The 83,047-nt window shown below is 42.4% G+C and carries 71 protein-coding genes; 18 read left to right on the forward strand and 53 right to left on the reverse strand.

Going from position 1 to position 83,047, the window contains the following annotated elements; all coding sequences use genetic code 11:
- Positions 1-52 precede the first annotated feature (52 nt).
- Together K1X84_03210 and K1X84_03215 are read left to right on the forward strand one after the other, a co-directional pair.
- Positions 53-961 (forward strand): hypothetical protein, encoded by a 909-nt coding sequence (locus tag K1X84_03210; GenBank protein MBX7150622.1) that lies wholly within the window; start codon positions 53-55, stop codon positions 959-961.
- Positions 958-1,557: a molybdenum cofactor guanylyltransferase gene (locus K1X84_03215; GenBank protein MBX7150623.1), complete on the forward strand. Its 600-nt coding sequence runs from the start codon at positions 958-960 to the stop codon at positions 1,555-1,557. The genes K1X84_03210 and K1X84_03215 overlap by 4 nt, the downstream gene beginning before the upstream one ends.
- A gap of 53 nt (positions 1,558-1,610) precedes the next feature.
- Here the strand turns inward: K1X84_03215 and K1X84_03220 are convergent, their stop codons facing one another.
- From K1X84_03220 to K1X84_03440, 45 genes are all read right to left on the reverse strand, one after another.
- Positions 1,611-3,431 carry a tetratricopeptide repeat protein gene (locus K1X84_03220; GenBank protein ID MBX7150624.1) on the reverse strand — a complete coding sequence of 607 codons (1,821 nt, stop codon included), beginning with the start codon at positions 3,429-3,431 and terminating at the stop codon, positions 1,611-1,613.
- Between the two features lie 97 nt (positions 3,432-3,528).
- Positions 3,529-4,392 (reverse strand): hypothetical protein, encoded by an 864-nt coding sequence (locus K1X84_03225; GenBank protein MBX7150625.1) that lies wholly within the window; start codon positions 4,390-4,392, stop codon positions 3,529-3,531.
- A gap of 155 nt (positions 4,393-4,547) precedes the next feature.
- A complete protein-coding gene (locus K1X84_03230; protein ID MBX7150626.1) occupies positions 4,548-6,956 on the reverse strand; it encodes a PQQ-binding-like beta-propeller repeat protein in 2,409 nt (802 codons plus the stop codon).
- A 26-nt stretch (positions 6,957-6,982) separates the two neighbouring features.
- On the reverse strand, positions 6,983-7,201 hold the full coding sequence (locus tag K1X84_03235; protein MBX7150627.1) for a hypothetical protein: 219 nt from the start codon (positions 7,199-7,201) through the stop codon (positions 6,983-6,985).
- A gap of 283 nt (positions 7,202-7,484) precedes the next feature.
- Positions 7,485-9,221, reverse strand: coding sequence for a sigma-54-dependent Fis family transcriptional regulator (locus K1X84_03240; GenBank protein MBX7150628.1), 1,737 nt, complete (start codon positions 9,219-9,221; stop codon positions 7,485-7,487).
- Between the two features lie 84 nt (positions 9,222-9,305).
- On the reverse strand, positions 9,306-10,181 hold the full coding sequence (locus K1X84_03245; protein ID MBX7150629.1) for a homocysteine S-methyltransferase family protein: 876 nt from the start codon (positions 10,179-10,181) through the stop codon (positions 9,306-9,308).
- Positions 10,182-10,186: 5 nt separating this feature from the next.
- Positions 10,187-12,889 carry a valine--tRNA ligase gene (locus K1X84_03250; GenBank protein ID MBX7150630.1) on the reverse strand — a complete coding sequence of 901 codons (2,703 nt, stop codon included), beginning with the start codon at positions 12,887-12,889 and terminating at the stop codon, positions 10,187-10,189.
- A 16-nt stretch (positions 12,890-12,905) separates the two neighbouring features.
- Positions 12,906-13,214, reverse strand: a complete 309-nt coding sequence (locus K1X84_03255; GenBank protein ID MBX7150631.1) for a DUF1232 domain-containing protein — start codon at positions 13,212-13,214, stop codon at positions 12,906-12,908.
- A 31-nt stretch (positions 13,215-13,245) separates the two neighbouring features.
- Entirely contained in the window at positions 13,246-13,860 is a 615-nt protein-coding gene (locus K1X84_03260; protein ID MBX7150632.1) for a DNA-3-methyladenine glycosylase, read from the reverse strand.
- The gene (locus tag K1X84_03265; GenBank protein MBX7150633.1) at positions 13,853-15,655 is read right to left on the reverse strand and encodes a hypothetical protein; all 1,803 of its coding nucleotides are present in this window, start codon (positions 15,653-15,655) and stop codon (positions 13,853-13,855) included. Before K1X84_03265 ends, K1X84_03260 begins: the two co-directional genes overlap by 8 nt.
- A gap of 6 nt (positions 15,656-15,661) precedes the next feature.
- The gene (locus K1X84_03270; protein MBX7150634.1) at positions 15,662-16,450 is read right to left on the reverse strand and encodes an MBL fold metallo-hydrolase; all 789 of its coding nucleotides are present in this window, start codon (positions 16,448-16,450) and stop codon (positions 15,662-15,664) included.
- 58 nt (positions 16,451-16,508) lie between these two features.
- Entirely contained in the window at positions 16,509-17,090 is a 582-nt protein-coding gene (gene pyrE / locus K1X84_03275) for an orotate phosphoribosyltransferase (protein MBX7150635.1), read from the reverse strand.
- Positions 17,091-17,098: 8 nt separating this feature from the next.
- Positions 17,099-19,765 (reverse strand): hypothetical protein, encoded by a 2,667-nt coding sequence (locus tag K1X84_03280; protein ID MBX7150636.1) that lies wholly within the window; start codon positions 19,763-19,765, stop codon positions 17,099-17,101.
- Positions 19,766-19,781: 16 nt separating this feature from the next.
- Entirely contained in the window at positions 19,782-20,690 is a 909-nt protein-coding gene (rocF, locus tag K1X84_03285; protein MBX7150637.1) for an arginase, read from the reverse strand.
- 57 nt (positions 20,691-20,747) lie between these two features.
- Complete coding sequence (locus K1X84_03290; GenBank protein ID MBX7150638.1) at positions 20,748-22,436, reverse strand: capsule assembly Wzi family protein; 1,689 nt, start codon at positions 22,434-22,436, stop codon at positions 20,748-20,750.
- Positions 22,437-22,471: 35 nt separating this feature from the next.
- Positions 22,472-23,872 (reverse strand): undecaprenyl-phosphate glucose phosphotransferase, encoded by a 1,401-nt coding sequence (locus K1X84_03295; protein MBX7150639.1) that lies wholly within the window; start codon positions 23,870-23,872, stop codon positions 22,472-22,474.
- A gap of 124 nt (positions 23,873-23,996) precedes the next feature.
- On the reverse strand, positions 23,997-24,767 hold the full coding sequence (locus tag K1X84_03300) for a WecB/TagA/CpsF family glycosyltransferase (GenBank protein ID MBX7150640.1): 771 nt from the start codon (positions 24,765-24,767) through the stop codon (positions 23,997-23,999).
- Positions 24,768-24,801: 34 nt separating this feature from the next.
- Positions 24,802-27,567 carry a T9SS type A sorting domain-containing protein gene (locus K1X84_03305; protein MBX7150641.1) on the reverse strand — a complete coding sequence of 922 codons (2,766 nt, stop codon included), beginning with the start codon at positions 27,565-27,567 and terminating at the stop codon, positions 24,802-24,804.
- Between the two features lie 186 nt (positions 27,568-27,753).
- Positions 27,754-28,878 carry a glycosyltransferase gene (locus K1X84_03310; protein MBX7150642.1) on the reverse strand — a complete coding sequence of 375 codons (1,125 nt, stop codon included), beginning with the start codon at positions 28,876-28,878 and terminating at the stop codon, positions 27,754-27,756.
- Between the two features lie 19 nt (positions 28,879-28,897).
- A complete protein-coding gene (locus K1X84_03315) occupies positions 28,898-29,512 on the reverse strand; it encodes a class I SAM-dependent methyltransferase (GenBank protein MBX7150643.1) in 615 nt (204 codons plus the stop codon).
- 121 nt (positions 29,513-29,633) lie between these two features.
- Positions 29,634-30,833, reverse strand: a complete 1,200-nt coding sequence (locus K1X84_03320; protein MBX7150644.1) for a glycosyltransferase — start codon at positions 30,831-30,833, stop codon at positions 29,634-29,636.
- A complete protein-coding gene (locus K1X84_03325; GenBank protein MBX7150645.1) occupies positions 30,830-31,519 on the reverse strand; it encodes an O-antigen ligase family protein in 690 nt (229 codons plus the stop codon). Before K1X84_03325 ends, K1X84_03320 begins: the two co-directional genes overlap by 4 nt.
- Before the next feature lie 634 nt (positions 31,520-32,153).
- Positions 32,154-33,311 (reverse strand): glycosyltransferase family 4 protein, encoded by a 1,158-nt coding sequence (locus K1X84_03330; protein ID MBX7150646.1) that lies wholly within the window; start codon positions 33,309-33,311, stop codon positions 32,154-32,156.
- Positions 33,304-35,196 (reverse strand): asparagine synthase (glutamine-hydrolyzing), encoded by a 1,893-nt coding sequence (gene asnB / locus K1X84_03335; protein ID MBX7150647.1) that lies wholly within the window; start codon positions 35,194-35,196, stop codon positions 33,304-33,306. Before asnB ends, K1X84_03330 begins: the two co-directional genes overlap by 8 nt.
- Before the next feature lie 3 nt (positions 35,197-35,199).
- On the reverse strand, positions 35,200-36,348 hold the full coding sequence (locus K1X84_03340) for a glycosyltransferase family 4 protein (GenBank protein ID MBX7150648.1): 1,149 nt from the start codon (positions 36,346-36,348) through the stop codon (positions 35,200-35,202).
- A gap of 30 nt (positions 36,349-36,378) precedes the next feature.
- Entirely contained in the window at positions 36,379-37,236 is an 858-nt protein-coding gene (locus tag K1X84_03345) for a class I SAM-dependent methyltransferase (protein MBX7150649.1), read from the reverse strand.
- Positions 37,237-37,258: 22 nt separating this feature from the next.
- A complete protein-coding gene (locus K1X84_03350) occupies positions 37,259-37,927 on the reverse strand; it encodes a class I SAM-dependent methyltransferase (GenBank protein MBX7150650.1) in 669 nt (222 codons plus the stop codon).
- A 12-nt stretch (positions 37,928-37,939) separates the two neighbouring features.
- Positions 37,940-39,382, reverse strand: coding sequence for a flippase (locus K1X84_03355; GenBank protein ID MBX7150651.1), 1,443 nt, complete (start codon positions 39,380-39,382; stop codon positions 37,940-37,942).
- 27 nt (positions 39,383-39,409) lie between these two features.
- Positions 39,410-40,444: a GDP-mannose 4,6-dehydratase gene (gene gmd / locus K1X84_03360; protein ID MBX7150652.1), complete on the reverse strand. Its 1,035-nt coding sequence runs from the start codon at positions 40,442-40,444 to the stop codon at positions 39,410-39,412.
- Between the two features lie 173 nt (positions 40,445-40,617).
- A complete protein-coding gene (locus tag K1X84_03365) occupies positions 40,618-41,811 on the reverse strand; it encodes a hypothetical protein (protein MBX7150653.1) in 1,194 nt (397 codons plus the stop codon).
- A 582-nt stretch (positions 41,812-42,393) separates the two neighbouring features.
- On the reverse strand, positions 42,394-43,560 hold the full coding sequence (locus tag K1X84_03370) for a DegT/DnrJ/EryC1/StrS family aminotransferase (protein ID MBX7150654.1): 1,167 nt from the start codon (positions 43,558-43,560) through the stop codon (positions 42,394-42,396).
- 4 nt (positions 43,561-43,564) lie between these two features.
- The gene (locus tag K1X84_03375; protein ID MBX7150655.1) at positions 43,565-44,158 is read right to left on the reverse strand and encodes an N-acetyltransferase; all 594 of its coding nucleotides are present in this window, start codon (positions 44,156-44,158) and stop codon (positions 43,565-43,567) included.
- 15 nt (positions 44,159-44,173) lie between these two features.
- Positions 44,174-45,649, reverse strand: coding sequence for an SLBB domain-containing protein (locus K1X84_03380; GenBank protein MBX7150656.1), 1,476 nt, complete (start codon positions 45,647-45,649; stop codon positions 44,174-44,176).
- Between the two features lie 185 nt (positions 45,650-45,834).
- Positions 45,835-47,019 (reverse strand): UDP-N-acetylglucosamine 2-epimerase (non-hydrolyzing), encoded by a 1,185-nt coding sequence (gene wecB / locus K1X84_03385; GenBank protein ID MBX7150657.1) that lies wholly within the window; start codon positions 47,017-47,019, stop codon positions 45,835-45,837.
- Positions 46,943-48,280, reverse strand: a complete 1,338-nt coding sequence (locus K1X84_03390; GenBank protein MBX7150658.1) for a nucleotide sugar dehydrogenase — start codon at positions 48,278-48,280, stop codon at positions 46,943-46,945. The genes wecB and K1X84_03390 overlap by 77 nt, the downstream gene beginning before the upstream one ends.
- Before the next feature lie 55 nt (positions 48,281-48,335).
- Positions 48,336-49,664: a UDP-glucose/GDP-mannose dehydrogenase family protein gene (locus tag K1X84_03395; GenBank protein ID MBX7150659.1), complete on the reverse strand. Its 1,329-nt coding sequence runs from the start codon at positions 49,662-49,664 to the stop codon at positions 48,336-48,338.
- 10 nt (positions 49,665-49,674) lie between these two features.
- Positions 49,675-50,493, reverse strand: coding sequence for a ribonuclease III (gene rnc, locus K1X84_03400; GenBank protein MBX7150660.1), 819 nt, complete (start codon positions 50,491-50,493; stop codon positions 49,675-49,677).
- Between the two features lie 27 nt (positions 50,494-50,520).
- On the reverse strand, positions 50,521-51,765 hold the full coding sequence (gene fabF / locus K1X84_03405; GenBank protein ID MBX7150661.1) for a beta-ketoacyl-ACP synthase II: 1,245 nt from the start codon (positions 51,763-51,765) through the stop codon (positions 50,521-50,523).
- A 117-nt stretch (positions 51,766-51,882) separates the two neighbouring features.
- Positions 51,883-52,134 carry an acyl carrier protein gene (gene acpP, locus K1X84_03410; protein MBX7150662.1) on the reverse strand — a complete coding sequence of 84 codons (252 nt, stop codon included), beginning with the start codon at positions 52,132-52,134 and terminating at the stop codon, positions 51,883-51,885.
- A gap of 70 nt (positions 52,135-52,204) precedes the next feature.
- Positions 52,205-52,954: a beta-ketoacyl-ACP reductase gene (locus K1X84_03415; protein MBX7150663.1), complete on the reverse strand. Its 750-nt coding sequence runs from the start codon at positions 52,952-52,954 to the stop codon at positions 52,205-52,207.
- Positions 52,954-53,883, reverse strand: coding sequence for an ACP S-malonyltransferase (fabD, locus tag K1X84_03420; GenBank protein MBX7150664.1), 930 nt, complete (start codon positions 53,881-53,883; stop codon positions 52,954-52,956). Before fabD ends, K1X84_03415 begins: the two co-directional genes overlap by 1 nt.
- A gap of 12 nt (positions 53,884-53,895) precedes the next feature.
- Positions 53,896-54,894, reverse strand: a complete 999-nt coding sequence (locus tag K1X84_03425) for a ketoacyl-ACP synthase III (protein MBX7150665.1) — start codon at positions 54,892-54,894, stop codon at positions 53,896-53,898.
- 13 nt (positions 54,895-54,907) lie between these two features.
- Positions 54,908-55,912, reverse strand: coding sequence for a phosphate acyltransferase PlsX (gene plsX, locus K1X84_03430; GenBank protein ID MBX7150666.1), 1,005 nt, complete (start codon positions 55,910-55,912; stop codon positions 54,908-54,910).
- Positions 55,913-56,062: 150 nt separating this feature from the next.
- On the reverse strand, positions 56,063-56,245 hold the full coding sequence (gene rpmF / locus K1X84_03435; GenBank protein MBX7150667.1) for a 50S ribosomal protein L32: 183 nt from the start codon (positions 56,243-56,245) through the stop codon (positions 56,063-56,065).
- 12 nt (positions 56,246-56,257) lie between these two features.
- Entirely contained in the window at positions 56,258-56,758 is a 501-nt protein-coding gene (locus K1X84_03440; protein MBX7150668.1) for a DUF177 domain-containing protein, read from the reverse strand.
- Positions 56,759-57,005: 247 nt separating this feature from the next.
- Between K1X84_03440 and K1X84_03445 the strand changes: the two genes are divergently transcribed.
- Together K1X84_03445 and K1X84_03450 are read left to right on the forward strand one after the other, a co-directional pair.
- A complete protein-coding gene (locus K1X84_03445) occupies positions 57,006-59,075 on the forward strand; it encodes a S46 family peptidase (protein ID MBX7150669.1) in 2,070 nt (689 codons plus the stop codon).
- Positions 59,062-59,973: a CPBP family intramembrane metalloprotease gene (locus K1X84_03450; protein ID MBX7150670.1), complete on the forward strand. Its 912-nt coding sequence runs from the start codon at positions 59,062-59,064 to the stop codon at positions 59,971-59,973. Before K1X84_03445 ends, K1X84_03450 begins: the two co-directional genes overlap by 14 nt.
- Before the next feature lie 16 nt (positions 59,974-59,989).
- Here the strand turns inward: K1X84_03450 and K1X84_03455 are convergent, their stop codons facing one another.
- Entirely contained in the window at positions 59,990-60,862 is an 873-nt protein-coding gene (locus K1X84_03455; GenBank protein MBX7150671.1) for an NAD(+)/NADH kinase, read from the reverse strand.
- Between the two features lie 65 nt (positions 60,863-60,927).
- Positions 60,928-61,875: a hypothetical protein gene (locus tag K1X84_03460; protein ID MBX7150672.1), complete on the reverse strand. Its 948-nt coding sequence runs from the start codon at positions 61,873-61,875 to the stop codon at positions 60,928-60,930.
- Positions 61,876-62,150: 275 nt separating this feature from the next.
- Between K1X84_03460 and K1X84_03465 the strand changes: the two genes are divergently transcribed.
- The 3 genes from K1X84_03465 (at position 62,151) to purQ (ending at position 65,564) form a co-directional block, all read left to right on the forward strand.
- Positions 62,151-63,140 carry a hypothetical protein gene (locus K1X84_03465; protein ID MBX7150673.1) on the forward strand — a complete coding sequence of 330 codons (990 nt, stop codon included), beginning with the start codon at positions 62,151-62,153 and terminating at the stop codon, positions 63,138-63,140.
- Positions 63,141-63,389: 249 nt separating this feature from the next.
- Positions 63,390-64,766 (forward strand): chloride channel protein, encoded by a 1,377-nt coding sequence (locus tag K1X84_03470; GenBank protein ID MBX7150674.1) that lies wholly within the window; start codon positions 63,390-63,392, stop codon positions 64,764-64,766.
- 96 nt (positions 64,767-64,862) lie between these two features.
- Positions 64,863-65,564, forward strand: a complete 702-nt coding sequence (gene purQ / locus K1X84_03475) for a phosphoribosylformylglycinamidine synthase subunit PurQ (GenBank protein ID MBX7150675.1) — start codon at positions 64,863-64,865, stop codon at positions 65,562-65,564.
- 10 nt (positions 65,565-65,574) lie between these two features.
- Here purQ and K1X84_03480 read toward each other — a convergent pair whose 3' ends face one another.
- The 6 genes from K1X84_03480 to K1X84_03505 form a co-directional block, all read right to left on the reverse strand.
- Complete coding sequence (locus K1X84_03480) at positions 65,575-68,697, reverse strand: PDZ domain-containing protein (GenBank protein ID MBX7150676.1); 3,123 nt, start codon at positions 68,695-68,697, stop codon at positions 65,575-65,577.
- A 12-nt stretch (positions 68,698-68,709) separates the two neighbouring features.
- The gene (locus K1X84_03485) at positions 68,710-69,459 is read right to left on the reverse strand and encodes an RNA methyltransferase (protein MBX7150677.1); all 750 of its coding nucleotides are present in this window, start codon (positions 69,457-69,459) and stop codon (positions 68,710-68,712) included.
- Positions 69,459-70,181: a PAS domain S-box protein gene (locus K1X84_03490; protein ID MBX7150678.1), complete on the reverse strand. Its 723-nt coding sequence runs from the start codon at positions 70,179-70,181 to the stop codon at positions 69,459-69,461. Before K1X84_03490 ends, K1X84_03485 begins: the two co-directional genes overlap by 1 nt.
- Positions 70,182-70,206: 25 nt before the next feature.
- The gene (gene pgeF, locus K1X84_03495) at positions 70,207-70,962 is read right to left on the reverse strand and encodes a peptidoglycan editing factor PgeF (protein ID MBX7150679.1); all 756 of its coding nucleotides are present in this window, start codon (positions 70,960-70,962) and stop codon (positions 70,207-70,209) included.
- 1 nt (position 70,963) lies between these two features.
- Positions 70,964-72,352, reverse strand: coding sequence for a cation-efflux pump (locus K1X84_03500; GenBank protein ID MBX7150680.1), 1,389 nt, complete (start codon positions 72,350-72,352; stop codon positions 70,964-70,966).
- A gap of 73 nt (positions 72,353-72,425) precedes the next feature.
- On the reverse strand, positions 72,426-72,890 hold the full coding sequence (locus K1X84_03505; GenBank protein MBX7150681.1) for a cyclic nucleotide-binding domain-containing protein: 465 nt from the start codon (positions 72,888-72,890) through the stop codon (positions 72,426-72,428).
- Between the two features lie 333 nt (positions 72,891-73,223).
- Between K1X84_03505 and K1X84_03510 the strand changes: the two genes are divergently transcribed.
- The 11 genes from K1X84_03510 to K1X84_03560 form a co-directional block, all read left to right on the forward strand.
- Complete coding sequence (locus K1X84_03510) at positions 73,224-73,601, forward strand: DUF5668 domain-containing protein (GenBank protein MBX7150682.1); 378 nt, start codon at positions 73,224-73,226, stop codon at positions 73,599-73,601.
- Entirely contained in the window at positions 73,582-74,274 is a 693-nt protein-coding gene (locus tag K1X84_03515) for a cell wall-active antibiotics response protein (GenBank protein ID MBX7150683.1), read from the forward strand. Before K1X84_03510 ends, K1X84_03515 begins: the two co-directional genes overlap by 20 nt.
- 6 nt (positions 74,275-74,280) lie before the next feature.
- Positions 74,281-75,333 (forward strand): histidine kinase, encoded by a 1,053-nt coding sequence (locus tag K1X84_03520; GenBank protein MBX7150684.1) that lies wholly within the window; start codon positions 74,281-74,283, stop codon positions 75,331-75,333.
- The gene (locus tag K1X84_03525; protein MBX7150685.1) at positions 75,326-76,054 is read left to right on the forward strand and encodes a LytTR family transcriptional regulator DNA-binding domain-containing protein; all 729 of its coding nucleotides are present in this window, start codon (positions 75,326-75,328) and stop codon (positions 76,052-76,054) included. Before K1X84_03520 ends, K1X84_03525 begins: the two co-directional genes overlap by 8 nt.
- Positions 76,055-76,193: 139 nt before the next feature.
- The gene (locus K1X84_03530) at positions 76,194-77,435 is read left to right on the forward strand and encodes an efflux RND transporter periplasmic adaptor subunit (protein ID MBX7150686.1); all 1,242 of its coding nucleotides are present in this window, start codon (positions 76,194-76,196) and stop codon (positions 77,433-77,435) included.
- A 42-nt stretch (positions 77,436-77,477) separates the two neighbouring features.
- On the forward strand, positions 77,478-78,149 hold the full coding sequence (locus K1X84_03535) for an ABC transporter ATP-binding protein (protein ID MBX7150687.1): 672 nt from the start codon (positions 77,478-77,480) through the stop codon (positions 78,147-78,149).
- 28 nt (positions 78,150-78,177) lie between these two features.
- Positions 78,178-79,335, forward strand: coding sequence for an FtsX-like permease family protein (locus tag K1X84_03540; GenBank protein MBX7150688.1), 1,158 nt, complete (start codon positions 78,178-78,180; stop codon positions 79,333-79,335).
- 35 nt (positions 79,336-79,370) lie between these two features.
- Positions 79,371-80,546 (forward strand): ABC transporter permease, encoded by a 1,176-nt coding sequence (locus K1X84_03545; protein ID MBX7150689.1) that lies wholly within the window; start codon positions 79,371-79,373, stop codon positions 80,544-80,546.
- A 57-nt stretch (positions 80,547-80,603) separates the two neighbouring features.
- Positions 80,604-81,470 (forward strand): AraC family transcriptional regulator, encoded by an 867-nt coding sequence (locus K1X84_03550; protein MBX7150690.1) that lies wholly within the window; start codon positions 80,604-80,606, stop codon positions 81,468-81,470.
- A gap of 82 nt (positions 81,471-81,552) precedes the next feature.
- Positions 81,553-82,266: an SDR family oxidoreductase gene (locus tag K1X84_03555; protein ID MBX7150691.1), complete on the forward strand. Its 714-nt coding sequence runs from the start codon at positions 81,553-81,555 to the stop codon at positions 82,264-82,266.
- An 8-nt stretch (positions 82,267-82,274) separates the two neighbouring features.
- The coding region (locus K1X84_03560) for an alpha/beta hydrolase (protein MBX7150692.1) at positions 82,275-83,047 on the forward strand (773 nt) is incomplete at its 3' end.

Raw genomic sequence — 83,047 nt, forward strand, 5'->3', positions numbered from 1 at the left:
GTTTAGTTAAAAAACGATTCAAATAAAAACCCTTGCTTGCATAAAGAACATTATGGTAGATCACACAACACGCCAATGGCTCGATGAAAATGAGGTTCTCGAGCGCCATCTTCTTAATCGCTTGACCGCTGATGAAGTCGGCCGCCTTCAGAAACTCCTCCAATCTTTTCCGGAATTGACCGATGAATTGGAATTTCAAAAAATGATCCTCGCCGGCATACGTCACACTGGACGCGTCGAACTGAAAGAACGGCTGAAATCCAATGTTGGACAATCGGAAAGCCGCCGCCCGAAGACATTGGTTTTGTACAATTATATGAAAATTGCCGCTGCAATCGCCGTCCTGATTGGCGTTTCCTGGTTCGTATATTCCCGTATAGCTACAAAACCTGAACCGGTGCCGTCTGCAGATTTTAAAAAGGAAATAACGATCCCAAAAGAAGAGAAAGCAGAACAGCCAAAAGTCGAGAAGCCAATCGAAAATAAAACCGGCAGTCAACAACAAATTGCGTCTAAAAAAAGTACTGAAAAACAAAACTTGCAGGAAAAGCCGATTATCGTTTCAACTCCTTCAGAGACCACAGCTGTGAAGCATAGTCAGAAATTGAATATAGAGTCGTTAAAATTTCTCAAACCCAACGAATTAACCGTAACGGTAAATATTCTTGAAGAAAATAAAACACTCGAAACTAAATTATTTTTTAAGAATCCAACCGATTTAACGGCAGTCAATATTAAAGAAACGCAAGGCGAAAAAGACGGCCAATTGGAATGGTTTTACGTCATCTATGAAAACCGGGTTCTGAATCTTTATCTCGATAATACGCATTATCTTAAAGTTTTCAAGAATGCAGTCCTCGATGAAACTGCAGCTACTCTAACCATCAAGACTTCAACTGTTCAGTTCAATATCGACCTGAAATCAAAAGATAAATTCAAAAAGGCCGTTTTAACAAAGTGAACGGATTAGGCGGGATTATTCTATTGGGCGGAAAGTCCGAAAGAATGGGTACGGATAAGTATCTACTCCCGTTTTTTAATCTTACGCTTATTGAATATCTTTGTGATGAACTGAGCAAAGTTACAGATGAAATTATCTGCGTAACCAATGAGCCTGAAAAATTATACTTCTTATTTCATCATAAAGTAAGCGACATCCAACCCGTTCCGTCGGCATTGACCGGCATCCACGCGGGCCTTGTACATTCAAAATATCATTATAACTTTATTCTTGCGTGCGATCTCCCGCTTTTTCATGCTGAAGTTGTCCGGATCATGATAAAGCATGTTCGCGACGACACGCAAATCGTTGTACCACATTCTGAAAAAGGTTATGAATCTTTATGCGGAATTTATTCAAAAAAATGTATACCGCTGATTGAAAATCTCATTTCATCGAACGATTTACGTATTTCAGATTTATATACACAGACGCCAACGGTTTTAATCGAATCGAGTGAAATCGAAAGCACGACACATTCGGATGTTTTTTTTAACATGAATACGCGCGAAGACTATGTTTTAGCTTTGGAAAAATTTCAGAAAAGATGGGTTTAAAACAAAAAATCAGGTTGTCACGAAAAAAACTTCATGACAACCCGCATTATTAATTAGCGCATGCTGTTAGCATGATTCAGAGCTTCGTAGATATTGGGGTAATTATTACCGATACTGGGATCCAGTTGTAAAGCTTTTTCGAACATGGGCACGCATTGTCCGTATGCCTGAGTATAATAATAAGAAAAACCTAAAAACATATACGTAAACGGATCGGTTTGATCATAGCTGATCGCCTGGTCCAAGTAATAAGCCGCTTCACCATACGCCTGATTGTTGTAAAGCTCCATCCCGCGTTGCCGGTAAATAGCAAACAACATTTTCATTAGTTCCCCGTTGCCAGGGGTCATCTCCAGACCTTGGCGGCAAAAGCTTTCTGCATCCGCCGTATTACCTTCCATTTCAAAGGAAATTCTGGCCATACCATAATAAGGTAGATAGTTTGCTGAACCGGTTTGAATCGATTGATTGAAATTATCTTTTGCATTTTCGATTTGATACAAATTTAGAAAACACATTCCGATATAGGCCAACGCATCTGCTTTACCAACAATATTATTATTTTGTTCTTCTGCACTCAGAACCTGCTGATACAATGACAGCGCTTCCTCAAACCGTAAGCCTGTATAAGCCGTAGCCGCTTCATCCCACATGGTGTAAGTATCGATATGCTGTTCATTGCTATAACTGTCATCATAGGTCTGCGATGCAGTAAGGCTCCTGACCATTAAATCCTCAATTTCAACTTTCATATTCACATTTAAAAGAAAACCTATTTTATCACCGAAAAACTCCTCGAAAGGCGCCGTATTGACATATTCGCCGTTAATATAAAAGGTATATTGCGAACCTTCTTTTTTAATCGATAATAAGTTAGCTTCACCTTTCTTGATAGAAGAAGAGGCCGTCCAGTTGATTTGACTTACCCAAGTGCCATTTTGAAATTTTCCGTATTGATAATACCCGGTTCCGGACACACCAAAATAATACAGATTATTTTCGTCTTGCAATCCCCACATCACGCCATAACCGTAATCATCGACACCTTTGGTTTTCCGCATCGACGTTTCGATAATGAAATCTTCATAAGTATTGATCGAAGCCGGGACCCAACTGAGCCATGTATTAACAGTACGTTTATGTTCGAAATAATATTTTCCGCTTTCAACTTTCATTGAACGGGATTTATCATCTCCCAAGGCCCAGTTACGTGAATTGTCAGCAAACGTTTCTTCAAAAATGGGTGTCCCGGTCGGAGGCTGTTTGACAAGAAGATTGTCAAACTCCACTCTGGCTTTTGTATTCAATGCAAATCCTACTTCAGAGCCTTTAGGATATTCGTAATTGGTTTGTTCAACCAAATGATCATTGATATACAGTTTCAGTTGGTCACCTGATTTTTCAACCGTCAGCTTATTGAGCGAGTTATATTTATTGATATACGATGATGCCGTCCATTGAATAAGACTTGAATAGGTTCCATTCTCCCATTTGCCGTATAAATAATTTCCATCCCCACTGATACCAAACATGTAACAATTATTCGGATCTTTATATCCCCATAAAAGACCTAGACAATTGTTGTCCATACCGCTGGTTTTGAGCATATTCGTTTCAATCACAAAATCTTCATATTCGCTCAAACCGACGGAACGCGTCATCATCCACGTTTTGGAGTTCTTGCTCTCAAAGATATATTTGCCGTAAGCAACTTTCAGATAATAATCTTCAGTATCGCCTTCGTACCATGAATGGCCATTATCGGTAAAATCATCATTATAGACAATTCGGGTTTGAGCATTAGCCACTGATGAAATTAGCGCTAATCCGATTAACGTCAAAGCGATTCGGAGGTAGGAATGTGTTGTTTTCATTTTAGTGTTTTTTAAAGTGTCCGGTAGAGTTCTAAAACAAAAACCGTCCCACCGTTTGTATGTAACGGATGGGACGGTTATTTTCATACGTTTTTAATTAAGCCGGTGTGATGTCGCCTGTATCAAGATCCAGTGTGAACGTGAATCCGCCAAATTCGAGAATTGCTGTATCGTCGCCATCAAATGTGATTTTACCTTTGACATTTGTCTCTTCGAATCCTGGAATATTGGGATCAACGCCGTACTTGTAAGTAAATTCAATGGATCCGCTTTCGAGGGGATAAGGGTCTTCTCCAGGGGCTATGGTTAATGAAATAAATTTGATACCGTACGAATATTCGAAATCGTATGTAGGTTGTCCCGGTTGGCTTGTAGTTTCGATGTTGATGCCAAACCCTGCCGTACCATTTACCACAGCATTCCCAGTTGCATTGCTGAAACCTTGAATTCCTGACACATTAAGATCAACGTCGTAATTGTAAATAAATGTACCTTCACCCGCTTCGCTGAAATCCCATGCCAGATTTAAACCATAATCAAATGCATTGGTTTGGTCATTAGGATAGCCATTTGCATCAAAATGGTCGAAATCAATTTCGTAATGAAAATCAAAATCGCCGCTGCCTTCTTCCGTAAAGGTAGTATCAAATGTCCAAAGACCGTTGCCTTGATATCCGTTGGCCATTGAAGCATTAAATTTTCTGAAGCCTTTGGTTCTCTTTAAAAAGATCCCACCAATATCATCAAAATCACCGGTAAACGAAACACCTTGTTGAGCTATGGTCAACGCTAATTGATAAGCTAACCCCATTTGGCTTTCGGCAGCGCCATTCCATGCGGTTATAGCTTCTTCCTGCGTGTCAAAATTCGTCGGCCCTGATTCGTCTTCCCCGCATCCGACAAAAGCAAATAATGCCAGCACCACGAGTGATGCCAAAAATAATGAAAATTTGGATTTCATACTTCCTCCACTCTAATAATGAAAATGTTCCGCGTTATTGTTATTTCACGCGATTAATACCGTTTTATCACATTGGTAAACCGGTAATGGGTCTAGAACAAAATTATACGTTCAATTAACTCACTTGACAGTGATTACCGTCACAAGCGAACCTCCTAATTCAGTAATTTGTATGCAAAGATTTCTTTACCGTCTACGTCAAACGCTAGCCCATTTTTGGGAGAGACAAGGACAGGCTGAACGGCATCGCTTTCTTTTTTGGCTTTCCAGACTACTTGGTGGGTCGCTTCGTCTATAAGATAAAAGTTTTTATTGGAGCAAATCAAGGCTTTATGTACATCTTTAAAAAATAGCATTACGGCGTTGGTTCCCGCACCAAGCTCATAAGCCGATGACGCTTTGTCGAAACTGTCTTCGATTTTCCAGATAGATTTGCAAGGGTCGGATGCGTCACGCTGAATACCTGCAAGCCCATTACCGCCGCCCAATAATGTATAACCTGGACGTTCGTAAGTCACATTGACCGTTCCTAACTTGAGTTTATTCAATCTGCAATTGCCGTTTTGTGCTTTCTCCACCATTGCTTTATCGGTCATAACATCTACCAAATAAACAGGATCCATACCTTCGAAATCCTGATATTTCCAAGCAATTTTCCCTGATTTGGCATCAACAGCCACAAAACCAAAATCGCCTTTATCGCCATACACTACCGGTTTAGGACTCTGCGATCCATAAAGGATATTCTCATCCAAATAAAATCCTGTACGACAATAAATCATGTTATCTTTAACAACCATACCCTGACTGAACGGCAATTTAGCTACGGGGCCATTAACATCACAATCCCACAACTTTTTACCGGAATTCATGTCGATGGCAAATACTTTCTCATCGCCAGTAAGATACATGACGCCGTTGCTGATGACAGGATCGGGATTCAAATTCGTAAACGTTGTATTACGCATGGCGCTGAAAGCACCGGAATAAGCTGAAATAATGCCCGTCGCATTGACGGGTGGAACGATAGAGTAAGGATACATCAGTTTGTTGTTTTCAAAAGTAAAATCCCCTTTCATTTCACCCATTTTTCCAGCAACCCACTTGCCTTCCTTTAGCAATTTTCCATCATTAAGCTGATAGACGCATAATCCCATGTTTGTAACCATGACAACGAGACCGGCTTCTTTCGAAAAATACGGGCCAGCAGCCACTCCTTCGATGGTAGTTTTGGCCGAATTGCCGATAACGGACGACCAAATCGCGCGCGATTGGTTATGCCAAACGATATTGCCGGTCGACATATTCACACGATACATGTGAACGCCCAAATCTTTGTTCGTCATAAGGAAGGCGCGCTTTCCGGATACGACGATATGATCATCACCGTCCAGACGGATGACGCAACAAACTTGTCCGACAAACGCTCCATCGGCCGTGCGCCATAATTTCTTTCCACTCGCCGGATCGAATGTCAACAACGCACCGTTGATGCTGATCAAACCGCTGACTAATTGTTTTTGATCGTTGGTAATTTCGTAATAATCGGCTTCGGCAATTTCATCCTCATCTTTGACCGTCTCTTGCCATTGCAGTTGTCCCGTCAGTGCGTTCACGCCGGCAATTTGTTTCTCCATGTAGATAACGGCTGTATTACCGACGAAATCAATGCAATCACCAGTTTTTTTAACGCCGCCGCGCTCTTCGCTTCCGCGCATCGCCGCGCTCCACAATTCTTTACCGTCTTTACCGCTGATCAGCACCGTGCGCTTTTTAAGAAAAACAACCACAGGACTGGTTTCCGCTTCCGACCATCCCCATGTATAGCGTAAATCACCATCCGTTTCTTCATTGGTGCTATACAGCGAATTACCGGAATTGAAATCAATCAGCGCGAAACCTTTTGAATAAAAGGCGATAAAATTTCCTGATTTTAATTGGTGATACAGATCGGGAGTAAATCCTTGATCGTTACGATTCCACAAAGATTGTCCTGTTTTATAATCGATCATGTGTACCGATTTAGAATAAAACGCGATAAAATTACCGTTCTCGAAAACCATATAATTTTTGGCTGACATATTTTGATCGTCGCGTTTCCATAATTTTTTACCTTGCAGATCGTAGAAGACCGTCGTTTTCTCAAATATTTGTAACAGACCGTATTTGGTACGCAATGTCTCGAATCCTTCGGATACTTCTACATCCGTAATCAGACCTTTCTCCGACCCGTCTTCCATGCTTAGGATCACAATACCTTTTTTTGTTCCGTACATAAATTGATCATCGTATACGGCACTGAAATATTTACTTTTGTATCCTTCGAGTTTCTTTTCCCACCGGATTTTACCGTCGGCGTTGATCACGGTAACATAATCATCTTCACGCGTGAAGAATGCTTTACCGCCGAGCACTTCGGTAAAATTTTCCAACTTATTTTTTGTTTTCAGGCTCCAGACCGGTTTGACTTCCGGAATATCACCAGCCCGAAGCGATGGAATTAAAAATAAAAAAACCAGCCAGAATAAACGGCCGGACACGGTTATTGGATTTGAAGAAACCATAACTCTCCTCCTCAAAAATGTGAATGCTAAATATCGTTTTGTTTGAATGTTTGTAATAAAGCTTGCTTCATTGAATCACTTTGGGCGTCCATTAAAACATAGTCGATTTCAATGTTGGAAACCAATTTAGCGGCCGTATTCCAATTGGAAGCCGTAATAATCTCGCATCCTTCTTTGGCCAGAATTTGTCGAATGGCGGCTAATTCATCAATATCAGAATGAAAAATAAGAATGCGTTTATTCACTGTGGGCTCCGGTAAGCGATTAAAATATAAGCTCGGGTAAAAAGCAGCACCGTAACCTGGTAAAAACGATGCCAACTGATGCCCGAGCTTTGTGCGTGCCTCAAGATTCCACAAAATCAGAGTTAAGTGGTTAAAGGTATCAATAAACAATACAATCTTCGTACCCGCTTTCAATACTATTTAATTTTGATGAATTTAAGACCGAGTCCAGGGAGGTTTTACTAGAGCAATAGAGAGCGAAATACGACAAATGGCTCAATAAATAAGTCGCGAATATGCGACACTATTCAGTTATTCCGAGTTGATTGAGCATACGAAAAAAATGCGTACGATTAATCCCAAGCAATTCAGCGGCTTTGGTTTTATTGTTGTTGACTTTACGTAAAATGCGAATAACGTACCATTTCCGAAAGTCTGTTTCTGCAGCATCCAATGTCATGTCCTGTTGAATACGATAACCGCTTTCAACTTTGGCAATAATTTCCAGCGGCAAATCGTTGATCTGGATTGTTGTACCGTTGGCTAAGACAATCGCGCGCTGAATAACATTTTCCAATTCACGAATATTACCATCCCACCGGTAATTTTCAAGTACGTCGAGCGCTTCGTCGGTAATCATCATCGCCTGGCCACTGGAATGTTTTGAAATAAAATAATGAACCAGCAGACTGATGTCTTCTTTGCGCTCGCGTAAAGGCGGTATATCGATTTCAACAACTTTAAGACGATAATAAAGATCTTCTCTGAATTTTCCTTCTTTGATCGATTGCTGAAGGTTCTTATTCGTCGCAGAAATAATACGAATGTCTATTTTTTTGATTTCAGTACTGCCGAGCCTTTCTAATTCTTTCGTTTGTACGACACGCAAAATTTTCGCCTGCAAATTGATCGGCAATTCGGCTACTTCATCCAGAAACAACGTCCCGCGATGCGCGAGTTCGAATTTACCGGGTTTACTTTTAACAGCGCCTGTAAACGCGCCGGGCTCATATCCAAAAAGTTCGGACTCTAATAGATCCGGCGGAATAGCGCCGCAATTAATCGCGACAAACTTTTTATCGAACCGATCGCTGTTAAAATGAATAGCGCGCGCAATCAATTCTTTTCCGACACCGCTTTCGCCAAGAATCATCACCGTTGCCTCAGACGGAGCAACTTTTGCGGCAACTTCCAACACTTTCACCAATTTTTCACTTTTCCCGATAATTTCTTTAAAATTATAACGGTCGCGTAATTCCTGCATCCGGTTGTGATCGCGTTTTTCCATTTCTGCTTCTTTGGCGATGATTTCTTTTAGCTCATTCACGCGGTAAGCGATTTGTTTAGAAAACGCCATCACAAACGCCAGATCGTTTTCAGAAAACCCTTTCGCATCCTCTTTGCGATCGAGGTAAATCACGCCAAGCAATAATCGACGGTAAATGATTGGGACGGACAACACCGAACGCAGACCCAATCGCATAAAACTTCCTTTTTCGGCGAGGCTTTCTGTCAACTGATCGTCATCGACTTTGACAGGCTGTAAGAGTTCTTGGGTTTTTTTAATAACGGACGTACTCACTTCTTGCGCCGGATCATCGATGTTCTGACCTTCAAAGTTTTTACTTACAAAATATTCACGTTCGCCGTCCGTGTTAATTAAAATAAGAAAGCCTCGTTCAGCCCGAAGATGGTAGGTAATCTGATCCATTGCGAATTCGATCAGGCCTTGCAATTCCGATTCCGTAGAAAACATCATACCGGAATTGTATAATGCCTTGAATTGCTCTTTCTCCGTTTGAATCTGATTGAATTGGTTCTCCATTTTTTTCACATCAGCGGCCAAACGCGACACTTGGATATTAATTGCCCTGTGCTTTTCGATATAAAGTTTAAACAGCTCATTGAGCAACTTTTCGGCTTGAGCAGAATTATTGCTTCCGACAACGTTATTCAACTCGCCCAATCTCTTGGATAATTCTTTGAACTCATCGTCTAATGTTTGCTGCAGATCTGAAAGTGTGTCAGATAGTTTATTCATGGGTCATTACTCAGGTCAAAAAAATGGTAATTAAAATACAATGAATTGAGTCAAGTTCGCAAGATTTTTAATCAATAGCCATTATCAGCGAATTGATGCATTCAATCGCTCTATGTGTTTCGGTGTAGTTCCACAACAACCACCGATGACAGTTAATTTAAATTTTTCCAGCCACTGCTGAACTTTTTCAGCATAGGCACCGGGCGATAAGTTTGAAACTGATTTTTGAGGGTGAAGAATATTGGCATAAGCTCCGATAGGAAGATCGGTATTTTTTTGTACCGCCTCTAAATTTTCTTGAATGGTGTCGACGTCAGAACAATTCAATAGAATAGCGGTTGGCCGATGAAAACTGACGGCTCGAATCGATTCTTCAAGCATTTCGCCGCTCAATAATTTTCCATCCCTTTGAGTTATGAAACTTACCAGTACCGGCAGTTCCGTTTGTACCGCATACTCTGTTGCAATCAACGCTTCGCGCAACGTATTCATCGTTTCAATCAAAAGACAATCAACTTTAGCTTCATACAAATAATCAATGTGCCGGCGGTGTTCATCACGCAGTTCATGATCAGCCGGAACTTTTTCGGGATGGTAGCAATCTTCGACCGGCGCAATTGATCCGGCGATCTTTACACGTTCTTCTGCATCGGCCCGTTCAACGGCTCGTTGGGCGATTTCCACAGCTTCACGAGTCAAGCTCCGAGCCTGCGATTCCATATTTTCTTTTTTTAAAGTTCTGTAATTGGTCCGAAACGTGTTGGCCGTAATGATATCCGCGCCGGCCATCGCGTATTCAAAATGAACATCGTTTAAAACCTTCTTGCCATCATTCGTAAGCAGCGCAATTGTCGACCACAATGGCAATGTAACAGAAACGCCACGAGATTCCAGTTCAGAACCTGTGGCGCCATCCAATAAAATAATTTCTTTTTTACTAAGCCTGTCGGCTATGGTCATACACTTTATCCCAATGCATTCAATTGCTTCAGGTTAGCTTGCAATTTCTCAATGGATTGATTGAAGTTATCGCGTTTGGCATTTTCTTTTTCAATCACTTGCGGAGGGGCTTTTGCGATAAAATCATTGTTTGAGAGTTTTTGTATAATACTTTGCACTTGTCCTTCAAGCCGAGTTATCTCTTTTTGGAGCCGCGATTTCTCTACAGCAACATCAATAATTCCTTCGAGCGGAATGAACAATTCCACACCGGATACCACAGCGCTCGCACATAATTTAGGTTTGACCGGCTTGGTTTCGACGGTCAACGCTTCGACACGCGCTAAATTCTTAAAATAACCGGCGTGATTTTGCAAAAGCTTGACCGTTTCCGCATCGGAAGATATCATAATGGCGTCGGTTTTTTTAGCCGGTGGAACATTCATTTCGGAACGTATATTGCGAATGGACACGATCAAATTTTTGACTACTTCCATATCTTTTTCTGCTGTGTCATTGTAAAATGCCTGATCGGTATATTCCCACGATTGACACATGACACTTTCGCCATCATTGCGGGGTTTCAAACGTTGCCAGATTTCTTCGGTTAGAAAAGGAACTATCGGATGCATGAGTTTGACAATACCTTCCATTACATACAACGCCGTCGACAACGTTTGTCTTTTTGTATTTTCGTCGCCGTTATACAAACGGTCTTTGATCAATTCAAGGTACCAATCGCAAAAATCCGACCAGAAAAATTGATATACGGAATTCATCGCGTCATGAAGTTTGTATTTTTCAAGGCCTTCTGTAATTCCGTTCACCGCTTTATGATAACGGCTGAGGATCCACTGATCGGCCAATTCGTGAATACGTGAAATATCCGGTTTAGCGGGTTCCGTATCGGATAGTGTTTGCGCTTGCATCGCCAAAAACCGGAAAGCGTTCCAGACTTTATTGGAAAAATTTCGGCCAAGTTCAAATTGCCGCTCGGCCAGATGAATATCCTGGCCTTCTGCACTCAGATCGACGAGTGTAAACCGCAATGCATCGGCCGAATATTTCTCGATCACGTCGATCGGATCGATACCGTCGCCGAGCGATTTACTCATTTTACGGCCGTGTTCGTCGCGAACAATTCCATTAAAATACACTTGATGAAACGGCGCCTCGCCGGTGAACTCCAACCCGGCCATAATCATCCGCGCGACCCAGAAGAAAATGATATCGGGTCCGGTAACAAGAAGGTTCGTGGGATAATAATATTTTAAATCATCGGTTTTATCCGGCCAACCAAATGAAGAAAAAGGAACCAGCCATGAAGAAAACCACGTATCCAACACATCTTCGTCCTGACGTATATCTTCAATTTTTAATGTCTCATTTTTAGTTTTTAATTTTTGGTAGGCTTCTTCTTTATTATGAGCAACCGTACTATTTCCATCCGTTGCATAGTACGCCGGAATTCTGTGTCCCCACCATAATTGGCGTGAAATACACCAATCCCGAATGTTCGTCATCCAATGTTCGTAGGTTCGAACCCATTTTTCAGGATGAAATTTTATATCACCTTTCAAAACCTTATCGAGAGCAGCTTTAGCCAGTACTTCCATTTTCAAAAACCATTGCTCAGACACTAAAGGCTCGATCGGGACATTACCGCGCTGCGAATAACCGACACGGTTGACATGGTCTTCTATTTTTGCTAAGAAACCAAGGCGATCCATTTCTTCGACAACTTTTTTTCGCGCCGCAAAGCGTTCCATACCCTGAAATGCTGCCGGGACATTGTGATTCAGCGATGCATCGGGATTCATGATGTTGATGAATTCCAAGCTATGGCGTTTGCCCATTTGAAAATCATTCGGATCATGAGATGGAGTAACTTTGACGGCGCCACTTCCAAAATCTTTATCAACATACGTGTCTGCGAAAATCGGGATTTCACGGCCAACAATCGGCAAAATAATTTTTTTTCCTATCAGATGCATGTAACGCTCATCGTCCGGATGCACCGCCACGCCGGTATCGCCGAGCATGGTCTCAGGCCGGGTTGTTGCAACGGTGAGAAACTCAGCCGAATCTTTGACCGGATATTTAAAATGCCAAAGTTTCCCGTTGATTTCTTTATAGTCGACTTCTTCATCGGAAATAGCCGATTGAGAAAACGGGCACCAGTTGACAATATAATTGCCTTTATAGATCCATCCTTTTTCATAGAAATGAATGAAAACTTCCTGAACCGCGTGCGAAAGATGGTCATCCATCGTGAACCACTCGCGATCCCAATCGCATGAACAACCCATTTTTTGCAATTGCCCGATAATTCGGTCGCGATAGGTAATTTTATGTTTCCACACCTCAGCGACGAAAGCTTCACGGCCAATTTTTTTCCGATCCTTGCCTTCTTTGGCCAATTGTCTTTCAACAACTGTTTGCGTGGTGATTCCCGCGTGATCGGTCCCGGGTGTCCACAAAGCCTCGTAACCCTGCATGCGTTTAAAACGAATGTAGATATCCTGGATGGTGTTATTATAGGCGTGTCCAATGTGTAACGCACCGGTCACATTCGGAGGCGGAATGACGATAGTAAATGGCTTTTTATGGGTATTAACTTGTGAACGAAACAATTTATGCTTCATCCAATACGCATACCATTTGTCTTCCACAGTTTTAGGATCGTAGGCTTTGGGAATTTCGGTTTCCGTTTTTTTAGAGTCGCTCATTCATCCTCCGGTTACATCAACTGTTAATCGCCTGTGCATGTTCCTGCACTACGTCTTGCGGGCATAGCCGCAAAAAGAGTTTAAGTATTACTATTAATAAACCAATATCGTCGACAATGCCGAAAAACAAGAACACTGACTCGGGTATGAAATCCAGTGGCGAAACAATATAAAAAATCGACATAAAAAACAACAACTTCAAATAGACCGGCACACGCTTGTCGTGCAAAAGTCTCCAATACAGTCGTCCAAATTTTTCAGCATGACGTGCAATACTGAAAATCGAAATCCATCGCGACTGAAATAATTTTTCAAAATTGGTCATAGATTAGCTATCGACTGAATCATTCGATACGTTATTTGTTGACGTGGCTTGAAGTGATATTAAATTTGCTCTTCGATACATAGGGATTATTATGAATAAAAAAACGGTATCTTTTATCCGTACCAACCCGAATTCCAATGCGCGGTGATCGCCGGATTTTGAAACCTGTAAAACCATCATCAACAATATGCAAATCGTTTCCGAGCAAATCAGCGCCATTGAGTTCACGGTCGATATGCAACGCAAGACACAATTTGCCCGGTCCGTTGCTCAGATCATAATGGTGTTCCGCTCGCCGGCGCTTTTCCATTATATCAACCCCACTGACCGGTTCTAGTGCACGAATCAAGCACGCTCCGGCAACACCGTCACGCTCCGTGACTACATTCACACAGTAGTACATGCCATAAATAAAGTACACATAGGCATATCCCGGTTCGCCAAACATAATGGCATTACGTTTAGTCCGGCCGCGAAAGGCATGGGACGCCGGATCGTTAGTATTCGTGTACGCTTCAACTTCTACGATTCGTCCAGACGTTATTATTCCCCGATGGCGGCGAACAAAAATCTTTCCTAATAAATCGGGAGCAACTTCGAGCGTGGGGCGGTGATAGAACGATCGCGGTAAAAGGCGGTCAGGCATGATGATTGGCTTGTTTCAGCTTACTGAAATTGTCATTGATCTCGTCGAGCAGAAAATCAACCTGCAGCATAAATCTTTCCGAGGCACATCCGCGGCGCTTGCATTCGCGGCATGGAATTTTCAATTTACATTCAATCGCATCTTTATGTGATTTTTCAATTTCACTAAACGCCTCGTGTAATTCATCTTCGTGGGCTTCTTGTTTTTTTGACGGCTCAACTTCCTGAACAAGCTTGGCCCATTTCAAATGCAGCATCTCTTCAAGGTCTTTGATACGACCGAGATATTGGCTCATCGCAGCACGCCAGATCATCACAGCTTTATTCAAAACGGATTCATCGATCGGCTCGTCCGACTCATGCGCCTCGTCGTCAAATTTAAAATTCTTCAAATCCAGAATATGTTTGATCATGCCTTGAATCTGATCGAGTTCCTCGAAGACTTCTTTTTTTGTATCGAGATACAGGCTACTGATCGAGCCTTGAAAATGCTGAATGGCTCGATTAATGTGCGCTTGCGCCGCCTGATCGCTTTCAGGCTCCACTTTCGTATTCTCGGCACGGAATTGCTGCAGATAATTCAGAGCGGTTTTCAAAACCTGAATCGCATCTTTTTGATCGTTAATCCGCGAATAGCCTAACGATTGAAAAATCACATCAAAATAAGCATTGACGCTGATTTCAATCTCTTTCATTTTTTTATTCAACCGTTCAGCTTCTTTGAATCGGACTTCTTTGACGCGGCCCTGAATCTCTTCATCCGGATGTTTTTCCATTAATTTCAGAACGCTGTCGACAATGCGTCTTGGCGTGGATTCATCGGATACCAATTCGAAAATATCGTCTAATTGCAAAATTTCTCCGGCGCGGGCGCTGATTTCTTTATCCGGCTCGAGGTGCATGAATGCGAGTACGCTGAGATTAAAAAAGTCGGAAGGATCCTGAACGCTACGTTCTAATTCGCGTAATTTGCGATTCCTTAAACTATTGCGTAAGCCAATGCCGGCGCCGGTCGGATCGGTACGTTCAGCTGAACCCAACATCTGATTGGATTCAAGCGCTTTTAAGACCATCTTAACGGCGGCATGTAAAATATTAAATACATCGATCCCCGTTGCTTGTGGCAAACGTCCGCGAATCTTATCGACCACTTCATCATCGTCGAATATTCTTTTCAAAAACGCTGATGGGACAGATGACACGGCATTATTGGCCGCAGCGACGATTTGTGAATCATCGTCCGCCAGGTAAGTAAAGAGCGTGATCAGCGTACCTTCCGTTATCGCTTCCCGCGTAATGGCCTGAATGTCACGCGCTTTGATAATACGCCGGCTGCGTTTTTTCATCACCAACTGCGCTTGTTTGAGGATCTTATCGTCTTCGCGGTCGATGTCGCGCTCTTTGATCAAATTGATGTAATCAAAAAGTACTTTTGTCGGCAAGCGCGGATTATTAAAAACCGCTTCCAGCACCATTGAGTTTTTTTCGAATAACAGAAACAGGGCAAGCTTTTCCGGCTCCGATTCGTGGGCAAATTTTTCCCGTTCAACTTCGCTGAAGTCAAGCACTTCGATGTATTTACCGACTTTACTCCAAAATCCATCGTTCTGAATCGCCATCCGGACGTCGGGCGGCTGTTCATTGAAAGCTTTATAGACTTGAATGTCAAACGGTAACGATTGGCGATAAAATGTCGTCAAAAGATCTTTGAGGAACTGGCTGTCGCTTTTGCTCCACTTGGCTTCGGCTTCGGTTAGTTCTACCAACGGATCTTTATGTTCTTCGGAATTCTTCATAGTCAATTAGTTTAGAATAACAATATCGCCAACTCGATGCTGATGCGCCAAACCGATATCCACGTGTGAAAACATTACGGCACTAGCCATCAAATGTTGATACAAAGTTTCAATAGCAACCGATGGACGGTTATTTTCTTCGCTCAAATGCGCCAGAATGACGTGTTTCAATTCGGGATGGATCGATTCTTGAATCAGGGCCGCCGCCTGTCGGTTGGACAAATGGCCCAATCGCCCCGCAATACGCTGCTTCAAAGGCCAGGGATAACTTCCTTCCATCAACATGCGTTCATCATGATTCGATTCTATAATCAATACGTGACTTTGTTTAATTTTTTCTTTGACTAATTGCGTCGCATAACCGAAATCCGTCAACACACTTGCTTTTTTGCCTTGATAATGAAAACAATAGCCGACCGGATCGATAGCGTCGTGAGAAATGGAAAAAGGTTCAATCAACATTTGTTCGACGGTAAATGTATCGTCAAAAAGATGAACGCGGGTTTTATTTGATACCATCGAACCGGCATGCAGATACATGCTTTGATTCATATGTACTTCTACGGTATATTTTTTCGTAAACACCGGAAGTCCTTGAATATGATCGACATGTTCGTGCGTCATAAAAATATGACGGATTTTTGCAGCGTTTGTCCCGATGGTATTCAATCGTTTTTCAATTTCCCTGCACGAAAGTCCCGCGTCAATCAGGCATTCCGTTTCGCCGGCTTTGAGATAGACACAATTCCCTTTGCTGCCGCTGGCCAGAACGCATATTTTAAATGTTTCAGACATGTCTAAAATAAGTTAGGAATAAATCGGCGCGACCTCAAATAAAAAAGTTAAGACTAACTCAGGATTTGAGAGAACGACTTCCGGGCTTAATAGCAGGAACCTTGCCCTCGCGACATAATGGGCAATCAGAAGGGTCGTATTTTTTAACGTCCATGGCCAGCAATGAAAATTGAGGAACGCCAAACTCAACAGTTCCGTTGCTTCGATCAACAATGTAGCCCACGCCGATAACATTCGCGTCGCGATCGCGGCAAAGCTGGACAACTTCTTTCACCGATCCGCCCGTCGTCACAACGTCTTCGACTACGAGCACATTGTCGTCACGATGAATTTCAAATCCCCGCCGCAATTGCATGACGCCGTTTTCCCTTTCGGCAAAAATGCACCGCGCATTCAAAGTCCTGGCCACTTCGTGGCCTACAATGATACCGCCGACGGCCGGCGCTACAACCGCCTGAATTTTGTGCGCCGCAAAGTGCAGCCCAATCTCGCCGCATAAAATCTGAGCATAATTGGGATATTGCAGTACTTTGGCGCATTGAAAATAATTAGGACTATGCGCTCCGGACGTCAAAATAAAATGTCCTTCAAGCAGCGCGCCGGTCTTTCTGAATATGTTTAAGACTTCTTCCGAATGCACGTCGCTCCTTATTCGAATGAATAATTCCGGCTTTGGTATACTTTTTCAGTATAGTCCATAAGATTGAACATATCGTGATTGCGCGAGTATCTGATACTGATAACCATGATGGCCGCAATCAGCAACCCGCCAAACACGATCAAAATCTTATTCCATGAAACATCGTATATGATTTTTAAAATCCGGAACATGCGCACTATGTGCCACATTACCATGATCAAACATATAACGACGGCTGTGGTCATAAAAAAATCCAAACGCATCAATCGTTGAAATAAAATAACACACGGCATTAGAAAAAGGTAATGCGAACTGCTCCATAAGCCGGCCAAAAATGTTTGTTGAAAATAAACCTGAACACGGAATACAAATGTAAATAATTTGATCAATAAGCCAGTTACTATAAAGAAAATTAAAAACAATCCTGTGAATGACGTGATAAATATTTCAGGACTCCATGCTATACTGTCGATCCACGCTTTAAAACCGTTGTCGACCAATACGTTGGCTACAAATTGATCGAACAATTGATTTCTTCTCAATTCAAAAAAAATCAGCGACATCATGGCCGCCATGGACAAACTGCTCAAAAAAGCTACAATCAATGCGGGCCAAATAGCAATAACCCGATTCTCGCGAACGTCTGTATAAAAAGTTAACACCTTGGTAATTGAACGAAAAACACTGTTATTGAATTTGCCGCTCTGGCGATAAAATGTCACAAATACCAAGACTAATAATAGCCCTACTACCGGAAATGTTTTCGGAAATGGGTTTTCAAACGATCCGATCGGGATACTTTCGATCTTGTCATTGCTGTACAATGCTTTGGCAAAGTCGTAAGCGAAGCGCTCTTTACGTTGATAGGTTACCATCCCGGATGTATAAATGTCCTGATCGTATAACAGATATGCAAATCCGTAGGTACGATTAGTTACAAAATCATTGTAAGAGCGAATAATCCCGCCCGCCACTTTCCATTCGCTTAATTTTTTGTAAATATCAATCAGATATTTTGCCTGAAATTTAGTCGAAGTCGGGTCGCTATAGCCGTTTTGATTGTTCGGAAAAATTTGAACGCCGTAGGTACAAATGACCGCACGATTCGGCCACCGGGAAAGGCTCTTGGTTGCAAAAATATTAGCCTCCAGGAAATTATTACTGCGCAGGCTAAGGTTGATAATATCGACCTGATCCATATAAACGTCTTGCATACCGAAAATCGACGTGCAAAATGTGGGGCGATCATCAAGGCTCTTGATGAGTTGCGACATCTGGTTCAAGTAAGCATTCATATCTTTTGAATTGTGGTCATGTGCAGAGCCCAATCCCCACGCAAGAATACATGGATTGAGTCTGTCATTTTCGATCATCGTACGATAATACGGTTTCAATTCCTCTGCATATGCATTATCGCGCAGTACATTGGGAGTAAAACCAAACGCCGGCGCTTCATACAAAAGGAACAGTCCGTATCGATTGCATAATTCAAGAAAATACGGATGAGGAGGATGATGCTTGAAATAAACGGCATTTGCGCCCATTTTTTTGATACGCAAAACATCCGATTCCATTACGGCAAAGGATAAAGAATTACCCTCATCGGGATAATCTTCATAATATTCGACGCCCCGTATGGTAAGCGGTTGAGAATTGATCAAAATGACATTATCCTGCACACTGACTTTACTCAATCCGACATACGTTTGAGTCTGATCGACTAATGTATCGGCCTGAATCAAAGAAAAAACTATGCGGTAACGATAGGGGCTTTCGGCATTCCAGAAAATCGGTTTTTCCAGAGTAAATTTAGCCTCCAGATTCGCAAACCGATTTAACACGATTCGACCATCGGGATTAAGCTCTTTGATTTTAGGAATTTCCCATACGTTACGATAACGTTTATATCGATTGGTATAAACCGGTTCCGGGTCATCTTCATTAAACATTTCAATCACGTAACGTACGTCTGAAGTTTTTTCAAGAATACTGGCGCCGGCACTGGTATCTTTCTGTTGATATCCGAAGTCGTAATTACGCAAATCCAGACCGATTGTAAAATCACATTTTCGTAGATCGTTGGAAATAGCATAGCGTACGGACCATTTGTCAATGGTCAGTTTTGGCGTAGCCAATAAGAAAATTTCACGGAAAATCCCACCGTAAGTTTTTGGCTGCAAGAGAGAGGATCGTCTCGGAATAGTGTTATGTGCGTTGAGTGCGCTATTGACCGTAATTTCAATCGTATTCGTTTCGCCGACTTTAATAAGCCCGTCGCTAAGGTCAATCTCGCGGCGAAGATAGCCTCCGTTATGATTCGCCACAAATTCGCCGTTGATTCTTATTTCGGCTGCAAAATTGATCCCGAATGAAACAAGACGGAAATGCAAATTTTCAAATTCAGGACCAGGCACAAACGAACGACGGTAAACAACTTTACCCTCGTAATCATAATTGCTCGGGACAAGAATTTTAGTCTGGAAGTTTTCATAAGTAATGGCCCACTCGCCCGCAAGATCCAGCACCTGACGATTGTCTGATAGCGATAGATAATTGCGCAAAAGTTGTTCGTCATAACCACTTTTATCGCCATAAACTTTGAATTCGTCCACAGCATGAACGGAGGTTGCCAGAATCAAAAATATCCCAACAACCGGTATCGTCAATATTCGCATGGGGTGCTCCGGATTTCTAAATGATACTTTTGCCGAAAAATGAAGCAATGAGTTCGACGCCGACTTTGGCGGTTGCGTTACGAACATCGAGAATCGGATTGGTTTCAACGTATTCCAGTGAAAGCGCTTTTTTAGATTCACATAAAGTTTCCATGACATAATGCGCTTCGCGGTAGGTCAGTCCGCCGTTGACGGGAGTACCCACGCCCGGTGCGAGCGAAGGATCAAGACTGTCGGCATCGAAACTGACATGTACGCCTTCGGTATGGCGTGATGCAATGTCGATAGCTTTTTCCATAATCCTGTGGATTCCCTGTTGGTCAATATCCCGCATGGTAAAAATCGTGACTCCCATTTTCCGGATATTTTCGATTTCGCCTTTATCCAACGTTCTGATCCCGACAAGAACCGTATTGGCCGGATCAACTTTGGCAAAATCGCCCCCGACAGCGGTTAATTTCGAATGCCCCACGCCGAGCGAAACGGCCAGAGGCATCCCGTGAATATTTCCGGAGGGAGACGTTTCAGGCGTATTCATATCCCCGTGGGCGTCTACCCAGATAATTCCGATTTTCTTGTGGCGTTTACGGAAATGAGAAGACACGCCTGCCACCGTACCGATAGCGATTGAATGATCTCCGCCGAGTACCAGTGGAACCTCATGATCATCGAGGGTCTTTTCAACGATTTCAGAAAGTGCAGTTACGCCTTTGACAATTTCATTCAAGTATTTAAGTTTCTCATCACCAACTTTAAGAATCTCAGGCGCTTTAGTAACAATGTCGCCTTTATCTTTGATGGTATAACCCAATTCATTTAGACGCTCCGCCAGACCAGCTATACGAAGCGCCGATGGTCCCATATCCGTACCACGGCGGCCCGCGCCCAAATCAAGCGGAACACCAATAATTCTGATAACCGACATGCTAAAACTGATTTGTTTGGATGGAAAAAAATGCTGAAGAATATATTTTTTTTGAGGCTAATAATCAAGCTTATAACCGACTACGAGGCGGTTTTGGGTTAATGTCCGACCTTTGGTATTCTGGTAATTAGCCGTGTGCGAATGATTGGCAATTGCAAAAAAGTAGTGATTGTGAAAAGTTTCGACCTGTATATTCAACCCAAAGGCATTTTTTCGTTCGTTGATTCCTTGTAAGAAATGCTTTTTTTGTTTTCCTGGAGGTAAATCAACAAATCCCTCTTCATAACCAAACCGGTAAATATCGCCCGTCCCATGACGTGTCAACTCGTAATTGACAGCAATGTTATAACGGCGCGCCGGCCGGTACCGAAATTCAAAAAAATAATCGTCTGAATTCGGTTGTAGAAAAGAACCAAGGCCTTTCCCAAAATGAGTGTAGTTAATGAGATCCCATTTGTGCGCATAAACAAACGGCTCAATCCGGGAATATTCGAAACGAAAGTCCAGATCATGTAATTGAAACGGCTCGACCCAATACGTGCCAAATTGAAATGCCCAAGTCTGCTTCCAATAAGTAAAGGGATTTAAAGAAGTAGAAAAATCATCTAAATAAAGCGACGCATACATTTTAAAATTCTTAAATGGAAAAGCTGTCACATCAAAACTAATTGTATTATTATCCTTATCTCCAAGATATTGTTCGGTAATATGATAAACCGTTATAGGGTTTAAGTAAGCCACCTGCACTCCACGTTGTCCATAAATCACGCTTTCGTTACCGGCAATAAATAGCCATGGAAAAACTTTAAATTCCAGCCGATGCGCCACAAAGTATTTCTTTTCGCTGCTGTCACCGGCTGCATTGAAAACAAACCGGTCACTACGGAGCCAGCCGTGAATATAGGTAAACTTAATTCTCTCAAATGTCACATCCATTCGGAGATTATCAAACGGGGGCGCATTGTCGGATAAAATCAAATTGCCGCGTTTAGCCGGTCCCAAGCTCAATCCGTCCTTCCCAAATTGCAAACGAATCCATCTCGGTTGAATAACGGCATACGCATTGGCTTCGAGCGAATAAACGTTTTTAGACGCCGGATTAAAATTAATATTCCCGCCGCTTTGTTCAAGCTCGCCAAAACTGTATTTCCGGTCCGATCCCTGAATTAATGTACTGGTGAATTCCGAATAAAAAGCTACGGAATTTTTAACAATGCCCCGTGCACGTCCTAGTACGCCGGTAAAACTGACATTGTCATTCAGAGAATCTTCTTGGCCGTTATAGCGTGTCAGTTCAAAAGATTGATTGAAGAGCGCATCACCGATAACATAACTCGGCTCATCTGCCGTATCTTCAAAATTAATCAAATGTTTCTCGACTTCGACTTCCGGAACTTCTGCAGCAAGCTGTTTCAATTCGAAATAAAATTCGCCTTTTAATTTCATGAATAAATCAAACTCTATTCGCGTCAGCAAATCAGTATGAATTTTTAATTTTTCATCTAAGGTAAGAATCAATTTCAGAACAGCATTGCGCGTGTAGGGTTTGTTGCGCCACTCAATAGAAGTGGGGATCACCCCTTTGGTTTCAAGGCGTTCAATCCATTCATAAACGAAATGGTTGAGGGGAATATTTACGGAAGGTTGTTTTAAGAATGATTTAACTTTTTCATCATCAAGATTTTGGGCACTAACAGAAGAAATTCGAAACACTAAAAAAACCACTAATGCTAAATAAAAACGCATCCAACTCCTTATTCAATTTTCAATTCTTAATTGATTCAATACCCTTTGGTGTCAATCTTAATCATTTGCCAGACGGTCAGCAAAATAATCTGGATATCGAGCCAGAATGTCCAGTTTTCTATATACCAAATGTCATGCTCAACGCGTTTTTGCATCAGGATCGGATCTTTGGTTTCGCCTCGATAACCGCTTACTTGCGCCCATCCGGTCACTCCCGGCTTAACGAGATGGCGTAATAAGTAGTTGTCAATAATTTCTTTCGATTCCAAATTAAGCGGTGTCGGATGCGGACGAGGACCAACGACAGACATTTGGCCTTTGAGGACGTTCCAAAATTGCGGCAGCTCGTCCAGATTCGTTTTTCTAAGGAATCTTCCGATTTTAGTTATACGTGGATCATCCTTGGTAGCTTGTTGGTATTTGCCACAATCATCAATATCCTTACTATCAGCACGCATAGAACGGAATTTATAGCATATAATTTTCTTATTTCCACGTCCCCATCGTTCTTGTTTAAAAAACACGGGGCCAGGTGAACTGAATTTAATCATCAGCACAATCAAAGGCCACAGCCATAAAAAAACTAATATAAATAACATCACCGAAAATGCGGCATCAAAAACCCTTTTTAATACATACCAGTGCAGTTCATCCAGTCTAATCGTACGAACAGAAATGACCGGAAATCGATCAAACATGCTGATCTCAAATTTCTCAGACATAAAGCGAAAGTAATCTGGAATAATTCTCACTCGCGTCGGATAATTATCGCACGTTTTAATCACCCAGTCCAGTCTTTCAGTTGCATACGTTGGTAAAGCAACAATCACATCATCAACGACACTTGTCGAAAGAATCTTATCCAATGCGTCAATCGTACCTAAATATTGACCGTTCAGATAATTTTTCGACTGGTCATCTAAAAATCCGATGACTTTATAACCAAAGTGTGGATTGGAGACTACAGCATCAAAAAAATTTCTGCCAACCTCACCTGCCCCAACGATAAGGATTTGCCTGAGATTTCGTCCACGCCGACGTAACAGATTCAAAACTCTGCGGATGATAAACCGTTCAATGGTTAATCCGCAGAATAGACCAAATGCATAGATGAGTACAAATGAGCGTGATAAAGTAATTTCCTTCATAAGAAAAATAATAACAACAATAGAAATGACTTGAATCAAAACATTTTTTATAACAATGATCAATTCAAAACTGAAGTTACGTGAACGAAATTCATTGTATAATCCAGTCATACGTGATGAAAAAAACCAACTAACGAGCAGAGAGAACAAAAGGAAATAATCGCTTAGAAGTAACGGACGGGATTGAGTAGTGGAAATAAAATAAATGGAACATAGAAATGATATGGATAAACTTATAATGTCAGAAACAACCCTGACAACATGTAATAACTGACGATGAAAATGCATACATCTTCAATCCACAGTATAGATTCTTAAGTTAATTAAGCTGCAAGGTAGTATAAACGCGGCGTAATGTATGTTTTTTTATTCAAAATTTAAATAGGAAAAACTACATTTAAAAAATCGAATTTTAAAATGGCTTTCTAAGAATGAATTTATGTTTTAGAAAAAGATAAATAAAACAAGTATTGGTAATTAAATAGCGCTTCCATAGTCGCCTTGGCTCTTGGCATAGTCGATACAACCAGTGAAAACCTGATTTTTGAATCCATTCAGGCGGTGCTTTTAACACGCCCGCATGGATATCAAAAGCCGATCCTACAGCAAGCAACGGAGCTTGAATTTTGTCCAAATGGTTACCAACCCATACCTCCTGCCTTGGACACCCTCGACCAACCAAAATGATATGCGCTTGAGAATTATTAATTCTTTTAATGTCTTCCATATCTTCCGTATCGGTGGCTTCTCGAAATCGATCGGCTTGTACGCCACAAATACGAATATTCGGAAATTTTTCTGTTATAAATTCTGCAAAAAGATTCACTGTCCTCTGAGTGCTTCCGAATAAATAAATACCAAGGCCATACCGATCGGCTTTTTTTAAAATCTCAAAAGTCAATATTGGACCATGAACCCGGTCTTTTAAAGCAATTTTGTAAAAACTATTTAATGCCCACCGAACAGGATGACCATCTGGAACAATCATGTCGATTTTTTTAAGCTGTCGGTAGATTTCTGGCTGTAAAATAGACTCTATTAAGCCATGCACAGCAAGCGCCGAAAGTCCAAAACTTACTCTGTTTATTGCTTTTTCAATTACGATATCACTGCAATAATTATAATCGACGATAGAGTAGTTAACTCCAAATAACGATCTGCTTTCCCATTTATTAGTTTCCATGCGATACCTACAATTAGAGATGGTAGGTTAGAGTTTATTTTAAGAAAGTTATTTTCTTTGCCAAAGATGTTTTCATTTTACTTGATAAACTTTTTGCACGCAACAAAACAACGTAGACGCCGCTTGCTAAATTCTGTTCTGGTCGCCATTGTATTTCATACTGATCCGCCTCAAATTCGCCTTTGGACAATACGACTATGCGTTGCCCTAATACATTATAAATTTCCAATTCAACGAAACTTTTCTCGGGCAAATCGAAACGAATTGTCGTTGCCGGATTAAATGGATTAGGATAACTACTTTCCAATGCATAATTTTTTGGAACAAGTTCTGGATTGAGTACACGTTTCAAAGTATAAAATTCATTGGTATCTATTTCTGAACTGAAGTGTACGCCATCAAACGCAGCTACATACCATTTGTATTTAGCATTTTCCTTGAAAACACTTCCATCGATTATTACAGAAGTATCAGTGATACCCGTAATCATTGAATCCAAACCATCGCCAAAAATTCTAAATGCATAGTCTAGTGCGCCTGATAAATCTGGATCAGACGATTTCGTCCATATAAATGTCCGAGGAATCGGAAACTTATATAACGTTAGTGCATCCTCTTGTAAAGGATACAAAAGCTGGACGGATAGCGGTTCTTCGTTTTTCGAGACGCGCAGATTATAGCTTTGAATTCCTATTCCTTGATGATTATCCCGAACAAGTATCGTTACTAAAGTATCACCCACAGCTTCACGTATCGGTTTTCCCATAACTACACCTGAAATACTGTCAATAGTAAGCCAAGTTGGCGCAGTTAATAGATCATATCGTAGGGTGTCATGGAATAGGAGGCTATCCTGATCTTGTGCATGCGACTGATAGCTGTATAAAATACCTTCTTTGGCTGATGTTTCAGGAATTGACACAAAAACCGGTATTATATTTTTTCTGGTAGCGAAAGTAAACACGTCACTCCAGGCAGCATCAGTTCCCACATCCAGAACTCTGACGCGCCAAAACAATGTGTCGATGTTTGAGAATTGTGTACGGTAAATCGTGTCGGTCAAATTCGATATTTGGATCAGCGGATTTCTGAAATCAGAGTTTCGATTGATTTCAAGCTCATACGTATGCGCGCCGCTGTTATATAGCTCCCACGCAAGGGATAGTGAATCTTCCGCCAGAACGATACCGTTGTTTGCAACGCTGGAAAGTGAAGGTATAAAATAGTTGATAGGCAGGTGTATCGAATTATTCATCAGAACTCTGCCGTCACGCCGAATTTCGATCGTGCGGTTTAGTGCCCCGCTCCCCAGTGAAGACGGATTAACCGATCCTAGTACGGGATTCGTTGCTTTAGAAAGGCGTACTACGTAAGGCAGCACGGACGGAAATGTCACCTCAATATTATAATTACCGGTTTCCGGTATTCCAAAATGGGTCGCATATTGGTTTTGTGATAAGTACTCTTGCCCGAGTCCGACAACTTTTGTATACATCATTGTATCCGTTCCGGCATCGTAAATTCGTATTGTTGCTCCAAATTGATTCTCATTCCCGTTTTGATCGGTAACTTTTACAAAAATATAGTTATCGTTATTCAAGTGATTTTCGAATAAGATCGGCGCATTCGTGACGAATGCCAATTGCCCGATAGCAACATCCATATCGCCGTCATTATCATAATCTGCCCAGGCCGGAGTTGTATAATTTGTTTGGTTTGGCAATCCAAGTGACGATGTCGAATCGGCAAAGTTTTGGCCGTTGTGATTTTTGAACAGTGTGAAAGGGTCAGTGCCGTTATACATTGAACCGTACCAGATATCGAGCCACCCGTCATTATCATAGTCAATAAAGCCTGCACCCCAGTTGACAGTATGCGGTAATCCATATAGATCCGTGACATCCTGAAATGTCCCGTTCCCAAGATTCTTATACAATTTTGTATATCTATCTGGATGTTCGCAAATAAGCAGGTCGATGAATCCGTCATTGTTGAAATCACCTGCCGATCCGCCTTCGTCAAATGAATGAGGCAGCCCGGCAGTAGCTGTGACATCTGTAAACGTTCCATCCGAGTTATTGCTATACAACGTCGCACTTAAATATAAGTCCAGATCGGAGTCGTTGTCGTAGTCAAAAATCATTGTAGCTTCAGCATTTACAAAAGTGGAGATACCGGATGCTGCCGTGACATCTGTGAAACCGTTCTTGCCATCGTTACGAAAAAGATGATTACCCGTAGGCGGGTTAGATGTTCTATAAAAAGGCATGATCACATCAAGATCGCCGTCGCCATCGTAGTCAAAGAAACGGGGCGTTTCTCCGTCGCCTGGCAAATTTAATCCGGATTGCGGAGCCACATCCAAGAACTTACCGTCACCGAGGTTTTTAAATAGTTGCGATCGTGCAGACGCAAAAGCTTCTGTCCGGCTCAGCAGGATAAGATCGGGCCATGAATCGTTGTTATAATCTCCCCATGAACCACTGACGATGGAAATGCCAGAATTCAGACCGGCCTCCAAAACCATATCACTAAAGGATCTGTTCTTATTATTCAACATGAGATGATATTGTCCGAGATTACCATCCCTGATAAAAATATCCTGGAACCCATCTTTGTTATAATCGCACCATGCTCCATTCAGCATTCGATTAATGCCAATATTAAATCCCGAGGATACGGACTCATCGGAGAACGTCTGCGATATAGCGTTCTCAGTTATTAGTATGGACAGGATGAGTAGCAGGAGATTGCGGTTTCGGGCCATGACGATGTATAAAAAAATTATCAAATTGTCCATGTTGCCTCTGAAAATGTAGTTGATATTCAGGCTCCAAATATTCAATTTCTATGCCAAAAATAAACTTGTAGTCAATCATATCAATGTTGATTTTATTCGTTTAAGTGTATCCTTGATTTGACAAATTTTCCCCAATGACGGAAAGGCCGTCACAAGATACACTCTTTTGTATTTACTGAAAAAGATTTAATGCAAGTGACCTTTCATTTCATTGAATAGCGCCCTGTACTGAGATACAATTCGTTCCCATGTATATTTTTCCTGGATACGTTGAGCAGCCTTTTGACGGTAATTGTCGCAAAGTTTCGGTTCCGATAGCGACTGGCTGATCTGCCTACTAAGGTCTTTTGTGTTTTTTTTGAACAACATACCGAATTGATCGTCCGCCAAAACTTCTCTAGAAAAAACAGTATCAATTGCAAGAATACAACACCCTGCCGCTAAAGCTTTTAAGAGCGCAGGGTTTGTCCCTCCAAATTCATGGCCGTGAATATAAGCATAACAATGTTCATACAACTGCATTAACAGACTTTGATCTTTGACATAACCTGGAAAAATAATGCGTGTGTCTTTTGTCGATCGAACTTTCTCGGCATACGGATCTTTATAGGGAACATCTCCCAAAATGATCAGTTTATGACTTGTTTTCACTTTTTCAAAAGCACGAACGACAAGTTCTACGTTATTATCGGGGATCAGACGGCCGACAACAAGAAAATATTTTTGGGGTTCAATGCCAATTTCGGCCAAGCGATGTGTATCTTGCGTTTTGACAATTGGATTCGCACCGTAGGCAATGACAGTGGAATCTTTACCAAATTCATTTAAATAAACTTTACGCATTTCATCGGCATCGGTAATAACACGATCATACAGCTTGGTTGATAACCATGAAGCAAACCAGAAATATTTCGATCCGAGCCCGGCCCACTTTGGCCGCATCCATTCTAAACCGTCCACGTTGATCGCCGCAGGAATCCTAAATATTCGCGCCAATATGCCAAAAGGACCGTTCGCAGAGTTGACCGTTAGGATAATATCGGCGTTGCGGGTAATACAGATATGCAGCATAGACAAAAAAGAGTGTGAAAATTGGCCGAGTGTTTTTGTTTCCAAACATGACATGTACACCAGCTCGATTCCATTATGTTTTTTCGGCCTTGCCGAAAAAAGACCCCGATGACAATAAACAACTACCTCATAGTCCATTTTTACCAAACGTTCAGCAAGCTCTTTTACAAAAGTCTCATAGCCGCTATAAACATAAGGGTACCCTCTGGTTCCTATTATGGCAATTTTCATTTGTGTCATTTTTGTCAGTTTTAAATGATTACTGCCGGCAAATGAAGAGGGCTTGCGTTGGTGAATATTTTTTCCCAAAAAAAACGCGTTCAAATTTTAGGAAAGACGAGTACGATAGAACAATTGAAACAGCCTTAACAAGAAATCGTAAGCACCTGCTACGATTATTGTTGATGAATGCTAGTGAGTAGCCGGAGTAAATAACCTCACTAATTTGCAGGTTAGCCTTTGATAGCAATTTGGTTATTGTCTCATCGGAATAATCCCGGGCATGATTCGGGTCTTCACTTTTGTCAGATGAATATTTAATTGGAACTTGCAAGTACATTAATCCTGTATTTTTGAGTAGTTTATATTTCTGCAAAATAAAGAAGTTGTCGTCCGGAACATGTTCAAGTACATGTGAAGAAATAACAACATCGTATTTTTCCTTAACAGGAAATTCTCCAATTCCATCGTAATGGACCGTTTTTATGCTTTTCACACCCAAAATCTTCGATAACTCCATCAAAAAAGCAATGGCCGATTGTGAAAGCTCAATACCGCACACCGTATTTTTTTTTCCTAACATTACCAAATTAGTACCCCAGCCGAAACCAATTTCAATGATCGTTTTACCCTGACATGACTTCAGTTGTGACATAATAGGTGCTACTTTAGTCAGCAAATTAAAAGAAAACCATTTATTCCATACATATTTCAAAATCGGGAATCTTCTCCGATACACCTTGTCATAAAACGTTTTGTTTACAGTAATTATCCGTTCATTCATACACTGCCTTTACATGATTAATAAGTAATCGAGTCTTTCGAGCCCAACTAAATTCCTCTGGTATTTCAAACAACGGCCTTATATCAGCCAATTTTTTATCAATCAAGCTTGAAAACTGTGAAGCATCATTTGCGATACTTACGTATTTATTCAAATCATTTATTCCATTTACGTTTGTCGTAACGGTTGGTTTTCCGGCCGCGATGTACTCATAAATTTTTATAGAATCCTGGCCGTGTTCCTTATTCCCTACAACGTATGGTAATATACAAACATCAAAATTCGTTACATAAGCAGGATACAAATCATAGTGTTTATCGCCTAGATAAAATAAATTTGCTTGTGGTTTGATCGCATTGAATTTCTCTTTATCCAGAATCTGTCCGATAATAACGAAACTTTTGTCCGCATTTGATTTAACAACAATATTAAGAAGATCAGCGTCAACGAGGTGTGTAATCTTGCCACCAAATCCAACTATTGGTCGTTTAATTTTGATTAAATCGTTAGGAATTGGATATTTCATTTTAAATTTTTCCACGTCAACCCCGTTTCGAACTACTTCACAATTCTTTACATTAAATTCATTCATGAAATCCTGTCGGTTTTTCTCTGAATTAGTGGTCCATATTTTTGAAATATCAGAATAGATCAAATAATTTTGTTTAATCAAACGGCTCATATGGCCGTACTGAGGGAAACGCATAAAATTATCCCATGCATCGAATAAACACCGACCAACGTTAAGCTTTTTACATAATTCAGCGGCAAAAATATTAAAACTAATTATAGTCGGCTTTTGAAAACCCAAGGCATCAATATGATATTTTACTTCATCAATAAAATGCTTCTCGCCAAAAGCAGAAAAAAACCATCGTTTCCCTTCAATAAGTTGAGGCAGAGGATTTAAGTGCAGCGTGTCAATCACATACATTTTTTCAGACAACTGAACGAGTTGGGAAAATCGCCCTTTATTGACAACTTGACCTTTAGTTTTCCAATTTGTTTTGCGATAAATCATTTCAGCTGGGGTAATTGGCCGATTGATCACCACCACTTTATTTATATCTGGGCAAAGGCCTAAGTGCTCAATGATATGTGCATCGCGCGTTCTGGAGCCTTCTTGTTGTATTTTTCTCCAGTCATGAAATGGTATCACACTAATATCCATTTGCTTGTTTATTTCTGTCATAGGACGAATTCATTTTTGAGATCAATCCCGTTTTCTGATATCGAAATTAGTGACCCCATAAAAATCCAGAAAATAAGGTTCATTGGATACGCTTCAATGGTTGATCCCGTAATACCGGTGATCAAAATAATAAGGAGCATTCCTGCAAAAATCACAGCTGAATGGCTGTCTTGTTTAAACAATTTCCAGATACTTCGCAAAAAAAATACAAATAAGTAAACGAATACTGCCAATCCAAACCATCCCATCTCTATCCCTGCTTTTAAGAACATGTTATGCGTTGTCATATGAAACCGGTTTGTCGGCTCAAAATAAAATTCCATTGCATCCCCTCCACTGCCCATTCCGTATCCCAAAGGAGCTAATACTACTGCGTTCACACCGTTATCATAGACGTCAAAACGGGATTGCAGACGATGATCGGACGATACATTTTCGAAATCTGATATCGTTTCCAGAACCTGACTAACTTCTGTAAATTCCGTTAAATAATAACTCATAACAATGTACAAAAATATCATCATGACGAGAATAGACAAAAAAATAATCATTTTATCTTTCTTTACAAAAAAAACAAAAATGATTACAGCCGAAACGGCCAAAGCAATAATGCTGCTTCGGGTAAGGCTGACCAGAACGGAGAAAATGGCAAGAATGGATATCCATAAATAAATTTTTTTTCTCATTTTCCTATAGAGCGAAAAAGACAACCAAAAAATGAACCCACCAAAAATCCCTAAATGAAAAGGACCATTAAAAATACTAAAAGCTCTTATTCTGTCAAATATCGAGTAGGATAGTATATCCGCGGTATTGCTTTCTATCAATTTTTCATCGAATTCAGACATATTAAAGAATTGTTTAATGGCATAGATCAGAACCGGAGTAGATATAATCACTAAGAACTTGACGATAGAAAAAAGGGTTCGTCGATCCGTGATGACGCTTAGTCCAATAATTACTCCAAACATTTGAAATGCCAATCGTCGATATCCTTCCATGCCTACGGCGACTCCAGGGATATTCGGATGAAATATCGCGACAATTCCCAGAATCATGAACGCTAACACCCATTTTTCTATTTTATGAAGTCTTTCTCTGTGAGACCATTTCTGATACAAAAAGTGGACTGCAAAACATAATGTAAAGCCATCTGCAAACAGCGTAAAGAAACGGCTGCCCAAAACAACTTTTGTAACATTGATATAAATAATAACAAGTAAAAGTGCTTTTAGAATAATAACATTTCGGCTTTCGACCTGTATTTTATTAGCCGATTCAAATGTTGAAAGTTCTGATATCACTGTGGACTGTATCTGGTTAAATTGTTTTTTGTATAAAATCAAAGAAGGAGCTGGCAATGTTCTCTGAAATAAAACTGCCCAGGACTCTTTTTCTTCCCTGCTCGCCTAATCGTTTGCTTAGATTCGTATCTTCCATAAGCAAAATAATCTTTGAAGCAACATCCTCTGCCGAATTAGGGTTTGCATAAAGTCCGGATTTGCCGTCCTCTACCGCATCGCGGGCGCCGCCGTCGCCTCCTATGGAAGGCTTTCCAAAAATATTTGCTTCAATAAATACGATGCCAAATCCTTCTGTTGTTTCGCCTCCCCGTTCATATTCTATCCTGTTCGGGAGAACGAAGACATCGCAGGACATGATGAACTTTTTTTTCGTTTCCTCTGAAACCGAACCCACAAATGTAACAAACGACTCAAGTTCTGATTGTAATACAAGGCGTTGATACCATGTCATGTCAGGCCCTGAACCAACTACATAATAATGAATATTGGCGTTAGTTTTCACAAGGAGTTTCATGGCATTGATCATTGTGTCGATCCCTTTATAACGGGATAACGGTTCAAGGCGGGCGATGGTCAAAAGAATTTTCTTTTGTGTATTTATTCCCAGATCACGGCGTGACTGATCCTGGGACAAAACCGACGCAGTCTCAAAATAGTTTTTTGAAACACCGGGTGTGAAAATCACAATCTTTCTTGCGTCAATTCCTTGGCGGAGCAATAATTCTTTGGCATACTTGCTGATCGCAATGATCGTTTTTGCGCCACCAAATACTTTTCTTTTGAAACCATGGGAATCTGAAGTGGTTATCTCCATCCCGTAAGCAAAAAGCCTGTAAGGTTTTCTAAAAATTTTAGATAATATGAATACTACTAAACCTGATTGAACCTGTTCTGCGTGAATTTCTTTAATCTTTCGATCAACAACTAATTGCCAGAAACCTGAAATAAAAAGAGGAATCGTCGCCCATTTTCTTTTCTGCATCCACTTTGAATATATCCCAGTTCTGACCATATCGTATTGACATGTTTTGTCAAACGACTTTTGATCCGGGTGATAATAGGTTATAATGGTTAATCTATCGGGACTAAAGTATGAGTAGATATCAAAAATATAAGATGATATACCTCCGAGCGTGGGATAAAACTCACGGGCAATTAGTAAAATCTTATCCATCCAGATTCTCCTGCAGCCATAACTCCAAAACAGTGATAGCCCACAACTTCATAAAAACCTGATGCGGCAGTTTATCGTGATGTCGGCTGTAAACAAAACTAAGAAAATTGTTTACGTGGGTTTGAGAAAAAATATTTCTGTTCTTAAACTTTGTACTTTCCAGCGTGTCACAGATTAAAGATTTATACTCAGGCAAAAATACCCATTTTTCAAACGGAAAGCCAAACCCTTTTTTCTTTCGATGAATAAGTTGAGATGGTAGAAATTCTCTAAACGCATCCACGAGAAGGCTTTTCTGATTATCCGGATCAAATTTTACAGCAGCAGGCAGTGAATAAACAAATTCAAATAATCGGTGAGACAAAAACGGCGATCTGACCTCTAAAGACGAATGCATACTGAAAACATCAATGGCAGGAAGAAGCAAATAGGACATGTAGGATTGTATTTCACGTAGGGTTATCCTTCCGATATGATCGCTTCCCAAGTCCGGGACCAGATCGTTCAGTTTATCCAGAGGTGAATGCCTGTAAGAATGATCAAGAAATTCATCAGAAAAAATGGTTTCAAGTTCGGAGCTTCTGTAAAATGTTCGCGCCAGTTCATGCTGAAGACCCTCTGTCTGGAAAGCACCTCCCGCAAATGCCAATACACGCATCTTCCAATTCGCCTGCATTGACGGCGTTAGAGATTTGAAAACTCGTCCGGATAATTTTTTCAGGGGAACCGAAGCGAATTTGAGTTTTTTAAGAAGATGCATAAAACGGAAGGTGCTGTACCCTCCGAATAACTCATCGCCTCCGATCCCGGACAGCGCCACCGTAAACTTTTCCCTCGCGAACATTGAAACAAAATAGGAATTGAACCCATCAACGATGGGGAAATCCATTGCCTGAATAAAGCGGGGTATGTGATCCAATACTTCCATTGCTGATAATTTGAAAGCATGATGCTGAAGCCCGTAATAGGCAGCGCCTAATGCAGCCATGTCGCTTTCGTCATAATCATTCTCTTCAAATCCGATCGAGAATGAATGCAGTTCCTCATGTTGAAACTTCCTGACCAGCGCTGCGATAACCGACGAATCGATTCCACCGCTGTAAAAAAGCCCAAGCGGAACATCGCTGATCAGCCTTTTTTCAATAGACTCATTTAGTAAATGCCTGACTTGTTCTACTGCTTCTTTTCTCGTAGTACGAAAAGACGGTATGGTTTGCAGTTTCCAGTAGGGAACTTGTTTTGGTTTACTATCCATAACATAATGGATATAGTGACCTGGTTTTATTCCTTCAATGTCCTTGATAACTGATTTCCCATAAACACTTGTGCCAAGCCAGGGATACATGTATAGTCCTAAAGTATCCAAACTTGTTGAAACCATGCCGGTCCGGAGAAGTGTTCGAATTTCCGACGAAAACGAAATTCCCTGTTCACGTTCTACATACCAGATCGGCTTTTCCCCAAATCGGTCCCTAGCCAAAAAGAGTGTCTTTTCTTTAGAATCCCAAATTGCCATGGCAAACATACCGTCCAGATGCGGCAGCATCTCCGCTCCATATTCCATGTACAAATACAGAACGACTTCCGTATCCGTTCTGCTTCTAAGAGTATGTTGAGGTTCAATTAACTTACGCAATTCCTGAAAATTATATATCTCGCCATTGAAGATAATCCAATAACGCTGTGATCGATCAGTCATGGGTTGATGGCCGTTTTCAGAAAGATCGATGATACTTAGCCGGTTAAATCCGAGAAAAGCATGGTTATCCAAATACTCTCCGTTATCATCTGGCCCTCGATGCCGTTGAACGGTGTAGAATTTGCGAAGTTGGTCCGTATCAAATCTGTGCACATCCTTATCAACTACTCCAAAAATACCACACATATTTTATCTCAATAATGATGAATAAACATTCTCTAATTTCTCCACAACCTGTGGCCAAGCATGTTCGGTCTCGACTTTTTTCCGTGCACGAGTAATCCGCATTTGTGTTGCGGATGCATCCGACAAAGTCAGCATGATCTTTTGTGCTAGATCGTGATGGTCGTTCACATCAAAAAGCAATCCATCCTCGTTTTCCTTGACCACCCATGGTATAGCCGAACTTCTGGCCGCCACCACTGGTAAATAAGCTGCCATAGCTTCGATAAGTACCATTCCAAAAGCCTCATAGCGGCTTGGGAAAACAAATATGTCGGCATTTACAAATGCACTGCACACTTCCTGCCGGTCCAACTTTCCGGTGAAAATAAGGTTATTTGCCACGCCTGTCTCTTCAGCCATGGTCTTGAGTTCGGTCATCGCTCCGAAATCTTCACCGATAATGCAGCACTTGACTTCCGGATATTTTTTTATAACTTCCGGCAAAGCCTTGATGAGTATATCAACCCCCTTACCGTGGTCCAATCGCCCTACGAATAGAAGTACTCTGTGATTTTTAGTGTCAAAAAATCGTTCAAATACATTATCGGGCACCTGATCAAATTCTTCGGTATTCACACCCGGCGGGATAGTCTCAAAACGTGTTACAGAGCTGACGTATTTCTCAATCTCAATTTTTTCATATTCGGTCAGGACTAAAACTGCCCCTGCACTGAGTGCAAGCCGGTTCAGGAGCTTTCGAAGTGTTCCGAAACGCCCATTAGCACGTAATGCAAAATAGGGACTCAAAACAAAAGGCTTCCTCCTAAGTTTACCAATCAATCCTGAGATATCAGCTGAAAAATAATATAAAGAATGTGCGTGAATAAGATCTGCAGATGAACGAAAAAGCTTTGCGGCCATAGCAGAAAAAATCGGATAGTTATCATTTCGTGTAAGGTATACAGGTCGGTAGCGACAAATGCTCACACGATGGTCCATTTCTTGGTTCGGCAATCCAATTATCAATTCTCTTTGATAATTGGATTTCAGACTTGAAGTATGTACTTGGATCAAATGTCCCCTTTTCTGAAGGAACCGAACCAAGGTTGCAGCATAAAACTCCCCGCCGCCTTGGGATGGAGGATACCGGTTTATGACAAAGTCGATCTTCATTAGATTAAATTTGTTAAACTGCCAAATTATTCATTTTGTTTTTCTCGCAACTATAAATATAGTTTCAGAATAATTTGATTTGAATATTTTCATGATCAGAACATAAATAAAATATTTTAAGGCCGTCTTCCAATTTGGATTCGCAAAATGATCATCAATGCCGGCATATTCCACGTTGAATCTGCTTTTTTCCAGAAGAAAACGGAGTGTGTTCATATTAAAATACGAAAGGTGTATCTCAGCACCCGGTACCAGTTTCGGATATAAAAGATCAGGGTTTTGTTTTTTCAAAAAAAAGAGAGACTTCAATGGACGGTGATAATTATTTGGAACAGCGATTATCAACACACCGCGTTCTTTAAGGCATTGATGAAATTTCTCCAGAAGCCCTCTGGGAGATCCTACATGCTCAACCACATGCCATGCTGTGATGGCATCATAATAATCTTTATACCCGTTTGCTAGGAGTATTGGTTCATCATAAAGTTCGATACCATAAGTTTGTTGGGCAATAGTTTTTGCTGATGTTGATATTTCCGTTCCGTAGACCTCCTGTCCTCCCAATCTTGCGTATTGCAGAAAAGTTCCAATTCCTGCGCTGTAGTCTAAAATTTTGGACTTGGGGTTAAGGAATTCCTTAGTTCGATCGTATCTTTTTTTCCACAACTTTTTCCTGCCTTCGATACCGAGCAACCACCCGTCATAAAAACCGTCGACGGAGTATGCATTTTGAATCTCATTAAATGTCGGTCTTGGAGAAGCAAATACAAAACCACATCGGTCACATGTTCGGATATGAGAAGGGGCGTACAAATCTGAGTTTTCAGTTGAACCGCATAAATCACAAATTTTTACTTCTTCAAACTCTTTGAATTCCTTCATTTCCACTGCATTCTCCTTTTGAACATAGCTATGGCTTACTTGCAAGAATCACCGTATTTCCTCTATACAATAAATCCAAACGTGTAATTTTATATATGAACCATTTGATCACCCGCATCCAAAATAACTTTATAATATTCTTATCATGCAACGGCAAGTTTGAATCGTGACTTTGTAAAATTGCAAATCCAATATGCTTTAGCATTTTTTCAAGCAACACCCTGGGATAGGGCCTGACGTGAGTCAAATCGAGCCAAAAATATAACGTTATTATTTTAAGATCCTCGGGATTAGGTGTGATGATCAGGAGCCTTCCACCGGGTATCAACTTGTCAAAACATTGGCACAAAAATTCAAGTGCGGAAGCAGGTTCAAGATGCTCAATAAGATGTCCGCAGCATATCGCGTCAAACTTTTGATCTGTACCTCCCACAAAATTCAGGACGTCCGTCTGAGAACATTCGAAACCTTTTTGGAGACAAGTTTGAACCATAGACAGCTCCGAGTCACACCCCATGGCATTGATGCCTCTTTCCCGTAGCATTTCGAGTAAAATACCGCGACCGCAACCCACATCCAGTACGTTGTTACATCCATCAAAATATTGAAGCAGAGGCGCATACTCTTTGCGAACGCTTTCTTCATTTGGCCCCACGTGCTCTATATCAAGGTAACGATGTATTTTCGATTCGCCCACTTTTTGGCCTCCTTAAGAATTAGGAATCCTCCGAAATAATGAAGTCAACATTTTCTTTTCATTTGAGGTAATAATTTTAAAGGCAAAAATGGAAGTCACGTAGCAACACAAAAAAACAGCAGACGCAACAATCGGGTCATTTATTTTTGCCAAAATTGCAAGAACAGTTAGAACCAAATTTATTAAGACGATCCGCGATAGTTTTCCGACATCAAAAACACGGTATCCTAATTTCATCAGATAAACACAGACATAAAGGAACATGACCATTTCCGCAATAATCATCGATAGAGTTGCTCCAAAATAGCTATATCTGGGAATAAGCATAAAACTTAAAACTAGAGTAACAATGAACCCTGCTAAATTAATCGCAACTGCGGTTTTTTGTTTGTCAATGGCCAACACAAATAAGGCTAAAACCGACTTGGAAGACCAAATAAAAAACCACATGATCCATATAGGCCAGATTGCTGCCGTCTCTATATATTTGTCGCCATACAATAGAAAAATAATCTCCGATCTAAAAAAAAACGAAAACAAAATTACCGGCAAACTTATAAAGCAAACTAATTTCAGGATCACATCGAGCTTACCAACCGAATGGGAATCTCCCTTTTTATAGGACCGGGAGAACAATGGATAAAGTATCGTGCCGACGGCGCCAGGAATAAACATGAAACCCTCCACGATGCGCATGGCAGCTGAATAAACCGCTACAGCGCCTGTTCCAGAATATTGTTCGATCAACGGTACAGGGATTTTCAAAGCAACCCCTCCGACAATAAATGTGATCGAAAAAGGAATTGTAGCGTATGCAAAATTCACAAGAAAGGTTTTGGATACTTTCAACTGAACGGGTTCAATTCTATTCCAATATGTAAAAAGGGCTATGAACGCTATGAGAACATTTGAAAAGAACATAATCAGGACGATAAAATCAAACTTAGTTCTAATAATAATTGCCGTAATAATAAGTAACGCATTGATCAATGCGGCGATGACGGAAAGAACCGCTTCAAATTTGAAAGCCTCACGTGCCCGAAAAAAAACGATGATAGTATAAAACATAATTTGAAGAAAATATTGCCCGGCGCCTATGAAAACAAATACCCATATTTTAAGTGGCTGATCAAAAGCGCCCAGTAGCCATAGCGTGACAGTTGCAAGAGGAAGTATTAAAAAACCTATTATGACCTTAAACAAAAAAGTCGCCGACAGGTATCTCACAGAAAGCGAATGATCTCTGGCGACTTCCCTCACGGACATTGCGCCAGTTCCTCCTTCAATGAATACAAGTACAATGCCCCAGAAAGAGAGTGCATAATTGAGCAATCCGTATTCGTCAACTGAAACATATCTCGCAAGCCAAACCAATGAGACTATGGCGAGAGCTTTAGCGATGACCTGTCCGGAAATAAGGTAAATACTGTTTTTTGCTACCGATTGAAAACCCAACTCGATTCCCTTTCAATGAACGCTTCGTTAAGCCATTGTCTTCAGAGAATTCAGTTCTTCGGTGATCATGATACGAACGAGATCATTAAACGAAGTTTTGTTCTTCCATCCCAGTTCGAGTTTCGCCTTTGAAGGATCGCCAATCAGCAAGTCCACCTCGGCTGGCCTGTAGTAATCGGGATTAACCTTGATTAGTGTGCGGCCGGTTTGAGCATCCACTGCTTTTTCAGAATCGGCTTTGCCTATCCACTCCAATTCAATATCCGTGGACGATATTGCCAAGTTAATGAAGTCGCGAACCGAATGCGTTTCACCGGTTGCTACCACAAAATCATCGGCCACAGAATGTTGCAGCATCTGCCACATCGCTTCGACGTAATCGACAGCATAACCCCAATCCCGTTTTGCGTCCAGGTTGCCCAATTCTAAAATGTAGTCATTGTCATGTATCAGATTAAAAATACCACGTGTAATTTTCCTTGTTACAAATTCAAAGCCTCGACGAGGTGATTCATGATTAAACAAAATGCCGCTGACCGCAAAGAGGCCATAACCTTCACGGTAATTTCGAGTAAGATCAAATCCTGCTACTTTCGATATACCATACGGCGAGCGCGGATGAAACGGTGTCGTTTCTTTTTGAGGAACTTCGCGTACTTTACCAAACATCTCACTGGAACCCGCAAAATAGAAACGGGTGGATGGCGAGGCTTCTTTGATGGCCGCAAGAATATGATGAGTACCGTTGATATTGGTGTTTAATGTAGAAAACTCATCCTCAAACGAATAGCTGACAAAACTTTGAGCAGCTAAATGATAACATTCTGCCGGCTTAAGGTTGTTAACGATCCTGAAAATACTAGGATAACTTTCCAACGATCCCATGTGTAACTGAATATCTTTTAGAAGATGACGAATCCTCCACATTCGATGATCCGGATCTTCTAATGCCACCCTTCGTACAACACCATGAACCTCATATCCTTTTCCTAAAAGAAATTCAGCAAGGTATGATCCGTCTTGACCTGTAATTCCAGTGATCAACGCTATGGGATGACTCATGAATCCTCCTTATAAAATTATAATAAAATCTTTTTTTAAAAACGTGTGCTTTTACAAAAAATCCTTAAACACAAATAATATATTGTTCTACATTGTCTTTCAATACAGTTCCTGTTTTGATTTTGTAAAACCAACATAAAGTTGTTTCCTATTTTTTAACTACGGTTAAACTTTCATAATACAAATCGATCCACTCCTGTTTTCTTGATCAATATCTTGAGGTTCTGATATTTGGGATCTTCCTTTTGCAATAATACTTTGATACTCTCGTTATTAAATGCTAGAAAAACAAACATCAAGAAAGTTAGAAACCCTGCAACTACTACCACAATTTTTTTTTTGGGTTTTACTGGATAATCCGCAGCCACAGCCTTATCTAAAACTAACAAAGTCGGAGTATCTTTTGCTTCTTGAATTTTTGCTTGTTCATATTGCGGAACCAATAATTCAAGAATCTTACTATTTATTTGAACTTCTCTGTATAGTCTGAAATAACGCAAACCGAGATCCGGCGTATTCTTAAATGGAATAAAAACACTTAAATCAATTCCTCCATACTCCATTTGATTTTTACTCTTCTTTAGTTCTACTAATTGGGACTCAAGCCTTATAATATCGGGATGGTTTTCACCCAAAGTTTTTTTCTTTACATTATACTCCGTTTCAATTAAAACAATCTCAGCTTGCAGTTTTGCTGCTGCTTCTATTCCAACCTTGGTTTGTTCCGTAAGCGCTATTACACCGAACTTATTTTGAAAAACGTTTAAGGAATCCTCTGCATTTCTCAAATCTTTTTTTGCACTGTTATACCTTTGCTCAATAAAAACTCTAGAAAATCGAGCTTGTTCAGTTGACAATTCGCGATTAATCTCATCTAATTCTACGACCGCATAATTCGTTATTTCAGCGGCTTTTTCCGGATCATTTGCATATAGTATAGAAATTAATATCGTTCCGTTTTTTTTATCGTTTTCCACAGAAAAATTCTTTTCCAATTCTACCAGAGCATCCTCCATGTTTTTTGAATCATATACGCCCATCAGATCAAATTGGTTAATCACAGCTTCCCTTAGTCGTCTGCTATTCAGAATAGCTATGTATCTAGAAGTTTGCAATGCAGCTCCGCCTAGGATACTTGCCCCGATTCCCAAATTTCCAGTCAGCATTTCCAAAGGGTTCGACGTTTTTTCAGGCAATAAAATGACCGCTTTGGATTCAAACCATTTATTCATTAGCAAGGTCACTATTCCCGTAACTGACATTATTAAAATCATCGATGTGATGATGATTTTTTTTCTTTTAAATAAAATAAAAATAATGTCTATCATTTTTTTATCTTCTTTGATAAGATTAGTTTGATCTCTCATTTTCAATTTCCTCTATATGTTAGAGATTCGACTATTTTTTTCTTATCCTAACACTCGCTTTTTCCATCCCATAAGGATTATCCACTTAAGCCATCCTTTCATTCAGACTTATGAATCAGCAAGCGATTCGTTTCATACACAATCTTCCAGCCAGTTTTGCCATTGCACCCTCACTACCTTCCATGCGTTCCATTACATCATACATGACAAGGATCGGTTTTCCGAGATGATGCTCAACAGGAATTTGAACTTTTTGATGAGTCCGTCGGGCTGTTTAAAGCCTTTGCCCTTGCCAGCTTTTTTCTTAGTATTCCAAGTATTGAGTAACCCTGCTTCTTTAAGAATGCGGCAGCTCACTGGAGGGCTGACAACTATGACATTTTCATCCAGCATGCGGTCGTGAGGCAGCGATAGTCGTCTCGAAAAAAATGGACCGTATTCCGATAATGTTCTTTGGCAAATTGCACGATTCGCCCTTCTCCCGACAATAGGCCATGTTCCTTAGGCTGCCTCCCGTTATGTCGATTGGGCATATTCATGCGGATTCTTCCATCTTTTAAAAAAATATCTTAACTCGTTAACTTAAGCCGCTATCACAGATTTACATTTGTCAATCACAGCTTTAATTAATGAATCTTCCATTTCCGGATATATTGGCAAAGCCAATGACTGAACGGATGCTGCTTTCGAATTAGTAAACTCGTTGTGGTCGGCTTTCAAATACTCAAAACACTCCTGTTTATACAACGGCGCAGGATAATAAACTTCGCACCCAATACCACTACCCAATAAGTGTTTTTGAACTTCATCACGATTTTCAATCCGAATCACATATTGATTGTAAATATGATAATTTGGATGACCATTGTCTTTATAAATAGCTTTGGGCAATAAGATTTTATTCTTGGTATCAAAAGCAGTTTTACCTTCAATTTCAGCTAAACCGGCTTCGATAAATAGTTTTGAATACAATTCCGCATTTTTGCGGCGCTTAGCTGACCACTGATCGAGATACTTCAATTTGACATTCAGCACCGCTGCCTGAAGCGCATCAATACGGAAGTTGCCGCCAATATATTTGTGATGATATTTCGGTTTGGCACCGTGGACACGTAAAATTTTTAATTTTTCTGCAAGTTCATGATCGTTGATTGTCACCAGGCCTGCATCCCCAAATGCGCCAAGATTTTTACTTGGAAAAAAAGAAAAACATCCGATGTCGCCGATGGTACCAACTTTTTTCCCATCTTTATATTGAGTCCCGATAGCTTGCGCTGCATCTTCGACAACTTTTAGATCAAACTCTTTTGCAATGGCCATAATTTCTGTCATCGCCGCACTTTGGCCAAACAAATGTACCGGCATAATCGCTTTGGTCTTTTTTGTGATTCGAGAACGAATTTTCTCAGGATCGATGTTAAACGTCAGCGGATCTATGTCTACAAATACAGGAATCGCTTGTAATCGAGCTACAACCCCGGCTGTGGCAAAAAATGAATAATCCGGTACGATAACTTCGTCGCCTGGTTGAATGTCCAAGGCCATGAGCGCTACCAGCAAAGCGTCCGTTCCGGAAGAAACCCCGATGGCGTACTTACATCCTAAGTAATGGGCCAATGCGTTTTCCAATTGCTCGACTTCCTGACCAAGAATAAAATGTTGCGATTCGACAACACGAAAAATCGCTTCATCGATTTCATTTTTAATTGACCGGTATTGGGCTTTCAGATCGAGTAAGGGTACTTGCATAGATCTAGTTATCGGTAATTTCACGCACTGAATGATTTTCCAATTTATATTTTTTTTGGGACCGCTCGCAGTAAGCATAGCCATCTTTATCAAAATGCAATCGTTGTCCTGCTTCACTCATCCAGCCGATCACTCGACCTGGATTGCCAACTACCAAAGCAAAATCGGGAATGTTTTTGGTCACCACAGCCCCCGCACCGATCATGGCATGCCGGCCGATGGTGTGACCGCAAATTATAGTACAATTTGCGCCCAACGATGCCCCCTCTTTGACAAGTGTTTTGACATAAAATTGCGACCCTGCTTGAGGATATTTGCACCTCGGATTCAAAATATTCGTGAACACCATCGACGGCCCGCAGAATACATAATCTTCTAATTCCACGCTTTCATAAATTGAAACGTTGTTCTGAATCTTACAATAATTGCCGATAATAACATTGTTGCCAATATTGACATTCTGACCTAACACACATGTTTTTCCAATTTTAGCGCCGGATTGCACATGACTAAAATGCCAGATTTTTGTTCCTTCACCGATCTCCACTCGATCATCGATAACCGCACTTGGATCTACAAAATAACGAACTTCAGTCATCTTGGAAGTTACTCATTAATTGTTCTTAATCGTGAAGTAAACTAAAATTATTGTCGATGTGATAGCAGCCAATTGACCGACAACGGACAAGGTATCCAGAAATACCTTCCAACCGTCTTTTGGATCGCGTTCCGGAATAAAGATCACATCCCCGTCTTCAATGATATCGCTGTTGTCGGCATCCTCCCATCGTTGCGCTAATGCTTTAATAATTTTAACATCGCCGCGTTTCGCATATTCTTTATATCCGCCGGCTTTTTGAATATAATACTTATAATTTTTATTAGGTTCCCAATCTAGGATACCTGGAAACAAGGCGCCGCCGACTATCGTGACGGTTTTTTTTATGGAAGGTACGTACAAGGAATCATTATTCTTCACCAGAATATCATAGTTCGGATCCGCCTTGCCATTAGCCATTAACTTCCTAAAATCAGTCTGAACTGTCGGAAATGTTTCACGCGTTTTTGCCTTAAAATACGCTTTTTCAATTTCATTCATATCCTGAATGGGAGTCAATTTTAGGCGTTCAAATTCCTTATCGGATCCTTCAGTATATTTATCACGATAAAGCTGCATTCTTCCTATGGAAGCAAATTGTGTATACCCTCCGGCCGCTTCGATGACTTCACTGATCCGTGTCTTTCCTTCAATAATCGGATATGTTCCGGGATGTATAACTTCACCCATGACGGTCATGACAGCCTTGGGATGGAACATTGATTGCTTTTTGATGAAAATTCTGTCATCGGGTAAAATTCGCATGTCTTTGGTTGTATCCCCATGCATGATATCTTTCAGCGACAAAACATAACTGACAGTTGTCCGGCCTGTATCGTTTTTAAAGCGAACTAATTCCACTTCACTCGAATCGGCGCCAAACTCAAGCCCGCCGCTCAATTCGATCAGATCAGAAATCCGCTCTCCGCGAACATATTCGTAAACGTCAGGAATATGAACTCCGCCATATACGCCAACCCATGCCATCACCGGAGGTACGAAAATAACATCGCCATTGGATAGCGAAGGATCGCAACTAACATTACCGGTGTTGTTACGACGAATGAGATCGGCACGAACGATTGAGCCATCCTTCCTCCGCAACTGTATATTGCGTTGTGACGATTTCAAAGAGTCCGCAAAACCACCGGCCTGCCTGATAGCTTCCGAAACACGATCAACGGACGAAACAATTACCGATTGATTGAGCCGTGTCAGGCCGGTTATATTGACTTTAAAAGTTCGGATGGCAAGAAGATTAATGGAAACATCCGTATTGACATACACTTTTGTAATCTCAGTTTTCATCTTGGCTTTTGCCTGAGACAAAGTAAGATTCCGCACATCAATTTCTTTTACAGACGGAATGACTATCATACCCTCCGGAGAGACAAAACAAGGAAAGGACTCATTGACTTGCCCCCAAATTGAAATAACGAATTGATCGCCCGGTCCGACATAATATTGATCGGGATCTATGATAGATTCCAATACTGTATTTCCGCTCGTATTGGCGGAAGTCAGAGAACTTGGCTGATTAGATTGTCTTTGATTGGATTGATTGTTTTTATCTGTCGCGGATGTCGAAGATTTAAACTGACCATTCACTGAGCCTACAATGATCAAAAAACATATCGCAAAAAAAAATTTCTTAAAAATATCCATTGTCATTCGATTTATGCCAGTTTAATAAAAACATTTGTAATACGCTCTGCCGCACGACCATCCCATAATTCTGGGATATTCCCTTTTTTATAAGTTCCATTCAAAACTTCATCAACTTTTTTGTGAATCAATGGTTCATCCAAACCTACAAGCGTATTCGTTCCGACTTCAATTGTAATCGGCCTTTCCGTATTCTCCCGCATCGTAAGGCAAGGAATGCCTAAGTAAGTCGTTTCCTCCTGCAGCCCTCCTGAATCTGTAATAGCCATTTTTGCATAGGCTGTTAAACCGACAAAATCAAAATATCCCACAGGATCCATTAGCTTTAGATTCTTCATTTTTGCAACTTTATCCGTTAAGCCAAACGTCTCAATCATTTTCCGTGTACGAGGATGAATTGGAAACACAACTGGTAACTTTAATTGGATTGCATGCAATATTTCAAAAATTTTCGATAATGATTTCAGATTGTCAACATTCGACGGTCGGTGAAGTGTCGTAATACAATATGATTTCTCAGAGAGTTTCAGATTGGCTGCTGTTTGTGACTGGCTGATTTGCGGTTGAGCAAATACAAGTGAATCAATCATCACGTTGCCGGTAAAATATATTTGTTTTTCCGATTTTCCTTCTTTTAATAAGTTTTCGTTACCGCTTTTTTCAGTTGTAAAAAGAACTTCGGCGATTGCATCCGTGACCAGTCGGTTAATTTCTTCCGGCATCGAACGATCAGAGCTCCTTAATCCGGCTTCAACGTGCGCGACCGGTACATGGAGCTTTGAAGCTGTTACTGAACAAGCCAACGTCGAATTAATATCACCCAATACGACAACCCAGTCCGGTTTTTCCTGCAGCACAACGGTTTCAAACCGTTTCATGATTTCGGCTGTTTGTTCAGCATGAGTTCCGGAACCAACATTGAGATGAATGTCGGGCTCAGGTATTTGTAACTCCTTAAAAAAAATATCCGACATTTTGTTATCGTAATGTTGCCCTGTATGCACCAGTTTCGGTTGAAGTGATGGATGCTTTTTCATTTCTCTCAGGATAGGCGCAATTTTCATAAAATTCGGACGAGCACCTGCAACACACAATAGTTTCAAAGAACGGCTCCCTTTTTTAGAGTTTGTGATCCCACTGGCCTGATCCGAGTAACGCAATTTTTTCTCGATATTGTGTAATGTCCTTGGTGGCATTACGAGCATCGACAACCACTTTGCTATTTTCGACGATCATTTTGAAATCGTATGAACTGTGATCCGTCCCAACAAAAACACAGTCGACACTACTCAGAAATTCTTTTGATAAAATTTGTGAACGGAATTTTTTTCCAAATAATTCAACTTCCGGGACATGTGGATCATTGTACATCACTTCGCCGAAACCTTTTTGAATCATGATTTCCATGACTTTCAGTGACGGAGAATGGCGAATATCGTCGACGTCTTTTTTGAACGCAGCCCCTAACACAAGAACTTTAGCTTTGGATAAAGCCGCACCACGCATCGCCAGCGCTTCAACAATCATTGAATAGGCATAAAACGGCATATTTTCATTAACTTCGGCGGCTAGTTCGATAAAATTCGTATGGAAATCATACCCGCGGGCTTTCCATGAAAGATAATATGGGTCAATCAGAATACAATGTCCGCCGATGCCCGGACCCGGATAAAACGGCATAAATCCAAACGGCTTAGTGGCGGCGGCACTAATGACTTCCCACATATTGATACCACCCATTCGATCACATAATTGCGCAAGCTCATTCACTAATGCAATATTAACACTACGAAATATATTTTCGAGTAACTTGCACATTTCAGCGACTCGCGGATTGGATACCGGCACGACTTTTTCAATGATTTGTGAGTTGATCAGGCAGGCCAATTCAGTACACGTTTTCGTCACGCCTCCAACGACTACGGGTGTGTTAGCCGTAGTAAATTTTTTATTTCCCGGATCGATGCGTTCAGGAGAAAATGCCAAATAATAATTCACGCCAACTTTTTTCCCGGTACGATCGAGAATCGGTTGAACGATTTTTTCAGTGGTTTCAGGAAAGGTTGTACTTTTCAAAATGATTAATTGTCCGTCTCTTAGACCTTTTGCTATTCCTTCCGCTGAATTAACAATGTAAGAAACATCGGGTTCCTTATTGTCAGTAAAGGGCGTCGGGACGCAAATGTAAATAACGTCCAGTTCTTTTACCTTATTATAATCGGATGCCGCTTTTAAAAGTCCTGACTGATGGCATTTCGCAAACCGATCGTTAGGAATATCTTCGATATAATTGCGACCTTCATTGACATTTTTCACTTTTTGTTCGTCAAGATCGATCCCTAAAGTTTGATAGCCATTGGCGGCAAATTCAACAGCGAGCGGTAATCCGACATACCCCAACCCGACGACACCGATCACGGCTTTTTTGTCTTTGATTTTATTTTGTAAACTCTCCATAGACTCCGTTTTGTTATTTGAAGTGCGCGCAAAGTAAACTTTTTAGCACAGTAAATCAAGAGTTTATTGGTGCATAACCGCGTCCAACCCCGAGATAATTGATCCCCAGTCCCTTCACTTCATCAGGGTTATAGACATTGCGACAATCGACCAAATTCGGTTTTTTTAACAAGCTCTTAATCTTGGGCAAGTCAAGCTCACGGAATTCATTCCATTCTGTAACCAGTACCAAACAATCGGCATCTTTAGCCACATCGTAGGCGTTATTAGCATAGACAATGTTTGGAAAAATACTTTTGGTCGCTTCATGGGCCACCGGATCATAGGCTTTTATATTCGCCCCGGCTTTGAGCATTTCTTCAATGATAACCAACGCTGTCGCTTCACGGATATCATCAGTATTGGGCTTGAAAGCCAACCCTAAAAGGCCAATTGTTTTGCCTTTCAAATCGCCCACCAATGTTTTGATCTTATTGACCATCACATGTTTTTGATGATCGTTGGCTTCGATAGCCGCCCGTACAACAAGATTTTGCACGCCGGTTTCTTCCGCCGTTTTGACTAAAGCTTGGGTGTCTTTAGGAAAACAAGAACCTCCAAAACCGCCGCCTGCATGCAAAAATTTTGGACTAATGCGACCGTCCAGCCCCATGGCTTTAGCGACCACTTTCACATCGGCGCCAATTTTTTCACAGATATTAGCGATCTCATTGATAAAAGAAATTTTAACAGCCAAAAAAGCATTTGAAGCGTACTTAATCATTTCTGAAGATTCGACATTCGTTATCACCATAGGCGTTTCATTTAGATAGAGAGGTCGGTAAACAACTTTCATAATTTCCGTTGCACGATCGCTGGTGCTTCCGATGACCACTCTGTCCGGTCTTAAAAAATCATTCACCGCCGAACCTTCGCGCAAAAATTCCGGATTGGATACTACGTCAAATTCCGAGCCTTTAGGCGCTTTCTGCCCGATGATTTTTTTAACTTTCATTCCGGTTCCCGCCGGAACGGTACTTTTAGTCACTACTACTTTATAACCGTTTAAATTGGCAGCAATATTTTCAGCCACCTTAAATACAATGGACAAATCAGCCTCGCCACTCGTTCCCGGCGGAGTTCCTACAGCAATAAAAATCACTTCGGTATCACGAATGGAAGCGGCAACGTCGTTCGAAAAGAAGAGCCTTTCTTTTTCAACATTGCGTTTGACGACTTCTTCCAAGCCGGGCTCATATATCGGAATAATGCCTTGTTTCAACTTATTAATTTTGTCGAGATCAATATCCGCACAAATCACATGATTGCCAAAATCGGCAAGACAAGCGCCGGACACCAAGCCGACATACCCTGTTCCAACCACACAAATACGTTTCACGGTCATCTCCGAATATTTAATTTGAACTTTGTTTGATTTTTTTTAAGGCTTCACGCGCAGCCTGCTGCTCTGCGTCCTTCTTCGTCATACCTTTTCCTGTTCCATATACTTCATCTTTTATTTTCACTTCGACGGTAAACTGTTTACTATGTTCAGGCCCTGTTTCGCTAATGACAATATAATGCGGCATACCCCACTCACTACTTTGGCTAAATTCCAAAAGTTCGCCTTTAAAATTAGTATTCATTTCATCGCTCAACACCCGCATCATATCGACTAACACAAATTTTTGAATAAACATTTTCGCTTCGGGAAACCCGCTGTCCAGATAAATAGCGCCGATCAAAGATTCTAAAACATCCGATAAGATCGAAGGGCGGTTTCGGCCTCCCGAACGCTGCTCACCTTCGCTCAGGAGTACAAAGTCACCCAAATTGATCCGTTCAGCACAGTTCGCCAAAACTTTTTTATTGACCAATAAAGCTTTACATTTGGTCAATTCACCTTCTTCTTTGTCCGGAAACTGACGAAATAAACTTTCAGAAACGATCATATTCAGAATCGAATCGCCTAAAAACTCCAGCCGTTCGTAAGATGTAATGCGTTCGGCATTAGTCACATTCAGATACGAACGGTGCTTTAATGATTGTACAAAAAGCTGGTGATTATTGATCGAGTAGGATATGTTTTTTTCCAGACGCGATAATTGTTCCCTCAATATCCGGTCATTCTTAATCTCTTTCGGACGCTGTAGAAAACCACGTCCTAAAAAAAATTGTTTCAGCTTCGATAGAAGGTTCCCGGAGTTTTTTGAAATCTGTTTATTCGAAGTCATTGACTATCTGCATCTGCTACCTGTAATCTACGGTACGTAGCGTTTTACGGCCAAACATGTATTGTGGCCTCCGAATCCAAACGTATTGCTGATAGCGGCATTAATTTTTCTCTCGATCGCTTTATTCGGTATATAATTCAAATCGCATTCCGGATCCGGTTCTTCATAATTGATCGTCGGCGGCGCTACCGAATGATGAACAGCCATCGTGATCGCAATGAATTCCACGCCACCTGCAGCGCCAAGTAAATGTCCCGTCATCGATTTGGTCGAACTGACCAGTAACTTATACGCATGCTCGCCGAAAACAGTCTTGATAGCGGCGGTCTCGTTTTTGTCGTTGTATTCCGTCGAAGTACCATGCGCATTGATATAATCGATGTCTTCAGGTTTAAGTCCTGCATCTTTTAGAGCAATGGTCATAGCCCGGGCAGCGCCTTCACCGCCTTCAGCGGGCGCCGTAATATGATAGGCATCATCGGTATAACCGACGCCGGCAATTTCCGCATAGATTTTAGCGCCGCGCTTTAAAGCGTGTTCCAGTTCTTCAATGACGACAATTCCCGAACCTTCGCCCATGACGAATCCGTCGCGATGTTTGTCAAAAGGACGGCTGGCGTGTTTGAAATCGTCATTACGTGTAGACAAAGCCTTTAAAGCATTAAATCCGGCAACTCCCATGCGGCAGATTCCCGCTTCCGTGCCGCCGCATACCATCGCGTCGGCGTCACCGCGTTGAATCAACATGAAGGCATCGCCAATCGCGTGGCTGCCCGTCGCACATGCTGAAACGGTAGCATAATTCGGCCCTTTAAGACCAAACATAATAGCCACCTGTCCGGCAGCGATGTCAATAATCATCATGGGAATGAAAAACGGGCTGACCCTTTGTGCGCCCTTTTGTAAATACGTTTCAAATTGTTCTTCGAATGTATTGAATCCGCCGATACCACTACCGATAATACAACCGATCCGGTTGGCATCCAGAGATTTGGCATCAAGCTTGGCATCGTCAATAGCCATTTTTGCCGCTGCTATGGCAAAATGCGTGAACCGGTCATTACGACGGATCTCTTTTTTATCCATGTATTGACCGGCATCAAAATTTTTTACTTCCGCTGCAAATTTGGTTACGTGATCTTTCGTATCAAAAAGCGTGATCATGTCTACACCGTTTCGGCCCTCCAGCATTCCCTTCCACGTCTCATCAGCACTATTACCAATGGGAGTGACAGCGCCTATTCCGGTCACGACGACCCGACGTTTTTGCATGAACGACTCCTTACTTGCCAAATGTTTGATTGGAAAAACCAAACCGATAGGATTTATAAAACCTGCTTTATAAATCCTATCCGGTTATTCTTACAAATTATAAACCAAGCGGTTATATTATTTACCTAACTTGTTAACTAAATACTCAATAGTCGAACCGACAGTGGTGAGTTTTGCTGCTTCTTCTTCCGGAATTTTTTCGCCGAGACTGAACGAATCTTCGAATTCCATTACTAACTCAACCTGATCCAGTGAATCCGCACCTAAATCTTCAACATAAGAAGCAGCCGGTGTTACTTCAGCTTCCGTCACGCCAAGTTTCTTGACGATGATCTCTTTTACTTTTTTCTCGATTTCTTCTTTGCTCATGATCATTTCTCCTTAATGAAGGTTATGTGAATGTTTCTTCCCTTATTATAAAATCTTATCTGAGTTTCCATTATCGTATGACGCGCCCGCCGTCAACCTGAATTACCTGACCGGTAATATACGCGGCTTCATCCGAAGCCAGAAATTTTACTGTATAAGCTACTTCGTCAATAGTACCCGATCTTCCCAACGGAATATATTTCAATACTTCGGCGACTGTTTGCTCAGAAAAATCTTTCGTCATATCGGTAAGTATATACCCGGGCGCGACGGAATTAACCGTTATCGCGTAGGGCGCCAGTTCTTTTGCCGTAGCCATCATCAATCCGTCAATACCGGCTTTGGAAGCGGCATAATTGGCTTGAAACGGGTTGCCTCCGAGCGCCACGACGGATGACATGTAGATAATTCTTCCGTATCGTTGTTTCATCATTGTTTTAGCAGCCAGACGTGAACAGATGAAAGCGCTTTTTAGATTATTCTTCAGCACCCAATCCCATTCATCTTCATTCATCCGCGCCAATAAGCTGTTTTTAAATACGCCTGCGTTATTAACTAAAATATCCAAACGACCAAATTTTTCCTGCACAGTATCAAACAGTTTTTTAGCTTCAGTCCAGTCGGAAACGTCCGCCTGCACAGCCTGCAAATGATCGTTCGAAGCGAATGAACGCAATTCCTGTTCGGCGATTCTCAACCGCTCCGCATCCCGGCCGTTAATCACCACCGTTGCACCGTTTGTCAAAAAACATTGCGCGATAGCCTTGCCGATTCCGCGAGACGAACCGGTCACTACCGCTACTTTATCACGCAGTACCATTAATGCTGGAACTTTACTAATTCATCCGCCTTGCCAATGCATTCACACGGAATGTTCTTATCGATACGTTTAACCAATCCTTGCAGTACATTGCCTGGACCGATTTCATAAAATTTGTTTGCACCGTCGGCGATCATGTTGACAACGGTTTCATGCCATTTGACAGGAGCAGTAATCTGATCGACTAATAGTTTTTTAAATTCATTGCCGGATTGAGCCGCGCGCGCTGTTACATTTGGATAAACCGTCAAAGCGGTATCCCGGAAAACCATAGTGTTTAATAATTTCTGTACTTCTTCTTTAGCGCTTTCCATTAATGGCGAATGGAAAGCACCGCTGACGACTAATTCTTTGACCATTCGTGCGCCTTTTTCTTTGGCCAACTCCATCGCTTTTTTGACGCCTTCGATCGACCCGGAAATCACAATTTGACCGGGCGAATTATAATTAGCGCACTGCACAATGCCGGACGTGTACGCTTCACAACAAATTTTTCCAAGTGGTTCTGCATCCATACCAATTACGGCGGCCATGGTACCTTTGTTGACTTCGCCGGCATGTTGCATAGCTGCTGCACGAACTTTGACAATTTTCAAAGCATCTTCAAACGACAGAACTCCGGCCGCCACCAGAGCCGAATATTCGCCTAAGCTATGTCCGGCCGACATTTGAAAACTCATGTCTTTAAATTTTTCTTTTAATATTTCAAGCGTCACGATGCTATGAACGAAAATTGCAGGCTGCGTTACTCTCGTTTGTTTCAATGCGTCTTCAGGGCCTTCAAATGAAGTCTTAATAAGATCAAATCCTAAAATTTCATTCGCTTTGTCATACATCGTTTTAGCTACAGGGAAAGAATCGTAAAAATCTTTACCCATACCAATATATTGCGAACCTTGTCCCGGAAATATAAATGCTATTTTTGACATATTAAGTTTTAGTTAGTACGCCCATTTCAATAAAATACTGCTACAGGTAAATCCTCCGCCAAAGGCCGCGATCACGACAATATCTCCTTTTTTCAAACGACCGGTACTGACCGCTTCCGATAAACAAATCGGAATGGTCGCTGCCGTCGTATTGCCATATCGATCAATATTCACCATGACTTGCGATTCATTCAATCCCATTCTTTGAGCCGCGGAATCAATGATCCGTTTGTTAGCCTGATGCGGTACGAATAATCCCACATCCTTGCCGGTCAAACCGTTGCGTTCTACAATCAGCGCAGATGCCTCGGACATACCTTTGACGGCGTATTGATAAACATTTTTACCATCTTGAAACACGTAATGCATTTTCTTGTCGACGGTTTCATGCGTCGGCGGGTTCAAGCTGCCACCGCCAGGCATATTCAAATATTGAGCCCCATTACCATCAATGGTGTTGTAAAAATCCAGTATGCCCACGTTCTTTTCTTCAGTACGTTCAAGCAATACTACTCCGGCAGCGTCGCCGAAAAGGATGCACGTATTGCGATCAGTATAGTCCACGATCGAACTCATTTTATCGGCGCCCACGACCAGAACTTTTTTGGCCGAGCCGCTTTCGATAAATTGCGCTCCGATGACCAGAGAATATGCAAACCCGCAACAAGCGGCCGATACGTCGAATCCCCATGCATTCGTCATGCCTGTTTTCGCTTGAAGTAAACAGGTTGCCGAAGGAAACATCATATCCGGCGTCACGGTACCAAACACGATCACGTCGATTTCCTCGGGATTGATCTTATGTTTTTCAAATAGCACTTTGCACGCCTCCGCGGCCATATCGGACGAAGCGCCTTTTTCCATAATGTGGCGTTCTTTGATGCCGGTACGCGACGTAATCCATTCGTCGTTGGTATCGACCATTTTTTCGAGATCGGCGTTCGTCAACAATTTATCCGGCGCCCAGTGAGCTACGGCCGTTATCGCGGCACGAAATTTCTTTTTTTCCACGCAATACTTTCAGTTAGGATAATTTTATTTTTTCACGAATAACTTCATTGATTTTTTTCTCAACCATTTCCTTGGCTACATGAATAGCACGGTAGAGCGCCTTACCGGAGGAACTGCCGTGGCCGATGATAACGACGCCGTTGACGCCAAGCAGCGGCACACCGCCGTGCGATTGGTAATCCCAATCGCTCATGCTTTTAGTGAAAAATTCTTTGAATGTCTTTCCGGCTTCAGCTCCGGCTTGCTGGGCAAACCCGCCGATTTTTTGCTGCAACACTTTCACGAAACTTTCAGTCATTTTCAAAACGACATTACCGACGAACCCATCGCATACGACAACGTCGGAAGAACCCATCAAAATATCGCGTCCCTCAACGTTGCCGGCAAATTCGAATAATTGTTTTTCACGAAACAACTGGTTGGCCTGGATGGTCAGATTGTCGCCTTTGGAATCTTCTTCGCCAATGCTCAGAAGTCCGACTTTAGGAGTAGGAATATTCATCATCGCGTGCATGTATATGCTTCCCATCACACCGAATTGCAATAAGTGAACAGGTTTTGAATCAACATTTGCGCCGACATCGAGTACCAGACTCTTGCCTTTGATGGTCGGAAAAAAAGCGCCGATGGTTGGACGTTGTACACCTTCGATACGACCAAGTCCCATCAACCCGCAAGCCATCACTGCGCCTGTATTGCCCATGCTGACAAACGCATCACCTTCGCCGCGTTTAACCATTTCAATTCCAATATGAATCGATGAATGCATTTTTTCACGTAAGGCCGTCGTCGGCGATTCGCACATTCCGATCACTTCATCCGTGTGAACGATATCGATGCTTTTACCGACCAGATCATTCCCCTCACAACGGTGGATTTCCTCCATGATCTTTTCCCGATGACCGGTCAGAATAACCTGGTGGCCCTGCGATAGAAATTCCCTCGCGGCTTCCACCGCTCCGTCTACGATTTTTTTTGGGGCTTCGTCGCCGCCCATGGCGTCTACTATGATTTTCATCGTTCTCGCTCTTGGGATGATATAAAAGATACCCGCAACTTATCGCTTTTTACGGGTTTTATCAAACGAAACCTGCATAAAAAACTGTGCCTGTCGGTGTCAGCATCAGTATGATAACAAGGACAGGCATTCGTAAAATTCGACCTGGAACTACGCTTCTTTTGTCAGCGTAACTTGCCGCTGATCATAGTAACCGCAATTAGGACAAACACGGTGAGGTAATTTAGGTTGATGGCAATTGGCGCAGGCCGATAATCCCGGCGTATCCAATTTCCAATGTGTTCTGCGCTTATCGCGGCGTTGCTTTGAATGTCTGCGTTTTGGATTAGGCATGTTTCCTCCTGTTTATATTTTTTCATTTACAATTTCATCATAATGCCGGCAAAGGCTATCATTCCAATTGACACCGCACTCAGGGCATAGGCCTTTGCAATCTTCACGGCAAAGCGACTTCGAAGGCATCGCGAGCATTAAGGTATCCATTACATCTTTGTCTAAAACGATATCATTCGTTTGCCGCGTATCGATCGATCGAACTTCCGCGTCTTCATCGTCGGTCCGGGTTCGTGATTCCGCAAATACCATTGAAAAGTCACCGGCAATTTCCCGACGAATTTCATCCAAACACCGGTCGCATAACAAATGCGCCTGTGACGTAACGCTGAATTTAACGTAATACGTATGACCTGATTTATTAAGAACAACATTCGTTACGACATCCCGGTCGAAAATTTCATGACCCTCAAAATCTTTGAGTTCGATCCCAAGTTCAGATCCCGGTATCGCATAATGGAACCGGTGTTCACCGTCGTCTAAACTTAAAATTTTTTCGATCCGAATCTTCATTAAGAAGTCGTAAGTTCAATTCGATAAATCATTTATCAAATTTTAAGCCGGTGAAGATATATTTTTTTTGTCCGATAGTCAAGCTTAAATTCGACCTTTTGAAGGCCGGCAAATGCCTAAAAAAAATCATTCTTTATCAAGTATTTTTAAGTAAAACCCACCAGATTTACACGAAAGTTTGACCTTGCCCTCAAAATTTTAAATGCCTATTTTTCGGCGCTTTAATACATCAACTTACAGGTGAAATATGATTCGGAAAATACTGTTCCTTACGCTGGTGCTATCCTTTCAATCGGTTTTTGCTGATGAAGGCATGTGGACATATGACAATTTGCCATTCAAAATTCTCAAAGAGAAATACGGGTTTGAACCTACTCAGGAATGGATTGATCATTTGCGGCTTTCAAGTGTTAGATTTAATGACGGTGGATCGGGTTCATTCGTAAGTTCCAACGGATTGGTCATGACCAACCAGCATGTTGTGCGCGGGCAACTTCAGAAATTACTGACAGCCGATCGCGATTTACTGCGCGACGGTTTTTTGGCCACTTCACAGGCGGATGAATTGAAATGCCCTGATCTTGAGCTGAACGTTCTCGTAACGATGGAAAATGTTACTGCAAGAATTCAGGGCGCGGCCAAACCGGGCATGAAAGAGCAAGAAGCGCTTACAGCACGTGCCGTTGAAATGGCGGCCATTCAAAAAGAAAGCTTTGAATCCACCGGATTGCGTTCCGATGTTGTAACTTTGTATCATGGCGGTGAATATTGGCTCTACCGATATAAAAAATATACCGACGTTCGGCTCGTCTTTGCACCCGAACAGCAGGTAGCGTTTTATGGAAGTTTATGGGACAATTTTGCGTATCCCCGCTACGAAATCGATTTTGCTTTCGTACGAGTTTATGAAAACGATAAGCCTGCTCAAAGCACCCATTACTTACGTTGGAACAGTGCCGGAGCAAAAGAAGATGAATTAGTATTTATTTCCGGACATCCCGGAAAAACAGAGAGGCTTTTGACGGTAGCACAAATCATTACCCGGCGCGATCTGGAATATCCGGCCGACCTGAAAATTGCCCGCCGCCGTCTCGAAGTATTTAAGCAATACGCCAGTTTAGGTAAAGCGGAAGCCAGCCAAGTTATCAATGCTATTGCCGGTACCGAAAACGTTATAGAAGCCGACAGTGGTGCCTATCAAGGATTATTAAATTCCACCTTGTTTAATAAAAAAGTTGCCGAAGAAACCGACTTCCGCAACCGTATCGATTCAAAATCGGAATGGAAAAAAAATTACGCATCCGCTTGGACCGATATGGCCAACGTGCAAAAAAAATACGCCGAGATATTCAAACCGTTTAAATACCGCCGAATTCCTACACGTACGTTAGCTGACAAGGCCTTGTCCATCATCAAATATAGTGAAGAAATACAAAAATTGGACGACGTACGTAATTACGGCTTTCATAACGATCAACTCGAATCATTTAAGTTTCAGATGTTATCGCCGGTTCCTTTTTATTTACCTCTTGAAGAACGGCTACTGGCCGCATGGCTTCAATTGACTTTGGAGGAATTGGGTGCCAACGATCCATTTGTGAAGACAGCGTTGAACGGGCGTTCGCCGGACGACGTAGCCCGAGATATTTTCTCAAAAACCAAGCTCAACGACGTTCAAGTTCGTAAAAGCCTGATCGAAGGCGGCACTGATGCCATTCAAAAATCCGACGATGCATTGATCGTGTTTGTTCGTAAACTTTACCCTGTTATTCACGAGATTCAAACAACGTATGCGGAAAAAGTTCAAAGCGTCGAATCAGCCGCGTCTCAAAAAATCGGTAAGGCACGTTTTGAAGTGTACGGAAAAAATGTATATCCGGACGCTACATTTACGTTGCGCCTCACTTTCGGTATTGTCAAAGGTTATCCGATGAACGGAACTTTGGCTGCTCCAATGACGACCTATTACGGGTGGTACGATCGTTCCCTCGGCTTTGGACAGAAGCCGCCGTTCAATTTGCCTCAACGTTATTGGGATCGCAAAAATAAACTCGATTTGTCGACCCCTTTAAACTTTGTGAGTTCGTGTGACATCATTGGCGGCAACTCGGGCTCGCCCGTTGTCAATGTCAAAGGCGAAGTTGTCGGAATCGTGCATGACGGTAATAACGAAGGCCTCGTCGGTAATTTTATTTGCAATGACGAATCAGGAAGAGCGATCGCTAATCACGCCGGCGGTATTATTGCGGCGTTGAGGGTTTTGTACGACGCCGGACGCATCGCCGACGAACTGGAGAATAGTCATGACACAAAATAACATGCAGGAATTTGCCGCACACGATGCCACTCCTTTCAGTTTGAAATCGTCGGTTATTTTACTGATCGTAGGCGTAGGCTTCGGTTATATGGTTACATCGATGTTTGCTGCGGCCAGTTTTGCCGTATCCTATTTCGCCAAATTAGCGTGGCTTGGAAATTTCATTTCTAAATTCGGACTTTTGACCGGAACATTGGCTTTTATTCTTCCCGCTTTTTTCTATATGAAACGTCAGCGAAAATTATTGGCGCCAACGTTTCGCATGAACGCTATTTCTGCAAATGTTCTTTTGTCTACATTGATTTTTTCATTGGGATTATTTGTTGCAACGGATGCGATCGACCGTATCATTGCGCCGATGATCAATGGATTTCTTGATCGGACAATCGGCACGTTATCGCCGGAATTGATGTCAGACCACATTCTGAAAAGACTGATGGAAGAATTCCAAATTTACGATTGGATAAACGGAATGCTGCTGATCTTAGCCGCCGTGCTCGCGGCAGGATTTGCCGAGGAGATGTTGATGCGCGGCATGTTTCAAGGCGCTTTGGAAAAAAAATATTCGGCAATGACGGCCATTATTATTTCCAGCCTTGTTTTTTCAATGATTCATCTTAACCCGTGGGGCGGCATTCAGATTTTTGTTATTGCATTATTTTTGGGAATTGTCGCGTGGCGGACGAACAGCATTATCCCGACGATTATTATGCATGGAATGAATAACGGGTCAGTCATTCTATTCAATAATCTCGAGCCGGAAACCATTGCGTGGTACGGAGATACGACTCACATGGAAACAACCGTAGTTATCGTCGGATTATTATTGGCTTTGGTAGGTTTGGTTGGAATATTTCTCTTCACGAAAAAACCAGAACAGTCAATAGCAAGTAAGTGACACTCCCAACTATTTACTATTCACTTTTTCTTGCATCCTCACCCCAACGCAATTTCGCTCGCAGTACTTCAAAAAAAGTTCGCTCGCCTAAGCGGATGAGATGAACTTTATGCGCAGCCTCCCGAATCGTGACGATCGTTCCTTCGTCAATTTCCGCTTCTTCCTGCCCATCGGCAGAAAAAAGCGCCGTATAGCCTTTTTCCACATGGAGTGTAATGACTTGATCGGAATTAATGACCAATGGACGTACTGTCAGCGTATGCGGACACAGTGGATTGATAATAAAAGCCTGCAAAGTCGGACTCAGAATCGGGCCATTGGATGAAAGCGAATACGCAGTCGATCCGGTGGGAGAAGAAACAATCAGGCCGTCGGCTGTATAGGTATTCAAAAATTCTCCATTCACTTCTGCACGAATTCTGATCACGCGGGCAGCGTCGCGGCGAACAATGACGAAGTCATTCAATGCAAAATCTTTGCGCAACGGATCACCCCAACTGGCTTCCAGTACCATGCGTTCTTCGGTTTGATAATCTCCGTGTTGAATTTTTTCAACCGTATGATACAATTCTGTGACCTCAACTTCCGTTAAAAATCCCAGTTTGCCGATATTCACTCCCAAAATAGGTTTCTGCAAAACCCCCACAGCCCGCGCGGTTGAAAGCAATGTTCCGTCGCCGCCGAATGACAGGACACAATCAACGTCGCGAACTAAAGTATCCAAATCCAAATATTCATTCATGCGCGGCCATGAAAATTCAGCAAAAGCGGCCTGAGCTTCAGTATTGATCACAAAGTCGATTTTTTTGGATTGCAATTCTTTTAAAAACGGATGCAACAATCCGAAAACATGACCTTTGTCGATATTGATGACAATTCCAAATCGCATAATCCTATTCCTTTAAAACATGTCTTAGTGAATTATGATTTTCGCTTGCTTTGAAGTCATGTTTTCTAATTTTTTTCTACAACGTTAAGTGGCGTGTCTAAATTAGCCATATTGATCCTAACCAGGTCGTATGCCTGATCGAAGACTTCTTTACACTCATGCTGCGATGCCTGATATTTTGCAAATTTAACAAGGTCGCATACTTCTAAGAATCTTCTCAACAGCGCCGAGTAATTATCATCTCTCAACCGCCTGCGGCGAAATTCAGTAATCAATTCGGACGTGGGCAATTCCAACGCCGGCATCTGAAATTTTTGTTCGATATATAATCGGATAATATTCGACACTTCAATATGGAATATCTTGAATTCACCTCTTTCAATCCATTGTTTTTGACGAACAGCATCCAAGTTCTCGATAGCAATTTCTTCAGGCGAACGCAACGGCACCGGCGATATGTATTGGCCATGTTGATTTTTTTTAGTCTGGTAGCGTTTGTATAATCGATAGGCTCCGTACACGATCAATGTGAGAATCAACAGTAATCCCACGCCTATCAAAACCAGCATTGTCCAGTTAATCTTTCCGGCAATCAAAGGTTTTTCAGGACGAATATCTTTGATCGCCGTATCCAGAACGCTGGTTACAAAAACCAACTTCGGTTGTCCTTCGGCTGACAGCGTATCTCCACCCAATAGGAAAGCAATTTTCGGCGCACGAATAATGAACGTATCAACACTGAATGTCGTAATGGTGTATTCTGTTTTTTCGCTAATCAACGCGCCTTGATCGGCGGGTTGATGTTTTTGAACCTGCACGATTTCGAATTGCGTCAAATCCGTTATGGCTTCACCCAACAGCGTGATATTCTTCGGATGCTCCGTCGTGATACTATAGACAATGCGCTCACCGATGCCGATGCTGTCGCGATCAACATCAACTTTGACTGTAACTGTCTGCGCCGCCAATGACAACGGCAACCAAAGACAAACACCACTCCACCATCGTTTCATATCTGGCATTTTTAATTAAAAAACGTGGTGAAATCTATCAAAAAATAGATTAAACTGCAATAAGACTCCAATTACAATTGTTATCATGGGGCCAACAAATTCTTTACCAACAATACCTCAAGAAAGGAACCATCGGTTTCTCTATTTTTTAATTTTTTTTTCAATCGCGATCGTGATCTTTTTTTACAAAATCGATTATCAGGATTTCGAATTTCGTAATGCTGTTTTAGTCGGTATAAACACGATCTATTCATCAACATCGAGGAGGAAGAAATATGCGAAAGTTAATGTATTACTTTACAGTTTTTTTTATGGGGATCTGCTTCTTATTAACAGCCTGTTCAGGCGAAGAAAATACAGATCCAAGATCAGATCCAGGAGCAGCTATCAATAGTTCATTATTATCAACGACCAATGTTAGTTCAGCCGTTGTCAATGGAAATTCTGTAATAATATCAGCCACTTTTAATAATGATTGTGGTGAGGGAGGGGGAGGAGCTAGTAAATCAAATGGCTCTATATACTACATTCATATGGATATTAGGAGAATTTCGCCGCCATGGGACAACGGTTATGTAATAGCAGGCACCCCTTATAAAGAACATCTGGACAAATATTATGGAGTTGATCATCGAAATACTTGGCTGGGTGGACGGATCGGAGATGGCGAATGCGACACAATTTCAGTATCCTATTCTCTGCCTATATCCTCTTCACAAAACTTAGGTCAGGTTTCGGATACTGATAATAGTGATGCTATGAATTCTCTCTATAGTATGGCGGCTTATACTTATGATGGACATGGGAGCTATCCAGGATTCGAACCTGGAAGTTATGAAGTCGCTATTTATCGGGTTTTAACCGCAGAACAAATACAACAACCTCTTGAACCACCCGTATGTTCTGCAACTTTTGAAATACCGCCCCCTCTACCTGTATTTTTGATTTCAGGATGTCCAACTGTTTCACCGGGTACATTGCCGCCTACTTATTCAGGATTTTGTGACTATAATCCCTTAGTAGATGGTGCAGATCCGGTAATTGCAGGTTATTCGGTATGTATGAGTTATCAGGCTGTCGGTACAAACTCCAATGTTGATGTTTTTATTTACAGTAATTGTTCATCTTCAGCTTGGGGAAAAATTGCCGTAAATCGGAAATATGGTATTTGGCCAACAGGCCAAGTAATCTGGACGGCAACATTCACTAAAGGAGTGCAAAGTTATACCGTGACAAAGACAGTTCAATGTAGTGTTAATGAATAATGCATTTTCGAGGTAACCAACATACTACTATGGATGCACTGGAATCAAATTCTACCTATGAAAGAAAATTAATGAATACAATTTTTCCCGTTCATCAATTGATGAACGGGATTTTGGGCCGCCTAAATGGGTAAAGAATTATACGCCTATGTTAAACCTGATAAGGGTTACAGGCTTTAAGTTTTTTTTCAAATGATTCTTTAAAATAATGATTGCATCGAACTGATTTTTTTTCTATTAGTAATAAACATGGATTCAGTTACTAAAGCGGAAAAAAAAACTTCGAGATCTTCGCGTTTTAACAAGCTTCTCGCTCAATGGACGTCGGGCGTCATTGACTATGCTAAGCTTTTTTCAAGGTTGCGTCACACGGACGCAGGGCTTCTTTTATCAGCTACGGTCATTGGTGTCGTTATTGGCTTATTTATCGTAGTCTTTCACTGGATGATGTTGTCGTTTGAAAGTGTTTTCCATTCAATTTTTGTCGCGACTTCTGAATTTCCCCTGATGCGATTTCTAGCCTTTCCTTTCATTGCCGGCCTTGGCGGTCTTGCGGTCGGACTACTTAATCGTACCGTATTTCAAAATCTGAACAGTGAAGGCATTCCGACCGTTGTATATGCCATGCATTATGAAAAAGGTATAATCCGCGGATTACATGCGGTTAAAACGATGCTGAACGCCGCATTATCGATCAGTTCGGGCGGGGGTGCAGGGCGTGAATCGCCGACAATCCTTCTCGGAGCTTCACTCGGTTCACGTATCGGTCAACTTTTGCAACTGCGCACCGATCATTTAAAACTTCTGTCGGCGGCCGGGGCAGCGGCGGCTATTGGCGGTATTTTCAATGCGCCGTTGGGCGGAATCGTTTTTGCGGTGGAAGTCATTGTCGGGCAACTTCATTTACAAAGTTTCGTGCCGATCGTCATATCTTCAGTCATGGCCACCGCAACGGCCCGTTTTTTTCTGGGTAACAATGCGCTGCTAGTCGAACCGCCGGTCGTTTCAATCACATTCACCGATTATCTGTTGTTGGCTTTGGCAGGAATGATCAGCGGCGGCGTAGCAATTTTTTTTCTTAAATCATACCGGCTGACTGTCATTACTATCAAACGCGTACTGGGAAAACTACCTGATATATGGAAACCATCTATCGGAGGATTATTGGCCGGTTCGATCTTGGCCGCATTGCCTACCATGTTAGAAACTACCTACGATCCGATCAATAAAGCAATAGCCGGTAATGGTATTCTATGGATTAGCGCTTTAACGATTTTACTGAAGCCTGTTTCGGCTGCAATAACTTTGGGGAGCGGCGGAGAGGGCGGTACGTTTGCTCCGGCTATGAAAACCGGCGCTATGTTCGGATTTTGTTTCGGAACAGGCATCGCTTATCTGATTCCGGGAACAGCTCCAGGTGTATATGCTTTAGTGTGTGCATCGGCGCTGATCGCCGGTACATTCTACGCCCCTTTAACGGGAGCGCTGGTCGTGTTCGAGATTTGCCGAAATTATGAAATGCTTATTCCTTTAATTTTCGCAGCTATTTTTTCCGTTTTTATCGTCAATCGGGCCAAGATCCATACTTTCAATCCGAATCAAAAGAAACATGAAATCCATGATTAATTTTCATGCTATTGACAACCAAAAAAATCTTGCAACAGACTTCGCCGCAAAGTATATTCGCACAACTCCAGAAAGTAACCTCCAGAAGGAACTTCTATGAAAGCTGCAGTAATTGTTTTTCCCGGATCCAATTCCGATCATGATGCGTTTTACACTTTGAATGATGTGTTGGATCAGCCGACGGAATGTATCTGGCATAAAGACCGTCGCGATCTCAAAGATTTCGATCTGGTGGTTTTGCCAGGCGGTTTCTCATACGGGGATTATCTTCGGACCGGCGCGATCGCCCGGTTCGCTCCGGTCATGCAAGACGTTGTGGAGTTTGCCAAATTTGGCGGAACGGTCTTTGGGATCTGTAATGGTTTTCAAATTTTGACAGAATGCGGCCTTTTACCCGGTGCGTTGCTACGTAACAGCCATTTGAAATTCGTAGGAAAAAAAGTTGCGATTCGCGTCGAAAATACCGACACGCGTTTTACCAATACTTGCACTATGCACGAAGTTTTAATCAATCCGATTGCGCACGGCGACGGAAATTATTTTGCTGATGCCGATACGATCCGGATGCTGGAAGATTCCAATCGCATACTTTTCCGCTATTGCAGCGAAAGTGGCGACATTTCCGATGAAGCCAACCCCAACGGCTCAGTTAATAATATTGCCGGTATACTCAACGATAAAGGCAACGTTGCCGGCATGATGCCACACCCTGAACGATGTTCCGATCCGCTATTAGGAGCGAATGACGGCATCAAAATTTTTCATTCACTTTTAGAAAGTGTGGCCGTCGAATCCTGATAGGCAAAATTTATTTTTTAATCCCTTTTAAAATTTCATTCACCGCCGTCTCGATTTGCGGATCTTTTCCTTCCACGCGATCTTTCAACGTTGTTTTCACCACAATATCCGGCACAATACCGCTTTTTTCAATGTTCTTCCCATCCAGTGTATAACAACCCCACGACGGTAAACGACAAAATGATCCGTCGACTAGGAATGTGCCCGAGGTATAAATAATCCATCGGTACGTTTCAGTTCCGATCACCTTGCCCAATTTCAGATACTGAAATCCGTTTGCCGTCAATTCGGCGTCACTGAGACTTTGGTCGTTGACCAAAAGTACAATCGGTTGATCGGACGGTGAAAAGCTTGGCTGCGGTGTAAATTTTCCTTCGCGGTATTTCCATTTCATATACGCACGCTGGCTTAAGAAATTCAACACTTCATCATGTACGTTGCCTCCGGTATTGTAACGAAGGTCGACGATCAACCCGTCTTTTTCAAACGCTTTTGTCGTCATCTCGACCATGAACTGATCGAAACTGGCTTGGCTCATATTTTTCATATGAACGTAACCAATTTTGTTCTGACTCAATTGATCGACCGCCTTTCGATTCCGGCTGATCCATTCGTCGTACAACAATGTTTTGAAAGCGCCGGACGTAACGGGATGAATTTTAACCGTATTTGCAACACTGCCGCGCTGAAATGTCAACACCAATTCTTCATCTTGTTTGGGCGATACGAAATACCGCTCGCGATTGGTTTTCGAATCCACCGATATACCGTTTATCGAGACCAGCCTGTCACCCGGTAAAATGTTTTTTCCCTTCATATCTGCTGGTGAACCCTCCACGATCCGATCAACGACATAAGGATCATTTTCTTTAAACATGATCCCGGATGCTGCCGTTTTCATAGCATAAAATGTTTTCTCTTCGGTTCCATTACTGAAAAACGCGGTATGCGACGCATTGAGTTCTCCCAACATGTCGTTGAGGATCGTACGTAAATTGGCACGAGACGCAAGGTACGGAAGAAAAGCTTCGTACCGCTTCTTCATCGCATTCCAATCGATGCCGTGATAATGTTCATCATAAAAATTTTCATTCACACTCGCCCAGGCTTCATAGAACATCTGGCTAAATTCATCCGAAAATGTACGTTCGAATGCCGCCGACAAATTGACTTTGGAAACGTCGTTTGTTTCAAGATTGATTTCAAAAACGTTACCATCAATCAACGCATAGGGCTTATTATCACAGGAATAAATACCGAGATTGTTTGAACCGGTATTTTTTATTTTTTCCGTCTTCGGAGCTTCGAAAGGTTTATATAGCGTCTTCCAGATAAATTGGTTGCCTCCATCGTGGTCGGAAATATATAACACGACGGCATCGGCATCTTTTGTATAAACCACCGGAACATCCTGCGTACCGGCGTTCGGTGATACCTGTTCGATTCGGTCCATCATGTCTTTAAAGTCGATTGCAACGACAACGGAAGGTTTCTTGTCATCTTTTTTATCGTCTGCTTTTTCTTGTTTGGCAAATAATTCATCATATTTATCAGATTTGAACACATCATCAAATTTTTCCAAAGGAATCCGATATATTTTGCTGCTCTGTGTACCGAAAGGATAACGCGGTTTCAAACGATTGGAAGAAAAATACAAATATTTACCGTCCGGCGACCAATAAGGATTGGTTTCCGTAACGCCTGAATTGGTAATATTTACAGCAGTACGTTTCTGAAGATCGTAAATGAAAATTTCATGCTCGAAATTCCTGTAAGGAGAATACACCAAATACTTTTCGTCCGGAGAAAAATACGGATTGGCATTCTGAATAGCCCAGAACTCATCTTTAACCAGTGTCTCATTTTTCTTTGACTTCAGATCCAGTAACCTCAGCTCATCGATCCCGCTCAGGTAGACTATCTTATCACGGCTCTTACTCATATTCAACGAACGGTTATTTCTTTGCTCGTTCGTTAATACTTGTTCGGTTGTTTTGCCGTCAGCGGTAATGGTAAATAAATTTTGCCAGCCGTTGACGGTCTGAACGTAAATCAGTGTGTTATTGTCATCACCCCACAGAACTTCCGTCACACGTTCTTTAGTACGAGTTGGTATCTCACGGATAAATTGACCTTTGATGTCGGCTACAAACAAAACTCCCCGCGCGATGAATGCGATTTTTTTCTTGTCAGGCGATACATCGAAATTCGTAATATTACCCGCTGTATTCAGCGACTGCGTCAACACAAGTTTGTTGTTTCTCGGCAACTGAATACTCACTTTCTGAGTAGATTTTGTTTTGACATCGTAGATATGCAATTGATAATCTTTTTCGAAAACGACTTTTTCGCCGTTTGCGCTGACATTTGGACGCTGAATAGAGGTGGTGAATTTAGTGAGCGCTTGTTTTTTTCCTGCTGTAAATGTGTATAGGTTGTATTCGCCGTTTTCTTCATCTGACACAAAAAAAACACCGCCATTCCTATCAATCGTCGGCCAAAAATCTTTCCCTTCGTATGTTGTCAAAACTTTGAATTCACCGGTTTTAGGATTGTACGTTTCAATATCCGGATTATGCGCACCTTTGTAACGCTTGCGTGGCGCTTGAAAAGTACTCTCCCATGTTTCGGTAAAATAATATTCTCCGGTCGTAGGATGTTCGACAACATGATGCGGCGTATTAAAATAATTATCAAACAAACGGATCGGTGTTTCGCCGCTCACCGATACTTTGTAAGCAGCAAAATTATTGTATCGGCTGGATGTAAAATAAATATATTTTGAATCCCACGACCACGAATCGACAAGATCATTTAAATCGTAAAACGTCAGTTGCTTAATATCCCCGCCTTTCATGGGCATGACATAGATATTCGCGTTGCCGTCCTGATTTCCCGTAAAAGCAAGCCACTGACCGTCCGGCGACACTCGTGGATTCGTTTCCCTGCCATCCATTCCGGTCAGCCGTACGGCGTTGCCGCCATCGGATGACACCATCCATAAATCATCTTCATGAGAAAAAATAATGGATTTTCCGTCCGGCGTCAGACAAGGGTCGGTTGTAAAGTAAGCATTTTGTGAAAACAAAATTGACGCACTCCACACGCACCATAGTACTATCGATACACGCATGATATCCTCCCGTTATTTTTTGGATCGGTGTTTTATGAAAAATTCTATTTCCTGGAAAATTTTGTGGAATAACCGCACGTCGCGGTCTTCGAAGGGCGTTCGGCCAAACACACGTTTGACGCCGAGCATAAAATTATCGATGGTTTTACGGGATTTAAACTCCGAGAGTTCCAAAATTTTTTGAATACGCGCGTACAATTTTTCCATCTGAGACGGATGAGCATAATCCCAGATAAAATTCGGGTTTCCGATCAGAGTCGCTTGATAGAGTTCGTATAAATACACCATCACCGCCTGGCCAAGATTGAGAGAATTATGCTGATGAAAAGTCGGTATGCCTGATTGGATCTGGCACTGGTAAATTTCTTCATTCAATAAGCCGTTGCGCTCCCGCCCGAAAACGACCGCGACCGGCTGATGCGCACTGACTTCACAAATACGTTCAGCCGTCTCTTTTGGCGTAAAAGAAGGAAAATGCGTATCACGTTTACGAGCCGTGGTCGCCACCGCCAACACCACGCCTTCCAAAGCTTTCTCAAGCGTTTTAACAGTTTGTGCGCTTTCGAGAATTTCTTCGGCATGAACGGCCATCCATCGGGCTTCTTCGGATAAGTAATCGCAAGGATTGACCAGCACTAATTGCGTGAGACCGAAATTTTTCATAGCCCGCGCAACGGCGCCGACGTTTCCCGGCGTTTGCGGCTCCACCAAAATTATTTTTACGTGTTGCAGCGGTGATCGCAGGTGGGAAGCGGGAGGCATCAGCGAAATTCCTCATCGATCCGCTGAAGCTTTTCTTTAATGCTTTTTTCGATATCGATCATTTTAGACGGCGCCCCTTTCATTTCAATCGTTTTGAAGTCGTTGTCCGTACCTTTGACTTCGCGTACAATATCGTTGAGGCTGTCGATGACGGCGGCAATGCGCCGCGTCTCTTTAACACAAATTTCCGTCAAATTATGATAGGTCGGAACCTCATCCAACTGGCGCGCTAATTCCGCCCGTGTCGAAATAACGGCCGCCGCGTTACGGATATGATGAGAAATGGTCGTCAGCGATTCGATCAATCCTTCAAGGTGTGCGCTACGTTTTTCTTTCTCGATCAACATGTTGAGCAATCGGTTTTGATCGGTTACGTCTTTCGCAATAATTGAAACGCCGACCACTTCGGACACTTCATCTTGGATAGGCGACGCGGTCACATATGCCGCGACGATATTGCCCGTTTTAGTGATCAATTGACACTCAAGATTTTTCAACGCGCCGCCTTCCATTACTTCGACTACCATGGAACGCATTTGTCGCCTGTTTTCATGCGGCGACAACATATCGACGCTTTTGCCAAGAATTTCGTCGGATTTATATCCGAGTAATTCTTCGGCGCCAAGATTCCACGAAAGAATACATTGTGTTTTGCCAACGGCAAAAATCGCATCGCCGGCATATTGTACCAGGCTTTGAATATACTGTTCAAAATTGTCCACGATTTTTTTCCTTATATGGAAATGATTATTTAATTCCAATAATACCGATCATACGACCGGACTTCCCCCCGCTGCCACGATGCGAAAAGAACAAATCGCCGTATTCAACGGTACATAAGCCGCTGATCGTAATATTTTCTACGCCGGCGGTGCGCAACTGCGAAGCATTGGCTTGCCACAAATCCAAGTGCGGTTTAATAAAACCGTTGCGGTGAATGAATTGCGGATCGAATTTTTCTGCCACATCCTCGCTAATTTCATACTGCTGCATACTGATAGACGGACCGATAATGGCAACGATTTCAGTCGGATCAATCTGAAATTTGGACGTAACCTGGTTAATCGTTTTCAATGCGATGGCTTTTTCCGTACCGCGCCACCCGGCATGGATAACCCCGACAACCTGTTTGCGGGGCTCATAAAAAAATATCGGAACACAATCCGCTACCGTCACCGTCAGAAAAACATTTTTGCGATCCGTAAAACACGCGTCGGTTTGGTCGACGAATCCGGGTTCAGTCACATATCTAATTCTATCTTCATGAACTTGCTTTTGCCTGACAATTCGATCTTGAGAAATGTTTACAGCCTGAAAAAAACGGCGGCGATTTTCTTCCACGGATTCGCGAACATCCTCTGTTCCAAGTCCCATATTCAGAGAGTCATAGGGCGCTGTGCTCACGCCGCCTTTACGGGTCGTAAAAAAAGCAGCCACTTCGGAAAATGGTTCAAAACTTTTAAACCGGCCAAATCCGATGCCATCGGAATAGTGCACATCCATATTAATCCTGTTCGACAATTTCCGGGTGAATGACAACGTGGGTGATCTCAGGCAGATGCTGGTAGATATGATTTTCAAATGATGTCATGATCGCATGCACTTCGTCCAGAGAAAGATTCGGATCGATGATACAATTTAACAATAATTTTTTTTGTTCGCCGAATTGTAAGACGATCAGATCACTACAACTGACTACGCCTTTTTCTTCAGCCGCAATTTCGTGGACGTGTTTGATCACGGCTTTCGACTGGTTTGTAATATCTTTAGCGGTCAACACTTTATCGCGCGCGTCTTCAATGTGCGTTTTGACGTTACGGATCTGCGGGATTTTTTGAATCAGTTTTTTTTCAATACGTGAAGAAACGGCATGGGCGTCAGCGAATTTAGGATACGGATCGCATTCAAGATGAAAATCAACAATATATTTTCCACCGATGTTTTGCGCACGAACATTGTGGCAGGCCAGTCCTTCTTGAATAACAATCATACGGATTTTATCGATGATACTTTCGTCATCCGTTTCCTGCGGTTCCATATGGATGATCACGTCCGCATTTTTGACGATCTCCGAAATTTTATGTTCAACTTCTTCCGTAACTTCATGAGCGCGCTCGAAAGCAACCGTTCGCCTGATCATGATATACATGTCGACAAATACTTTCGACCCCGATTGACGGACTCTTAAGTGCCGGAAACTCTGAATGCCTTCAACCGATGACAGCAGTTTTTTAATTTTCTCCGCGATGTCTTTAGGATATTGATCGGTAAGCGCTGCAACGGTTTCTTTGAGAAGCCGACCCGTAACAAACAAAACGAAAATTGCCACGCCGATGGCCGCCAGGGAGTCGCCTGCGTGCCATCCGAAATACGAAGCAATCAAACCGAAAATGACTACTAAGGAACTCCAGATGTCGGTTGAAAAGTGGAGTGCGTCAGCTTCGAGCGCCTGGCTTCGGTATGTCCGCGCAACACGGAGCAATGCCCGAGTACGGCTATAATCGATAATGATCGACAAAACCATCACTCCAAAACTCCATGCGGTCACTTCGACTGTAATTTGGTCGAACCATAGCCGTTCAATAGCCGACTTAATGATAAAAAAACAGGTAAGAATCAAAATGCCGGTTTGCATAAACGCGGAAATATTTTCGACCTTTCCGTGTCCGTACGCGTGATCCTCATCGGGCGGTTTGTCCGAAATCCGAACGGCTACATAGGTCAACAACGCCGCGCCGAGATCCATTGCCGAATGCGCCGCTTCAGATAAAATACCCAAGCTGCTCGTACTGAAACCGACGATAAGTTTAATCGCCGTCAAAAAAACGGCAGCCAACACCGACGTCAATGCGACGCGGGTTTTTTCCGCCTGCATTTTTTTATTGTACGTCACAAATACGTCTCATAATAAATGGGTCGATCACGTGCCGCAATTTAGAAATTGCCGGTAACTTTGTCAAGGTAAGTTAATACGTGCGGTTGGCCTGCAATTCGATCAACTGGAAGCGCATAGCTTCGAAGCGGTTGTGGATGACGTGGGCGAAACGTTTGAGAATTTCGTATCCGAGTTCATAGTCTTTTTCGCAATGCTGGCGAATACACTTGGCGTCGAGTTGAATCGCCCGGGTCATTTCCGTTGCACGCGCATCAAAATGGGAAGTATACGGCGCAAATTGCCACGACCATCCAAGCAATTCACCGCTGCCGATCGTCTGAATATGCACGCTTCCTCCCTCCGGGGCGTACACTTCCAACGACACTTTGCCCTGTCGAAGGAGATAAAATGAGTTCGCCGTTTCGCCCTCCCGAAAGATAAAATCACCGGCATCAAATTTGACATTGGATGCACAGCCGACAATAATTTCAGTCAAACGCGGCGACATGCCTTCTAAGAACGGGTGCGCGCGTAAATAGGACAATAATGATTCCATACAATCGCCTCCGCAAAATTCACAATTCCAATCATAATAAATATTAAAATACCAACTGACTACGATATTGGTCATTAAAAAACATGACGTGTGGCTTTTTGAATTGAAATGACCGAATATTATTTACACATTAGAAATAGAGCAAACTTTTATCGGAGTTAACTAAAAGACCGGAATCAGGATAACTTATTAATAAATGATTGAAAATAAAGTGTCGCTCCAAGCAACTGCACCGCTATTCACCGACAAAAATACGCTATTAGCCGAAAATCGTTACGATTTTTTGAATTCATGCTGTATGTTAACCCCGTGATTAAAAACACGGAGGCTTGTATGACATGTCGTTCTAATTATCATCGCCGGGGCGGGTATTTATGGGGAATTCTCCTCATTGCCACCGGCATATTATTTTTGATGGATAACTTTAACTGGATCGAAACGGGGCCTTATTGGAGTTATTGGCCGTTTTTGTTGGTGGTTTTCGGAATCAACAAAATCATAGGCTTTGAAAAGCCGGGCCACATAGCCGACGGTGTTGGCCTGATCGGTTGGGGCTTATGGCTTTACGCATGTATCGAACATGTCTGGGGTATGTCATTTTTAAGTTCATGGCCGCTCGTACTGATCGGCATCGGATTAAATATTATTTTGAAAAGCGTTTTAAAACTGGCGATGCGCCCGAAGGAGAACTATGAGTCGTCATCATTCTAAATTTACATCCCAGCTATGGGTTGGCGCCTTGGCTATTGCCATTGGTTTGGTTTTTTTACTGGATAATTTTGGATTAGTTGAAGCACGAAATATTATGCGATTTTGGCCATCGATTTTTATCGTCATCGGTGCCGTCAAAATCGTTCAGGGACGAAGCGTTCCTTCATATTTTGTAGGCGGTGTTTTTATAGCCATTGGCTCTATGATGATCGCCCATAAGCTGGGATTGATCTACTTTCGACTGCGCGACTGGTGGCCGGTATTCCTGATTGTCATCGGTATCGCCGTACTGATCAAAGCCTGGTATCGCCGGCTGCCACAAGGCGCATCCGAAATTACGGATCAATCCGATACGATTAATGCGATGGCCATTCTCGGCGGCTACCGGCATCGTGACGATTCACAAAACTTCCTAGGCGGCGAAGTGACATCGGTCATGGGAGGCGTCGAGCTCGATCTGAGACATGCGTCGATTCAAAATGAAGCCGCGCTCGATTTTTTTGTGCTATGGGGCGGCGTGGAACTTAAAGTTCCTGCGGACTGGCAAGTGGTCGTACAAAGCGTTCCGATTCTAGGCGGCGTGGACGATCGGAGCTATGCCGCGCCCGGTTCCAATAAGAAGCTGCTTATTAAAGGAATGGTTCTCATGGGCGGAATAGAAATCAAAAATTAATGTAATATGCACCCGATATTATCCGATAAAAAACGATTAATGCTCTATCTCCTGGTCTGGATAGGCCTGAGCTCACTCGTCACGATGTTGATCCGGTTTGCCGACGAATCGCCATGGATCAATGCCGCGACATTTGCAGCGCCATTGACTATGATGTTTGGATTCGTCAATTTATCGGCGTATTACATTTGCCGTGCGTTCCCGCTGGGCAAATTGAAATTTATTTACCTGATCATCCTTCTTTCAGGCGTCGCTAAGCTGACCACGATTATCTGGATTGTTATTGCACAGGGATGGAACATTGTATTGCAATCGCTCGATCTGGCTGTTCCTCTGCACACCGCCGCGCTGATGATTTTGTATGCCGTCGGCATGACGTTTTATTTATTATCTCTGGCCGGACATTACCTTATCATCACGTTCGAACAGGCTCAAAAGTCTGAACGTCGTGAATTCGAAAGCCAGATCTTTGCGCGCGAGGCGGAACTCCGTATGTTGCGTGCTCAGATCGATCCGCATTTCATTTTTAATAGTCTTAATTCGATCAGTGCATTAACGACGAACGATCCGGCCGGCGCACGAAAGATGACATTGCTTCTCGCCGATTTTTTACGGCAAAGTTTGAAATTAGCCCACGAACGTACGATACCTTTGGAAGAAGAATGGCGCTTATGTTTTAATTTTCTGGAAATTGAAAAAATTCGTTTCGGAACTCGCCTGAAAGTCGAATCGCGGCTTGATGATAAATCAGGGCGTTGTATGGTACCACCGATGCTATTACAGCCGCTTGTGGAAAATGCTCTCAAGCACGGCATTGGCCAAACAATTGACGGCGGCACGATTGTCATCGAAGCCAAGCGTCATGACCGTCAATTGCATCTTTCGGTGGAAAACCCTGTCGATGATGCGCCGGTTGCGAAGAAAACCGGAATCGGATTGGCCAATATCCAAAGCCGCTTGAAGGCGATGTACGGCTCGGACGCCAATTTCAGATCGCAGACCAACGATCATAAATATCGTGCGGAAATTATTTTGCCTGCGGAGGAAAATCATGGATAAACGTTTTTCAGCGCTGATCGTTGACGATGAGATGCTGGCACGCCAAATGATTCGCGAATATCTTCAGAAATATTCTCATATAGATACGATTGCCGAAGCGGCCAACGGATTCGAAGCGGTCAAAATGATCGCCGAACTTCGTCCTGATTTGATTTTCCTCGATATTCAGATGCCAAAACTCAATGGATTTGAAGTATTGGAACTGGCCGAACGCCGAACGGGCGTTATTTTCGTTACGGCCTACGATCAATTTGCGCTCAAGGCGTTCGAAATTCATGCTCTCGATTACCTGCTCAAGCCGTTCAGTGAGCAACGTTTCGACGAGGCTTTGAAACATGCGCTTGAACATCTCGGCGATGAACTGCCGGCAGACATTGTCCAAAAACCGGCTAACGAATTTCTCGAACGCATATTGATCCGTGAAGGAACAAAAGTACACGTGATCCCGGTAGATACGATCGATTTTATCGAAGCACAGGATGATTATGTTCAAATCGTTGCCGACGGTAAATCGTATCTCAAACAACAAGCTTTGAGCGAATTGGAATCGCAATTACCGCTTGCGCAATTTGTCCGGATTCACCGCTCATACATCGTCAATATCGAACGCATCGGCGGAATCGAATTGTATGCTAAAGACAGCCGGATTGCCACGTTGAAAAACGGTAAACAGATTCCCATCAGTCGCAGCGGGTATCAAAAAATAAAGAAAATTATGTAGCAATCGCGAAGGGAATTATTGATTGAATTTGTTGCTGAAATGATTATTTTTTTAGTTCCAAGCATAAACTACTGACATAAGGCTGTCATTCTCAGGCTTATATTCATTAAAGTATAACATAAGACAGGTGTTTCAAATTATGGCTTCCGAAGCAGAAAAAGTCGATCTCACATCACTGAAAATCAATCGCACCGCTCCGGTACAAAACCCGGGTGACGGCAGCGGAAAAACAAAATGGATTGTAATTACAATAGCCGCCATTGCGGCGATCGTGTTGATCGTAATGTTTCTACCTTCGTTCGGCTCGACAAAAAAGATTACAACCGTTCAGGCGACGCTGACGTTCTCATCGCAAGCCAACGCGATTTTAACCGCCAGCGGATACATCGTGCCTCAGCGTCAGGCGGCGGTGGCCTCAAAAGGAACGGGACGTCTGGTGTTCCTGGCCGTCGAAGAAGGCGATCACGTTAAAAAAGGCGACGTCATCGCGCGGCTTGAAAGCGCTGACGTCGAAGCGCAGCTTAACCAAAACCGCGCCAATCTTGACGCCGGTAAAGCGCAACTCGAACAAGCCAAGGCTGAATTGAATAAATCTAAAAAAGAATTCGATCGTAACGAAAACTTATGGAAAAGCAAAGTGATCACCGATTCGGAGTACGACATCGTCAAAGCCGCGTACGAGTCCGGCATCGCCGTAGTCAATTCCGCTCAAGCCAATGTGGCTGCGCTCGAAGCAACCGTGCGGGCTGCTGAAGTAGGAATTGAAAACACGGTCATTCGCGCTCCGTTCGACGGAACGGTACTGACAAAAAATGCCGATGTCGGTGAAATTGTCGCACCTTTTGCCGCCGGCGCTAATTCCCGCGGCAACGTGGTCACGATCGCCGACATGGCTTCACTGCAATTGGAAGCGGACGTGTCGGAATCCAATATTGATCGCATCAAACTCAATCAGCCGTGCGAAATCGTTCTCGATGCTTTTCCCGAAAGACGTTATCGCGGCATCGTCTGGAAAATTGTTCCGACGGCTGATCGCGCCAAAGCTACTATTCTGACTAAAATAAAATTTCTGGAGATCGACAGTAAAGTTTTACCGGAAATGAGCGCCAAGGTTACTTTCCTTGCCGAAGCTCTGCCTGATTCTGCCGTTAATCAACTTCCCAAATTGACCATTCCTGTCTCGACGGTCGTCAATAAAAACGGAAAACGTTCTGTATTCCTCGTTCAGGACAATCGTGTAAAAGAAATTGCGATCGAAGTGAGCGGAATGGTTGGCGAAAGAATGGAAGTAACGCAGGGACTCGTATCGGGCGATAAATTAGTTGACCGGCCTTCGGCCGATCTTCACGACGGCGACAAAGTTGAAATTGAAAAAAAATAATAAAGAAAATCCAATGTATATTAATTAAAGGAGTACCATCGTATGCCTGCTATTGTTGAGATACAAAACCTTTCGAAATCTTATAAACGGGATAGTATGAATATTCCCGTACTTGAAAATATTAATTTGAATATTCCCGAAGGAGAGTTCCTGGCTCTTATGGGACCTTCAGGTTCCGGTAAATCGACGCTTCTGAATATGATTGCCGGCATTGACCGCCCGACGACCGGCCAAGTGGTTGTCGCCGGAACCAATCTCGCCGCTCTTAATGAATCCGGCCTTGCCAAATGGCGTTCGAATCACGTCGGATTTATTTTTCAATTTTATAATCTTATGCCGGTACTGACGGCCTATGAAAACGTTGAATTACCGTTGCATTTAACGAGCCTTTCCAAGAAAGAGCGCGATGCGCATGTACGAAAAGTTCTGGAAATCGTCGGCCTGAGCGACCGTTTGCATCATTATCCCAACCAACTTTCCGGCGGTCAGCAACAGCGCGTGGCTATTGCTCGCGCCATTGTCACCGATCCGACGCTGATCGTAGCCGACGAACCTACGGGCGATCTCGACCGTAAATCGGCTGAAGAAATCATGATCCTGTTGTCCCGTTTGAATCAAGAGTTGAAAAAAACAATCGTGATGGTTACACACGATCCGAATGCAGCCGAAAAAGCCCATACCAAACGTCAGTTGGATAAGGGTACTCTGAATTAATTGAAAATCGAAAATTAAGGACAAATCTATGATTGTAAAACTTTTGATAAAAAATTCGCTGCGGCACAAATTGCGTACGACGCTGACCGTTTTGGGAATTGGTGTCGCCGTGGGCGCATTTGGATTGTTGCGCACGGTTATTACTTCGTGGTACGCCAGTGTCGAGGTAGCCGCAGCCGATCGTTTGATAGCACGTCAAGCCGTGTCATTTATTTTTCCATTACCTTATGCTTATCGCGATAAAATTGAAAAAGTTCCGGGCGTCGAAAAAGTAACTTACCTGAATTGGTTTCAGGGCGTTTACATTGATAAAGATCAATTTTTTCCACGAATGGCCTGCGATGCCAACACGCTTTTTGACGTCTATCCGGAATTCATCGTTTCAAAAGAAGAGCTGGAAGCGTTCAAAAAAGAACGTAACGCTTGCGTCCTCGGACAAGACATTGCCAATAAATACGGATTAAAAATCGGCGATATGATGAATATCGACGGCGATATTTATCCCGGGCAATGGCAATTCGTAGTGCGAGCCATATACAAACCGAGGACGCCGACCGTAGACGGCACTCAAATGTTTTTTCATTGGGAATATTTAGATGAACGAATGAAACAAGACGCTCCGGTACGCGCCGGACAAGTCGGTTGGTACGCTGTTAAAATTAAAAACCCGGATGACGCCGCGATGATATCGGAACAAATTGACGCCTTGTTTGCCAATTCTTCATCAGAAACCAAAACGGAAACAGAAAAAGCGTTCCAAAATAGTTTCCTGAAAGCCTATAGCGCTATTATTACGGCAATCAACATCATGGCGATTCTGATCATCGGCGTAATTCTGCTCGTATTGGCTAACACGATGATCATGTCTGCTCGTGAACGCAGTTCGGAATATGCCGTTATGAAAACGCTCGGCTTCACCGGTAAACACTTATTCGGACTTGTCACGGGTGAATCTATTTTGATCGGCATAATTGGCGGCGTTGCCGGATACTTTTTAACGATTTTCTTTGTGAACGGCTTTTCAGCCGTAGTTCCTAAAAATTATTTCCCGGTCTTCGTTCTGGAAGACATTACTATGATTCAGGAATTTGGTTTCGCGATCATTGTCGGATTAATTGCCGGCATTATTCCGGTATACCACACGATCAAAACATCAATTATCGACGGTTTCCGTCACATTGGATAAGGAATACGACTATGCAATCTATTATTAAATTTCTCATGCCGGCAGTTCCGTTCCAATATATGCTCGGCAGCTTCAAACGACGCCGATTGACCATGATCATTACCATGGGCGGTTTTGCGCTTGTTATTTTTGTTTACACCGCCGTTCTCATGATGTCGCATGGCGTCGAGAAAACGCTGGCGACGGGCGGGTCTGAACAAAATGTCGTCGTTTCGCGCAAATCTTCTCAGGGCGAAATTTCCAGCATCATCGACGGCGATGCGGTGAATGTCATTCTGACACTACCGCAAATTGCAAAAGACGCTAACGGACGCACGTTGGCAACGGCAGAACCGGTGGTCGTCATTAATCTTTACAAAAAAGATGACGGCGGAATGAGCAATGTCACCATTCGCGGCGTCGATGAAACGGCGTTTAAAGTTCGCGCGCACGTTAAAATAACGGACGGCAAAATGTTTGCTCCCGGTTCCAGGGATATCGTCGTCGGTAAAGCCGTTAACAGCGGTTTTGCCGGTACGAGTATCGGCGAGCGAATTAAAATTGCCAATGATTACTGGACGATTGTCGGCGTAATGTCCGCCGAAGGGTCTGCGTTCGAATCTGAAATCTGGGGCGATTCCAAACAGCTTCAAGCCGCATTCAATCGCCAAAACACTATTTCCACGATGACTTTCCGTATGACGGATCAAGCTTCTATCGACGAAATTAAAAAAGCATTTGAATCCGACCGTCGTCTCGTACAGTATGAACCTAAAACGGAAATTAAATTTTATAAAGAACAATCCGAATTGCTCGCGGCATTCCTGAAAGCGCTGGGAACAGCCGTAACGTTTATTTTTAGTTTTGGAGCTATTATCGGCGCCGTGATCACGATGTATACAGCGGTCGCCAACCGTACAACTGAAATCGGGACGCTGCGCGCTTTGGGATTTCGACGCCGAAGCGTTTTGTTCAGCTTTTTGATCGAATCCGTATTTCTCGCTCTTATCGGTGGAGCCGGCGGCGTTGCATTGGCGGCATTTTTACAATTTTTCTCGATCTCAACGATCAATTTTAATTCATTCGCCGAATTATCGTTTGCATTTTCACTTTCGCCGGAAATCATAATCAATGCAATGTTCTTTTCCGTTTTCATGGGCGTCTTCGGCGGATTCTTTCCGTCCATCCGTGCCGCAAGGCTTAAAATCGTCGATGCATTAAGAAATGAATAACTTTACTTTTTAAAGCAATTAAAATCCGGTCAACTTTAAAGTTCGCCGGATTTTTTTTTGAAACTCCAGCTCAATGAAACCGTATTGGAATCCATTACAATTATTCCTATGGAACACGCTTTTAAAACATTGTTCTCTTCGCCCGCTTTTGACGTTTTAGAATGCCCGTGCGATTCGACGCAAAGCGGTAAACTATTTCTCGAAAAACCCGAATTTCATGCTATTAATTTAATTACAGACGGTGTTTTTCGGTTTAAACAATCGACCTCCGATCACTTCTTGACTAATCAAACAATTTTGATCGATCGACCCGGTGACGCTTATAAAATCGGTTTAGTGCAAGCTGATCGCCATCGATCATTGACGATCGCTTTTTCTCCGGAGATTCTTGAAGAATATTATGACGGTTTCTTCAATCAGCCGGTCATACATAGTTCGCCAACTCTCGACTGGATCAAGTTTCGTTTTCTTCGTTCCCTGACTATGCCATCGGAATCGTTGCAAGTCGAATCGGCCGGTTATGATTTATTCAACGAGTTAATGATTGGAGATTATAGCTCAAAATACCGGGCGATATCGATAGATTCCGGACTGATCGGTTGGCATGCAGCCTCAATTGAAAAAGCAAAAGATTGGATGTTCGGACACTTTCACGAAAAAATCACCATGCGCGCGTTAGCCGAACAGGCCGGTATCAGTGAATTTCATTTCAGCCGTCTTTTTAAGGCTTATACCTCTTTCAGCCCTTATCAATACTTGATTAATCTGCGGCTTGCTTATTCGAAAAAACTCCTTTGCGATGGGTCGAAATCGATAACGCAAGTTGCCTACGAATCAGGTTTTTCAAGCTTTTCTAATTTCATCAATACCTTCCGTCGCCATTACGGCCATAGCCCTTCCAAATTACGCAAAATAGCCGCGTAAGCTCTTCACCCAAAAAAGCAGGATTTTGCAAGAATTTCCTTTATCGTCATTTTATTTTGTAAAAAATAAAATGGAGGATATCGTGATTAAAGGAAAAACCATTGTGATTATAGGCGGAAGTTCCGGTATTGGGCTTGCGTCGGCACAACTGCTTGCGATCGAAGGCGCACGAGTCATTATTGGGAGCCGCACACACAAAAAAATCGAAAGCGCTTTAAAACAGATCGAAACAACAGCAACAGGCTATACCATTGATATGACTCTGGACGAAAGCGTCTCAGCTTTTTTTTCAAAGGCAACAGCCATCGATCATTTGATTATCACAGCTGCTGGAGCCGAGTTGGGAAATTTTCTTGAATTAGACATCAACAAGGCTCAATCATTTTTTGAGAGTAAATTTTGGGGACCGTACCGGGTTGCAAAAAAGGCTGCTCCGCTGCTGGCACGCGGCGGTTCGATTACATTTTTTTCAGGCGCCGCCGGCCGTCGTGCGTCGCCCGGATTTGCCTGTGGCAGCGCCATCAATGCCGCTGTGGAAACACTGGCACAAACACTGGCGCTGGAACTCGCGCCGATCCGCGTGAATACAATTTCTCCCGGCATCATTGACACGCCGGTCTGGGATTCCATTACGCCTGACAAAAACCAACTCTTCTCTGAGATGGCCGTCAAATTTCCCGGAAAACGAATTGGCCAACCAGCGGATATTGCACATGCCGTGAGATTTGTAATTGAAAATCCCTTTATCACCGGAACAACATTGTTTGTCGATGGCGGCTATCTTTTAACGAATTAGGAGCAATCATGAAATTTATTGTTTTGATTTTTGCGTCACTTTTTATTATGCCAAATCTGTCGGCTCAATCACGTGGCCAGTTTATAAAAGTGAATGGAAAAAAAATATGGTACCAGACTGTCGGTTCTGGCGAACCCTTATTGCTCGTACCGGGCGGTGGTGGCGGTTCTCACGATTATTTTTATCCTTATTTTTCAAAACTCACCGATTCATTTCAGGTTATCTATTACGATGCTTTCGGACGTGGATTATCGGAAAGAACAAAAAATTTGAAAGAATATACTTTTGAAAGAGATGTGGACGAGATCGAAGGCCTACGGAAAGCGTTGGGGTTGGGCAAAATCAATATTCTCGGACATTCCTTTTCCGGAGCAACCGTTCAGGCCTATGCTGTAAAATATCCGAACTCCGTCAACAAAATCATCCTGATGGATCCTCTGACGACCGGTAAAGCATACCAGGAATTAACCGACCGATTCAATCAGCAAATTGCCGATTTATTTCCGAGTATCGATTCGACGGTAAAAGCCGTTCGCGCCAAAGGGTTGAAATCAAGTCACATTGAGCATCAGATGGCCTATCTCGATCATTTCGAAAACATTTTTTCGTTTTTTTATTTTTTTGATCATAACCAACCGCCGCTCGTGTGGGATTCGATCACATTTAATCCGGACGTCTATTATGCGCTTGCCGGTGATGATGCCGATTTTGTAATCGGCGGTGACGTTAAAAATTTAGATTTTACTGCAAAATTGAAAAAGCTATCGAATCCGATTCTGAT

This window comes from bacterium, assembly GCA_019695335.1.
Lineage (GTDB): Bacteria > CLD3 > CLD3 > SB21 > SB21 > JABWBZ01.

Excerpts from the sequence above, each read along its gene's own strand:
- K1X84_03210 (MBX7150622.1), top strand. The coding sequence starts at position 53 with ATGGTAGATCACACAACACGCCAATGGCTCGATGAAAATGAGGTTCTC.
- K1X84_03220 (MBX7150624.1), bottom strand. The coding sequence starts at position 3,431 with ATGAAAACAACACATTCCTACCTCCGAATCGCTTTGACGTTAATCGGA.
- K1X84_03225 (MBX7150625.1), bottom strand. The coding sequence starts at position 4,392 with ATGAAATCCAAATTTTCATTATTTTTGGCATCACTCGTGGTGCTGGCA.
- K1X84_03230 (MBX7150626.1), bottom strand. The coding sequence starts at position 6,956 with ATGGTTTCTTCAAATCCAATAACCGTGTCCGGCCGTTTATTCTGGCTG.
- K1X84_03240 (MBX7150628.1), bottom strand. The coding sequence starts at position 9,221 with ATGAATAAACTATCTGACACACTTTCAGATCTGCAGCAAACATTAGAC.
- K1X84_03245 (MBX7150629.1), bottom strand. The coding sequence starts at position 10,181 with ATGACCATAGCCGACAGGCTTAGTAAAAAAGAAATTATTTTATTGGAT.
- K1X84_03250 (MBX7150630.1), bottom strand. The coding sequence starts at position 12,889 with ATGAGCGACTCTAAAAAAACGGAAACCGAAATTCCCAAAGCCTACGAT.
- K1X84_03255 (MBX7150631.1), bottom strand. The coding sequence starts at position 13,214 with ATGACCAATTTTGAAAAATTATTTCAGTCGCGATGGATTTCGATTTTC.
- K1X84_03260 (MBX7150632.1), bottom strand. The coding sequence starts at position 13,860 with ATGCCTGACCGCCTTTTACCGCGATCGTTCTATCACCGCCCCACGCTC.
- K1X84_03265 (MBX7150633.1), bottom strand. The coding sequence starts at position 15,655 with ATGAAGAATTCCGAAGAACATAAAGATCCGTTGGTAGAACTAACCGAA.
- K1X84_03270 (MBX7150634.1), bottom strand. The coding sequence starts at position 16,450 with ATGTCTGAAACATTTAAAATATGCGTTCTGGCCAGCGGCAGCAAAGGG.
- K1X84_03280 (MBX7150636.1), bottom strand. The coding sequence starts at position 19,765 with ATGCGAATATTGACGATACCGGTTGTTGGGATATTTTTGATTCTGGCA.
- rocF (MBX7150637.1), bottom strand. The coding sequence starts at position 20,690 with ATGTCGGTTATCAGAATTATTGGTGTTCCGCTTGATTTGGGCGCGGGC.
- K1X84_03290 (MBX7150638.1), bottom strand. The coding sequence starts at position 22,436 with ATGCGTTTTTATTTAGCATTAGTGGTTTTTTTAGTGTTTCGAATTTCT.
- K1X84_03295 (MBX7150639.1), bottom strand. The coding sequence starts at position 23,872 with ATGCATTTTCATCGTCAGTTATTACATGTTGTCAGGGTTGTTTCTGAC.
- K1X84_03300 (MBX7150640.1), bottom strand. The coding sequence starts at position 24,767 with ATGGAAACTAATAAATGGGAAAGCAGATCGTTATTTGGAGTTAACTAC.
- K1X84_03305 (MBX7150641.1), bottom strand. The coding sequence starts at position 27,567 with ATGGACAATTTGATAATTTTTTTATACATCGTCATGGCCCGAAACCGC.
- K1X84_03310 (MBX7150642.1), bottom strand. The coding sequence starts at position 28,878 with ATGACACAAATGAAAATTGCCATAATAGGAACCAGAGGGTACCCTTAT.
- K1X84_03315 (MBX7150643.1), bottom strand. The coding sequence starts at position 29,512 with ATGTCACAACTGAAGTCATGTCAGGGTAAAACGATCATTGAAATTGGT.
- K1X84_03320 (MBX7150644.1), bottom strand. The coding sequence starts at position 30,833 with ATGACAGAAATAAACAAGCAAATGGATATTAGTGTGATACCATTTCAT.
- K1X84_03325 (MBX7150645.1), bottom strand. The coding sequence starts at position 31,519 with ATGAGAAAAAAAATTTATTTATGGATATCCATTCTTGCCATTTTCTCC.
- K1X84_03330 (MBX7150646.1), bottom strand. The coding sequence starts at position 33,311 with ATGGATAAGATTTTACTAATTGCCCGTGAGTTTTATCCCACGCTCGGA.
- asnB (MBX7150647.1), bottom strand. The coding sequence starts at position 35,196 with ATGTGTGGTATTTTTGGAGTAGTTGATAAGGATGTGCACAGATTTGAT.
- K1X84_03340 (MBX7150648.1), bottom strand. The coding sequence starts at position 36,348 with ATGAAGATCGACTTTGTCATAAACCGGTATCCTCCATCCCAAGGCGGC.
- gmd (MBX7150652.1), bottom strand. The coding sequence starts at position 40,444 with ATGAGTCATCCCATAGCGTTGATCACTGGAATTACAGGTCAAGACGGA.
- K1X84_03365 (MBX7150653.1), bottom strand. The coding sequence starts at position 41,811 with ATGAGAGATCAAACTAATCTTATCAAAGAAGATAAAAAAATGATAGAC.
- K1X84_03370 (MBX7150654.1), bottom strand. The coding sequence starts at position 43,560 with ATGCAAGTACCCTTACTCGATCTGAAAGCCCAATACCGGTCAATTAAA.
- K1X84_03375 (MBX7150655.1), bottom strand. The coding sequence starts at position 44,158 with ATGACTGAAGTTCGTTATTTTGTAGATCCAAGTGCGGTTATCGATGAT.
- wecB (MBX7150657.1), bottom strand. The coding sequence starts at position 47,019 with ATGCCACCAAGGACATTACACAATATCGAGAAAAAATTGCGTTACTCG.
- K1X84_03390 (MBX7150658.1), bottom strand. The coding sequence starts at position 48,280 with ATGGAGAGTTTACAAAATAAAATCAAAGACAAAAAAGCCGTGATCGGT.
- K1X84_03395 (MBX7150659.1), bottom strand. The coding sequence starts at position 49,664 with ATGACCGTGAAACGTATTTGTGTGGTTGGAACAGGGTATGTCGGCTTG.
- rnc (MBX7150660.1), bottom strand. The coding sequence starts at position 50,493 with ATGACTTCGAATAAACAGATTTCAAAAAACTCCGGGAACCTTCTATCG.
- fabF (MBX7150661.1), bottom strand. The coding sequence starts at position 51,765 with ATGCAAAAACGTCGGGTCGTCGTGACCGGAATAGGCGCTGTCACTCCC.
- acpP (MBX7150662.1), bottom strand. The coding sequence starts at position 52,134 with ATGAGCAAAGAAGAAATCGAGAAAAAAGTAAAAGAGATCATCGTCAAG.
- K1X84_03415 (MBX7150663.1), bottom strand. The coding sequence starts at position 52,954 with ATGGTACTGCGTGATAAAGTAGCGGTAGTGACCGGTTCGTCTCGCGGA.
- fabD (MBX7150664.1), bottom strand. The coding sequence starts at position 53,883 with ATGTCAAAAATAGCATTTATATTTCCGGGACAAGGTTCGCAATATATT.
- plsX (MBX7150666.1), bottom strand. The coding sequence starts at position 55,912 with ATGAAAATCATAGTAGACGCCATGGGCGGCGACGAAGCCCCAAAAAAA.
- rpmF (MBX7150667.1), bottom strand. The coding sequence starts at position 56,245 with ATGCCTAATCCAAAACGCAGACATTCAAAGCAACGCCGCGATAAGCGC.
- K1X84_03440 (MBX7150668.1), bottom strand. The coding sequence starts at position 56,758 with ATGAAGATTCGGATCGAAAAAATTTTAAGTTTAGACGACGGTGAACAC.
- K1X84_03445 (MBX7150669.1), top strand. The coding sequence starts at position 57,006 with ATGATTCGGAAAATACTGTTCCTTACGCTGGTGCTATCCTTTCAATCG.
- K1X84_03450 (MBX7150670.1), top strand. The coding sequence starts at position 59,062 with ATGACACAAAATAACATGCAGGAATTTGCCGCACACGATGCCACTCCT.
- K1X84_03455 (MBX7150671.1), bottom strand. The coding sequence starts at position 60,862 with ATGCGATTTGGAATTGTCATCAATATCGACAAAGGTCATGTTTTCGGA.
- K1X84_03460 (MBX7150672.1), bottom strand. The coding sequence starts at position 61,875 with ATGAAACGATGGTGGAGTGGTGTTTGTCTTTGGTTGCCGTTGTCATTG.
- K1X84_03465 (MBX7150673.1), top strand. The coding sequence starts at position 62,151 with ATGCGAAAGTTAATGTATTACTTTACAGTTTTTTTTATGGGGATCTGC.
- K1X84_03470 (MBX7150674.1), top strand. The coding sequence starts at position 63,390 with ATGGATTCAGTTACTAAAGCGGAAAAAAAAACTTCGAGATCTTCGCGT.
- purQ (MBX7150675.1), top strand. The coding sequence starts at position 64,863 with ATGAAAGCTGCAGTAATTGTTTTTCCCGGATCCAATTCCGATCATGAT.
- K1X84_03480 (MBX7150676.1), bottom strand. The coding sequence starts at position 68,697 with ATGCGTGTATCGATAGTACTATGGTGCGTGTGGAGTGCGTCAATTTTG.
- K1X84_03485 (MBX7150677.1), bottom strand. The coding sequence starts at position 69,459 with ATGCCTCCCGCTTCCCACCTGCGATCACCGCTGCAACACGTAAAAATA.
- pgeF (MBX7150679.1), bottom strand. The coding sequence starts at position 70,962 with ATGGATGTGCACTATTCCGATGGCATCGGATTTGGCCGGTTTAAAAGT.
- K1X84_03505 (MBX7150681.1), bottom strand. The coding sequence starts at position 72,890 with ATGGAATCATTATTGTCCTATTTACGCGCGCACCCGTTCTTAGAAGGC.
- K1X84_03510 (MBX7150682.1), top strand. The coding sequence starts at position 73,224 with ATGACATGTCGTTCTAATTATCATCGCCGGGGCGGGTATTTATGGGGA.
- K1X84_03515 (MBX7150683.1), top strand. The coding sequence starts at position 73,582 with ATGAGTCGTCATCATTCTAAATTTACATCCCAGCTATGGGTTGGCGCC.
- K1X84_03520 (MBX7150684.1), top strand. The coding sequence starts at position 74,281 with ATGCACCCGATATTATCCGATAAAAAACGATTAATGCTCTATCTCCTG.
- K1X84_03525 (MBX7150685.1), top strand. The coding sequence starts at position 75,326 with ATGGATAAACGTTTTTCAGCGCTGATCGTTGACGATGAGATGCTGGCA.
- K1X84_03530 (MBX7150686.1), top strand. The coding sequence starts at position 76,194 with ATGGCTTCCGAAGCAGAAAAAGTCGATCTCACATCACTGAAAATCAAT.
- K1X84_03535 (MBX7150687.1), top strand. The coding sequence starts at position 77,478 with ATGCCTGCTATTGTTGAGATACAAAACCTTTCGAAATCTTATAAACGG.
- K1X84_03540 (MBX7150688.1), top strand. The coding sequence starts at position 78,178 with ATGATTGTAAAACTTTTGATAAAAAATTCGCTGCGGCACAAATTGCGT.
- K1X84_03545 (MBX7150689.1), top strand. The coding sequence starts at position 79,371 with ATGCCGGCAGTTCCGTTCCAATATATGCTCGGCAGCTTCAAACGACGC.